We start from the raw sequence: 115,343 nt of genomic DNA, 5'->3' as shown, positions 1-115,343 counted from the left end.
AAACTTTCTTGATCATTTAATACTTCTAATAATTTATTTGTATTTTGAATTTCATTATTCTCCATAGCAATTTTATTTAATCTACACATAAAATCTAGCTCTATTCCTATATGGTCATCTGGCTCACGAGGATAATTCTTGGAGATAAAGTAGTATTTTAAATAGTTTTTTCTAACTTCAAAAGTTTCTTTTTGAAATACCAAACGATCTTTATTTAAATATACTGATTCCCACGGAGGTACAGGCAGTGAATTAGGACCAATAAACATACGGGTATAATCCCAATGGAGCTTTTCATACTCACTTATTTCAAGAACGTTATTTTCTTTTAGAAAGCTATTTATCTGTATTATTCCTTCATTTATCAACTCACTTTTTTCAGTAAAAGGAAAAGATTCAACTGCATTATTTTCTATAACTGCTTTTAGGAATTCTCTTGAAGGCTCAATATATAATGCATGCTTTAAAAAACTATATGCAAATATTCTCATTTCTAATAGAATACTTATTTCTTCACTACTTAGCTTGTTTACCATGATGGTCTCCTTAAAATAATAATTTAACTCTAACTATTATGCACTTTAATAGACATATGTTGAAATTTGCAAATTCATTTCATAATTGTATATTATTCGACGTCAAAAAGTAAAATAGAGATATTCTATACTTCCAAATATATACATTAAATTTTTTAATTCGTTTTTAGGAAAAAGCACACCCCTTTTGAGGCATCTAAGCCAATAAATAGAAGTGTTTATAGCTTATGTAGATAGAGAAATAAAAGATGCTATTCCCAAAAGTGCCCTTGGTAAAGCTTTGGCATATACCAAACCACTACTTCAAGCTTCAAAGTATTCCTAGAAGACGGATCTTTAGAAATAGATAATAATGCTACATTATCCTCATCTTTTAAAAATCCTCAGGATTTGCTACAGGTCGCTTAATTTGGGCATTCGCATCACAAATCCTGAGGATTTTACTTTACCGTAATCCACACAGTTTTGCCAGTTCTTCTTCGCTGCATTTTTTCCATAATGGCTTTTCGGTAGCCTGTTCTGGTGTTTCAACAGATTCCAATGCCTGTCTCATCATTTCCATGGATGGTGTTGCATAAATTTTAGTAGTTTCAATAGAGGCATGGCCAAGAATCTTGGACACTAATGCCAGTTCAACACCATTTTGATATAAATCGGTTGCCCTCGTGCGACGTAGCATGTGGGGATACACATTATCCGGCACTTCTTCGCAGATTGTTTTTGCCTGTTTTCCATATTGCCTTATGAAACGTTCTACATTTCCTTCTGACATTTTTCCTGTCTGTCCCTTGATTTTGGTATAAAAGGCTAGTGAAGTTTTGATGATATCTGGGTGAAATATTCGTAAATACTGCAGGAGGTGTTCAGTGGTTCTGGTGTTGATTGCCACAATGCGTTCCTTGTTTCCTTTTCCAGTAATTCTGATATATGGCTCATTAGTATTTAGCATTAAATCCTGCAGTGTCAGACTGAGTAGCTCATCAAGCCGGATAGCGGAATCATACAGCAGTATCATCATAGTTCTGTCTCGCAAACCAATCTTTGTATTTTTAGGCTGCTCCAGTAAACATTTCAGTGCGTGGTCAGACAATGTTTCTTTTTCCTTTTTTGGAGTTTTGCATTGCGGCAACTTGGAAATCCTCAAAGCTATCGATTGTAATGAAATGTCGCGGTCTGTAGCAAACCATAAATAGGTACGGAGTGCTGTCAGTCTCTGATTACAGGTTCCTGGACTATTTCCTGCTTTTTTCAGATAAATAATGAAATCTTGTATCAGTGCAGGAGTGCATTCTTCAAATAGAAATCTACGGACGGAGAGCTGTTTTTCTCCCAACAGAAACCTGCGAAATATAGTCAATGAGTCCCGATAGGATTTGATTGTTTTTGGGCTTCTTCCTAGCTGCCTTGGCATATATGTTTCTAAAAATTCCAATGTCATTGAAAAGAAGAGCTTTTCCTCGGGAATAGCATTACTCCTCATAAGGCATCACCTCCGGGATGACCTTTGCTGAAATCTGGTCTTTCTGTCGTACAATCTCAAAAGCAGTATGCACCTGGTGATAATAATACATCGTATCCTCGATGCCAGAATGTCCAAGATACCGGCTTAGATAAGGCATCATGTTTTCCAGAGAAACACCTTCCACCATCCAGTGATTTATACGGTTTACGACAAAGGTATGTCTAAACGCATGAACAGTAGGTTGTTTGTCACAGTGCTTGGAATAACTGGTCATTTCCCATAACTGTTTAAATTTCTTATCAATACTGGTCTTTTGAATATGTTTATCCGGGGTGCGTCCTGGAAAAAACCATACTGTATTGGGCTGCATCCAATTCATCTTTGCTTGATATTTCCTGCATAGTTCTATCAAATCGTCTGCCATATAAACCTGTCTATCTTTTCTGCCCTTAGACTGCCTGATGTCCAGAATACCATTTGTCAAATCAACATCTTTCTTTTCAAGGCCACACCCCTCGGATAGGCGAAGTCCACAGCAATAATATAAACGAAAGAGCAACTGATATTCCATAGCCAGACAGTGCCACCTTTCATTTTCAGGTAGATAGGTATCGACTACTTCAAAGAAAGCCTGCAGTTCTTCCCTATTGAAAATGTGTGGAACTGATACTTTCTCAGAAGGCATATGATGCGGAATGTAACTGTTTATGCCCATGGAATTCATGTATAATGAAAGCTGTCTCAGAAAAGACACACGTTGATTCCGGTAGTTTAAACCTTCTGTTTTCCTCTGGACTGCCCATTCCATGGCAACGTCACGAGTAATGACTGCATTCTTGTATCCACGATTCAGGCAAAAATCATCAAAGGTTTTTAGAATATAGGATTGGTAATCATAAATAAAACCGTCGGCTTTCTTCTGACGGATAAGTCCCTCAATGTAAGGAGCCAACACACTGCTATACTGGTAACGAAATGCTTCCATCATGTCAGCAGACCTCCTTTTACTGTGATTTCAGCAAGAGGAATGGCACATTGCCGCATCTTTTCTCCATTTGTTGAAAGATATTTCATTACAGTTGTATCATCGCTGTGTCCCAAGGCTTCTGCAATCATTTCTGGATTGGTATCTTTCTGGAGCATACGTGATGCAAATGTCCTTCGTGTAATGTGGAAACCGTGGGAGTTCTTGTTTAATACATGATTTAAAGCTTTTAAACATACTCCTCGATGCAATCTATCATATGGGACTCTGTGCGCAACAAAAACGTATTCACAAGAAGTTTCCGGACGTCCCATAGTGATATAACGATATAAACTGTTGCCAACCTCTGTAGGCATTGGAAGTTTCAGAAATCTATCTGTTTTTTGCTGCTGGACAGAGATAGTCTGCTGTAGCCAGGATATATCTGAGAGTTTTAACTTTGTAATATCAGATGCACGAAAACCCATACGAAGTCCAAGAAGAACCATTGCTGTATTACGTAGCTGCATGACTTTGTGAGAAACTTCTTTGTACTGATAGATGACAGATAATTCATCATCATCTAGTGTTTTAATAATTGTTACCTGTGGGGCGCATTCATTTGAAAGAGCTAGCTGCAAGGTGAATGGGACCTGCTCGGCTTCTGACAGGTAATCTAAAAATGCCCTGATTTTTGCAGCATAAGCATTCTTGCCTTCTGGAGTGTTGTGAGGATCTGTATAATGGAATTCCTTTATTACTTCCGGAGTCACAATATCCCAAGAAGCAATACCAGTCCGCTCAAGATAAAAAAGAAAACGCAGGCAGGACGAACGATACATACTGAGTGTTGAGACTGCGACTCCTTCTTTTTTCTTGTGAAGCATAAACAAGTCATAGTCCGTTTTGCACCACTTTGGCAGATCATCTGCCGGATCCGACTGATAAGTATATACTGTTTTCGGCTGGAGGCTTCCTGTTTTTAGGTACTGTTCAAACAACTTCATGGCACGTCGAAATGTTTTCCACTGAAGGGTATAATTCTTCATATATGAAGCCCAGGTCAAGGCAATTTCTTTAGAATATCCAAGTTCATTGGCTTCCAAAAAAATAAATAGTTCTTTCCAAGCATTATGAAAAGTCCGCCTCATTGTTAGGGAGTATTTCTGCTGTACTACCAGAAAGCTAACCTCACCCAAACGAGTGTAGAATTCTTCTGCTGAAAAAAGAATTTGGCTATAATCCTGATGAAAGTTTTCTTGTTCCGTTTTTGGAAGTTCTTCAATAAACACCATTCTAGCAAGGGTAAATTTGTCCAACATCAAAGGAATAGAAGACCTGATTATTCCCAATGCTACAAGATATCTCAAAAACATTCGGATACAGCCGTTATAAACATCTTTCGATTTGTAACTATCGTGCCTGTCATCATAGTAGTAATTAGCAACTATGTGGTGAGAAATATCTTCTGGTCTGGAAACACCATGCCTCGTAGTATAAGTCAAAAATCGAGCCCCAGCAATTTTGAGGGTTTGCAAAAAGGAAACTACATAACTGGAAGACATTTTTTCTAGAAATTCATCTAGAAGGTGTCTGCACCATGGATCCAGATTTTGATAATTCTGCTGAGATTGGTAGACAGCCTTGGTATTTACGATTTCCTGGTTTTTGTAGGCTGCGTTTATCCTGCTGAGTGCTAACCGATAAGTCTTAAATGTTGATTTGCAGAGACCTGGTGTGACACTAGCCAGCCATTCCATTGCCAGTTCATGCGAATAGTAATCATGGTTTTTCTTGAAAAACTCTTTTATCAAGCGAAAACACCGTTGATAGGTACGTACGATACTAGAAGTATAATGGTTTCTTTCTAGATACTCCATTACTTTTTCGACAGCCTTGTCATAATCTTGATACATGAAACTACCTCCTTTAATTGTAGTAGTTTCAGTATAATAAAATCCTCAGGATTTGTGATGCGAATACCCAAATTAAGCGACCTGTAGCAAATCCTGAGGATTTTTAAAAGATGAGGATAATGCAGCTTATCTTAATGTTTGGATAAGCTACAGAGCGATCTATAAGACCATTTGTGGTGGGTCGCAGCAATTGGCTTTTCTCGGCTTCCACCAAAGGTGCAGAGTCCAGTGCATTAATCTATAGCATCATTGAAACGGCTAAGAATAATAATTTAGTTATTGAAAAATATCTACTTTATTTAATGGACAACCTTCCCAATGTAGAGCCTCAAGACAAGGAAAGTTTATTAAAACTACTGCCCTTTTCAAAGGATCTACCCGAAGATTTAAAAGTTCAAGCTAAGTAAAAATATAAAATCCAGTAGAGTTAGCAACTGAACTGCACCCTGTCAAGTAGACAGTGGAAAAAATAAAAAATCATAGAAGCACCAATCGAAAATGGTTGGTGCTTTTTTATGCAGAGATATCAGTGAGATAATTACGGTATTCGATTGGAGTCATGCAATTTAAACGTTTCTGGTATCGCTTGGTATTATAATAACCTATGTATTCCCCAATTGCTTTCCTCAAACTCTCATAATCATTAAACTTACGCAAGTAATACATCTCAGATTTTAAAATTCCCCAAAAGCCCTCCATAGGACCATTGTCTATGCATCTAGCTACCCTGGACATGCTCTGTGTCATTCCTGCCTTATCAAGTTTTAACTTAAATGTTTTGTTTGTATACTGAAAACCACGATCGCTATGAAATATGGGTTTTGCGTTAGGATAAGCTGTAGCTGCTAAGTCAAAAGTCTCAAATACAAGAGCATTGTTATTTGAATGACCAATGACGTAAGACACTATGCTTCTATCACCAAGATCAAAGATTGCACTTAAGTATGCTTTTTTCCCATCGCCATATTTGAACTCTGTTACATCCGTAAGCCATTTCTCACAGGTGCGTTGTGCTTTAAAGTCCCGGTTCAGCACATTTTCAGCTGTAACTTCAGGGGTTGACTTCATGTAGTTGTATTTCTTTTTCCTGCATACTGATTTTAGACCAGCTAATTTCATCAGCCGGTAGATTCGTTTATGGTTTACGTTTATATTGTGTTCACGTCGAATCTTGATTGTCATCTGCCTATAACCCAGTATACCGTTTCTTTCTTCATAAGCTTGGTTAATGAGAACAAGTAGTTTTTCACTCTGAAGTTCCTTCTGACTTTTTTCTCTATGAAGCCATTTATAATAAGCGGATCTGCTAATATTAGCAATCTGACACAAAACTGAAACAGGATAATGTTTTTGATCTGAAAGTAGCTTAATGACTATATATACTTTCTCATGTTTAGCAAGGCTTAGAAATGCCCCCTTTCCATCTCTTCGAGTTTTTTTAGCAGTTCATTCTCCATCTCTAATCTTTTGTACCTAGCCTCCAAAAGCTTGTTTTGAGCTTTTAATCTATCAAACTCTGTAAGTTCATCCTCAGACTTGTGTTTGCCCCTACGGTCAACTAGGGCATCTACGCCAGATTGCTCATACTTAACAGTCCAGCTGCGGACCTGCTGATAAGAAACCTTATATGCTTCAGCAGTTTCATTGTAATTTCTATTATGTTCAATGCAATATTTAACTATTTCAATACGTTCTTCAAATGTTGTAGTACGTCCCTTGATCATGATTGATATTCCCCCTGTACCTGAAGATTTTATCTTTTCATAATCATTATACTGCAAAATCCATTTCCGTAGTTGAGTACGGTTACGAATTCCATACTTTTCACACACTTCATATTGCGAAAAATTACCTGAAAGATAATCTATAACAGCTTCTTTTTTTAATTGCTCTGAATATCCAGCGTTTTTAGATGTAGTAGTTACCCCTAATGTCCCTAGTGTCTTGTATGATGAAATCCAACCTTGGATTGTACTTATATGAATATTTAAATCTTTTGCTATTTGATTTTGAGACCTTGTTCCACTTAAATAATTTTTTACTGCATCAATCTTAATCTCAGCTGTAAATTTAGTTTTTCTTCCCATAAAAATATGCTCCTCTCTATAATAAACAGTTTTTATTATTTTAACTGTCTACTATAAGGGGAGCATATCAAACATATCTAACTTCTACTGGATTTATTTTATCAGCTATTCTATTGAATTTCTATACGTCAATTCCTTGACACTTACTATTACTCTTCTTGTAGAAACATGTATAAGAATATCTCAAATGCTTCTTCTGGTACATAGATTTCATTATCTTTCAACTCAATTTTGCCTTGTAAATGATACTCATGGTCATTGATGACCATCAATGTTGTATTGACATAAAGTAATAATTGAATATTTCCTACTTCTACGATAACTATAGGATTTTGAGGATCTTCCTCCTCTATCCTTACCGGCATCCCTAATTGTTGAAAAATTTCTATAGCTGGCAAATACTCAATCTCCTTCTTTACTCCTTGTTTTTCCCCAAAAATGTTCATTATTTTATCAAATAAATCTGCATTTTCTTGAATCTTTGTTTCATATCCTACTACAACATATTGATTTTGCTTTAGGACATCCTCCATCAACTGTGCAAAGTTTCTTATATCTTCTGCTGTAGTTTGTAAAATCTGCTCTTTTATTGCATTTAAATCTTCATGGGTTATTTGCATCATATAAAGTCTATCCTCTAACGCACCTTTCTCCTGTGGACTAAGCAAAGGATCATATTGTCCTAAGGTTCCAATAATATAGTTCAGCATCTCCTCCTCATCCTCAGCAAAGTTTCGTAGATAAGCTGGTATACCATGAAAGGCATCTAAAGTTTCTTTCAAGTTAGGATCTCTATAGGAATAAAGCATCATCTCTCCTGTATTGGCAATATATATACCACTGCCGTAGGCGCCACCAGAAACCCTTACGCGATTCCATAGATACTCTGTAGAAAGAATTTGTGTAAGAACATCCATTTTCCCACTATATTCATAGCCTAAATCTTTAAAATTATATCCCTTTACAACGCTTTGGATCTGCTCACCATTAATAATGCCTTCACTGCCGCTGTCAGTAGAAAAACGATAAGTCTGCCATGGTGCATCTACAGTCTTTAATGTTGCTTCAAATGGCAAAAATGCTTTTTTAAAGGTTTCATATTCTTCTTCCTCCAAAGTAACACCGACAAGTAAGTTTTCTTTTTGGAATACTAACTGATTTACCTCCTGCAAGTTTGCTATCACTACTTCCGGATTCTTTTCTAACATCTCTTCAATTTCACACAAGAAGAAATAAAAATCTATTCCACTTATGCTGGCTTGGTATTGGTTTGCTTGAGATTGTTTTCTCATTAATTGGATCTGAGCTATAGCTATACCATTACTATTTAAGCCATATTCCACATCTGCTTTTAATTGACCTACCAACTGCTTTATCCTGTCTAAGTTTTCAAATTTTCCATGATGCATCATTTCCTCTAAAACTTTAAATCCATTTCTTAATTCATCTGCAACTGTGTACATGGATACCCTTAATTTAGGAGCATATTTATGATTCTCTTTTAAATTAGAAATCATATCTACTCTAAAATTTAGTCCACCTAAACGATTATTTATTTCGTTGGATAACTGTTGATAGCTGTATTGCTCTGTATCTATATTACCAAGCAAATAAACTAGCAAGGGGATATAAGAAATTTGCTCCTGTGGTACTTTCATGGTATCAAAGTACATATTCACATAGGCGATTCTATTTGTAAATAATGGATGCAATAGAATCGTAACATCCTCTAGTTCTTCAATCTTTGAAGAAATATTTTTTTGTTGCTGCTGTAAATCTTCTAACGATAATACAGGTAAGGTTTGTATTGCTTCTTGGGAATTTGGTGTCTCCTTCCATTTTTCTAATGCTTTTGTTTGTTCTACTAAAGCCTGTATTTCTTCTTCTGAAAGACTGTCTTTTATTCGCTGTAATTCTTCCTTCAATGCCCTTCCTTTTTGTACTTCTAAACCAGCTACTGGCTTCATCACTACTAAAGAACTGTGGGTATTATCTAGCAAATATTTTTGTATTAGACTTTCAAAATAATTTTCATCAATTTTATTTTTTATCTTATTTAATGTATCTTCAAAAGAAAGATATAATGTAGGCTCATAATCATGTAACCAGGTTGCCAAAACAGTATTATGATATCCAAAACCTCTGTTGGCATCGGATTTTTCTGTACGCATGGAAATTTCAATCGTATTAAATATCGCATATATTAGTTCACGATCAATGCCTTCTGCCACCAGTTGTTCCAATGTTTGTTGAACAACCCCCTCGAAGTCATCTATCTTTTCATCAGCAGCATTTTCAATGATGATACTGAAGCTAGGCTGTAATGTCATGGGATCATAACTGCCAAAAACATTGGTTCCTATTTTTTCTTGCAGCAATACACTACGCAGAGGGGAGGACTCTGTTTGCATTAATAGCGCATTTAAAATAGAAAATCCCAGCATGGTCTCTTTATTATTAATTTCATCTACAGCATAATTTAAACTTAAATAGGTTTTATTTTTGGTATCTGCATTTTCTGACAATGCATATTCAATCGTATGATAAGCTCGCTTTGCAAAGGGCTTTTGTTTAGAAATAGAAGCTTGTACTTCCTGCTTTTGAAATTTACTCAAATATTCATTATGAATAAATTTTAAAGTCTCCTGCAAGTCTAAATTGCCATATAAATAAATATAAGTATTGGATGGATGATAATAGGTTTTATAGAAGTCTATTAGCGCCTCATAGGATAACTGTGGAATTACTTGAGGATCTCCCCCTGAATCATAAGCATAGGGTGTATCGGGGAACAGTGATTTTTGATTCTGTTTGACTAAAACATTCACAGGATTCGAATAAGCTCCCCTCATCTCGTTGTAGACAACTCCATTGTAGGTAAGTTCATCTTCTGGATTCTTTAAATCATAATGCCAACCTTCCTGCATAAAAATCTTCTCTTCTTTCAAAACCTTTGGAAAAAATACTGCATCTAAGTACACATGCAATAAATTTCTAAAGTCCTTATGATTTCTACTTGCTGCTATGTAGGAAGTACGATCTGGATAAGTAAGAGCATTTAAAAACGTACTTAAAGAACGTTTATTCATTTCTATAAAAGGTGACTTTACAGGGAAGTTTTCAGAACCATTTAATACGGAGTGCTCTAAGATATGGGGACTTCCTGTATTGTCTGATGGTGGTGTCCTAAAGTTGATACTAAAAACCTTATTGCTGTCATCATTCTCCAAATGAATCAGTTTTGCACCACTTTGAGTATGTTCAAAAACCCTGACTTTGGAGCTAATCTCTTCTACATGATTTTCCTCTATAAGCTGAAATCCATAATATACTTCTCCAACTTTATAGCCTTGCTCTGCTTGAACCTGCATCGGTACAAAAGAAAGTAGCATAACAAGTACCAGAACCCCTGCAATCTTTCTTTGCAAACTAGTTACTTTTAAATATTTTTTCATGTAATTCCCCTTTCTAATTTTTCATATTATTTATCTAATAGATAGCCAATAGTATAGTATTCTATTCTCTACTTATTTCTTTAATAGCATCATCCCAAATATCATCTCCCATACCCAATCCAAAATAAAAGATCAAAATATACAACAAATATATTGGGAAAAATATGATTTGAACTTTATTTTTTCTCATAAGATATAAGCATGCTTTGATTATATTTTTCATCTAAAGTCCTCCACTATCTTCCTGGAATACACATACAATGACATGCATGGAATAATATATAAATCATGTTTAACTATTCCAGTTTACCATCTATACTATCACCCTATTTCTAGTTTCACAATAGATAATGGATAAACAACACTTTTACCTGCATAAACAGCATATTTTTTCAAATTATTGTTTAGGCAGCTAAATTTGGGGTTTATCCATTGGTTATTTACAAATCAACATTATCAAAAACTCTATCCTCTCGGCAATCCTAAAAAGTAACGGTAAGCTTCTGAGTAGAGTAAATGGTAAAATCTAGGAAACAATAAAAAGGATAGTTGTAATTAGATTTCTTAATCCATGTATAGATGTAACAATCCAAAATGGATAGAAGTTTTTTTCTAGGTATATATGATATGAATACGCTAGTATTATTCCAATTAATGTTGTTTCAATGACACGAATTATATTGTATGTATGTCCAAATCCAAAAAAAACTGCTGATATCAATATTATTATCATTGGTCTTTCTTTTAAAAAGTTAGTTTTTCTCAGACACCTAACTGGAAACATTTGATATACAGCTGTTTCAACTAAAGGAGCAAGAACTGCTGTAAAAAGGATAACTAAAATCACTCCCTCGTTATTAAATAAATCAATGCTTTCCTCATTAAAATCACCAGTATATTCAATTAATACCAGAACAAGAATCAAAGGAAAGAGTATCAAATATGAAGATACTGTCATACAAAACACAAATTTTATTGGACTTAAATTAATCAGCCAGTTATGAATACTTGAAATTTTTTTTCTGAAGCTTTTTGTTATATTCTCGCTAAGCATTATTAATCTCCTTATTAATTTTAGATTTGCATTTAAGATGATAAGGAATGTACTAATATTTGGCACTCTTTTTACCATTTAGTTTGGAAACTTAATTTGTAACAATATTATTTTTTCACAAAATTCGTAGTTGAACCTGAATTAATATCAAGATAATTTTCGATTTTCACACAGTCTGCCATCATTATTGTCACACATATTATAATTTCCATCTAGGCCCTCTCGCCTTTGTAAACTTTTTACTCATTTTTCTAAACATTCTTCAACTGTGCTTATTTCCCATTCCACTCGATTTTTATAGAAGTAGTTAAATATATAAGGAATTATTACTAATGCTAGAATTTGTATCATTAATACAAGCACTAGCATTACACTATTAGGCTGATTTAAAAATCCTTCGCCTACTATTCGCGCCATAATTAGAGAAAATATGTTTCCACTTGTATGAATTAAAATTGACGTCCAAATAGAACCCGTCCAAAGAAGTGCATATCCACAAAAGACACCTATGACAGTGGCATAAATTCCCTGAACCAGATTCATATGCATTGCACCAAAGATAAGAGCTTGAATGATAATAGCGTTTCTAAACGATATTTTTCTTAATAGTTCACTAAGTATAAGTCCTCTAGTTTGTACTTCTTCAAACAATGGCCCGATTATTCCAGCACATAAAAAAAACAATACCGTACTTCCCTTTTTGAGAGTATCAGCAAATTCTTTATATGCTTCGTAAGATGATGGGAATATAGTTGTAACCATAGCTAAAATGATTCCATTTAAAAAAACTAGTGCAACTCCTACTATAATCGACAAAATTATTTGATCTGTTGACAGTTTCTTGAAACGACAAACTTCATATATACTTTTATTTCTGCTTTTTATCATTTTCTTGTAAATAAAGAATGACCCTACTGCTCCTATACCATAAGATATATTTTCTAAATTTTCAAGTAATCCATTGCCCATCATTTCAATCTTATCAACAGTTATAAAATAACCTGATATAGAAGAAACAACATAAGCACTTGCTTCCCTCATTAACAAAAATATAATGATGTATTTCGTGATTTGCCATATTATTTTTATAAGCTGCTTCATCTTATAACCATTCCTTTCACTTTACTCAACAAACAAAAAATCATGAAAACATTTTTTTAGCTTTTCTTCTATCTCCATTTGCTGTATGTATTTTTGTTGAAGTTTGTGATTTCCTACTTATATTAGAATAAGAAAGTAAAGCCCTAGCTATTGAAACTAGGACTTTATTTTTTATGCTGATTTGTATCTAAAACATTGAAAATGTAGATTATAAACTTCTATAACCCCAATACGTTACTACAGCATCTTTCAAAACTTCCACTGATTTTACAACAAATTTAGCATACTGCTCTTTGGCTTCATCAGTTATATATGCTCCGCCACCACTTCTTTCATGTCTTGTATCACTTCCCCTATTTTGGCTGTTTCCTCCATTAACTATCATCGTTTCATTTACATTCATTTCAACAAACATCTTTTTTTCCTCCTTCTAGATATACTTCTTTGACTTTTCCTCCCACCATGTTGTTGATGGTACTGATCCTTTGGTTGGGTCTTACAACTCCATCTGCTTTTACCACTACGTCCATTTCTCCTATATAGGACCATACTACCGCTATTGTTAGTAGTGCAATAAGTATATATATAAATAGGATCGTAAAGGCGGGTGGCTTGCTTTCTAGAAGTTCTCTACTATCGGTAATATCTTTTAGATTGTGTACTATTTCTCTCATACTCTGTATTCTCCTTACTCTATGGTTGAAGCTGCTGTTTGGTAATACTCTGGCAGTTGTTCTTTCCAGAGGTTGTAATATTTGTCTTTGTTATTGACTAATTCTTCATGATTTCCACTTTCGACGATTTCTCCATGATCCATTACATAGATTTTGTCACATCGCATAATGGTGCTGAGTCTGTGAGCAATGATAATGGTGGTAGTATCTTGGTTTAGTTCTGTAATTGTTTTTTCTATGGCTTTTTCTGTAATGGAGTCTAGATTACTGGTGGCTTCGTCCATGATGAGGATATCTGGTTTTTTTAACAATGCTCTTGCGATAGCTAGTCTTTGTTTTTGTCCTCCTGATAGATTTGTGGCATTTTCTTCCAGCAATGTATTGTATCTTAAGGGAAGGTCATTGATGAAGTCATGAGCACTGGATAGTTTTGCTGCTTGGATCATTTCTTCAAAGGTTATGTTTTTATTTCCCAAGCATAGGTTTTCTTTTATGGTGCCGCTAAACATGAAGATATCCTGTGAGATGTAAGCTATTTTTTCTCTTAATTTTTCCATATTTATATCTTTGATATTATATTCGTTAATAAGGATGTCTCCTTTTTCGTTGGTATAAAAATTCATAAGTAACTTTACCAATGTTGTTTTGCCAGAACCGCTTTCTCCAACGAATGCAATTTTTTCTCCTTGGTGAATGGTTAAGTTGATATTTTTCAGTACTAGTTCTCTTGTGCCATAGCGAAAGTCTATATTTTTAAATTGTATAGTTCCTTTTAGGGAGTTTGGATTTACTTTCTTTTCTTCGTCTTCACTTTTTTCTAATTCCAGGTCAAGTATTTCTCCTAGTCTATCGGAGGCTACTATCGCTGTCTGCATCATGGGCTGAAGGTTGATGAAATTTTTTACTGGATCAACAAAATATGCCAGCAGTGAGTTGAATACCAACAGTCGTCCTACCGTCAGTTCTCCCTGGATTACTTTATAGGCCCCTACCCAAAGAATCACTATCCCGCCCATTGTTGCAATGGCATTTGTTAAGGAGCCTTGTATATTATAGATAGTACCTCCCTTTAATATGGTTTTAAGGAGTTTTATAAATTTTAGTTCGGTTTCTGTTTTGGCTTGTCTTTCTGCATTGAAGGCTTTTATGGTTTCTATACCGTTTGAGCTTTCTACTAAGTAGGAGGTGAGCTGGGCATTGTTTTCCATTTCTTTTTGGTTGATTTCTTTGATAGGCTTGTTGAATACGGCCATCAGTGTACCATAAAGGATTAGCATGATGACGGCAATACCAATATCATTTTCCCTACTTTTTTGCACCTAAAAAGTTCATAGGTAAATCAATAACGTGTTGATAATAACCTAGTATTAACGGAGTGTCAATCGATTGTATCGTGTTGTTTTATGCAAGTGTATTTTTTCAACATTTGATCACCTTTATTTTCTTATTTAGTACTTGTTTTTTTATTTACTGCTTCAATGTCATAGGTTATAGTTGCTATTGATTCATTTTTATCTAATTTTACTGTCTAGAGGTTACTTTCTAATATTATATTTATAAATATAATCTATAAAAACAAAAAATGAGATAATAGCAAAGTTAATAAATGTACCTATTGCCAAGCTTCCCCATCTATCAATCATTAAATCTAGTGTTATATAAAGCCATACGATAGCTATACATAGTATTAAAATAAATCCCAATATTTTTTTGCGATATACTTTTTTTTCATATTTCCATCCCATATTTCTATGATTTTATTCTTTTCAAAGTAAATTGCTAATAAAATTTTATTATTAATCGAGAAAGTACATGATTGAAATTTATGCAAAATTTCAAGGTTTTAAAATGCATAATTATTTTAAATATACGATATTAAATAACATACTATTTCCTCCCAAATCAAATTACCACTTCGATAACTACACTATTTAATATAAATAGTGCAACAAGGTAGTGTATATAATTTCATCGCTGTAGCACTCGACAGGGTGTTTAAAAGGGAGTAAATCATTTTGTTGATCCCAGAGATATGGTTATTTCTTTGGTTTTCTTCGAATATACCCTCCAAAACCGCTCAGCAGGATAAAAGCAATATTAGTCAGCGCTAGCACCCATCCATCCCATCGGATTATGATAGCTATCGACACGATAAATACTAATATTAGTACGTAGGGATTTATCCGTGGTGACCATTTTGACACACCTGTGCTTTCCATGGCTTCTTCAGTTACTTCTTCAGTATTTTCTTTCTGGTTCTCTTTTTCTCCTTCGCCGAAAGAGTATGAAAATAAACGATCCATCGCTTTTTCAATCACTTCCAGAGAAACAAAGTATAAGATGAGTGGAATAAAAAGCAACACAATAATCGATCCAATAGGAATGAATAAAAGAAGTGGCGGTAAAAATAAAACTGCTAACAGAATGTATAGTAAGACATGTTTAGTCACTCTATCACCCCCGATATGTGATTTTCCCTATTAAAGTATTGACTATGAATGTTGCTTCGTTTCCTGTTCGCTCATAAACCTAAAAGCATACAAATAAAGCCCTACCCACAAAGATGCTGTAATTAGAAACGAAAATAAAAAGCTTAAATCCACGGGAGCTTGCTCATAAACTAACGGACGAATAAATTCATAGCTAATGGAAAACATGATATAAAAATAAAATAAAACTTTCCATATTTTTGTTGTAAACAGCCTCTTGCGAGAACCATAAAAATACACTCCCACACATGGGATTAATGTGAACAGCCACCACAAGCCTGTCATAACATTGCGAGTGTAGTAGAGTACCACTCCCGTCATGCACGCCACAATAATTGAATAGATTTTAAAAAACACTTTATCATCATCTCCATCCTTTGTTAGATTTAACATGACGCCTTATTTTTTAAAGAAATAAGGCGTCATGTTTATAGATTTATACTTTAGAGTTTACACACAAATAACTGATTGCATTGTTTATAAGAAGATTTAGTATCCAGCAGCTCCTTCAATTCTTTCCCAACCACCGATAACAGTTACAGGATTTCCTTTAATTATCCCATATGTCATCTGACCCGTTCCAACCAAGGCCTGCTGAAAATTACGATCCCCTACCAACGTATTGGCAAAACCTCTGACCGCCTGATTTACAGCAGCCGGCACATCTCTTAAATCTCCATATTTAGGAGTAAATGCATTTCCCCCATCAATCATCATCATTTCATTTTTACTCATTTCTTTTAACATCTTTAAGTTCCTCCTTTGAATTTAATTTGCAGATTTAGTATTTTTTAGCAAAAACCCATACTTTATTCATTCTGCGATAAATTGCTGAATAAAATGTTTTTCAATGCAAATTTTCTTTAACTTATATATTATAATTCCCATCCTACATAACCTTCTCTCCCATCAAAAGGTTCTCTTATTTGCTCTACTCTGGGAATAGCTGCAAATAGTATGTATGCCAGAAAATTATAATCTAGTATAGAGCCTAAGACTGCTTCTTCTTATTACCTAAATTTTACCATATTATGAGGGGTAGATTCATCCCCCTCCAGCTAAAAACAAGGGGGATTTTTCTACCCCTTCTTCAATATATTTTATTTCTTTTCTCTGTGACAATGGGGAAGGTTCTTATTGTTAATAAATCACTGAAGCAACAAGAACCTTCCCCATTGTCGCACTACCTTATTTCCAATTTCACAATAGATAATGGATAAACAGCACTTTTATCTGCATAAACAGCATATTTTTTTAAAATTATTGTTTAGGCAAATAAAGATGTCGTTTGTCCATTGGTTATTTACAAATCAAGATTGTCAAAAACTCTATCCTCTCGGCAATCCTAAAAAGTAACGGTAAGTTTCTGAATATAGCAAATCGTAAAATCTAGAAAATAATAAATAGGATAGTTGTAATTAGATTTCTTAATCCATGTATACATGTAACAATCCAAAATGGATAGAAGTTTTTTTCTAGGTATATATGATATGAATACGCTAGTATTATTCCAATTAATGTTGTTTCAATCACACGAATTATATTGTATCTATGTCCTAATCCAAAAAACTGCTGATATCAATATTATTATCATAGGCCTTTCCTTTAAAAAGTTAGTTTTTCTTAGACACCTAATTGGAAGCATTTGATATATAGCTGTTTCAACTATAGGAGCAATAACTACTGTAAAAAGGATAACTAAAATGACTCCCTCATTATTGAATAAATCAATGCTTTCCTCATTAAAATCACCAGTATATTCAATTAATACCAGAACAAGAATCAAAGGAAAGAGTATAAAATATGAAGATACTGTCATACAAAACACAAATTATATTGACTTAAATTAATCAGCCAGTTATGAATACTTGAAAATTTTTTTCTGAAGCTTTTTGTCATATTCTCGCTAAGCATTATTGATCTCCTTATTAATTTTAGATTTGCATTGTAGATAAGCAAGTTCAAACTTTAATTTTGATATACACGGTCTACGGTTTCGCCCTAAAACCGTGGGCTGCAAATGTAGCTCTTAGTATATCAAAATTAAGTCCTGATGTTGTTTATCTATAAGTAAATGATAAAATTTATTTCAGAAAAAATGCCTACTCCATTTTGTTTGCACAGATAAAGGTATCCTTTATCCATTGGTTATTTATAAGTTAACATTATCAACAACCCCATCTCCACGACATTCAAATTATACGACTATAACCTCTTTTTTTATTAAAATAGTTCAAACATATCTAATCGTGAACTACTGCTTTTGTTTATCTTTAAACTTAATCAGCAAAAAATTTTTTATACCCATTAGTGAGAAATAATTGATAATGGTGAAAACTAGAACTATTATTAAAAATAATATCAGTTTATAAATAGTATTTGTTTTGGAAGTTTGCATAAATGATACTGATGCGATTATGCAAGCTATTATATTACTATGTACTAAAATAATTTTTTTTGTAAATCTATGATTATTCATAGAATCAATATGCCATTTTTCTTTAAGAAAATATATATTTACCAGTAATAAATATACGCTTAAACAAATAAAAAAAAGCAAATTCACTATAGAATAATTTAATTTTAAAATAACACCTAAAATTGCAACGACGATAGTATAGTGTATTATTGTAATTCCTACACCTTTCTTAAACAACCCTTTAAACATTTAATATCAAACCTCTCTATATATTCTTAAATCAACTTTTTTAAAAATTAAACTAAGATAAAAAGTCTAAAACACTTAAAACTTAATAGTGTAATGAAATGTTCCTTTCACATTTAATAGGCAATGGCACATACTCCACTGAATCATTTATTCTACAGTGGAGTATGTACCTTATTTAGATATAGGTTTTAAAATTTGCAGATTTCACAATTTAGTAGCCTAGATATTGATCTAGTCTCTCTGCTCCATAATTTTGAATAATATGTGCCAAAGCAGCATTTCCTGCGCCCCATACAAATCCCGAAAGAGCTCCTGCAACGGTTCCTGCACCTGGGGCAACAGCACTACCTAATTGAGCTCCAGTAAATGAACCTGTAAGTCCACCTAGTCCCATAGCTACAAGTAAACTTCCTAAAGTTACCCCACCACCATTAGTAGCCATCAATTCATTATAACTAAGTTCTTTCACCATTAACATCTCCTTTCATTTTTAAATGTCTTGATATATATTACAACCCCTACCCTACACACCCTTCTCTCCCATCAAAAGGCTTTCTTATTTACTTGACTCTGGGAACAGTCTTAAATAATATGTATTATAGGAAGTCATAATCTAGCATAGAGCCTAAGATTGCTTCTTCTTATTGCCTAAATTTTACCATATTATGAGGGGTAGATTCATCCCCCTCCAGCTAAAAACAAGAGGGATTTCTCTACCCCTTCTTCAATATGTTTTATTTCTTTTCTCTAAAAAGCTTTTCAACTACTTATCAATCCTTTTTTTCTAATAGCTCCTTCAACAAATCCCTGCATTCTTTCAAGCTATTAACTCCCAGTTTACTATAGACATTTTTTATATGAGTTTTAACTGTTTGTTGTGAAATATTTAGTTTCTGGGCAATTTCGTTGCCATTACTGTTTCTGTAATACTTTTCAAATAACACTTGAGTTTCTCTTATAGTCAGGTTAAATTTTTCATTGGTTAGAAGCAAACCAAAAAATATAATCTTTTTAATTTTATAATCACTTGAAGTTTCATTTAATTTTTCTTTTTTCTTATTCTCTATAATCACTGATATTTTTCACCCCCAGTAGAAATAACCTACACACATTTTCATCTTTATTGAAATAATTTAACTTTATGGTTCTTGTATAGTAAAAAAGTTTTTAATTTTAACATGAAAATGTTTTTTGAGGTAAGAAAAAGATATATTGCTTTTAACCACTTATTTGAGTATCGTTTATGAGCCCTTCATAGAAACTTTTACAATTTTTTGCAAATTCAGCTGATTTATTCATGCCTTTTTCCAAAATTGAGATGGCTTCTTTTCTTCTGTTGTTCTCCATATATATTACAGCAAGATCGTAGTAAGGGTCCATAAAGCTTTTATCTGAAAGTTTTATGGCTTTTTTCAAATATTTTATACCTTCTTCAACTGCACCAAGTCTTGCAACGGATAGTCCATATCCTTTATGAGGATAGGGATCATTTGGTCTTTGCTTTAGTAATTTTTCATTGATATTTTTTGCCTCAGAATAGTTATGTAGCATAAAGGAAACATAGCCATACAGGTTTAAAATCTCTTCATTTTCTTGGTTTGTATGGATCATTTTTTCTAGTATTAATTGTGCTAATTGGAAGCTTTTATTATCAATAAACTTTTTCGCCTTGTTAACTGCTTCCTGGATATTTTCTATTTTTGACAACTGCATATCAGCCTTTTTTATAGCGTTATTATAAGAACAGTATGTATTTTCAGAATAAATACTTTCACCAAAAATTAACCGTGTATTTCCACACCCACCAAGGCACCTATCGCCAAATCCACATTTTCCGCAAAATCCTGTTAGTTTATCTTTTTTCATTTCTCTATTCCAGCTAAATTTATCTGGATCATTCCAAATTTGCTTTAAAGGTGTTCTTCTTATATTTCCTTCAACAAAACTCTTATCTCTTATGGAGGTGCATCCAAGTATATCTCCGTTATGAAGAATCCCCATACTGTATTTTCCCGCACCGCAGCCTCTCCATTGATAAGAACCTAAATTGTGATATTTTGTTCTTACCTGAATTTCTTTTTTATTAAAATATCCTACACAATCTGCTAATTGAATCTCAATGCCATTATCACGAGAGACTTCATATGCAAAATCTATAATTGCATCAACATGATAAGGTTGTGCTATAAGATTGTTATTTGTTGCCATATTACCCATAGGAAGTCCTATTTGAAACTGCCATCCATTTATTTTTTTACTGTCAAATATTTTTTTCATTTCCCATAATTCATTGATATTTATTTTGTTTATGGTTGTAATGATTGAACAATTCAGATCTTTCTTACGAACAATATCTATTGACTTCATAATCCTATCAAAGGACTCTGGTTTTCTTATATAGTCATGGGTTTTTTTTAATCCATCTACACTAAATGCAACTGTATTTACTCCTGCTTTTGCAGCTTTTTCAGCAATTTCTTCATCCATAGTCCAGCCATTTGTTATGATATTGGGGATAATCCCATTATCATGAAGCCTTTTTGCTATTAAATGCCAGTCCTTTCTGGTAGTAGGCTCACCACCGGATAGAGTTATCCATCGAAATCCTAGTTCTCCCATTTCATCACACAGTTTTAAAGCTTCCTCTGTATTCAATTCTCCTTCTAGAGGATTTTCACAGCTAGAACCACAATGCTTGCATCTCATATTGCACCCCATCGTTATTTCCCATACTGCTGTTATTGGTTTGAACTCCATAGCTAATTTCTCCTTATATCCTTAATTTTTTTAATTTTTTATTGATATATTTTAGCATGTATTCTTTTCTTGAGCAGGAATTTTACGTCTAAAATTCAATTGTTTAAAACATTTTTTCTTTAAAATACTCCTTTCTGGCATATATTTATTTCTTCGTTCTTGGCAGAAAGGAGTATTTATTTTTACTTAAGCAGAAATTTTTTGCACTACCTAAGCGAAATTTATTCAACAATTCTAATATTCTAACATTTTTTGTTAAATTAATTTAGTATCAATAGGTTTTATCCCATACATCGGCTGTATGCCATACTTTGGAATTGGTTGTATGCCATATAATGGCGTTACAATAATACTATCTCTTGGTATCCGTATACCGTACTTCAATATAGGTAAGAAAGAGGTATCTATACTAGTAGCACTTTCAAAGCCTCCTACCAAATTCATAAGTTCCTCATCCGTCATTTCTACGCCTATTTCAAGTCTTTTTTTATTTTCCATTTGTTTAAATTCCTCCCTTTAAGTTTAATTTCTAAATTCACTTTTTTAAGTAAAGATCAACACTTTATCCGTCCATCCCGCGGTAAATTTCTGCATAAAATGTTTCTTGTGTAAATCTGTTTTGATTGATATATTATAACCCTCATCCTACACAACCTTTTCTCCCATCAAAAGGCTTTATCGTTTGCTTTGCTTTGGGAATAGCTGCAAACTTTATGTATTGTAAGAGGTTATAATCCTATTAGTAATGCTTACAATCTTAAGTCAATCTTTTCAAGCAAATGATGTAGTATTTTCTTTGTCTTGGTTACTACTCTGACTTCACATACCATCCCTACCTTGATTTCTGCTTCTTCTCCTTTATAACTGATAAGGGGTCTGTTTTTTATGTCTGCTTCTACCAGATAATAGCTTGTATTTCCTTCGTTGGTTACTTTTGTATCTATTGCTATTTTTGTGATTTTTCCTGTCAATTCTCCATATTCTTTATAAGGAAGAGCTAGAAAGTTGTATTTCACTTTGTCTCCTACCTTAATATTGGCTATTTCTTCGTTGGGGGCGTAGATCTGTACTTTGTAGTTGGTATCATTGTCTGGAATGATGGTTGCAACTGTTCCACCTTGTATACTGTCTCCTTTGTTGATATCCTGAATAATGTTTATATACCCATCTATAGGGGTTCTTACAATACTGCTTTCTATATCTAGCTTTACTGTTTGTAGGTTGTTTTCTAATTGACGGATTTCTACTTGTAGGTTTTTTATATGGTCATTGACGGAAATTAAATTTTCATTTTTAAAGTGATCTACAGCGATATTTGGGTAGGCTTCTAATGCTTCTGTTGTTCCAGGAGCTGTTTGCTGTAGTTGTATTTTCAGTTCTCTTAGTCTTCTTTGATTTTCTTCCAGATTTAACTTTAGGTCTAATCTAATGCTATTTTGAAATTTTTCCAGCTCCAATTCTGCTTGTTCTAAGGCATCCTCTGCTTTTTCATAGTCTACTTTGGATACTGCTTCTGCTTGGTACATTTTTTCTTGTATTTGGTATTCTTTTTGTCTTTGATATAGCGTATCTTTTAGTCCTTTCAACTTCAAATTGTAGTCTATGTATTTTGCATAGTATTCATTTTCCAAGTCTTCAAATAAATTTATGTTGGTTTTTATGGCGTTGGATAAGGTTTGTAGGTTTGTAGTGGTATCTTTTGTATTTTCTATGTTGGCAATAATAAGATTTACGTTTTCTCTTGAATGGTTTTTATCTGCTTGAAATTTTAGGTATTTGTAGTAATACAGTTCTTCTTCTTTTTTTGCAGAGCTGAAATAATTGGTATCTTCCAGAATGCTTCTTTTCAGTTTGTTTACATTTTCTAGCTCGATTGTTTTTCTGTTTATTTCTTCTTGTAAGAATTCTTTTTTTATCTGTAAATCAGCATCGTCGATGATGTAAAGTATATCTCCTTTTGTTACTTGTTTTCCTCCTTCTAGATATACTTCTTTGACTTTTCCTCCCACCATGTTGTTGATGGTACTGATCCTTTGGTTGGGTCTTACAACCCCATCTGCTTTTACCACTACGTCCATTTCTCCTATATAGGACCATACTACCGCTATTGTTAGTAGTGCAATAAGTATATATATAAATAGGATCGTAAAGGCGGGTGGCTTGCTTTCTAGAAGTTCTCTACTATCGGTAATATCTTTTAGATTGTGTACTATTTCTCTCATACTCTGTATTCTCCTTACTCTATGGTTGAAGCTGCTGTTTGGTAATACTCTGGCAGTTGTTCTTTCCAGAGGTTGTAATATTTGCCTTTGTTATTGACTAATTCTTCATGATTTCCACTTTCGACGATTTCTCCATGATCCATTACATAGATTTTGTCACATCGCATAATGGTGCTGAGTCTGTGAGCAATGATAATGGTGGTAGTATCTTGGTTTAGTTCTGTAATTGTTTTTTCTATGGCTTTTTCTGTAATGGAGTCTAGATTACTGGTGGCTTCGTCCATGATGAGGATATCTGGTTTTTTTAACAATGCTCTTGCGATAGCTAGTCTTTGTTTTTGTCCTCCTGATAGATTTGTGGCATTTTCTTCCAGCAATGTATTGTATCTTAAGGGAAGGTCATTGATGAAGTCATGAGCACTGGATAGTTTTGCTGCTTGGATCATTTCTTCAAAGGTTATGTTTTTATTTCCCAAGCATAGGTTTTCTTTTATGGTGCCGCTAAACATGAAGATATCCTGTGAGATGTAAGCTATTTTTTCTCTTAATTTTTCCATATTTATATCTTTGATATTATATTCGTTAATAAGGATGTCTCCTTTTTCGTTGGTATAAAAATTCATAAGTAACTTTACCAATGTTGTTTTGCCAGAACCGCTTTCTCCAACGAATGCAATTTTTTCTCCTTGGTGAATAGTTAAGTTGATATTTTTCAGTACTAGTTCTCTTGTGCCATAGCGAAAGTCTATATTTTTAAATTGTATAGTTCCTTTTAGGGAGTTTGGATTTACTTTCTTTTCTTCGTCTTCACTTTTTTCTAATTCCAGGTCAAGTATTTCTCCTAGTCTATCGGAGGCTACTATCGCTGTCTGCATCATGGGCTGAAGGTTGATGAGATTTTTTACTGGATCAACAAAATATGCCAGCAGTGAGTTGAATACCAACAGCTGTCCTACCGTCAGTTCTCCCTGGATTACTTTATAGGCCCCTGCCCAAAGAATCACTATTCCGCCTATTGTTGCAATGGCATTTGTTAAGGAGCCTTGTATATTATAGATAGTACCTCCCTTTAATATGGTTTTAAGGAGTTTTATAAATTTTAGTTCGGTTTCTGTTTTGGCTTGTCTTTCTGCATTGAAGGCTTTTATGGTTTCTATACCGTTTAAGCTTTCTACTAAATAGGAGGTGAGCTGGGCATTGTTTTCCATTTCTTTTTGGTTGATTTCTTTGATAGGCTTGTTGAATACGGCCACCAGTGTACCATAAAAGATGAGCATGATGACGGCAATACCAAATAGAAAGGTGTTTTGGGTATATAGAATAACGCCTCCCGCAATTGCCATAAGTGTATCAATCATAATAGTCAGTGTGGCTCCTGAAATGGCTTCTCTTATTTTAGAAGCATCCATAAATCTTGATATGATTTCTCCTACTTTTCTTGTACCGAAAAAATTCATAGGTAAATCAATAACATGCTGATAGTAACCTAGTATTAATGGAATGTCTATTTTTTGGCTCAGATATAAGAGCAAATGGCTTCTAAAGGCGTTTAATAATATTTTAAAGATGTTAAGGACAATTACTCCTGCGGTAATAACATGGAGTGTTTTCATAAGGTTATATTTTAAAATATCGTCCATAAGTATTTTAAAATAAAAGGCCCCCAATATACCCAATATTGTGTACACGATGGATGCAAAGAATATATTCATTACTAAAACTTTTTGGGGCTTTAATAGACCGAAAAATCTTTTAAAGAGTCCTTTGGTTGTATCCCCTTTTTCAAATTGTGGACTGGGTACTAAAAGAATAAGAATGCCTGTCCAAATTTGAAAGAATTCTTCTGGTGTGTATTTTACAATGCCTTTTGCTGGGTCAGCGATAATAATTTGTTTTTTTGTAATTTTATGAATCACTACATAATGCAGTAAGGTTTTATCTATAACAACATGGGCAATGACAGGAAGGGGAATTTCGCTGAAAAATGCTTCCTGGTCTCCCTTGACACCTTTTGCACTAAAACCTAGTTCTTCTGCTGCTTTGATTACTCCATAGGCATTGGTACCGTTTTTATCGGTTCCTGCTACTTCCCGGATTTTTGTTATGGGGATTTTTAGTCCATATTGCTTTGATACGGTGGCCAGACAGGCTGCGCCACAATCGGTTGTATCATGTTGTTTTATGCAAGTGTATTTTTTCAACATTTGATCACCTTTATTTTCTTATTTAGTACTTGTTTTTTTTATTTACTGCTTCAACTCCATAGATTATAGTTGCTATTGACTGATTTTTATCTAATTTTACTGTCTAGAGGTTACTTTCTAATATTATATTTATAAATATAATCTATAAAAACAAAAAATCAGATAATAGCAAAGCTAATAAATGTACCTATTGCCAAGCTTCCCCATCTATCAATCATTAAATCTAGTGTTATATAAAGCCATACGATAGCTATACATAGTATTAAAATAAATCCCAATATTTTTTTTGCGATATGCTTTTTTTCATATTTCCACCCCACATTTCTATGATTTTATTCTTTTGAAAGTAAATTACTAATGAAATCTTATTATTAATACAGAAAGCTATATGATTGAAATATGATTGAAATTCATGCAAAATTTGAAAGTTTTAAAATGCAGAATTATTTTAAATGTACGTATATGAAAATATTTATTCATAAACAACATAATTTTTATGCAATTTTCTCAATTGTTTTTAAATATATACTTTCACTCAACAATTCTTTCATTCATGGAAGTTTGCATTATCTTATTTTTTTATTCAAATCAATTGTTCCTAGTATCCAGAATATAGCCAAGTTAAGAAACCAACCGAAAAACCCAAACATAATGAAGATATGATATATATCCCTTTCAAAAATTATTGTAGCTATAGACATAGTAATCATAATACCCATAAGTATATAGCACATAGGAAGCATATATTTTTTATTGTAGCTAATTACATCTTCTTCACTCAGCAAATCTTCAACTTTTTCTATCATTTTTTTCGGAACAAAATTAAACTTTGTTAAATTGTTCTTAATTTCAGATATAATAGTTACCATAAATATCGCCATTGGTACAAGTACAATATTAAATAACATATTTTTTCCTCTCAAATCAAATTACCACTTCGATAACTACACTATTTAATATAAATAGTGCAACAAGGTAAAATCATCTAAAAATATTTCTAATAAGTTGTTCAATTTAAAAATCTTCTATAGCATTCTTAAAATTTTCATATTCATATTCTGATAAGCAAAATCTAATTGTCCCTTTTTCTTTTATTTTTGCATGCAAGTATTTTTGGTTAAGAAATTGTTTTTCCATCTCGAATTCCAAAATTTCATGGAGATGAATGGGTTTTCTTTTTATCGTTATTAAATAGTTATTATGAATATATGTGTAGTCTAGTATTAGCGACCCGTGAAACATAAACACTAGCAATATAAATAAATCATTACCATCACTCAAATAGTAACCAAACCGAATCATCATTATTAGAAAGTAGATTTTCCCTAAAATCAGTAGAAAAACGTCAGTTTTTTCTTTTGCTGCTAATTTATGTTTAGGAGGATATTTTATTACAATACTCATTTTTATATTTGCATAAATACAACCACTTATAAACAATAGGAATATTGCTCTATTGATAATATCATCAATGTTTTCCACGAATGTAATAAATAAAACAGTAGATAGAATAAGTAAAATACTATCTACATAATAAACTTTTTTCATTTTTTCTCCTTTTACTCGCCTAAATAGGTTAATTATATATTATTTACTTTTGTTTTTCTTATCACACCGATATATTACCATCCTATTTCTAACCCGACAATAGATAATGGACAAACGACACTCCTATTGATATAAACAACATATTTTTCGAAAAACTGTTGTTTGCGCAGATAAACACGTCGTTTATCCATTTGCTATTTGTAAATCAAAATTTCATGCTAATATCATAAATAATACTTATTGAATTTGGGTGATTGTTTTGATTAGAATTGTGACTCGTAGGATACATAAATATTTTGAAACTGAATTTAGTCTTTGTGAAATGGACAGCATTAAACTGAGATATACATTAGAGGTGATCATCAATGATTTTTCTAAACTGATTGTCTTATTTCTTGTATTTACTCTATTAGACAAACAAATGAATTTTATTTATTCCTTTTTGGCTTTATCTACCCTTCGTCCCTTTACTGGTGGCTTGCATTTTAAAACATATATAGGTTGTATCTTATTTAGTGCTGCTTTCTTTTATCTATCTATATTTTTAGTACTTTCTATTTTTCTTGATTTTTTTATTACCTTGGTCTTATTTATCTTTGCCCTATTGATAGTTATTTTACTAGCCCCTATTCCTTCAGAAGCTAGACCCACTTATTCTCGTAAAAAAATCACTACATTTAAGTTCTTAAGTGCAATGATAATAGTTTTTCATCTCTTTATGTATTTTTTTACAAATAAAAACCCATACTTCATTCACTCCATATGGGTTATAGTTTTGCAATGTATTCAATTGCTATTAAGAAAGGGGGGTTTAATGTATGAAAGCAGAAAAGATAAGCTTCAAAAGATTAACAGGTATCCTATGTAATTTATTGATTTTTATTGCACCCTTGTTTATTTCAAAGGTAGCTTGTTTTTCTTTTTGGGGAGAACCAAATTGTCCTGATTGTTTAAAAGAACCAGCTGGTCCTTCAATTGACTAGCACTCTAAATACAAGATAGTTTTCACCATCATATTCTTCATTTAACACTTCTATTTCCCCATTATATCTATTCACAATTTTTTTCAGATTATATAAACCATAACCTCTGTCAATGTAAGGCTTCGTTGAAAATCCTTTCTTAAAGATAGTATTTATTTTGTCTCTATTTAGATATGGATGTTTATTTCTGATTTCAATAACATACATATCTTTTTCTTTTGATAATATTAGTTTAACGACATTGTTATCTATTCCTGTTTCAAAGGCATTATTTATTAGATTACCGACGACCTCCACTAATTCAAAATTTTTTAGTTTTGCTATGAAAGCATAATCCTCAATTATGATCTCAAAATCAACACCTAGCTTTTTCGCAAGTTTTCTCTTGTTATATAGAAAACCTGCCAGCACTTTGTTGTTAAGCTTAATTAGATCACCTAAATCATTTTTTATTTCAAGTTCATGTGTATATTTTTTCATGGAGTGCATAATGTCTTCATAATTTGTGCTTGTAACGGTTATCATTTTTAATGCCTGGATATGGTTATCAAATTCATGTTGTCTTGCCCTCAATTCTTTGATTAATTCATCAATAACAGGTAAATATTTTTCATACACCTGTAGTTGCTGCTCTTCGTATTGATTTTTCAGTCCGTTTTTTAATAAAATAAAATTTACAAAAATAGCTCCAGTAGAAAAAAAAGTAAGGCTTATGATATTTTTTATCATACTACTGATGTCAACATGCCAATAAAATAGTATAGTAATCAATAAAACAAATAAATTGAATATCAACAACTTAAAGACTTTATTATTTTTAATAATAAATTGAAACATCAGATGAATCGGTAAAGATACACTTACTATCATCACCAGCAATATTGCTATACTCTGTGCAATGATTCCATGAAAAAAAATATATTCTATACCATTACTTAAAGTTTCCAATAATATTATGACACTTAATTGTACACATAATATGATAATTACACTTAATATATATAGATATATCGTCTCACTAACTCTTCTTTTATAAAGCAAACGAAACATATAGATAACTAGAGCTGCGTTAATAAACATACTATATTCTTGTGGTATGTATCTTGTAAATGAAGCACCTATAAAGGAAAAGACCAAAATACATAGTCCATAGAACCATTTGTTCCCATTTCTATTTTTCAATAATTTTTTTGAGATAGTAATATATCCTACAAGATCAAAGGTGGACATGATCATTAGTTGAAATAGTGTCATATGCATTTACCTACTAGAATCTCCTTATATTTTCTGCCTATAGGAATACGGAAATCTGTTTCTTTTAACTGGATAAGATTATTTAACTTATCAATTTTTTTAACATAGTTGATATTAACAATATATCCTTTATGACATTGCAAAAAATCCTCTGTTAACTTATCCAATATCTGATTTAATGTATAAGTAGAAACAATAAACTTTTCTTTCACCGTCACAATCAATAGTTTTCTGCTTATTGATTCAATATAGATAATTTCTTCTTGTTTAATAAGATAGGAATAGACCTTCTGTTTTAATTTAAGCATTGGTTTTTTTTCTTCTTTTTTATTAATACCATGGCGGATGATTGTCTGAAAGACTTTTGTCACCTCTTCTTCAGTAAATGGTTTAACAATATAATCATAACAATGAATCTCTTTATAGGCTAATAACTCTCTGGTAGGAATAGCTGTAATAAATACGATGGGTGTTAGCTTGTAGGCATCTATTTCCCTGATTTTTTTTCCTAACAACAATCCTGAGTAGTCCTTTAATTGAATATCTAGAAAAAATGCATCAATAACATCTTTTTTTGCGCAGTTTAGTGCTTCCTCAGCATATTCCGTAATAATCAGCTCCAATTCAGAATGAATCGATTGAGCAAGTTCTGCTAATCCTTTACTGATGATAGGATCGTCTTCAACAATTAAAATCTTTCCCATGTCTATCACCTCAGTATTAAATATTATATTGACTTGATATAGGTATAAAGCTTTAAACTTGAATTTAACATACACGGTCTACTGTTTCCCCTTGACTAAAAAATGTAGCGCTTATTATATTAAAATTCATAGACGTATATCTATATAAAAATAACATACTAAGATGCTAGTTTAAATAAAAATTCGATAAGTTGCTGTTATATTCGCTAAAGTACTGATATAAAGTCAGATCATTCAATTCTCTTTTACTAAAACCTGCACAAAATTATAGAGGAAATTATCTTTATTTGTGGAAATACTATATGTAAATCACAAACCAAAGAAGTTTATAGATATTTAAGGAGGAATTTTTATGCAATTTTTAATTACAGGATATGATGGAAGTGACGAAAAGGCTCTTGAAAGAAGAATGGCTGTCCGGGAGGAACATTTGGCACTTGTTAAAAACATGGCTGACGAAAAGAAACATCTATATGGTGCTGCTTTGCTTGATGAAAACGAGAAAATGATTGGTTCATTCCTTGTAGTGGATTTTCCCTCAAGAGAAGAGCTTGATGCATATTTAAAGATAGAGCCCTATGTGGTAGGAAATGTATGGCAGAAAATTGAAGTTACACCTTGTAAAGTCGCTCCTACCTTTATGGAGCTATATAAATAAAGCGAGACTCCATTCATTTCGAGGGTGTAGTGCTTATTTCCTAGTACAGAAGTGAACATCTTAAATACACAGAAAAACAAACTGGTTTTAGCAAAGCTAAACCAGTTTGTTTTTTATTTTTCAGCATTTTTCAAAGCCGCTTCTACCGCTTGAATAATACCTTCACTTGTTCTCGTTGCATTACTAACTACATCTACTTCTGAAGATTGAGCTTCCAATACAGCCTCTGGAATCGCATCGATGGCAGCGTCAGAAATACCTGGGGTATCGCCAGCAGAAACAATTTCAACTTTTGCGATTTTTCCACCTTCTATCACTACTTCTACCTCAATATCAGACTGATAGCCTTTTCCAGTACCTACATAACTTCCATCCTTCCAGTTGCTTTCAGTTTCAGTAGCAGCGGGGGAACTGCTACATCCAACCAAAGCAAATAACATCACTATAATAAATAAAATAGATAGTTTCTTCATTTTTTCCTCCTATCTGTCTCTTGCTTAATCATAAGACACTAAAACTTACATTTCTAAGGTTGCTTCTCTTCAACTCCTTAGAACAGATATGACCGTCTAACCGCCATATCTATTCTGAAGGGTATTGATGAATCAAGATTTTTAATCGATAGCTATATTACTTTAGGTTAGCTGCATTTTTTCCAGCAATTTTACCAAACACAACATCATCTAATGTGTTATTTCCAGCTAAACGACCAGGACCGTATAATCCTCCTAGAATTTCCCCTGCACCATATAAACCAAGAATTGGGTTACCCGCTTCATCAAGGATTTCAGCATTTCTGTTGAAGACTAATCCTCCCATGGTGTAGTGAGAAGATGGTGCTACCTCTACTCCGTAGAATGGAGCAGTTGTCACTTTACCCATTGTTTCTCTGTCAAACTCATCTTGACCTTCATTGTATGCTGCTACTGTAGCTGCTACAACCTCAGCATCTAAACCAAGCTTTTCAGCTAACTCTTCGATTGTATCTGCTTCTATCATACCGCCTCTTTCCACTGCAGCTTTACCATTATTGGTTGCATATACATCCGCATCAAAGATTACATAAGCTACACTATCTTTTTGAGCAAGTACTTCTGGTACTAAATCCAATGGTCTTAAAGTCTCATTTGCAAATCTCTCACCATCTTTATTTACTAAAACGCCGCCTAATCCTTCTTGACTAATAACAGACTCTCTAATCCAGTATCCAGGTGTTGCTAACGGTCTCATTTGATGGTATTCCATATCTCTTGTTGCTGCACCAACGGCAGTTGCCATTCTAAATCCATCTCCAGTAGGGCCTGCTGTACTCATTACATTATGAGCACCTGCAAATTTAGGATTGTATTCCCCTATTAGATCTGGTGCATTACCAAAACCACCTGTTGCTAATACTACAGCATTTGCTTTGATTGTATAAACGTTTCCATCTTTATCTTCAACTTTAGCTCCTACAACGTTACCATCTTCTACGACTAACTCAGTAGCTTTATTATTTAATCTGATTTCTAAATCACTATGCTTTGCAGCTTCATTTTGGAAGGCTGCAACTAGCTGAGCCCCATAATGTCCTTCAGTAGGGATAATCCACCAAGGTTCATCTTCATTAAGCTTATAGCTTAATCCTAGCGAGGTTAACCACTCATAAACTGCATTACTTTCTTCAGCCAAAAGTCGCACTAACTCTTCGTCAGGTATATCTTTTCCCATATCCATGGTTCTATTGATATGATCTTCCACAGTAAAAGGAACTCCTGCCTCTTCGTGTAAAGCTGTATCAGAAGCTGTAAACCCAGTTGCAGAAATCATAGTGTTTCCGCCTACCATTGGCATTTTTTCTACTAGGACAACTTTGGCACCGTTTTCAGCTGCTGTAATAGCAGATACAAGACCAGCACCTCCACCACCGATAACTAATACATCTGTTTCAATATCACTAACTTCCGGTGCCTGTGGCGCTGGATCGTCAGCTTGCACTGGCGGCTTAGCACATCCAACGAGTAAAGCAAATGAAAGGATTAATATGCCTAGCGTTAACAAAGTCTTATTTTTATACATTTTTATTCCTCCTTAAAAATTGTTAAATTAATAACTTTTTTATTAAGTACTTACTAAAAGAATATCACAAATAAAAATAATGAAAATATGTAAAATGTCCCGTCATTAGGGACATATGTCCCTAAAAATTGAATTCTTTGCTACTTTTTTTATGATCTCTAACTTTTATTTTTACTACAATCAGTCTAAAAACGAAAATATAGTAAAATAAAATCTAGTATTTAATTTACCAACCATAGGCGTTAACTCAATACAATTATTACTAAAATTCTCTCGAACTGTGATTTTACTAACACTAAGATCCTTCGACTCCGCTTTGCTCCACTCAGAGTGGCAAATTATGGCTTAAGTTAACGCTAATAATTTGCCAATATGCTTACTGCTGCAAAAAATCAACTAAAAAAGCCCCAATGCAAGGTTTTCAACCTCCACGGGACTTAAGTCTCGACCAAAACAAAGCAGCTTCGGTACGATTTGTGACATTGATTTTATCCATAATTTTACTAACATAATTTCTAACAGTTTTTTCAGAGATCTCTAGGGCGCTGGCAATTTCTTTGTTACTTTTCCCTACACAGAGCAGATCTAAAATCTCTTCCTCCCTCAGAGTTAGCTGCAGATTACTTTTGCCCTTACTACTTTTTATCTGATTTAACACACTTTCTGTCAAACAGGGATCTAAAAATCCAGTTCCTTCATAAACATCAAAAATAGCCTGCATAATTTTCTTGCTTTCAATATTTTTTAGTATGTACCCATCTGCACCAGCTTTGATGGCCTCTATAACAATCTGATCTTCTGCATAAGCAGTTAGCATTAGCACTTTAGACTTCGGTGCCAATGTTTTGATACGTTTACATCCAATCACACCATCCCCGTCTGGTAGTCTTACATCCAGCAACACCACATCTGGTAAAAGCTCTTCTACTAGTTCAATAGCTTCAGTAAGGGTTTCTGCTTCGCCACAAACCACTAGTCGTTGATTTTCTTCTATAAGAGACCGAATACCCCAACGAACAATAGAGTGATCGTCTACTAGCAATATACTAATCTTTTTTTTCACTAGTCTCCTCCTCCCAAGGTGCGATTAACAAAATTTTAACACCTTTACTAGTGTTTTCAATAGCTATGCTACCTTGAATCAATTCTGCCCTCTCCTTCATAGATATAATACCGTAGCTTTTTTCGCTATAAACCATATCTTCTTTAAATCCTTTCCCATTATCCTCCACCGAAACTACAACTACATTTAAATCTGATGTCAACTTAACTTTTACCTTCGTAGCATCTGCATGCTTACATACGTTGTAAAGAGCCTCTTGTACTATATAATAAACATTGGTGGATTTGTCAGGAGAAAGATATCCTAACACGACTGGGGGAATATTGTACTCAAAAGTAATATCTAGATCGCTGATTTTTTCGAACTGCTGAATCAATTCTAATAAACTTGCTTTTAAATCTTCTATTTCGATTCTCTTTGTTACCATTTTAGACATAAAATCACGAATCTGGCTGATCACATCATTAAGATTAGACTTAATTTCTTTTAAATTGTTTCGATGTTGTGAATCCTTTTCTTTTCCCAGTAAATTTTCCACCTGAAGACCTGTGGCAAAAAGATTCTGTATTATTCCATCATGAATCTCCCTGGCTAACTTCTTTCTTTCATTACTAATAAGCTGCATTTTAGTAAGCTGCGTAATCTTTTCATTTGCTTCCCATCTAAAAATATCAATTGCCTGTATAAATAGCACTGTAATAACTACCGCCGCAATTCCTCTTCCTAGTTCAACAGGAAATCCAAAGATATATTGAAATAGCTCCTTATTAATAATATTGGCTGGAAAAAAGTTTTTTTCCCCTACTAATACTCCAGCCAAAATGCCATAAATTATAAAGAAAAAAGCCATTGCTTTATAATTTAAAGCTATTTTATTTAATTTTAATAGACTCATCGTTTTAGATTCTTTTAAAAGGGCACAGGCGGTAATTACCGTGGCTGGAAATCCAAGAAAATATCTACTCAAAGCACTATAAAAAGAAAACCAGAACTCATAGTTATCATGAAAAACAACGGAATATATTACTGCCGTTGCCCACAACAGAAATAAACAAACAGGAATATAACTGCTCCTTTTTCTGTCATGTGTACCCTGAAGTAGTCTCAAACCAAAAATAAGCAAAAACATAAAAGAAAAAGCGTTCAAAAATATCTGTACCAAAAACAATGCAAAATCCCATTCAACATACACACTAGTAATCCTTAACATAATTACCCACTCAGTTATCCCATGAATCACGCCAAAAATACCTAAATATTTAATTGATTTTAATAATTGAAAATTACTGATTTTCACACCCTTTTGCTGAAGAGCTGATATTCCCATCGAGAAAAAAGCTAAACCATAAATAAAAAACAGGATTACATATTCATATTTTCCCATAGAATCATTCCTTATCTATTTAATAATACATTGTTCTATACTCTAGTATTACAAAACCAGTTAGAATATACTTCCCAAAGTTTAGATAAACAGCCAGAGGCTTGATTTGTGAATTTTCAGATAAAATTTTACATTCCACAGTAAAATTTGAAGATAGTATTCACTATATAAGTTATACCCCAAACAATTATACAATATATCATAATAGTTAATTTAACACAATTATTACCAAAATTCTCTTGAACCGTCATACTGAACGTAGTGAAGGAGCTTTCAATAACGAAGAATAACGAAGAATTTTGCTAATACGTAAAGTCCTTCTACTCAGCTTTGCTCCCCTCAAGATAACAAATTATGGTTTAAGTTAACGCTAATGTACAATCTATATATATTTATTCAACAAATCTATAGCATAGAAAAAAAATTCTATTTCTAGTAGTTTCAGCGATTGTCAAAGTTTATAAACTGCAAAAAAGCAAATACTACTTCGACATTTCAATCGAAGTAGTATTTGCTTTTTGGGTTTATAATAAGCAAATTTTAACTTTTTCTAACCTTGCTACAACCAGTTTATTAATGTTGGTTTTTTTCAATATATTCTTCTAACGCTTCTGTAGTTATATCTACAAGTGTTTTATTTTTTGCTTTAGCTACCGTTTCCAGTGCACTTTTAACTTCTTCTTTAAGATTGCGTCCAAGAGGCAACTGAGTTAACGCCTTTAATTTCTCACTAAACTCTGACTTTGATATAGTTTCAAATAAAATACGACCATCTGATCCCTTGACGTCTTCATAGGTCCAACCAGTAGGATTGTAGGTAGACGCCATCTCGTTGAAGCATCTTGTATCTGTCCATATAGCCCCTGTTTGTTTGTCTTCTAGAATAAAGTACATCATCTTCTTTTTTGTCTTTTTAAGTTCTCTATTAATCCCCATTAATTGTCTTATCATTTTTATCCTCTGGCTTTTAAACTACATAGGTCTTGTAAAAAATATAAATCCTTTATATCTTAAACCATTAAGTAATATCTTTACATTCCCTATAAGCCAGAATGCCCCCCTTTCACCTTGAAATATAATATCCCTTTTTGTTTGAAAACGTTTCTTTTCTTGTAATTATTATAGCATAGTTTTTGCAATTTCGCTAGCTTTTTTTGTTATTTCCTTAACGGTAAATGAAAAATCAAATTTATGAATTGTATATTATATACAATTCATAAATTTGACTTTAATAGTTAATGCATTGAATTTTTCATAAATATATCCTTGAATATACTAACATACTGGGGTATGATGCATTTTTATATCCATTATTTTTTTATAATATTTTAATTATTCTTTAAAATGATGCAATATATTCAATTAAATATTTCATATGAAATAAAATTTTCAATTACATGCTTGTTGTTTTCTATTAATTTAATAAAATTTTTTTTAAAATTTATTGTTATTTTCCTTCTAATACATAAGTCCTTCCACATTAGAATCGATTTTTAAATATCGTTTCTCATTAAAACAAAATTCTACTTTAATTCCCCAAGGTTGCATTTACTATGTCAATTCACCCTTCTACTTTTTTTCTGTTTTTTTTGAAATACCCCTTTACATTTTTAAAAATATCCTATATAATGTAGTTCGTGGCTTTAATAAATGTCCTAAAAACTTTATACGCTGATGTAGCTCAGCAGGTAGAGCACTTCCTTGGTAAGGAAGAGGTTCGTGGGTTCAAGTCCCATCATCAGCTCCATTATATTTTGTAAAAATGTGATTTCTAGAAAGAACTAGGGGTTGCATTTTTTTATTACTTTTTTTATTGTAGGAGCCTCAGTGCTCCTTTAAACCGTCTTTTCCACTTCCCTTCCAAAGGATCTTTTGAAACCCCTATAATTGGACGGGTATGCAGAAACTCCTTATTATTTATCATAATGCCCGTATGGGTTATAATATGACGGTTGATGGCAAAGTAAACTAAGTCCAGTGGTTGCAGCTGGTCAACCTCAATGTTTATTCCCCCTAAACCTTTGATTCCTCGTATAAGTCTCTCAGGGTCTTTTCTATACCAGTCTTTTTCTATGGTCACTCCATCATCACTGGGCAGATTTATACCAAATTCTTTATAGAAGAGAATCACAAGTCCTAAGCAGTCAACACCCTTTTCAACGGAACGTCCATTATGAACAAATGGGACATTTCTAAACTGATCAACTAACTTTTCTATGCTATAACTGCTAATTCTTTCCTTCATCTTTTTTACCCCCTAAATTTTAAAGCGTCTTTTTAGACACTTTAGCTTTATGGTAGTATCTTATGAACAGAAAAAAAAATTGATACTGCTTAGCATTTTTTTATATTCCTCTTAAAAACACCTCGATTCGTGTTATATCAATAATATCTATAGGGTATTGCAAGTGGATCCTATAGGTAAAACCTTAAAATTTATGTTATAATATTAGAGAATCTTACTTATTTTAATAATGATATAAAAGGATGATGATGTGTTATGTTAAAGAAATTTATACAGTATTACAAGCCTCACTTACCTCTTTTTATCATGGACTTTAGTTGTGCCTTTGTGATGGCGGGTATGGATTTAGTATTTCCTTTTGTTGTAGGTAAAATGATTGATGATGTGCTTCCCAGCAGAAACCTACAAACCATTTTATGGGTAGGAATTGGAATGCTGGTATTGTATGTCTTCAGGAGTATCTTACAATATACTGTTGATTATTGGGGACATGTATTGGGGGTAAGGATGGAAAAGGATATGCGTAGAGATTTGTTCCATCATTTGCACAAGCTTCCCTTTAATTACTTCGACAATACAAAAACAGGTCATATTATGTCTAGATTAGTGAATGATCTAAATGAAATATCTGAATTAGCCCATCATGGGCCAGAGGACCTTTTTATAGCCACAGTCACTCTAGTAGGATCTTTTTTCATTATGATATTTATTCATGTTCCTTTGACACTGATCACTTTTTCAATTATCCCTATTGTTTTGATCTTTGCAATTTCTAAGAATAAAACAATGCAGCATGCCTTTAGAAACATGAGATTAAAACTAGCAGATATCAATGCCCAAGTAGAAGATAGCGTTGCAGGTGTTCGGGTAGTAAAGTCATTTACAAATGAAGTTTATGAAGAAGAAAAGTTTGCAATAGGTAATAAAAATTTCAAAGAGTCCAAAGAAGTAGGTTACAAGGTCATGGCTGAATTCTTTGCTGGTGTTACTTTTTTTGCTAACTTTATTCATTTAGTCGTTTTAATCTTTGGTGGAATATTTATCTATCAAGGGAGCATGACTACCGGAGAACTGATAGGCTTTTTATTATATGTATCTATGTTTTTACAGCCTATGCGAAAACTTACTATTTTAGTAGAAAACTACCAAAAGGGGATGGCAGGCTTTCATCGTTTTTATGAAACACTGCAGTTGCAACCAGAAATTGTTGATATGCCTAATGCAGAAGATATAGATCAGGTCAAAGGAAGAATTACTTTTAAAAATGTCACCTTTAGTTATAATAATAAAGCTAGTGTCCTAGAGAATATTAGCTTTACTATTCAGCCTGGGGAAACAGTAGCTATTGTAGGACCCTCAGGCGGCGGAAAAACAACCCTTTGCAGTCTTATTCCTAGGTTTTATGAAGTGGATAACGGTATTATCGAAATTGATGATAAGAATATTCAAAAAGTTACACAAAAATCTTTACGTCAAAATATCGGTATTGTGCAACAAGATGTTTTCCTGTTTTCAGGTACAATAAAGGAAAATATTGCTTATGGTAAAATCACCGCTACAGATGAAGAGATTATAGCAGCCGCTAAAAAAGCAAATGCCCATGAATTTATTATGAACTTAGAAAACGGCTATGACACTTATATCGGAGAAAGAGGTGTCAAATTGTCTGGAGGACAAAAACAAAGACTATCTATTGCTAGAATCTTTTTGAAGAATCCTCCTATCCTTATCTTAGATGAAGCTACATCTGCCTTAGATAACGAAACAGAGAAGGTGATTCAGGCATCTTTGCATCACTTATCAGAAAACAGAACAACATTAATTATAGCCCATCGTTTAACTACCATCAGAGAGGCAGATAGAATTATGGTGTTGACAGAAGAAGGAATCGTAGAAGAAGGAGATCACGAAAATTTATTAGCACAGAATGGCGTCTATACAAAGCTATATAAAGCACAATTTAGTGAATTGACTCCTGATGTAGCCTAATATACCAAAACAAAAGTTCCTAAGGATTCTAAAATCCTTAGGAACTTTTCTTTATTACATTAAGTTGTTACTTCTTGAGTTTTTACTTCCACTTTGTTTAGATTTCTGCTTTGCCTTCTGTATTTCTTGCTGCCCAACAGAAGTAGAGTTTTCTAGATTTGGAATGTTACTTGTCATTGTATTTCCTGTTGTTCCCTGTGTTGTATTTTGCATATTGTTCATACTTTGCTTAGCGTTTTCAATTTCTTGTTGTTTAATATTTTTTGTATTTTTTAGATTTGGAGTATTTCCTGTAAAGTTGTTCATTAGAGATCCCTCCAGATATTTATTATAAGCTGAGCTTACATATACTATTATCTGCAAAATCTCTTTTAATATAGGTAGTAAATAATTGCTTGCTTTGCTAAAACTGTTAGCTTGTTAAGTTTTAACATTTTTTTATTTTAAACTCAATTAACCTCAGTGATTATCTAATATTGTGCTAAATACTTTTCAATCTCCCATTGATGCACTTCTTGGCTATATTCTAGCCACTCCTTCTTTTTGGCCTCCACATAGGTTGCATGTATATGAGACCCTAAGGTTTCCTTCATTAGTTGGCTCTTTTCTAATTCTATTACAGCCTCCTTTAAACTCTCAGGAAACTGCTGTATACCACGACTTTTTTTATCCTTATCGTCAATATCATAAATATTTTCATTACAGCAGGATGGCGGCTGAATTTTATTTTTTATTCCTTCAAGCCCAGCAGCTAGTACGGAAGCAAAGGCTAAATAATGATTTGCAGTAGGGTCTGGATTTCTTAGTTCTACTCTTGTGGCTGCTCCTCTTTTTGCTGGAATTCTTATTAAAGGGCTTCTATTGGCAGTGGCCCAAGCAATATCAGTGGGTGCTTCAAACCCAGGTACGAATCGTTTATATGAGTTTACTGTGGCATTGGTAATAGCAGCAAACTCTCTAGCATGCTTTATAAGTCCTCCTATATAATAATAGGCTTCTTGGCTTAAGCCTAGTGAATCATCACTACAATAAAAAGCATTTTCCCCATTTTTATAAAGGGATTGATTAAGATGCATACAGGTTCCATGTTTTCCAGTAATTGGCTTAGGCATGAAGGTAGCATGTAATCCATGTTTTTTCGCAATGCTTTTTACTACCAGTTTAAATGTCGAAACGTTGTCAGCCGTTTTAAGGGCATCATCGTACTTAAAGTCAATTTCATGTTGTCCTGGAGCTACTTCATGGTGAGAAGCTTCAATCTCAAAGCCCATCTCTTCTAAAGTAAGACATATATCTCGTCTTGCCTCTTCCCCTAGATCCGTAGGACCTAAGTCAAAGTACCCAGCATGATCCTGCACCTCTGTAGTAGGTCTTCCTTTCTCGTCAGCTTCAAACAGAAAAAACTCTACCTCTGGACCCACATAAAATTCAAAACCATGTTCTTTTAATTGGCTAATTTTTTTCTTTAAAACATTACGAGGACAGCCTTCAAATGGTGTTCCATCGGGATTATAAACATCACAAATCATTCTTGCTATCTTCCCGTAACCATTTGATTTCCAAGGAAATATGGTGAATGTTGAAGGGTCTGGAGCTAAGTACATATCCGACTCTTCTATTCTTACAAACCCATCAATAGAAGAGCCATCAAACATAATTTCATTATTCAATGCAGTATCTAATTGATTAGGCGTAATAGCTACATTTTTTAATTTACCAAAAACATCAGTAAACTGTAATCTAATGAAGCGTACATTTTCCTCTCTTACAATCCGTTTCACATCGTCACTGTTTAAATTACTCAAAACAAAACCAACTCCTATTTTTTATTGAAAAAAGACTGGGGTTTTCCAGTCCTTTTGTAAGAGTTTACCATATATTTACTTATGCTGCAATTTTCATATACTCGCTTCACCCATCTACATCCCCCTTAAGCATCTATCTCATGGGATTAAATGTGGGAGGTTTAGAATCATTTGCTACTTATATGGGTTTCCTCCTTATTCCTCCAGTATTAGCCTTCTAAAACAGTATCAATTTCAAAACCCTTCAAAAACATATAAGAATACTTCAGCTTATAAGTAAGATAATCCATTTACAAATCTAAAATCTTATATTTCTTCTGCTTTAAGTCTCTCTAGCACCTGCATATCCTCCAATGAAATTCGCCTAGATAAAATAAAGGTTAGTATAAAAGCGGCTAGCAACCTAGTTCCTAGCAAAAGCCATCCATTAGCCCCTACAGCTACAAAAATCAAGGTATCTTCAAAAACAGCATGACAGGATGCCAAAAACACTGTAATCAAAAGCAAATCCCTCTTAGAAACATTTCCTTCTTTAGAGGTTTGAATAATCACCCCTGCCCCATAAGAAAGTCCGAAAATAACACCTACTAATAAAGGGAGGATAGATTCTTTGGATATCTTGAAGATACTAGCTAAAAATTCAAAAGGTTTTATAATCCTTCCTAATATTTTATAATCCCGCAACAGTTGTAAAACAATCATAATAGGGATTACAATAATTGCTATTGAATATACTGAGTTTATGCTGCCCAAGAAGGCTTCTTTTAAAATTTCTACCATAGTATTGTACCAACCCTCCCCATGATAATTCCCGCAACTACTGCCAAGCCTACTCTAATTGCAATAATTTTTCCTACACTAATACCCAATTTTTTAGTAACAGCTGTTTCTATTAAGAGTGAGTGTGAAAAAGATAGCATTATTGCAATAATAGTAATTTCCATAGGTTCTAAAGAAATCGCCTTAATAGCACCAATGGCAGCATATAGGTTGAGAAAGTTTCCTAAAACCAGCACAACCGCTGCCTCACCTGACAAATTAAATATTGCCATTAATGGTTTAAAGGTATGCGCAATCCACTGAATCACAGGGGTATGTTGTAGGAAAGTTACAACAAAATATACAGGTATAATCACCTTTGCTAACATCCATGTAGTTTCTATTCCTTTTTTACAGCCAGTCTTTATTGAGTTTACAAACATAGTCCTTCATCTGTCCTCCCTTATCTGAATACTATAATATTAGTACATAATACAGTTTTAATCATCACTGTATCTGTTTCCAATCCTATTATAGCATAGATAGAATCCTTAGAATAGATTCACAATGTATCTAAAACCTTTAAAACCATTTCTTTTCTTCCTATATTTTTTTGATTATAGTATAATATTTATAGGTATAGTTAAGAAAACTTAAACTTTATTTTAAAAAGGAGGCTATCATCCATGTTATGGTGGACAGAAGAATTAGTTACTGGTATTTTGACAGTTGACCAGCAGCACAAAAGAATATTCGAAAAGACTGGTGAGATTCTTTCTTTAGATATCAACAGTGATACAAAAACCCTTCATACAACCTTTGACTTTTTATCCAATTACGTTATAGAGCATTTTCGTGATGAGGAGGCTGCTATGTTGAAGATGAACTATGAAGATTTTAAAAAACATAGTCAGCAACACACTTACTTCCTTAATGAGTTTTTTAACTTAGCAGCTGAAATAAAACAAGAAAAAGTGGAGGAAAAAACTTTAGATGCTTTGAAACTTTTGGTAATAGAATGGTTAGCAAATCATATTAGTCAAGAAGATAAAAAATTTGCAGATGTCATGCACTCCCTTGCAATATCTTCCGACTGATCTTTTTACTTTTGCCTTTAGCACAGATTCTAAAGAGATCCTACATAATACCACAGCAGAAAAAGAATCATACTTTCTCTGGTACATATACCTCAACAGAAAAAGTATGATTCTTTTTCTTTTTTTGCTACACCTTATTCCTCCTCCACTCTTTCCATTTTGGAGATAGAAACTTCATAAGCAACCTTGTTCAAAACCGCCCCATCCTGCAACTTTTTCTGATACTGCCTGCTTTGGATTCGCCCCCAAGTTCTAACACGGTCTCCTACCTCTAGTTTAGATGAAAACCTAGCATTCCTTCCCCAAGCAATACAGGGGATGTAGTCGGACTTGTTATAAGATCTGTTAACGGCCACTAGTAGGTCTGTGATTTCTCTACCAAAGGGCGTCTCCCTATAAATTGGTTGTTTGCAAATATATCCATCTAAGCAAATTTGGTTTGGATTCTTTATTTCCTCTTCATTATCTGTTATAACAATATCTCTAGCAAATATTGTTAAGATTAATTTATTATTTCCGCTTACAAACTTGTTATAAGACCTCAGCTGCCCTTCTACTTTAATCATACTACCTGCCTTCAAATCTACATCTACCAACAGCCTTTCCGAAACAGTTAAAGGTAAATAGTCGCAGGAGTCACTGAGACGAGGAATCTCCATTGTATACAAATAAAAACCTTCCCCATAAATTTCATGACTAAACTCTTTCTCTCCTAAAATTTTACCTACTAATGTAACCATATTACTGTTTATCACATGTTCTGACATAAAGCCTAACTCCCCCTTCTATTCTTATGTTTATTTTTGGACGAATCTATAAACATTATTATTCGAAGAAAGGATAAATTATGTCTTATATCAAAATGTTTTTATCTAAATTTTCTTTAATTTTATATTTAAGTCATAGGCATTAGCTTAGTGCAATTATTACCGAAATTCTCTCGAACTGTCATCTTGAGCGTAGCGAAGGATCTTGGAGTAACGAAGAATTTTACTAACACTAAGATCCTTCGACTCCGCTTTGCTCCACTCAGGATAATAAATTATAGCTTAAGTTAACGCTAATGATATTTAAGTAAATTTAATGTCTAGGTATAATGTCTCTTTGTTGGTTCATCAAAGCATCTACCTCATCCCATCTGTTTTTTGCCTGGATCATATTAGTAAAAGTTTCAGCACCATAATCCATTCCTTGTGCCCCTAGTAACAATAATATATCACCTGTCTCTAACATGAATAAAGCTTTTTTTACACTAGCTCTAAGCTTATCTTCATACTGGAAGGAAATATTTTCTCTACTTAAAGTTTCTATGTAAATATCTCTTTCCTTTTTACTCACTACATCTAAATGTTTTGTATAATCACTACTGGAGGTTATAATCATACTTTTGATTTTTAAAATAGCATGCCATTGTTTTATCACTTCTGCAATTTCATAATTGATCTCTAAACCTCTATTACCCCTAATGGCATTAATAATATGTAAATTTTTATACTGCATACTCTGAACACTTTCAAATACCGTCTCATAACTGGCAGGATTGTGACAAAAATCATCAATGACTGTGTATTCTCCTCGATAAATTACCTCCATTCTTCTAGGTATAGAAGTAACCTTTCTTAAAGCCTTTGCCATGTGACTTATAGGGATGTCCAACAAAAGGCCGCAAGTTACCGCAGCCAATGTATTATAAATATTATGTTTTCCTAACAAGTTAATTGTAATCGGATGTTCAAATGGTTCAATTTCTACACCCGACAAAGTGGTTAATCCCCTCTGTAAGCAGTAATTAAAAGATGTACTGAAGTCCGTATCAATAGTGGAGGCAGTAATACTAGCTTTAGCATTGAAGCCATAGGTAGCTACAAGAACATGACTATTATTGTTTAGGAGTTTCAAAGCGTGATCATCATCAAGATTAATAACAGCAAATTTTCCCTGTGGCAATTGATCAAATAACTTTTTCTTAGAAAGAATATAGTCCTCCAGTGTTTTATGAAAATTCAAGTGATCTCTTTCGATATTGGTGTGTACCGCAATATCGAATTTGATCCCCTGTACCCTTTCATTCTTTAAGCCATGAGAGGAGACTTCCATTACTACAACTTCCACTTTTTCCTTCACCATCTTATGAAGATAAGCATAGGTCACTTCTGCATCTGGGGTTGTCAGCTTTGTTTTATACTGCTTCTCTTTAATTCTTATATCTAGCGTTCCTATTAAACCAACTGCAATACCATGTTCCTTTAACATCTGATAAATTAAGTGGGTTGTAGTCGTCTTACCATTTGTTCCGGTTACCCCGATAACTTTTAATTTTTCAGTGGGATAGTCATAAAAATTATTACACAAATCACCTAAGGTCTTTCTTGCATTTTCAACTTGTTTTACCACTATATTTTTTATACGAATATTTTTTTCTGTAAAAATAATGGAGGCTCCTTTTTTTACTGCTTCTTCAATAAAATCATTACCATCTCTCGTCTCTCCTTTTATGGCTACAAATGCATATCCTTTTTTTACTTTTCGTGAATCACAAGTAACACCCTTCACCTCAATGTTGTCAATAATCATTTGCTCATCTCCTCTATTGCACTTGTTTAAGTTATCACGAGCTAAAATAAATAAATTACATACTCATAGGCATTAACTTAATACAATTCTTACCAAAATTCTCTCGAACTGTCATCCTGAGCATAGCGAGGATCTTGGAGTAACGAAGAATTTTGCTAATACTAAGATCCCTCGACTCCCCTCAGGATGATAAATAATGGCTTAAGTTAACGCTAATGATTACATACTTAAATAGTATAGTCAAAATGCACCTAAAAGGTGCTTTTTCAACTGTAATTCATTTATTACAAAATGTATAGTCATATATTTTGTATTTGATGAGCAAATTATGTATTAGACAATAGTTTCTAGTTTACTCTCTTTTGTCTTCCAGTAGAATCCATGATATAGTTATCCTTTATAATTAAATCTGATATAGGAACAATAGTATAGCCCTGTTCTTGTAATTTTTCCAATACCAAGGGTAAGTACTCTGCTACGTATTTTGCATTGTTATGAAATAATACTATGGAACCCTTCTTAACATTTCTAGTTACTCGATCTACAACAGGATTGACCCCCATTTCTTTCCAGTCTAAAGAATCAACATCCCACTGGATCGTATGATAGCCTACCTCTGCCGCTGTCTCTATTAGTAAATCATTATAGTCTCCAAAGGGCGGTCTAAAAACAGTCGGTGTTACACCAGTAATCGCTTCTATTTTGTCCCCTGTGGTCTTTAATTCTTTTACAATTTGTTCCTTTGATAATTTAGACATATGTGGATGTGTAGAAGAATGGTTTCCTACTTCATGCCCTCTTTCATGAATTTGTTTTACCATATCCGGGTACTTATCTACCCAAAATCCCACCAAGAAAAAAGTAGTTTTTACATTATATTTATCTAATGTATCTAAAATATCATCTGTAAATTCGTCTCCCCAAGCAGCATCAAAACTAATAGCAATTTTTTTCTCTTCTGTCTCTACGCTATAGATGGGTAACTTCTTTTGGGGTGAAAATACTGTTCCTATCGCCCCCACCGCTCCCCCGAAAAAACTAGTAATGATACCAAAAACTCCTAGCAAAATCAATATACCTATTAAGATGACAGCTACAGTTTTTTTCTTAAAAATATATATCTTCATACTAATCCCCCTATGACAAAGTATTCTATTAAAGTTTATTCTTTATAAATACATTTATGCTGAAATATTATGGTTTTTAGTTAACCTTTTTAAATTTTATGGTTGACTTTTCTTCTTTGAGTGATTATAATAATTTTATATTTCTTCTATAATAACAAAATTTATCTTTAGGAGGGTTTTTATGTCAAAACAAAAAATTACAGTGAAGGATCTTACTTATGTTGCTATTTTTTCAGCTTTAATCGGTATATCTAGCTATATTTCTATTCCTACACCTTTTTCTGAGGTGCCTATCACAGCTCAAACCCTAGTAGTGATGCTGGCAGGCAGCGTTTTAACAATAAAGCAAGGTTTTTTGAGTGGCATTGTCTATATTCTTTTAGGTGCTATAGGGGCTCCTGTCTTTGCTGGCGGCAGAGCAGGAATCAGTGTTTTAGTAGGAAGCAGTGGTGGCTATATTATCAGCTACCCCATCGCTATTGCAGTAATCGCACATCTGCGAGGAAGTGGTACCCATTGGCTGCGTTTAGGTGTAGTTAATATTCTAGGGGGGATCATTGTTATTTATGCTTTTGGTATAACATGGTTAAGTATTGTTACTGGCATGGGACTTGCCCAAGCCTTTCAGGTAGGCGCTTTATTATTTATTCCTGGTGATTTACTTAAGGTGCTTATTGCTACACCGTTGGCTATAAAGCTAAATCAGCGTATTGGAAGGGTTATAACAGTATAGTAAAAAGTTTTATTGAAAAACTATCTTTTATCTTCTAAAAAGCCTCCAGTTTTATATACTTTTTAAAAAGGTATTTAAAGTGGGGGTGATTTGCTTGTTTATGGTTTTATCAGGTGTTTCTACTGGTTTAGGTTTGTTTTTACTAGGAATGAAGTTTTTAACAGAGGGTCTACGTCAAGTTACTTCTAGCCGATTAAAGCACATGATCACAGGTTTAGGACTTCATCCTATTCTAGGTATCTTAATCGGTATGATTGTCACAGCCCTCTTGCAGTCCAGCAGTGGCACCACCATTATTGTGGTGGGATTGGTAGAGGCTCAGTTGCTGACCCTTTATCAGGCTACCTCTATTATTATGGGGGCAAATATCGGTACTACTGTTACTGCACAACTTATTGCTTTTCAACCAAGCAAGTACATTTTTTTGCCTCTATTAATAGGTTTACTTCTCTCTTTTCATAAAACCAACAAAAAATTACGCTTTATGGGAGAAACGCTCCTGGGTTTTAGTCTTATTTTTATAGGAATAGACTTGCTAAGTAAAGGTCTTCATCCTCTTCAACAGCTTACAAGATTTCAAGAGATTCTTATAACATTTGGTCAACGTCCAATTTTAGGTATAATTATGGGTTTTTGTACAACAGCTATTATTCAAAGCAGCAGTACTGGTGTAGCTATATTGCAGTCTTTGGCTGCTAATAAGCTTATTTCTTTATCGGCTGCTGTTGCTATCTTACTTGGACAAAATATCGGTACCTGTGTTACTACACTACTATCCAGCATTCATCTCACTGTTATAGGAAAACGAGCCGCCTTTATTCATCTTCTTTTTAATCTTCTAGGGGTTTTAATTTTTTTCCCTTTTATGGGGGTTTTATGTGGTATTTCTCAGACCACTGCTCCTACTAATGCCGCTAGACAGATTGCCCATGCCCACAGCTTATTTAACATTTTTTCTACAATTGTGTTTATTCCATTTATTTCACTTTTTGTAAAATTATCCAACATAATTATAAAAGAATAAGATACATATATTTCTAATATTTACAAAAAATAAAGGAGATTAAAGTAAAGATAGGTGGTGTAGTCATGGCAGATAAAATTATTCGAGTAAATATGGGAACAAAAGAGATCACCGTCAAGGACCTTGACGAAAGATTTACTCACCTAGGGGGCAGGGGTCTTACCTCTCAAATTGTATATGAAGAGGTAAGACCTACTTGTAATCCCTTAGGAGAAGAAAACAAGCTGATATTCTCTCCAGGCTTACTAACAGGAACGATGGCGCCTTCTTCTGGCAGGCTTTCTGTTGGGGGTAAAAGTCCTTTGACAAAAGGAATTAAGGAAGCAAATGCTGGAGGGGTAGTCGGTCAAAAGATGGCCAATTTAGGTATCCGAGCAATCGTTATAGAGGGATTACCTTTGGAGGTAGACCTACATGTTTTAATTGTAAATGATGAAGGTGTAAAATTACAAACTTGCCCTGAGCTGAAGGGAAAAGGTTGTTACGAGACTACAGATGTTTTAAGACAGAAGTATGGTGAAAAAGCGGCTGTCTGCTGTATTGGCCCATCAGGAGAAATGCTGATGACAAATGCTGGTATTGCTACTTCTGACGCAGAAGGAAATGCTAGTCGTTTTGCAGCTCGTGGTGGACTAGGTGCGGTCATGGGATCAAAAGGATTAAAGGCTATTGTAGTAGAAACAAGCAAGAAACGTTCTACCCAAATCCACGATGAGGAAAACTTCAAAAAAGCTGCCAAGCGCTTAACAACAATGCTACAAGACCATCCTGTAACAGGAGAAGGATTAACGAAATATGGAACCAATATCCTGATGAACATTATCAACGAAGCAGGAGGACTACCTACTAAAAACTTTGCTCAGGGAAGATTTGAACATGCTGATGCTATTGGCGGGGAAAAACTAGCTGAGATAGCAGAAGCCCGTGGCGGTTCAGCCACCCATAGATGTATGCCAGGGTGTGTTATAGGCTGCTCTAATGAATATCCCTTACCTTCTGGAAAAACAATTTCTCCAATAGAGTACGAAACTGCTTGGGCTTTTGGTGCTCATTGTGAAATTTCCAGTTTAGATGACATTGGTGAATTAAACTGGTTAGCCAATGATTTGGGATTGGATACAATAGAAGCAGGAGGAACTTTAGGGATTCTAATGGAGGCAGGGGTTATTCCTTGGGGAGACGGCAAAAAAGCTTTAGAAGCATTAGCAGAAGTAGGCAAAGGCAGCCCCCTTGGAAGAATCATTGGTCAAGGCTCGGTCTTTACTGGACAGGCTTTTGGCGTCACAAAAATAGCAGCGGTTAAAGGGCAACATATGCCGGCATACGATCCAAGAAGTATCAAAGGAATAGGCGTGACCTATGCTACCACACCGATGGGAGCTGATCATACTGCTGGTTATTGTATTACAGCCAACATACTAAAAGTAGGGGGCGTGGTAGATCCTTTAAAACGTGAGGGTCAGGTGGATCTTTCTAGAAACCTACAAATAGCCAGCACGCTGATAGATTCAACAGGATTTTGCTTATTTATTGCCTTTGCTATTCTAGATAATGAAGATGCTATGCCAACGATTGTTGAATTGTTAAATACACGCTTTGGTTGGAACTTCAGTGTAGAAGATGCCCTTATGTTAGGTCAAAGAACATTAAAAGTAGAAAGAGATTTTAATGTTCAAGCTGGATTTACAAAAGAACATGATCGTTTGCCAGATTTCATGATGAAAGAAAAATTAGCACCTCATGATATTCACTTCGATATCGGTGCAGAAGAGTTGGATACTTTTTATAACTTTTAGTTGTGCTTATGTTCTAGTATTGCTGAGTAATTTAAACATCTCATAAGTAGGGTGTGCTATAGTATACCCTACTTATGAGGATGCTTTAATAGGAATCGGACTTTTTCTATGTCCTATCTACAAAGAGTCTATATTTTTATGTAATTCTTTTTCAATCAAGACTTTTCCATAACTACTTTCTGGACGGTGAAAGACTTTTAAAGCATTACCTTTTTCAATAATCTCTCCTTGCCACATAATATAAGCCTCATCTGCAATTTTTCTAGCCAGCATCAAATCATGGGTAATATAAAGCATAGCAAAACCCCTTGTATTTTGTAGACCCTTTAGAAGTCTTAACACATTGGCTTTGGTGGAGGGGTCCAACATAGAGCTGATCTCATCAGCAATCAATAGTTTAGGTTCCATAATCAAGCTTCGAGCAATAGCTAGTCGTTGTCGTTGTCCTCCGCTTAAAGTACTGCACTGTCTTTGTAGAAAATTTTCTGATATAGGTAATTGTACTTCCTCTAGTACTTTTTTTACCTTTATCTTTCGCTCTTCTTTTTTTTCTAGCTTTAAAATATCCAAGGGTTCTCGGACGATTTCTTCTATAGTAAAACTTTCATTGGTGGCTGAAAAAGGATCTTGAAAAACCATCTGTATTCCGTTCTTTATTTTAGTAAAATTATTTCCTTTTACAAACTTCCCTTCAAAAAAAACTTCACCAGCATCTTCCTTCAGCAAACCACTTAAGATGGAGGCTAAGGTAGTTTTTCCAGATCCAGATTGACCGATCAAAGCCACAATTTCTCCAGAACGGATTTTAATATGACAGTTTTTACAGGCATTTGTCACTTGATTTTTATAAACATAGCTTTTACTAATGTTTTTCCCTTCTAAAAGTGTGATAATTCCCCCACGATTGCAGGCTACCCTTCTTTCTAAGGAAGTATATTCTAAGGTTGGGGCAGTAAATTGACAACCCTCAGATTTTTGTATACATCTATGATAAAAGACACATCCTTCTTTTTTATCCTCTATATCTTCTCCCGGTATACCCCACAGATCTTGGTAAGGATTAATGTCCAGCGAGGCGTTGAGAAGTCCCCTTGTATAGGTGTGCAGAGGATTTTCCATAACATCCTTTGTAAATCCCTCCTCTAGAATCTTACCGCTATACATCACTAAAGCCCTAGTACTTAACCTTTTGATTACATACATATCATGAGATATGAGCAGCATAGTGATTTTTTTTTGTTTTTGTAGTTTATAGAGTAGATCTATAATTTCTTCTCTAGTAGCAGCGTCTAGTGCAGTTGTGGGTTCATCAACAATCAATACCTCAGGATCACAACATAGTGCCATAGCAATCAAAACCTTCTGTCGCATACCTCCAGAAAGCTGATGAGGATAGTGGGTTAACCATCTTTCCTCTAAGCTCACCATAAGACATAGTTCCTTTATTTTCTTTTCTATTTCCTTTTCAACAAAGTTAGTATGCTGTCTTAAACCTTCAGCTATTTGTTCATAAATAGTTAAAACAGGGTTTAGTATATCCAGATGATTTTGATAAACAATAGCAATATTTTTCCACCTATATCTATTTCTTTCTTTTTCTGACAAAGCACTGATTTCTATTTCTTTATAATAAATTTTTCCTTCGATAGCAGTATTCTTTTCTAATAGCCCCATAATTGCCATAGCTATGGTTGTTTTACCACTGCCAGACTCCCCTATAATCCCTAAGGTGCTACCCTGCTCAACAGCAAATGAAGCTTTCTTTACAGCAGGAATCCCGCCTTGACTGTAGCAAACTGCTAGATCTTCAACCTGTAATACTTTGTTTTCCATAATCATCCACCCTCTTTCTTTCTATTTCTTTGCCTATAAAAGAAACTGCTAGTACCAGCATAAGGATGCAAATCAGAGGAAATAACACCCACCACTTCCAAAAATCTGTGAAGTAGATGCCTCTAAAAGCCATAGCGTGGTTTAACATCAGTCCCCAGCTTTTAGAAGTTGGATCTCCCAGACCTAAAAAAGCAAGCCCTGCTTCAGCTACGATGGCTCTACTCACTAGCTTAATAAAACTTACCATTGCCAAAGATAAAATTTGCGGTAAGAAGTGCTTGATGGTTATATAGAAAAAGCCAGCACCATAGCCTTCTGCTGCTTTTATATATTTTTCTTCTTTAATGGTTAATATCTTGGAACGTACAATTCTAGCAGGTGTCGTCCAAGAAAACAGCGTAAGTACAAGAATAATATTTCTTAGACTTGGTCCAAAGAAAGCACCCAAGACAATCATCATTGGTAATTCTGGGATAACAATCATTAGATCTGTAACCCCCATAATACATCCATCTATTTTCCCTCCGTAATAAGCTGCTAAAATCCCCAACAGTCCACCCAAACCTACTGCAAGCAATGCTGTTGAAAATCCCACCAGCAAACTAACCCTAGCACCAAAACAAATCTGTGCCCAAAGATCTATTCCTAGATCATCTGTCCCCATCCAATGAACTTTAGAGGGAGACTCTAGGGGAGCACCAGAAGGCAGGTGATAAGGGTGAGGAGATAAAAAAGACCCTAAAATAGCTAAAATTAGAAAAAACATGATGATACCTATAGATAGCTTACCTATAAAAGAAATTTGCTTCATTCTCGTGATTATTTTTTTCATTTAATTCACCCTAGGATCCAGTTTTTTATAAACAATTTCCGCTGTAAAGTTCATGGTCAAAACCAGTATAGTCATTACTAAAAATATCCCCTGTATTAAGGGATAATCCCTAAAAAATACCGCTTGTCTCATCAGACTGCCAATTCCAGGATATTTAAATACATTTTCCACCAAAACGGCTCCTCCTAAAATAGAACCTAAACTCAGGAAAATTCTAGTAACCACTGGAGGTATAGCATTCTTAAGACCATGCAAAAAAAGAATTCTTGTTTTCTTTAAACCTTTTCCCCTAGCAGTTCGCATATAATCCTTCTCTAATATATGAATCATACTATTTCGTGTCAATAGATAAAAAACCCCTGCTCTCGTGATAGTTAAAGCAACGATTGGCAATATAGCATGATGTAGGATATCATAAAATTTTTCTCCAGCAGAAGAAAACTCGGTAAAATGGCTGGCTCCCCCCGATAGAGGAAAAAGCCTCAAATGAGCTGCAAAATAAAATAAAAGCAATAAAGCTACTAAAAAGGAAGGGATTTCTGACAAAGTAATAAAGAAAAAGTACAAAAATTTATCAAGAAAACTATTCTTTAAATAAGCTGATAAACTACCTAAAATAATGCCTATTAAAGAACTGAAAAAAATTGCTGCCACTACTAAAGATAAAGTCCAAAAGATACGATTTATAATAATGGTCAATACTTTTTCCTTATAAAAAATACTATAGCCTAAATCCCCCTTCAACATATTAGTAATATAGCTAATATATTGTTTTCTTAAAGGCTGATCTAAACCATAGTAAGCCTTATATCTTTCAATATCTTCATAGGAGAAGGTGGTGTTTACCTGCCCTTCCTCTGATGATAAAAATGTAAAGGGGTCCCCAGGCATTAGCCTGGGGATAAAAAAATTTAGGGTTATAATACATAGAAAGGTAATGGCATATTGTTTTAGTTTTATGGTTTTTACCTTCTTCATAAACAACATCTACTTTCTTTCTAAATAGGACAATTTACTATGTTCAAGACTATGATGGTCAAACATGTACATCCATCCATCATAGGTTTCTGGTCGATAAACACTATAACCAGTGGTGTTATAGATAGGAATCATAGGAATTTCTTCTGCAATGATTTCCTGTAATGTAAAGATCTTTTCTTTTCTCTTGCTAGTATCCATCTCTCTTAACTGTTCTTCAGCCAGTGCTTTAATCTGTTGATTTTCATAACCACGAATAATATTAGCAGAAGGAGATCCACTGACCCTTACCTCAGAAGCATACCTTGCTCTTAAACCATCGGCATCGCCACCCCAACCTCCGTGGCCTGTCAACACTACTTCGTAATCACCAGTTGTTACAGCATGATCTCTTGTCTGCATATCTACACTTTTTATCTCTACTTCGATACCTATTTTATTTAAACTGATTTTCATCAATTCTGCAATTCTTACTTCCGCATTGCTATTAGCTGTTAGCAATTCAAAGGATACTTTTTTCTCACCTAACAATTCTTTAGCTTTTTCTTCATCAAAAGGATATTTTCTTACTTTAGAGTTATACCAAATATGATGTTCTGGTAAATAGCCAGCACTGCCAGGGATGGCAGCACCTCTTGCCACCTTTTCTATCATTTCTTCTTGATCAATACCATAGGCAACAGCCTGACGCACTTCCTTTTCTTTGAAAATAGGATTTTTCTCCATATTGAAAAGCAAACGATATCCCCAAAAGCCCGGTGCTTCAGATATCTTAAACTGAGAATCACTTTGATAACGACCCAGTAAATCAGTACCTATACCAACCAAGTCAATCTCGTTATTTTCAAAGGCTAAAATACCGTCACTTGCAGGTACAAATTGAATTTTTCCTACCCTTTGTTTTGGCCCCCAATAATTTTCAAAGGCTGTAAACTCATAGGTGCCATGTTCTTTACTATAGCCTGTCAATTTGTAAGGACCACATCCGATCACTGCCTTTTCATCTTCAAACTTATCAGGATCCTCTACGTTTTCCCAGATATGCTTGGGAATGATTCTTACATCACCTATTTTTTCAAGGATGGTGGCGTTTTGTTCTGCTAAAGTAAATTTAATTTTGTTGTTCTCTAAGATTTCAATATTTTTCACAAAAGGTTTTCCATTCATGACAACTGGATTCCAAACAGGAGGATGTTTTTCAAAGTAATCAAATGAAAACTCAATATCCTCCAACGTCAAAGCTTCTCCATCGTGCCATTGAATATTATCGTGAATTGTAAAGATATAGGTCAAGCCGTCCTCTGAAACTTCCCATTCTTTAGCAATCCAAGGGATCAATCCTTTTTCATCTCTCTCAAGGAGACCGTCAAAAATCAACTGCATTTTATAACCTCCAGGTCCTCTAGAATAGTGTAGATAAGGAGAAGGATATCCCCAGTCACCACCTTCTAAACGGATTACCTCTATTACATCGTTTTTCTCTTCTTGCACTTCCACTGAAACTTCTTTTTCTTCTTTCCCATTACTTACATTAGAAGAGCTGCAAGCAGTCATAAAAAACATCACTATACACATGAAAAAGATTCCCAATTTTATTTTCTTGTCTGTTGTTTTCAAAATAATCCCCCCATATTTCAATGCTTTCTTCTAAAGCTTCCAAATCAATGCAGCTGTTTTAGCCTCTGTTTTTTCTATTACTTTTCCATCCTTTTGATGGGCAGCAAGAAGCTTTTCTATTTTTTCTATATCCTTCTGCTGCACAGCATGATTGATTTCAAATCTTTGTTTATATAACTCTTGAATTTCTTCTAAAGACCATTCCTGCTCCCAAGTTCTTTCCTGATAAAAAATCTCTGGATGATACCCTAATTGCCATAATATATTGAAGGCATAATATATTTTATCATCCTGTTGTTTTCTACTGTCCTCTCCCAGGACTTCTTTCTGTATCGGGTCCCAAAGCTGGTTGCTTCTTTGAATAAAACCACTTAAATAACAATAGCCTTTACTGGCCTCCAACATCTTTTTGAAGGTAGCAAAATTATAAACCCCTGGTGTCATGGATGCCAAAACAACGTCAAATTTCTTTTCCCATCCATATTCCTTCAAGTCAATATCTTCCCAGGTACTTTGTTTATAAATAATATTGTCTAACCCTGCACTTATCGCATGATCTTTTGCATATTGCAGCATTTCCTGCGAAATATCTATGGCAACAACTTCCCTACATTCCTTCGCCATAGGTATGGTATACCTTCCAGGACCACATCCTATATCTAATACTGTACTAGTTTTTTGTAGGATTCCTTTGCTTCTTAACAAATCCATCACATGATTTGACTCTCCGATAGGTACGCCTTCATTATAGCTTTTCGCCCTATTATTCCAAAAAGAAGTGCAGGCTGAAGTATTTTGCTCACTAGGCTGCCAAGCTTCTATCCAATCCTTTAATTCTTTCATTTGATCCACCCTTTTTATTTATATTTCATAAAATCAAAAAACCATAAAGATAAGCTAAGAACTCACTGTTCTTTTCTTTACCTTCATGGTTAATGTGAAAAAGTACATCTATACGGCATTTTCATCCCTCCCCTCCGAAGGCTTGCTTTTTTTACACAAGGCAGGTTTCCTGACTCATGGTTCCTCCTACTTTCTGACCTTCTCGGTTTCCCAATGGTATTATCAGATTTCGTCACCAATTACAGTAGCGGGGGCTGTAGTGGTTTTTCACCACTTTCCCTTTTCACCTTCTTTCAAAGGCACCTTATGTTTTTATATAGTATTTTTCAAAATATATCGCTTAATTTCTATTATAGTAGACTTGAAAAATTTGTCAATAATGATCATTAAGGTTTTACTCAAAGAAAATTATTTCCTTTAGAGAGAAATAATAACTGTCTTTATAATTCTCTAGAATAATCTTTAAAGCAATCTAAGCAAACTTTTTGACCCTCCATCAAACGTATTTTATGCTCGGGAGCTCCTTCACCACAGCTTTCGCAGACAATCGTTGTAAAAATTCTAGCCCTTTCAGGTAGCTCAAAATTAGGGGTTTTAAATTCAAATATTTCTTCCACTGGCGCATTTAATAAGTATGCTTGTCTTTCTTCTCGCTCCATTTTTCCTTGTGAGGGTTTTAATACCAAGCGTATACTTTGGTTGGTAGTGCGATTAAAAAAGCTAAAGGCTTGTTTTCCTGTTCCTCTATAAATTAAATTTCCTTTACCAAAGCTACAGCCTAACAGGAATTGAATAGCATCTACCCCACAAGCGTCATTTTCCGTAACACAAACTAAATCTTCATCCCTAGAAAAATCAATCCCTAGCTTTTCCTTAGCTGCTTCACTGGCTTTATATCCAATAGCCAGCCCTGGACACTCATGCCCGTGAAATTCTACACATTTTTTCCATAAGGTTTGTTCCATTTTATTCATCTCCTTTAAAATATAAATCATTAGCGTTCACTTAAACCATAATTTGTCATCCTGAGGGGAGCAAAGCGGAGTCGAAGGATCTTACGTATTAGCAAAGTTCCTCGTTATTACAAGATCCTTCGCTATGCTCAGGATGACATTTAGAGAGAAATTTGGTGATAATTGTATTAAGTTAACGCCTATGAATTATAAATAGTTTTATATTTATTCTTTTATATTATATAAATAAAGCCATAAAAACTAGTAAGATATACACTAGCCTTCATGGCCAAAACAGTCTTCATGACTGATTATTTTAGCTATTTTCTTATATATTTATATCCTTATAAATTTATTACCTTTATTATCTAGAGTATACAAAATTTGTATAACATTGTCAATGGTTTGTAAATTTTTTCTATATCATTAATTTTCTTACTGTTTTCTTAAACTTTCCTAATAAGTAAAAGTACCATAAGTTTTCCTATGTTAGCAAATAATGCTCCTTATTATTTTTACAAAAAAACTCACACTAATTATGAGGTGATTTTATGTCAATAAGAAAAAGCCAATGGACCAATATCAAAGGTGATATGCAAGAGTATGGTGCAAGGACTTATAAGTATGAAGAACGTCACTTTCATAGAGAAGCAAAGTCCCAAAAAGCCCAATTGCAAAGTATGCACGACCACGGTACTCGAAAAGATGTAAAAACGCCTATAAAGAGGAAGTTAACATAGGGTAGGAAATTCCTACCCTATCTCTTTAATACTTGATTCCCTTCTTTACATATCTTTACACAAATTCCGCAAACCGCACCTCTGCCTATATGCTTATATCGACTTTTCATATGATTGCTGCATACTTCAGGATCTATCATTTCCTGCCTTGGCACCTTCGGTGACCACAGACTACCCTTTAGGGCATTGGCAGGGCATCCTTCTACACAGAGGTTGCACTCACCACATTGAGATACTGTTATAGCCTCATTATATTTAAATGCCATATTGGTTAAAATTGTTGCCAAACGGACACGAGGTCCAAATTCCTCCGTAACAAGGCAGCTATTTTTTCCGATCCATCCTATGCCTGCTCTAGTAGCAGCAGTTCTGTGTTGGAATAGTCCCTGATAATTCCACCCTTCATGGTTGATGGACTGGGAAGCAGGAATTGCCATAGCTAGATATCCCCACTGTTGCAACTGATTTGTCACTTTAAAAGTTATTTGATCAATAAATGCATTTACCGTTCTATAATGATGAAAATAGGTGTGGGTAGGACCATTTTTAGGGTCAATATCGCTAATCACTTGGTCTGATAGACGAACTGCTATAGAAATACCGCTCTTGAGATGTTTAAACTCCTCGGGCAATACATCCTCCAATTCTCCATAACCCACCTTGGCGGCACCTAGCTCCAGAAGCATCGTTGTTAGTTGTTGTTGCTTATCCAAAATATCCACTCCTTTTTATTATTATAACAAAACAGGTCTTTAAAAACATCAAAAATTTCTTTCCATAATTATATACAGTTTCAAAAACCTACTAAACATATTTCTAAAGGAATTTGGTTAAATTATAAGTACAACATCAAAAGATGTTGTAAAACAAAATCAAACTAAAATCATATGAGGAGGAGAAATATATGGCTTCAAGAAATAATAACAGAATCGTAGTCCCAGAAGCACGTCAAGCTCTTAATCAGATGAAAACTGAAATTGCTAGTGAGTTAGGATTAAGCAATTATGAAGCAACAGATAAAGGTACTTTAACTTCTCGTCAAAACGGTTATGTTGGCGGGTATATGGTAAAAAGATTAATCGAACAAGCTGAAAGAAGTATGAGTGGTAAGTAATTCTTCATAAGTTTTAAAAAAAGAAAGGACTAAACTAATGTTTAGTCTTTTCTTTTTTTTATTTATATAATAGACTCCACCGCCCTTTTAAGTTAGGTGAAGTCTGGATATTTATTGTTGCTTAAATTGTGGTTCTTGACTTTCAATATATTTTTTCCTATTTTCTAAGGTTTTTAAAGCACTTTCTAGGTCTTGTGCTATCTGCTGAAAATCTTTTTTAGCGTTTTGATCTTGTGTCTCTAAAGAAAAAGTTTTCATTGTGGCAGCTGCACTTTGGATCCCCGCAATAGCTTGTTGCATTTGTGTACCTACTGTCATTTTTTTCACCTCCCTTCAGTATTCGATAGAATTTTGATAGCTATGTATAGTGAAATTTATAGAGAAGGACGTCTAAATTAACCTTTTGGTTTAAATATTAAAGCGGCAATAAATCCAAAAATAATAGCTGCCGAAATTCCAGCACTGGTAACTTCAAAGATCCCTGTCAGTACCCCTACAATCCCACTTCTTTCATATTCCATCATAGCACCCTTTAAAAGAGAGTTTCCAAAGCTGCTGATGGGCACTGTAGCTCCAGCTCCTGCAAACTTGATCAAAGGTTCATACAATCCTAGGCCTCCTAATATCGCCCCTGTTACTACTAGCCCAGTCATCGTATGGGCGGGAGTTAACCTAAAAACGTCCATAGCGATTTGCCCAATAACACAGATTCCTCCCCCCACGATAAAGGCCCAAATAAATTTTTCCAAAGTACTTCACCTCCTATACTTCAATGGCCACTGCATGAGCTATACAGGGTATGCTTTCTTTTTGTTGATAGGACATAGGAGACATCAAGGCACCAGTAGCAACAATTAAAATTTTCTTCAATTCTCCTTTTCTCATGCGGTTCATAAAATGTCCGTAGGTTACTGTGGCAGAGCAACCACATCCACTAGCTCCTGCAAAAACAGGCTGTTCTTGTCTATAAATTAACAACCCACAATCAGTAAAAATCTCTTTCGGTATCTTCATTCCATGCTCAATCAGTAAGTCTCCTGCTATACGATGACCCACTGCTCCTAGGTCCCCAGTAGCAATAAGATCATAATGGGAAGGATCAATGTTTAGATCCCTAAAGTGTGCTTCTATCGTATCCACTGCTGCCGGTGCCATAGCTGCTCCCATATTAAAAGGATCTGATATACCCATATCAATGACCCTTCCTATGGTAGCAGCTACAACTCTAGGACCGCCTTCACCTTCTGCTGCCACTACGGCGGCTCCTGCTCCTGTCACAGTCCATTGAGCTGTTGGTGGTTTTTGAGCACCATATTCTGTTGGATAGCGAAATTGTTTTTCTGCCGCTGCATTGTGACTTGAAGCAGCCGCTAAAGCATTTTTAGCAAATTTACTGTCCACCATCATACTGGCAAGGGCTAATCCTTCCATAGAACTTGAACAGGCCCCAAAAACTCCTAAGTAGGGCACTCCCAAAGTTCTAGCTGCAAAACTACTGGAAATAATTTGATTCATTAAGTCACCGCTTAAGAAAAACTGAATATCTTCTTTTTTCATCCCTGCCTTATCAATAGCTTTTTGACAGGCTTCTTCCAACAGCTTTTTTTCTGCCTTCTCAAAGCTATCTTGTCCTAACCATATATCAGCGTGTAAGGTATCAAAGTCCTCGGAGAGAGCCCCTTGCGCCTCGAAGGGACCTCCAACAGCTGCCGATGCTTTAATAAAAGGTTTTGATTCAAAAATCCAAGATTGATGTCCTTTAAGCATTTATATCCCACCTAATTCTTTTATGATAATTTTTATAAGAGCCACTATAAACGCTGAAACTACACCATATGTAATAACAGGCCCTGCGATTTTAAACATATTTCCTCCTACACCTAATACAAAACCCTCACTGCGATGTTCAATAGCAGCAGAAGTAACAGTATTGGCAAAACCTGTGACGGGCACTGCTGTTCCAGCTCCAGCCCATTGTGCCATATGATCATATACCCCTAATGAGGTTAATAGAACCGAGATAATGATCAGTGTAGCTACTGTAGGGTTACCGGCTGTTGTTTCGGTAAAATTGAAATATTTTATATACATCATTTGCAATGCTTGACCGATGGTACATATAGTCCCCCCTACTAAAAATGCTCTTACGCAATTTTTAAGGGCAGGACGTTTTGGTTCTCTATCTTTAGCAAAAATTTGATATTGTTGCTGTGTAGGCGTTAGCTTCTTATATTTTTGTCTAGACATTTTTCATCACCTTCTAACGTAATAAGTAGGGTTGCAATTTTTTCATCAATGCTTGTAAATCTTCTGCATGTTGACCATACATTTTTTTTGCCTTTTCATCTTTTGTTTCCAAGGCATATTTCATGAAATCTGCTTGACTTTTTTCTATACTAGCATATAGTGCCTCCTTAACACTTGGTTGAGGCAACTGAATCATATCATCAAATAAATCTACATATAAATCCCCGCTGCTATTTACTTGACCAATAAACACATTGGTTAAGTCTATCCCCATTCCCTTTAACTGTGTTTTAAGCCAACCTTCATTTAATCCCAACTCGTTTAGTGCATCGTGTAAAATATTTCCATCTAAGATAATCGTCTGAGGCTCTGTCTGTGGTGCTACTTTTCTTTCCAGATCATGGGCTGTAATGGGTTTTTTATCGGATTTCATTACAACATTTACCTCACCAGTTGTTTCTAAAACCGCAAACTCAACGTCTGCCAGACTAAAAGCGTTTTTAGCCCGCAACTGGCTGATTAATTCTTCTCCTGTTAATTTTGCCTTTTTTAAATTCTCCTCCATAACTTTTCCTTTTTTTATAAGAATTGTTTCTTTTCCATAAATAAAGTCATGGACCACTTTACTTTTTACCGTTAGAAAATCAATTAACATGGGCAATAAGGTCCAAACCGCCAGTGCAATTAAGCCCAGTCGGATATTTGTAATTATTTTTACCGAAGTAAGAGCAGTCAGTACAGCAATTACTATGTAATTTACAAGCTGAAATGTCGTCATTTTTCCAGGGTTTCTCTTGCCCATAATCCTCACAAATAAAAAAACCAAAAAAAATAATCCTATTGATCTTAACAGTATTTCCACCCAATCCTTCATATATTTCACCCCATCTAATAGCCTTTAAATTGAGATTCTTCAAACTCCAATATTTTTAATCTATTTTCCAAATCCTTTATAATTTCATTGGTTGTTTTTAGTGCTTCTTCATAAACTTTTTTTTCTTCTTCATGCTGACATTGCAGCGAATAAGTCCTCAGCGTACCCTGCGTTCCTTTTAGTGTAGCTAAAGTTTGCTTTACTTGTGACCCAACCGTCATCGTCAATAACCTCCTATAAGCGTATATATCGAACCAGTTTTTACTTTAGAGCTATAAAACTATTTTCTTCTAAAATCCCTTTCTTCATACATAGGAAAAATATTTTTTAAGTTTTTATTTGTCCTTTTAAAATTTAGATAAATGCAGTAATATAGTATTAGGAAACTTTATGAAGGAGGTACATAAAAATGTTTGTGGATACACCTGAACAACTAGCAGAAAAAAAGCTGCTTTTACTCTATATACTAGATCAAGCAGAAGGTTCTTTAACAAATTCTCTAATTACTCAGTTCATTTTAGAAAACGATATTATGAACTATTTTATGTTGCAACAGTTCTTATCGGAGTTGAAGGAGGCGGATTTTGTTTCTGAAGAAGAGAAAAGTCATAGTCAGTTATTTTCCATCACGAATAAAGGGAAAAATACATTAAACTACTTTATCAACCGTATTCCTAAAAATCAAAAAAAAGAGATTCATACTTACGTTCGTATACAAAAAGAAAAACAACAGGCTAAGATGGAGATTCGAGGAGATTACCTCAAGCTTGAAGAGAATAAATACGCTATTAGACTAACAATGGCAGAGAACAACATGTCTATTATTGACTTAAAACTAAACGTACTTCAAGAAGAACAAGCAAAAAACATATGCTCCAATTGGAAAAGAAACCCTAAAGCACTTTATAGCGAATTAATGAAGTTACTTTCCCTGTAAATAAAAAAAACCCCTTAATCCTATTTTTATTAGGGGATAACAACATTTTTTTTTATATGTTGATTAAGGGGATATGCTGACGATTTAAAAAAGGTCATAAGGAATATTTGGTTCCTTCCAAATATAGACCTTCATGACCTTATCTTTTGTAACATACTTATACTTCAATAGTTACATGACTTATATACGTTTCATGATTTTGTAATAAGCCTTCATGACTTATTTTGGAAGTGTTTTTGACCTATGTCTGTATACAGAATATCATATACCTACTTGTTTGTCAATAGACTTATAAAAAAATTTCTACTACTTACTTGTTAATATTGTTCTTGCTTCCCCAATCATATATAAAGATCCAGCGAAAAGAATAACATCTGAAGCTTCTGTCACTTCATGAGCTTTTTTTACTGCCTCTTTAATAGTTTTGCATATATACATATCTTTTCCATAGCTTACCAATTCTTTAGCCAAGTCATCTGCTGCCATCGCTCTAGGGTTATTTGGCTTAGTAACAACTATTTTATCCATAAGCGGTATGAGACTACTCAAAACCCCTTGAACATCTTTATCGCCTAACATAGCCACTACCAAAGTAACTTTTTTACCTTCCAATAGCGTCTCCACACTATGTTTTAAAGCTGTAGCTCCCTGTAGGTTATGAGCTCCATCAATGATGGTTAGGGGGTTTTTGCCTAATATCTCTAATCTTCCTATCCATTTTGTATTTTTTAACCCTTGATAAATTGCTTCATCGCTAATTTCTATATTTCTATGGGCCTTTAGCACCTCTATTGCTGTTAAAGCTGTACAACAGTTGTATACTTGATGAGGTCCTGCTAGGGTTATTACTACATCCTCATATTTTTTTCCTAGTATTTCTACGGAAAATTGCTGTTCTTCAATAGCACTATGATGGATCTTCAATGTATCATAGTTTACCACAAACAACTGGCTATTTTTTTCTTTAGCCACCTGCTTTACAACTTCCATTGCCTCTTCTCTTTGAGGATAAGAAACTACAAAGTTATTTTCTTTGATAATACCAGCCTTCTCAAAGGCAATTTTTCCAAGGGTATCACCTAAATGCTCCATATGATCGTAATCTATAGGGGTTATAATGGACAACAGAGGATTTTCTATAATATTTGTAGCGTCTAATCGTCCTCCCATACCTACTTCTAGTATGGTGTAATCCACCTTTTCTTCAGCAAAATATACTAATGCAATGGCTGTCCCAACTTCAAATTCCGTAGGATGATTTTTTCCTTCTGATAACATTTGCTCTATTTTTGCCTTAACAATTGTAGTAACCTCTGCCAACCGTTGTTTATCAATCTTTTCTCCATTAATCTGCATTCTCTCTGTAAATTCTTCTATGTAGGGAGAAGTATATAGCCCTACCTTATAACCTGAAGTTTTTAAAACGCCATTTATAAAGGAAGAAGTTGAACCTTTACCATTGGTTCCTGCTACATGGATCACCTTCAGTTCCTTTTGAGGATTCCCCAATAAGTCTAATAGATATTTAATATTTTCCAATCCTAGTTTACTACCAAATTTGTACGTGCCATGGATATACTCTATTGCCTCTTGATAATTCATCTCCCCACTCCATTCTTAAAGTATATTTCTTATGCGGACCTACATAATTTCATCATAGCAGAAAAAACCTTGGTGTCAACAACTTAGTTATTATTTTAACATAACTATCATAATTTTTATTAAATATCATTAGCGTTGACTTAAACCATAGTTTATCATCCTAAGGGAAGCAAAGCGGAGTCGAAAATTCTTAGTATTAGCACAATTCCTCGTTATTCCAAGACTCTTCGCTACACTCAGGACGACAGTTCCTCAGAATTGTGGAAATAATTGTATTAAGTTAACGCTTATGTATTAAAGATTTTAATAGGTTAAATCATCAATTTTTATTAAGCAGCTTTTAAATCAGGTAGAGGTAATGCTCTACCTGATTTTTCCATATTGATCCTTCTCTAGGTAAATTTACCTAGTCACTATTTTTTGTTTAATATTTCTATTCTGTCTAGTACCGTCTGTAGCATTTCTTCGTACTTTGCTCCTTTTTGTCGTTCTTCCTCAATTAAGTGGGCAGGAGCTTTCTTAGTGAAGCCTTCATTTGAAAGTTTTCCCTTCACCCTTTTTATTTCTCCCTCTAGCTTGACCTTCTCCTTCTGAAGTCTTTCTATCTCTTTTGCAATATCAATTAAATCTTCTAAAGGTAAAAACAATTCTCCTCCCTGTACTACAGTGGAAACAGCATCAGAAGGAACTTCGTCTTTGTTATTTACAAACTGAATCTCTGATATCCCTGCCAGTGCCACAAAGTACTGTTCTCCTTCTTGGATGATAGTTTTCACTTCCTCTTTAGGTGTCCATACCAGCAGTTTGGCTTTTCTTGAAGGAGCTACATTCATTTCTGCCCTTAAGTTTCTAATATTTTTTATAGCCTCCATGATCAAGTTCATCTTTTCTTCTGCTGCAGGGTTTTTCTCTTCTTCCTTATATTTCGGCCAAGGTGCTGTGATGGCACTGTCTTTAAAATTAGGTATACTTTGCCATATTTCCTCTGTAATAAAAGGCATAAAAGGATGTAATAGTTTCAGTATACTTTCTAGTACATAAGTAAGCGTATATTGAGCAGCTTTCTTTTTATCAGCATCTTCGCCATATAGTCTATTTTTCGCCAATTCAATATACCAATCGCAATATTCACTCCAAATAAAGTCATAGGTTTTTTGCAGAGCCAGACCTAGCTCAAACTTCTCCATATTTTCCGTTACTTCTTTGGTAACTTCATTTAAACGAGACACGATCCATTGATCTGCTATATTTAAATGATCTTGTACCTGATGAAGGGATATTTCTTCTTCCTCTAAATTCATCAATACAAATCTTGTGGCATTCCACAGTTTATTAGCAAAATTTCTGCTAGCCTCTAGTCTTTCCATATGGAAACGAATGTCATTTCCTGGGGAATTACCAGTAACTAAGGTATATCTAAGGGCATCTGCTCCGTACTGATCAATAATCTCTAACGGATCTACACCATTTCCTAATGATTTGCTCATCTTTCTACCTTGAGCATCTCTCACTAAGCCATGTACAAATACATGTTTGAAGGGAACCTCCTTCATGAATTCAATTCCCGAGAAGGCCATACGCACAACCCAGAAGAAAATGATATCATAGCCTGTTACTAATACATCCGTAGGATAAAAGTATTCTAATTCTTTTGCCTTATCTGGCCATCCTAGCGTAGAAAAAGGCCATAGGGCTGAGCTAAACCATGTATCTAGCACGTCTTCATCCTGTTTCATACTACTGCTTTGACACTTATTACAGCTTGTCGGTGCTTCTTTTGATACTATCATTTCTCCACAATCTTCACAATAATAAGCAGGTATACGATGTCCCCACCACAATTGTCTTGAAATACACCAGTCCTTGATATTTTCTAACCAGTGGAGATAAATTTTATCAAAACGTTGAGGAATAAATTTAATTTCACTACTTTTTACAGCCTCAATAGCTGGCCCTGCTAAAGGCTCCATCTTCACAAACCACTGGTCTGAAGTCATAGGCTCCACCACAGTATCACAACGATAGCATTGTCCAACACTGTGACTTCTTTCTTTAGCGTGTACTAGTAGTCCCAACTCTTCTAAATCCTTGACAATCTGTTTTCTAGCTTCATACCTTGCTAAGCCTTCATACTTACCGCCCTTAGCATTGATAGTAGCATCTTCCTTCATAACAACAATTTGAGGAAGATCATGTCTTAACCCAATCTCAAAGTCATTAGGGTCATGTGCAGGTGTGATCTTTACGGCCCCTGTTCCAAACTCGGGATCTACATAGTCGTCCGCCACAATAGGTATCTCTCTATTCATCAATGGTAATACAGCAGTTTTTCCAATCAAGTGTTTGTAGCGATCATCCTCAGGATTTACAGCAATAGCAGTATCTCCTAACATAGTTTCAGGTCTAGTGGTGGCAATTTCTAAAAATTCATCACTGTCCTTAATAGGATATTTAATATGCCAGAAATGTCCTTCTTTTTCTTCATGTTCAACCTCTGCATCCGAAAGAGAAGTTTTACATTCTGGGCACCAGTTAATAATCCTATTTCCTCGATAAATCAATCCTTTTTCATATAATTGGATAAACACTTCTGTTACAGCATCATTGCAGCCTTGATCCATAGTAAATCTTTCTCTTGACCAGTCACAGGAGTTACCCAATCTTTTCATCTGTTCTACAATTACCCTGCCATACTCATCTCTCCACTGCCATGCCCTTTTTAGAAACTCTTCTCTGCCTAAATCTTGCTTTGTTAAACCTTCTTCATTTCTAATTTTTTCTACTACCTTCACTTCTGTTGCGATACTAGCATGGTCTGTGCCCGGCTGCCATAGGGTTTCAAAGCCCTGCATTCTTTTAAAACGAATTAGAACATCTTGCAGAGTATGGTCTAGGGCATGTCCTAAGTGTAACTGTCCTGTAATGTTTGGTGGGGGTAATACAATACAATAAGGATCTTTTTGAGGATTTACCTCTGCTTTAAAGTAATCCTTTTCCATCCAATACTGATAAATATGATCTTCAAAAGCTTTTGGGTCATAATTTTTAGGTAAATTGTTTATCATTGGTATTTCCTCCTTAGAATCTTATAATCTGTAAGAACTGTAATTTGTCAGGAATTTCGTTTAGAAACAACAACACTGCTCCTAAAATAGCAAGTACCAATCCACTAACTTTTAGCATCAAAATTCCTTTTACAGTGGTTATCTTTAAAACTCTACTAATCATGGCTGTAGCATATACAAAAATAGCTCCTATTAGCAGTAAAATCAGTCCAAAGCGAAACATATCTCTATCCCCCCCAATACTGAACAAATAAAAAAACTTCATCCTCAAAATAAGGACGAAGTTTCTTTTTCGCGGTACCACCTTAATTTCTATTTTAGCATGATATGCTAAAATAGACGCTTACTTTATATAACGGTTTCAAACCGTCTGCACCTACTATCACTTCAGTACAGAAGCTCCAAAGCTACCTTCAATAATTATGGCTCTAAAAAACCTTCCAGCCTAGGGGTTTTTCTCTCTTTAGAGTTAATTATTTACTCCTCTTTTTCACAGCATTTTTCCTATTAAATTGCAATAAACAACAAATTTTTTTAGAAATCAGTTTTATTATAACTAATTCATCAGATTTGTCAAGGGACTTTTTTATAGATGTACACTTATCATAGGCGTTAACTTAATATAATTATCACCAAATTTCTCTCTAAATATCATCCTGAGCATAGCGAAGGATCTTGGAATAACAAAGAATTCTGCTAACACTAAGATCCTTCGACTCCGCTTTACTCCACTCAGGATGATAAATTATGGTTGTGGGCTTCACATGTAGCCCTTAGTATATTAAAATTTAGGGACACACATCTATATATTATAACCATCTATAAAGTCTTAAAATCATAAAATCTATGTACTATTGAGATGTTTTTCTATAAAACCCTATTCTTTTTTACTTTACCAGTCTGATAGAATATCTTCTATCTAAATATTCTACTAAATTTCGAATCATTTCTTCATAACTGCTGTTAAGCACTTCCCACTCCCTCTTATAGTTTGCATAAATTAAACGTTTTGTGTAATTGTACATGGGTATATCTTTGTAAACACATAGTCTGGATACCCTACCATTCCCTGCTGTTAAATTGTTAGGATTAATGCCAAAATCTACTTCTTCACGATGTACTAGAGCATACCAATAAAAATGATCGACTTCTCCTCGAACATAGCCGTATCTATTTTTGCTAGTACATATTTTTATATTTAAAGACATACTCATCCCTCCATTATCTATATTTAAATTTTATGTGTGTTGCTGGTATCCTATACTTATTTTGTTAACAGTAACACACTTTTACACCTAAGGAATATACTGTATATAGATAGTACTTTTAAATATAAATGGAGGGATTTTAAGTGAAGTATTTAAAAATCACCAGTGTTTTTCTTGTAATTCTTATGGTTTCTGCTATATTTTTATCAGGTTGTAGCAGTACTAAATCATCAGAATTAACAAAGATCTCTGTTATGGAGGTAACCCACTCTGTATTCTATGCACCTCAGTACATCGCTATTACAGAAGGCTTCTTCGAAGAGGAAGGATTGGAAGTAGAATTAATTGATGGTAAAGGTGCTGACAAGGTAATGGCATCTGTACTCAGTGACCAAGTGGAAATTGGTTTTATGGGACCAGAAGCATCCATCTATGTATTCAACCAAGGTAAAGATGATTATGTAGTTAATTTTGCTCAATTAACTCAAAGAGATGGCTCCTTTATTGTTGCACGGGAACCGAATCCAAACTTTACTTTTGAGGAACTACGAGGAAAAGAAATTTTAGGTGGTCGTAAAGGCGGTATGCCTAACATGACTCTAGAATACGTACTTAAACAGCAAGGTCTTGTACCAGGTGTAGACTTAAATGTACGAACCGATATTCAATTTGGCGTTATGGCTGGAGCTTTTGCTGGTGGTGAGGGGGATTATACAACATTATTTGAACCTACCGCTTCTCTCATTGAAAAAGAAGGTAGAGGCTTTGTTGTAGCTTCTGTAGGAGAAGAAAGTGGCTACATTCCTTATACAGCTTACAGTGCTAAGCAAAGTTATATAGAAGAAAACCCTGAAATTATCCAGAAATTTACAAATGCTGTCTATAAAGGCATGTTATGGGTGGAGAACCATAGTGCTGAAGAGGTAGCAAAATCTCTACAACCCCACTTCATAGACGCTGATTTAGATATTCTAGTTAGTGTTGTAGAGAGATATCGTTCTATCGGTGCATGGGCACCTAATCCAGTCTTAACAGAGGAAGGATTAACCAGACTTCAAGATGTTATGATAGAAGCTGGAGAACTAAATGCCAGAATAAATTATGAAGACATTGTTGTCACTGATTTTGCTGAAGCAGCAATGAATAACATAAAATAAATTAATTGTATCCGCCTAAAAAATATAGGTGGATACAATTAATTTATCATCTTTTTCTTTTCATTATTCCCCATAATAAATAGCCAAAAATCGAAAACCCTGCAATAATAGCAACAGTACTATAAAACATGATTAAGGAGTTTGTCATCGTAATCACCTCGGTAACCAATCTATCTATCATAGGCGTTAACTTAACACAATTATTACCAAAATTCTCTTGAGCTGTCATTTTACTAATACTAAGATCCTTCGACTCCGCTTTGCTCCCCTCAGGATGACAAATTATAGTTTAAGTTAACGCTAATGATCTATCTATAAGTCTATTATTGCAAAAACTCTTTTAAAAATTACTTTCTAATTTTAAAACTTTCAAAGTAGCCTCGTATTTCCTTCTCTATTTCCTCCAGAACTTTTATATCCTGTGGATGAAATTGGTTTTTTCCTATTAGCACAGTTTCTCCATCTCTAAAGTTTTGAATAAAATAGGCCTTACTTCCCTTTAAGTATGCAGCAATTTCTAAAATATCCTCTTTACTATGCAGTTCTTTACATACTGTTGTTCTAAATTCATAATCTATCGTTGAATTTTTAATGATGGTAATACTCTTTTTTATTGCTTCTATGTCTACTTTTGTTCTTGCAACAAACTCATATCGGTCAAAGGGGGCCTTTATATCCATAGCAATATAATCTAATAATTTGTTTTGCAGCAGTAATGCTATAGTATCAGGACTTGTACCATTGGTATCCAATTTCACATAAAACCCTTCCTGCTTTATTTTTAAAATAAAGGCATATAACCCTTTTTGCAGGGTAGGTTCTCCACCCGAAATACATACTGCATCAATAAACTTCTTCCTCTTTCTTAAAAAAGCAAAAACTTCTTCTTGACTGATCTCTTCGCCCTCTTCTTTTACCATATAGCTATTGTGGCAATATCCACATCTAAAGTTACATCCTGGAGTAAAACATACTGTAGCAACTTTATTAGGATAATCAATAAAAGAGGACTTCTCCATCCCTAATATCTTCATAATTTTTTCACCTTACTTATTTGATATTTTTTATCCATATTAATTGTTGTTTTATACTTTTTTGTCATCACCTTATTTTATCAGTTTTTTCTTCTAACTGCACTTTTAAAAGCAAAACAATCTGTTAATTCTATAAAAATATTGGTATATAATTATTAAGCAATTTTTTTAGGCGTTAACTTAGTACAATTATTACCAAAATTCTCTTGAACTGTCATCCTGAGGGTAGCGAAGGATCTTGGAGTAGCCAAGAATTTTACTAACACTAAGATCCTTCGACTCCGCTTTGCTCCCCTCAGGATGACAAATTATGGCTTAAGTTTACGCTAATGAATCAATTTTATACATGCCCAATTTTATAGATAACCAACTACAAAGCTTAACAAAATGCAGACTGGATGCATTTGCAAGAAATGACTACAATGTTCAATTCATGTAAGTGGAAAATCCGTAAAGAAATTTGCATGTTTGAGCGGTAGCGAGTTTGCAAATTTTAGGATTTTTCACTGGAACGAATTGTTAACATTGTTCATTTCTGAAACCGCAGGAGGTCGTATTTTGTTAAGGTATAAAATTGGTTATCTATATAGCTCAACAACCTATGCCTTCCTACAGCTTCAAAATGAATATGGTAGAGTTAATTGGAGGTATAGAGAATAAACTCATGATAAGCGATTGACTTTTAACTCAAAAATATCTATCATGTGAATATACACCCCCTTCGTAGGGGATGTAGAGGAGGATTGAGATCATGAAAAGAAAAGTAATTATTGTAGGTGGTGTTGCTGGAGGGGCTTCTGCTGCTGCAAGACTAAGAAGACTGGATGAAAATGCAGAAATTATTATGATAGAAAGAGGAGAACATATTTCTTTTGCCAATTGTGGGCTCCCCTATCATGTTGGTGGGATTATTGAAAAAAGAGATGCTTTATTGGTGCAAACGGTAGCAGGAATGTCTAAAAGATTCAATATGGATATCCGTAATCTGAGTGAAGTAATAAAAGTTGATGCTGACAAAAAAGTCATCACTATAAAAAATCTAAGCACCAATCATACTTATGATGAATCCTATGATTTTCTTGTACTTTCACCAGGAGCTAATCCAATAAAGCCCCCCATCACTGGAATGGAAGATACAAAAAATCTCTTTACTTTACGAAATATCCCAGATACTGATGCAATCAAGTCTTTTATTGGGGAAAAACAACCTCAATCAGCTGTTGTTATCGGTGGAGGCTTTATTGGTGTAGAGATGGCAGAAAATCTTCATAAAAGAGGGGTAAAGGTTACCCTCATTGAAGCCTCCGACCAAGTGATGGGACCTATCGATTATGAAATGGCTTGTATTTTACACAATCATATCATCAGTCAAGGCGTTGACCTGATCTTAAAGGACGGTGTAAAATCCTTTGAGGAACAAGGGGAAAAAATTGTGTTGCAAAGTGGTAGAGAAATTAAAACTGACCTAATCATTTTCTCTATTGGGGTTTCTCCTGAAAATCATCTAGCCAAGACAGCAGGATTACAACTAGGTACTAGAGGGGGGATTCAAGTAAATCAATATCTTCAAACCTCCGATCCTTATATTTACGCTATAGGTGATGCTATAGAGGTTAATGATTTTATTCATGGTATACCAACGATTATTCCTCTAGCTGGTCCTGCTAATAAACAAGGTAGAATTGTAGCGAATAACATTTGTGGCAAAAAAGAAAAATACCCTGGTACATTAGGAACTGCTGTTGCTAAAGTTTTCGATATGACTGTAGCCTCCACAGGTAGCAATGAGAAGGTTTTAAAGAAACTTGGTACTGGGTATAAGGCTCTCCATATTCATCCAGGCTCCCATGCAGGATACTACCCCAGTGCCCTTCCTATTGCTATGAAGCTGCTATTTGATTTAAATACAGGGCAAATATTTGGTGCTCAAGCTGTAGGGTATACAGGGGTTGAGAAACGTATAGATGTACTGGCTACTGCCATCATAGCAGGGCTTAAAGTCTCAGACTTAAAAAATTTGGAGTTATCCTATGCCCCTCCCTTCTCTTCAGCAAAGGATCCAGTAAATATGCTGGGGTTTGTGGCCAGCAATTTAATGGAGGACCTAGTAGATACTATCCAGTGGCATGAAGTGGATGATATTCTTAAAAATCATGGGTTATTGGTAGATATTAGAGAAGATGCAGAACGCAAGGCTGGATTTATTCATGGATCTATCCACATTCCCCTAGGTGAACTTAGAAATCGCCTCTCTGAGCTTCCCAAAGATGAAACTATCTATCTTTACTGCCAGGTGGGTTTACGGGGATATATAGCAGCTAGAATTTTAAAACAACATGGCTATGGGGTTAAAAACTTGGATGGGGGTCTTAAAACCTATCAATCGGTATTTCATTCTAATGCACCTTCCCCTTGTGTAGAACAAGTAGAGGACACAGGTGTTACCAAAACATATTGTCAATAAAAAAAATCCCCTTCTGCTGTAGAACATTAAAGCAGAAGGGGTAATTTATTGTTATGTATCTTTATACTTAAATTTTAAATAAAAGCCTCATAATATCTATGAAACCTTTGATAGTACTGTTGATACTCTTTTTACTTATATCCAATCACTGCAGCCCCTATCGCTCCCATAAACTGTGCCATATCAGAAGTATAAATCTCTACTCCCAACTTTTCTCCTAGATATTCTTTTAATAAAGAGTTTTTTGAAACACCTCCAGAAAAGAAAACCTTATTTTCTACTCCTACTTTGCTGACTAGTGAATAGGTTTTGTTGGCTACCGATTGCAATAACCCAGCTGCTATACTTTCCTTTGAAGCTCCCTCAGCCATCAAACTCACTACCTCCGATTCAGCAAAAACTGTACACATACTATTTATATTTTTAGGCGTGGCACCTTCTGCCACCTCTGACAGCTCACTGATGTCGATCTCCAAGGCATGAGCCATTACCTGCAAAAACCGTCCTGTTCCGGCAGCACATTTATCATTCATCAAAAAATCAATAACCTTCCCTTTTTCCTCCAGTTTAATTACTTTGCTGTCCTGTCCCCCTATATCGATAACCGTTCTTACTTCAGGATCTAAAAAGTGTGCTCCTACACCATGACAAGTAATCTCTGTAACTTTTTTGTCTACAAAAGGTAAAGCTATACGACCATAGCCTGTTCCTGTGATGGTTTTTACCTGTTCTCTCTCAATCTTCCCTTCCTTCAACAGGCATTCTAATATTTTCTCGCCAGTTTCCTTAGGACTCCACCCAGTAGGCAGTATGACTTTAGCAATCACCTTCTCCCCATCAAACACCACTGCCTTGCTAGCTACCGAACCAATATCAATCCCTATAGTATACATTTTCTCACTTCCTTATTAATATGATAAATAAACACTTTAGCTGTCTTTTAGGCATAATGAATTTTCTCTTATTTATATCTTTACACTAAAACGCTACTACAAAAAAGAGTTTCTGTGAAGAAACTCTTTCAAGATAAAACTATATTACTTTACTGTTTCAAGAAAAGATTCCAAGAAAGCCTCTACTCTCACCTTTATTTGTCCTATATCCGAATCAGAATAATCGGTTTCTATTTGTAAGAAGGGTAGATTCAATTCATCTTTCACAAAGTTCTTTACAGTAAATGATTCGATATTATAAGTGTGACAGGCCTGCCATGTTAAATCCACTACTGCATCTACCTGATATTCCTTGGCTAGCCTTTTAAGTAAATCTAACCTTCTAGTGTTATTACTCATACAGGAACATGGCGTTGATAGATATTTTTCTGCTATAGCTAGAATGGGCTCTTTTTCTTCATCCACCATAATGTCCAGCCCTTTATACCCAGTGCAATTTTCTAAAGCTACTACACTGGCTCCCGCCTCTTCTAATATCTTCAATACTTTCTCAGACCCACTTCCAATAGGTACCCCAGTTAGTAATATTCTAGGAGTATTTTTATCAAAAGCAAATTTCCCTTCTGCCATTCTTTCTTCTATTTCAACAATTAAATCCTCAATCAATTGAATACCATCTTCTTTGTCTACATTAAAGCCTTTTAACCATTGAGCCAGCATCATATCCATCCCAGTAAGAGGTGCTGGTTTATGAGCGTTTAATTGATGTAATTTCTTTAGTGCTGTTCTCTCTCGATTAGCAAGCTTAACAGCAGCTCTTAGTTTTTCTTCAGTAATCTCTACGCCAAACTTTTCTTCAAGAAAGTCTTTAAAGTGTACTACTTCTTGTTTCCAGTAAGACAAAGCCTCTGCTCCATCAGCTGTTTGAGGAAGGTTCATGACATGCATAGGTTTAATTTTACCCATTAGTTCATACATTTTTTTCTTCCCGTCACAGGTTGTTTCTCCCAACAATACATCAGCAAAGTAAAAGTAGGGACATTTATCTGTGATAGCAAAACCATAGCTTGATTTGATTAGAGGGCATAAATTTCTCGGTAATTCTTTTTCTGCATCCTCTATTGGTTCTTGCTTGGTGCCACATAGGGTTACAGGAATAGCTCCAGCTGCTAGTGCAATTTCCTGTGGCGAAAAAACACAATACATTCCTACTACCTTGCGTCCAGCTTCACTGGCTTCTTTGATTTTAACAGCATTGATCCCTCTAAGCTCTTCTACCTTTTCCATAAGTACTGGCCTCACATAAATTCCCCCTCATATCTATAAGTTTTATTATGTGCAATCCTCTACTAATGCCCATTCACCTTCGAGTGTAGCACAGGGCTTTGTAATTTACCAATTGGAGTTTCCTATAGATTCACTGATCACAATAAAAAAAATCAATCCTTTGTTTCAAAAATTACTATACCTTTGTATCTGCCTTAATTGCTGCTGTACTTGCTTTTTCATGTTTCAAGTTCAACATTAAAGCAAAGATAATCGTTCCATAGGCTATAAAACTTCTGAAATATTCACCTAAAGCAGGGTTTTTAAATAAGTTCTGTCCTGCAAGAGGAGAAATTATAAATAGAGTATGAAAAAGGATGAGTCCAATAAAAGCATTTTTAATTGTTGCTTTTTTAAATGTGGCTCCACCAGCCAAAAGTGCTGCTGCTGAAAAAATATCTAGGTTCAAATGTCCTGAATAAACATTAATAACTCCCAAGTCTTGAACAAACATGAGGTGAGCTAAAGCGGCTAAAACAGTAGAAATTACAATTGAAATTCTTCTAGTTTTATCAACATCTATACCTAATTTTTCTGATATCGATAAATTCTCTCCCACTGCCCTCATATGATAGCCTATTTTGGAAACAGATATCAAATAAACGATAAGGGCAAGTATAAATACGATGATAATAGGTAGAAGAGAGCCTGTCGTATCTCCTACTTTTATAGGCATTTTCCCTGCAAAAAGTGTCTTAAACTCCATACAATCCAACATGCTTTTCACTCCTATTCCCCTTGTAAGCAGGATATCTTCATTGAAAGGAGTGATTACAGTCCCATAACCCACCATAAATATAAGCTGATATAAGTTGGTACCTAGAAAACCGATAACGATGCTGGCAATCATCTCTTTACCCTTTGCTTTATTTAATAAAAACCCAACAATATTGCCAAATGCAACTGCCAACCCAATACTCATAACTGCAGCTAACAAAAGGGCCCTTCCACCCGGCAATCCCATATCAATGACAATCACCATAGCCATCTGTGCTGCTATAGCTCCAATCGTAATAGCAAAGTTAATTCCCATGCCTGAAATGATAGGAATAATTAAAGCCAACAGAAATATTGCATTCCGAACAAACCTAGAATAAAGCTGTCCTAACACAAAGCCTGTGCTTACATTTGCTGCTATAATACCAAGTATAGAAAGGATTAAAAAGAAAAAAGGTACGTAATAAGGTCTATACTTCCTCACTTTTCTTTAGCACCCCCTCATATAAAAATGCATAAAGTATAATGCTGTTGGTTACAATCATCCTGATTACCTCTGACATTTCAGGGATAAGCAAAGCATTTGCAACAGGCACGGATAGTAAAAAGGTTGTTTGGTAAAGATATGCACCTACTAAGGCATGAAATATCGTTGCCTTTTTTCTAGTGGCCCCCCCAATCAAGATTGCCGATACAGCAGGAAAAGCCATCATAAATGGCCCATTATATAGTTCTACAAAGCCATAACTTTGAGAGTAGACACATATACCTATGGCAGCTAAAATCGTAGAAAAAATAATAGCATAGGTCCTATACCTATTGATATTTACGCCAGATAGCTTTACAAAAGCCTCATTTTCAGCTATAGCTGACATCACTGTGCCTATTTTTGTCTTGAAAAATAGATGTACAATTAAACAAAGCATAGCGAAAAATAATAATAATCCTACAGGAATCACTAACTTTCCTATATTTATCTTTAGTGCATTGTCTAAAACCCCTCCAAAATACTGATTTAAGCTAATCTTAGGTCTTAGACCTTGCCCACCTACAGGATAAAGCATTTGTCTATTTTTAAAGGGGGCCAGTGTCCAAAAGATATTCATAATGGGTATAAAGGAGAAACCTGCGAAGGTTCCTACAATTTCTTCATTTCCTTTGAGTTTATTTAAGATTATAGAATAAATCCCACCGAATATCGAAGCCACTACCGTTCCCATAAATATAGCCATTAGGAAACCGGACCAACCTTCAAGTCTTAATTCAACAGCTATACACATCCCTATTAATCCTGCACAAATTCCTATAGGTAATCCAAAATTTCTTCCTACGCCAATATTAATCATGGGTACTAAAGATAAGACGAGAACCCCATTCATAACCCACTTTATTAGGGAAGTATTCATCATTTCTATTAGTGGAATATCTATAAAGCTTAAGGATATGGTCAAAGTCAGTAAATAAACAATAATAATCATTTGAGGGACGCCTATATTAACTTTTTTCATAGCCTTCCACCCTTCTTCCCGATATGGCTAAGCTAAATACTTCATCATCTATATCCGGTTCAAGAATGTCAAAAACCTCTCCTTCATACATGATGACAATACGGTCACATATTCTTTTTAATTCTCCAATCTCGCCAGATGAAATGACGATGGTCATACCCTTTTCTTCATTCATTTTTAATAACATTTTCAGCACAATTTCTTTTGAATAAATATCTATTCCCCTTGTGGGTTCCCCTACAAATAGAAGGTCAGGATTCATGGTTAAGGCCCTGCCAATACAGACTTTTTGTTGATTACCTCCACTCAGCTCCTTGATAGGTTGATAAATATCTTTAGTCTTAATATTTAAATCTTTAACTAGTTTATTGCTATAGTTATGAATAACGCTGTGATTTAAAAAAGATAATCCCTTCATCTTAGGATATTTTAAAAATTCCTTATGCTTTTCATAAGAACCAAAAACAATATTCTCCCATATTGACTTTCCAAGCAATAGCCCCATCTCTTTTCTTTCATCTGGAAGCATATATATACCTTTTTTAGAAACTAAGCCTACATCCCCAGGTATAACCTTTTCCCCATTGATCAACACACTTCCCTTCATATCATACAATCCCATTAGTCCGTATCCAAATATCTCTTGACCATATCCCGCTAAGCCTGTGATACCAAGGACCTCTCCCTTTTTTATATCAAGAGAAACTTCCTTATATAATTTGTCCCCCTGGGTTATCTGTACATTTTGAAAGGATATGATATTGTCTTTATTTCCCACTGTTCTTTTTCTTTTGGTTTGTACTACCTGCATACCTATCATATCTAAAGCTATTTTATTGATTTCAAACACTTCTTTAGTATAATGAGAAATAACTTCCCCATCCCTCAGTACCGTTACTCTATCACATATCTGTGTTACTTCCTCCAGTCTATGGGAAACAAAGATAATAGATATACCTGTGTCTGCAATGGCTCTTAAACTTTTTAATAATATCTTTGTATCCTCCTGATTCAGAGAAGCTGATGGCTCATCCAACATTAGTATTTTTAAATTGGTATTATCTATTTCCCTTGCAATTTCAATAAACTGCTTCATGTTAATGGAGACGTTATTTACTTTTATACCAGGATCAATATTTACTCCTATTTTAGATAAAGCATTTTTAGCATCTTCTTTATTCTTTTTTGTATCTACTATTCCAAATTTTTTTCCTAAAACTTTTCCCGTCAAAGGATAGATATTTTCCCTGTTAATTTTAATATTACTACTAATATCAAGGTTCCCTAGTAGTGCAAACTCTTGATGCACTAGACCAATACCATGCTTTAATGCGTCTAGTGTACTGCTTATGGTGATGTTTTCTTCTTCTATAAATATTCTACCTGAATATCCCCCAGTATCTTTTATATGACTGCTTCCAAATAAAATGTTCATCAATGTACTTTTCCCAGATCCATTTGCTCCTACAAGTCCATGAATCTCTCCCTTTTTTAACGAAAAATTAACATCCTTTAATGCATAATTTTCTTCAAATTTTTTCGTCAAATTTTCTATTTTTAATATATCTTCCAAATATCTATCCCCCTTTACCAAAAACATATTATATGCAGGGCCTAGTAACTGCCCTGCATATAAAGAACCTTTAATAATATATTGAATCTAATACCAACATAAAGTAATTATCATACTCTCCCATAGGCTCAAAATCACCACGAACCCCCATTACTTCTTCAGAGAAGTCATCTAAGAAGGCTTTGTTTAATACGTCCTTATAGTCTATTTCCTTCTCTATAATATACTTAGCAAGCTCAACCTCAAACTGTGGTATATATACACTTGATGGCATAGCCCATCCTGAAAGCCTTCCTGTCATTTCAGCTTCTTTTGCCTTTTCAGTGATCATTTCATTAATTAAATCAAAGTTTCCTATATCCTCAGGATCTATTTCCAATCCCATTACCGTAGGGTAAGCTTGCGTTGGAGTAGGACAACATTGCTCCGCTACAATGAATTTTGATTTTAAAGCTTCATCTAATATAACATCGTACATAGGACAGTTAGATCCAAATATATTTATATCTGGTCCATACTTTGTTATCTGCCTTGGTATATCTTCTCTTAAAAATTGAAGCATTGGTGCTGTGCCATCTCCTGTTTGTGGATCTGGTGTTATGATTTCAACAAATTCCATCCCTAACTCTTCAGCAGTTTTTTTCATTCCATCTTTTCTATTGGCTACTAGATCCCTTGCCAAATGGGTTGGGAAGGAGTAATGAATAAAGGTTGTCGCACCCATCTCCTTGGCTTTTGTAGGAATGGTAACCCCTCTTCTTAGCCAGTCTGTAGAAAAATTCATATCTATGTAGTTAGACATTAAATCTGGTTCATCCATCATAGTAGCTATGGTTAGAATATCAGGTCTTCTCTCTCGAATAGTTTGAAAAGCTGGCAATAGTCCTGCTTGCCCTGAATTTACTATAATAGCCTTCATCTCTGAATCATCTGCCAAACTCAATATTTGACTTATTCCAGTTTCTAATTCAATATTAAAGTTTTCTGGCAATGTTATATGTCTAACAATATCAGGATATTTCTCTGCCATAATAGCAGCTGCTCTAAACTCATCTTCACTCGTTGATAAGGTTGGCGTAACAATACCAATTTTATAGCCTGCAGATACTGCTGCATCTACAGCTTCTCCTCCTTCATTTGTTGTTGTGTTGCTTTGACAAGCTGCTAGCGAAAAAAGCATCATTATTACTAGCATAAATGCCATAATTTTTCTAAACATTTAAAATCTCCCCCATAATCGTCTTTATTAATTTTATTACTATAATTCCTACTGGGATTATATTCTCTTTCCATTATAATTGTAAAACTTAATATAAGCTATCTATTAATAGAGAATAAATCCTATATTTTCCACCGTTAACATATTAACATGGCTTTCTATAGAAGTATAATTGATAATTATGATGATATGATTGTGTAGTATTTAAAATTTCTATTCATTGATTCCAATTTTTCTATTCCATAAGGCAGAGCTTATTTTTTATCTTAAAGCATTTCTATAAAAGCAGCTATTCGCGTCTTCAGTTGTCCAATGTCTGATTGGGAGTAATCAGTTTCTATATTCAAGTAGGGAATGTTCTTTTCTTGATTTGTAAATTTTTTTATTCTATAACTCTCTACACTATAAGTATGACAAGCCTGTAGAATTACCTCCACTACCCCATCTATTTTATACTCATCAATTAATCGAGATAACAAGTCAATTCGTTCATCGTTTGGGGACATAACTGAACAAGGAATGTTCAAATATTTATCTGTTATAGCATCAATAGGATCTATTGTTTCATCTACTAGTCGATCGTTAGGTTTTGCACCGCTACAGTTTTCGTAGCAAACCACTACACCACCATTTTCTTCAATCAACTTAATAACCTTTTCAGATGCTCCTCCAATAGGACATCCTGTTATTAGTATTCTAGGCGTGTCCTTTGAAACCTTCTGTTGATTGCTTTCAATATTTCTTTTCACTTCCTCAATCATATCTTTTATATATTGTTTCTGCTGCTCTTTATTCAACTTAAATCCAGTTCCATATAATACCTGAAACATTTCTGTTCCAGTAATAGGTGAAGGACAAAGTTTTCCTAACTCATAAAATTCCTTTATCACTTGTCTTTCTTCATTTTTGCTTTTGATTGCTTCCTTTAACTTTTCTTCCGTTATTTCTACATCAAATTCTTTTTCCAAACGATCTTTTAATGCTAGTATCTCCTCCTTCCATAGATTGAAGGAATGTTCTCCCTTATTGGTTTGAGGTAGTTGCATTACATGCATAGGCTTAATTTCTCCTAAGTATTCATACATCTTTTTCTTACCATCACAAGTAGTTTCCCCTACAAGCAAATCAGAAAAATAGAAATAAGGACATGTATCAGTTATAGCAAACCCATAACTGGACTTAATTAAAGGACAAAGATTTCTTGGAAGATGTTTTTCGGCTGCAGGTATAGGCTCTTCACTAGTACCGCATAGTGCAATCGGCACAGCCCCTGCTGCCATAATAAGTTCACTTGGAGAATAGGCGCAGTAGACGCCTACTACTTTCTTTCCGTCTTCCTTTAGTTTCTTTACTTCTACAAAACCTTTCCGCCTTGCATCATCAAACGCTTCAAACATTTTAGGTAAATTATTCATTATATTTCATCCCCCACTTTTAGTGTTTTAAAAATAATTAATATATTTTTTAAATTACTTATCATTAGCGTTAACTTAAACCATAACTTGTCATACTGAGGGGAGCAAAGCGGAGCCGAAGGATCTTAGTGTTAGCAAAATTCTTTGTTATTCCAAGATCCTTCGCTACCCTCAGGATGACAGTTCGAGAGAATTTTGGCAATAGTTGTGTTAAGTTAACGCCTATGATTTACTTATATGATTATATCAATAAAAATAAATAAATATCATTTTATTATTCGATGAAAAGCTAGTCAACTATTTAAAAATATAATATAAAATATAAACATATAAAATTACTATAATAGGACTTCCCCTCAAAAGAAACTTCTAAGTTATGTTAGTTCTCCTGGCATAGGCCTTACAGTTTATACATATACTCCTATGAATAGGTTTTGGAGGGGAAAAGATGGTTGTTTTTATTGGGTTTAGGCGAGTAACAGTCTATCTACTGTCGATAGTGTTTCTATCAGTCATTGGACTGACAATTTATTTTTGGTATTTATCTACACAAGCCACAACTATATTCGTAGATGAGGGTGTAAACGAAGCATTGACTATAGAAGTACAACAGATATTTAAGCTGAGGAACAAAGCCTTACTAGAAAAAGATACAGATATGTTAGCAGATTTATATGATACAGAAGTAAGAAATGGATTATGGGCCTACGAACATGAATTAAAAAAAATGAATTATTTACATAACTGGTCAGAGAAACAATCGATAGAATTTAAAAGTATTGACTCACAAGTGGTTATTAGGGGCACTAGAAGCAAACAAGAGGGGTTTTTATTAAGTCTTTTGGTTTCTACAGAGTATCAATATGTATACGAAGATACCGTCAAAACATACAATTCCTTTAGAATTGGTACTTACCATACTTTAGATTTAATGCCAAATGAAGAAGGATGGCGTATTACTCGAGAATGGTATACAGATCCTTTTGCTGATTCTTTAGATTTGGATGAAATTAAAAGTCAAGAAATCAAACAGGAAATTCTCTCAGGAGAATCTAAAGATTTATCCGACTTAAACGAGAGAAGAATCAATGCAGTAGCCTATGCTGATGAATACTGTGGGGCTGCCAGTCTCCCTGAACATGGCTTCCAATATAATCCTAAGTACAGGAATTATAATCCTCAAGGGGGAGATTGTGCTAACTTTGCTTCACAAATGCTTCACGAAGGAGGCAATTTTAGAAAAAATTCCACATGGAACTATGAGAGGGGAGCAGGAAGTAAAGCTTGGGTCAATGCTAATGCCTTTAATAATTATATGCTACATAGTAAAAGAGCCTCTCTTATCTCCAGAGGTACCTATGACGAGGTTCTAGCTTCTTCTTATAAGCTTTTGCCGGGGGATTATATCTCCTATGAAAAGAAAGGTAAGGTTACTCATATATCTGTTGTAACCGGTATAGATTCTAAGGGTTATGTTCTAGTAAACTCTCATAATTCAGATCGTTATAGAGTCCCTTGGGATTTAGGCTGGAGTAACAAAGGGATAAAGTTTTGGTTGGTTCGTGTGCATTATTAAATTTTGTTGCTGCCATCTTACTTTCTGTATCTATTAATTTATTTAGTACTAGAAAAAAGGGTTGCGATGGTCATCACAGCCCTTTAAAATATATAGATAATTGTTTTCTATCCTTTACCACTATTTTTTTATTTTTGTACTTAATAAACCCTTCTCGTTTTAAAGTGTTAAGACATCTAGAAACAGTTTCTCTAGTACTACCCAGCATATCCGCCAAATAAGTTACACTTATATCTAAATCTATTAATATCCCCTCTTCTACTTCTATTCCATAATCCTTACTTAATTTCCACAGTTTTGCTGCCAGTTTTTTATCGACTTTAATAGAAATTGTATTTTTCAGTTGCCTATAAAGCCTTCTAATTTTTTTATTCATAGAGTGAACTACTCTTTCAGTAAATCTAAAGTCCATAGCCATTACCTTAAGGAAGGATTCTTTATGAATTCCTAAGACCCAGCTATCTTCAAAAGCTTCACAGTTGGCGGAGGCTGGGAGGTTATCTAATATTACTTCGTTCAAGATCTGCCCCTTATCTAGTATGTATATAACTCTTTTTTGTCCTATCTCCGAAAGTCTAAATATTGTTAATTTCCCCTTAAGGACTATGTATATGTTATTGACTATATCTTTCTCATAGAATAATATTTCTCCTTTTTTAAGCTTGGTTTTAAAAGAAGAAGATGACAAGAATTCAATACATTCTTTATCTAAATCTTTAAACAGCTCTAACGTTTTAACAAAATCCTTGACTGAATCTTCCACTGCACTCCCCCTATTTCGCTGTTATCCCTATTTTTTAAGTAGTATAATTTATAACATTGCAACCCTACTTATCATAAAGAGCTAGCCTAATAAAAAGTTATCTAGCTAGCTCAAAAATGAATGATTCATTATTAAATTTTTACGAAATTACTGCCTCACTATACTTGATTTCTTTTTCCGTATCTGTCTTTAATGAAGCTTCACAGGAATATTCCTGACGCTCTTTATATTCCTCCTGCTTCCCTTTGTTCCATGCCTGTACTGGCCTATGAAAACCAACAACCCTCGTCCAAATCTCTGTTTCTCTGTCACACTCTGGGCACACTTCTTGTTCCCCTGTTAAATATCCGTGGTCAGCACATATAGAAAAGGTAGGGGTGATAGTGATATACGGAATACTGCTATTTTCCATAACCTTTTTAATTAGCGTCTTACAAGTCTCTACATCTTCAATAGCTTCTCCTATAAACCCATGAAACACAGTTCCACCAGTATATAAGGTTTGTAGTTTTTCTTGCAATTCTAGGGCTTCAAAGATATCTTTTGTATAGCCTACCGGCAGTTGTGTTGAGTTTGTGTAGTAAGGCTCCTCTTTCCCTTGGGTATAGATTTTGGGATAAACTTTTTTATCTAATCTAGCAAATCTATAGGTAGCACCCTCCGCAGGAGAAGCTTCTAAATTCCACAGACTACCTGTTTCCTCTTGAAATATCTGAATAACACGATTCATAAACTCCATAATTTCTACTGCAAACTCATTTCCTTCTTCTGTGGTAATATCTTGGCCTAATAGATTCATACAAGCTTCGTTCATGCCATTTAATCCTATGGTTGAAAAATGGTTTTTAAAATATTCACCAGTAGCATCCTTCACACCCTGTAGATAATGCCTAGAATAAGGATATAGTCCAGCATCCATGTATTTTTCCAGTACAAGTCTCTTGGACTCACATATTTCCTTTGACAGTTCCATTAGTTCTCTTACTCTTCTTTTAAACTCCTCCATTGTTTCAGCTGTATACCCTATTCTACCCATATTTAATGTAACCACATTAATAGATCCTGTCAATGGATTGGCACCGAAAAGTCCGCCACCACGTTTTCTAAGCTCTCTATTATCCAAACGAAGTCTACAGCACATAGAACGAACATCTTCAGGAGATAAATCTGAGTTTAAGAAGTTGGCAAAATAAGGGGTGCCAAATTTTCTTGTCATTTCCATAATGCAGTTTACTACTTCAGTATTCCAAGGAAAGTCCTCTGTAATATTTATTGTAGGAATAGGGAAACTAAAAGCACGACCTGCACCGTCTCCCTCCATCATCACTTCGCAAAAAGCTTTGTTGAACAAGTTCATTTCCTCTTGAAAATCACCATAGGTCTTATCCATACTCTCACCACCGATAATCACTCGCTGCTTTTTCAGCAATGGATGTGGTGTTATATCTAAGGTTACATTGGTAAAGGGAGTTTGAAAACCTACCCTCGTCGGTACATTCAAATTAAATACAAACCGTTGCAATGCTTTTTTAATCTGATCATAGTTTAGACCATCATAATAAATAAATGGAGCTAAATAAGTATCAAGACTAGAAACTGCTTGGGCTCCAGCCGCCTCCCCTTGAAGAGTATATAATAAATTTACTAGCTGTCCTAAAGCAGACTCAAAATGCTTCGGTGGCTTAGACTCAATTTTCCCTTTAGCTCCTTTAAAGCCTTTTCTTAAAAATGCTTCTAGGTCCCATCCACAGCAATAAGGCGCCAACAAGCCTAAGTCATGTATATGTAAATCACCTCGAATGTGAGCATCTCTTAATTCTTTATGGTAGATCTTATTTAACCAGTATTTTGTTGTAATGCTTTCAACAATATGATTATTTAAACCTTGGAGAGAAAAACCCATATTGGCATTTTCATTTACTCGCCAATCCTCTAAGTTCACATACTCTTCGATCATTTCTTCTGCATCCATAAATAGATTTTTGACTTCTCGTATTTCCTCATGCTTTTTTCTATATAATATATATGCTTTAGCAGTTTTAGCATGACCTTCTTCAATCAATACCTTTTCCACAATATCCTGTATATCTTCCACAGAAGGAATACTGGCTCTATAGGTTTCGTTTAGAATTTCAGCCACCATTTTTGTTAATTTAGCAGCCTTCATTTCATCCTTGCCACCTACAGACTTTGCAGCTGCAAAAATAGCATTTTTTATTTTATTATAGTCAAAGTCAACAATCTCGCTGTTCCTTTTTTGAACTTTAGTAACCCCCATAATGACCTCCTATTGTATTAAATTTTTTCTTATTATACTACATATTGTATATCTTACATGATTATGCCTACTTTTTTCAATAGACCTCTAGACATAAATACGGGTTTTTCGCTAGAATTTCTACATAATACATCATTATTCTTCTTCATGTGCAACTTCACATATTTTATTGTTTTTTTCCTATACTTTTCTACACATTAAGAAAGGGTGTGAATCACACCCTTTTACTCCCACTTAGGTAGATGAAATTCTTCGCCCTTTTCTTTGATTCTCTCTCCTTCTGTTTGTGATACAATGTAGGCATCTATTCCATGTTCATGATACTGTTTTACTTTTTCAATAGCTTCATCTCTTGTAACACTATTTTCTAGAATACCTTCTTGCGTATATATCATATATTTATGTCTCATCATTAAACCTCCTCTATTATATACTTAATTATAGTATTCCTCAAATCCTATACTATAGCCCTGACAGAAAAAAACCCATTTACCTATTATTTACTTACGGTTAATGGGCTTTTTCTCTTATTTATAGTTATTGTTGATTTTCTTGACCAAGTGCTTGTCTTACTACATCTTTAAAATCTCGTACTGTAGCAGTTGCACCAGAAACCGTGTCTATAGCTTCAATATCTTGTGTTTCTATAAGTGATTGTTCCAATTGAGGATAAGCTTCTAAAGCATTTGTTCCAGCAGCAGCTTCCCATCTTTCGTTATACTCTTCATCCTCTGATTTTCGATTGCCATCTTCATCAACTTCATCATAATCTACTTCTGTGATTTTTCCATCCTCTACAACAATTTCGACAACACTTGTCCATCCTTTTTCATTGACTTCTAACTCGCCCCTATAAGTATCATCTTCATACTCTATTTCCCTGGCCTCAGGGGTTTCCTCCGGTGTTTCTTCTGGGGCAGGAGTTTCTTCTGGTGTTTCAGTAGGAGCAGGTGGAGCTTCTTCTGGAGCACATGCTACAGCTCCAACTAAAACCATAATCATCACAAGAAATAAAGCAAGCATTTTGTTTTTCATTTAAGTCACCTCTTGTAAAAGATTTTTAAAAACTTCTCACAAATAGTTTGTGCAAAAGTAAAACCTCTATTCGTGAAAAAATAGAATAGAGGTTTTACTTAAATTATTTGTTTAAAAAAAGTTCTTTCTTTCTAGGATCAATTGTATTGGTTAGTAACATCATTATGCCATAAAAAATCATGCCTAAAAATATCGAAGTTAAGGTTGCAATGGCTTCTTTTTCAAATAGTAAATAGCTATAGTGAAAAACTAAAACCACTACAATTCCCATTAAAATAGTACAAAATAACGGCTTAATAATCACCTCTTTTATAGATATCTTAAAGGGAATGATTTTTTTTATTTCATAATAATTTAAAAGCATTAAAGTTCCATAACCACAAAGGGAGCCTACCACTGCTCCTATAATGTTTAAATGTCCTACTAAAAGAATATAACTGACAACAATTTTCATAATAATTCCAATAAATAAATTTCTTACAGGAATAAATACCTTATTCATACCCTGTAAAATACTTGTTAAAGTTTGAGAAATAGAGATAAATAAAACATTTAAGGATAATACTTTCAGTATATCACCACCCGCCTCTGATTTTCCCCATAGCAAATGAATAATAGGAGAAGACAATAGTGCCAGCCCAATAGTAGCTGGTAAAGCAATCATTAAGGTGATTTTTATGCCAGTTTCAGTTTTTTCCTTCAGCTCCATCATATTTCTTTTACTGCTAGCTTCTGAGATTGCTGGTACCAAACTAGCTGCCATTGCCATACTAAAGGTTAATGGAACATTCATTAGTGTTACTGCTTTTCCGGTCAATCTTCCATAAAGAATCGTGGCTCCCTCCGCTGTATACCCTCCTTGTAATAGTCTTCCTGGTACAATAATAGAATCTATTAAACCCATAACAGAACTCAACACCGCTCCTATAGTTATAGGGATAGCTAGCCAAATCAATCTTTTGACAATGACTTCCGTTTTTTCTTTACTATCCTTTGTGGAATAGAAGTTATAGTCTATTAAACTTTTTCTTTTTCTTAAATAATAAAACAATAATAATAATGCTCCAAAAAATGCTCCAGCTGTGGCCCCAAAGGAAGCGGCCCCTGCAGCATATCCTAATCCTTTATCAATATACATATACGCTAAACTAATACCAATAACCACTCTCCCAATTTGTTCAACAATTTGCGATAGAGCTGTTGGCGTCATAATTTGCATGCCTTGAAAGTACCCTCTAAAGGAAGACATGATGGATACAAAAAAAGGTGCCAGAGATAAACCAATGATTGCATAATAGGTTTCTTGAGGCCACTCCAATACTTCAATCATCAAGGGAGCACCAAAATATAGGAAACATGATGAAAAAATCCCTATAAAAAAAATCATAAAAAAAGAAACATGAAATACCTTCCTAACACCTGCATAATCCTTTACAGCCATCTTCTCAGAGATTAACTTTGATACAGCAGCGGGCAAACCTATAATAGATACGGACAACATCATCGTATAAATGGGGTAAGGTAAACCAAATAGCCCCATACCCTCATCATGGATTAACCTTTGCAATGGAATTTTAAAAAATATTCCTAAAAACTTTGCTGTTAATCCTGCTATACCTAATATCAATGCCCCTCTAATAAATTTTTTATTGGACATAATTATACTCCCTACAACGAAATATTTTTTAGGTATATGCCTATGAGCTTTGATATAGTAAGGACTATATTGATCATCCTTAGCTACGTCTTTTACTAAAAGAGAAAACGTAGCGCATTGCTATTAAAGTTCAAGTATAAAGGCATATATCTATAAGTATATTCCATTGGGGAGTAACATTATGTGAAGGAATTTAATCTTCTTTAATTTTTCGCCAATGATAAAACCAAAATATCCCACCTACCAGCATAGCAGACACACTATAGGCTAGATTTCTTATGTTTTGTGCTCTTCTTCTTGTGTTTTCTTGTTCTAAGTAGTTTTCATAACGCTGGGTTATTTCCTCTTGAGAAAGTTGAGGTTCTTCTCGTTTACCTTCAGATCCATATATATAATATCTTTGTTGAAAATCCTCTAAAGTTTGATAATAGTAGGCATCCTTCACCAATAAGTCCACTGTTCTATGAATTGTGAAAATTGTACCAGTAATAAATATCACTAAAGTAACAAGGCATACTAAATAAAGGTAAAGACTTCTTAAATTAAAGTTTTTTGTCATAACAACACCCCCTCCTAATAAAACCACTAATACCATGCCTGCTAAGCCGATAAACAAAAACAGCACACTTACAATGGTCACCACCTGCTTTCTTTGAATCTATGATGTCATTGTATCCTTTATTTTTTTTCATGTCAATCTATTCACATGCCTAGCAACTTCAGTTACCTTGTCACTTGCAGTTAACGTATCTATTCTTTAAGTAAACTCGTTTCAGCAAGCTGAAGTATCGAGGAGTCAGGTGGGAGGTCTTAACCTAAAAAAATTCAGATAAAAAGAGAATGTGGATTTCTCCACATTCTCTTTAATGGTCTGCTGCATTCGTAATAGTCACTACCATACTTACTTCCCCAGAATGTTGTGCCTCATCAAATAATTTCTTTAAGCTGCTCCATACTTGCTCTTCATTGCCGTGAAGATGTGTAGCCATAGAGCCTACATTGTACTGTACTCCTTCTTGCCTTAATGCATTGATGGAGTTATTAATTACATCCCCTGCATTTTGTGTTTTAAGTGGATATAGAGAAACTTCTGCATGAATCATCCTCAACACTCCTTATTATTTTTTTCAACAATAATAGTATGTAAGGAACCATCTTGCTTTATCCACTTTTTTATGAAAACTTTTTAAGTTAAGCCTCCAAACCAACCAATTCTTTAAATTCCTTTATTTTATTTCTACTAATGGGGATACTTTTGTCTCCAGACCCTCTCATTTTCACTTGGAAACTATTATTAAACCATAAAACCACCTGATCAATCTCATCAAGATTGATTAAAAAGCTTCTATGAGGTCTAAAAAATCCGTGTTTTCCCAGCCGTTCTTCCCATTCTACCATGGAAAAGCTAGTAGTAAATTCTCCTCTTTTACTCACCACATTTGTACTTCTTTCCCCAGTTTCAATAAAAATGATGTCATTCAAGGATAAAACATATAATTTATCGTCTTTTTCTAAGGTGATTTTTTGACTTTTAGATTCCATAGATAAATGTTGTTGAATTAAACACTGCACTTGTTTTAAAGCAATGTCCGTTGAATTTTTTAAGTCTTTTCGAAGTTTTTCAATTGTTTTAAAAAATCTTTCTTCATCAACTGGCTTCAACAAATAATCAATAGCAGCATACTCAAAGGCATCGATTGCATAATTGTTAAAGGCTGTTGCAAATACAATTTTCGGTACCTTGATTAAATTAATTAGTTCAGCAGCAATATCAAAGCCTGTCATATCTTGCAGCTGTATATCAAGGAAAACGATATCCGGTAACTTTTCTTTAATCAACTGGATTGCATCCTCACCATCACATGCTTCTCCAATAATTTTAAAATCAGCATAAGGGTTTAATAAGTTTATAATATTTCGTCTAGCAGGTAATTCATCATCTACCACAACAACTGTATAAATCATGCTACTACTCCCTCCATTTCAGAAGTATGTTGTTCTTCTATATAGGGGATTCTTATGAGAACGCAAGTTCCCTCATCGAATCTGCTAGTAATTTGTAGTTTATAATCTTCCCCATACAAATTGATTAAACGCTTATTTACATTGCTCAAACCCACTGAACTCGGTTGATTCTCATCCTGTAACAAAGTTATTAGCTTGTCTGGTTTTATGCCAACACCATCATCAATTACCTCTAGTATAATATCTTCTTTACCTCTTCTAGATTTTATTGTAATACATCCCCCTTTTTTCTTGGGGAGGATACCATGTAGTATAGCGTTTTCTACAATTGGCTGCAAAATTAAAGGTGGAATTTTACATAATATGTTAGCCTGCAACTCATATCTCACCTGTAACTTATCTCCAAATCTAGCTTTTTCAATCTCTAAATAAGATGCTATATGCTCTAATTCTATTTCTATATCCACCATATCTTGATGGTGACTTAGGCTTTTTCTAAAAAGATTCGCCAAAGAAATTAACAACTGTCTAGCCTTTATGGTATCAAATTGTATAAAGGAAACGATTGTATTAATTGCATTAAATAAAAAATGAGGATTAATTTGTGCTTGTAGTGATTTCAATTCTGCCTCAATAATAAGTTTTTTTTGATAATCCAATCGGCTCAATTCAATTTGTGTAGAAAACAGCTGAGCTAATCCCAATCCCAGCTCTATGTCCATAGAAGTAATGCTATTTTCCTTAATTTTATAAAGTTTCAGTGTTCCTACAATTTTATCTCTTTCTTTTAAAGGGATTACAATGCCAGACTTTAATTGACAATTATATTGATTGCATCGAATACTTTCTTTTGTGTTGATGACTTTGTATCTCCCTGTTTTTACTACTTCCTTAGTAGATTGGGTTTGAAAGCCGTGACCAGCTATATGATGATCTTCCCCTATCCCTTTATGGGCTAGGATTTCTTTACAATTGGTAATTGTTACTGCCTCCACATCTACAGCATCATAGATAATGTCTACAACCTTTTGAGCTACATCATAATTTAATCCCTGCCTAAAGTAAGGTAAGGTTAAAGTAGCAATTTTCAAAGCTTTTTGAGCTTGTCCAGCAGCAATACGATCATATTCAGAATAAATGTTTTCAATGATTCCAATAAATATAGCTATCCCTAATGAATTAACCATCATCATAGGAAGCACGATGATTTTTACTAGCTCTAAAGCGTCTAAGAAGGGTCGTGATAAAATTAAAATGATAAGCACTTGAATAACTTCTAATGTCATTCCAGTAATAAAGGCAGCTCTCCATTGGGACGACTTATTTCTGATATAGTGGTATATATACCCTCCTAGTAGTCCCTCTATTAGAATAGATACACTACTGGCTAATGCTGTAAATCCATGAATATCTATTAAGTAGCGATGCAAACCAGCAATTAGCCCTGTTAAAAATCCTACCATTGGTCCCCCTAATACGCCTCCTACTACAACCCCTACGGTTGTGGTATTGGCAAAAGAGCCATGAATCGATATATTAGAATACGTTCCCATGATTCCAATAAATCCAAATATTACAGATAAAATAACTTTGTCTATAAGGTTGATATTTTTCTTAATGATTAGTTTTCTAAACCCTTGAACTTTAGACAGGACAAAAGCTAAAATAACGATAACACCTAGTTTATTGAACAGTGCCAGCATCATTTCAGCTGTCATTAGCATCATTTTATCTCACCTACCTTTATATAACTATATAACTATCGTAACTATTATATCATACTTCTTTTATGTTCATCTACCAAATACCATATTTTAACTGACCTTTCCACCCTAAATAATTTAATTGCTCTTCTAATAATTTTTTACTTAAAATCGTCATCTCACTAGTATCATTAGAATTCATCAATATAACTTCGGTAGAGCCATTTGCCTGTTCTTCTCTTAGTAAATGGTGCTCTATTAGTAGTCTTTTAAGCTGATTAGCAGTTCCTTTATTACCGTCAATTAAATGTATAGTGTCATCTATGAGCTTAGTGATTTCTTCTTTGATAAAGATATAGTGGGTACAACCTAGAACAATAGCGGTTACTTCCTCCATATTTATAGAAGCATAAATTTTTTTTAAATAGTGTTGAATTTCTATCCCCTTCCCTCCAGTCCTTTCGATAATCTCCACTAAACCTGGACAAGGTAGTTTAATAACACCTTCTTTATTGTGCAGTTCTTCAATCAAGCGATTAAACTTCTTTTCTCTTAAGGTAACAGGAGTAGCCATTACAATAATTTTCCCCTTTTTATTTAAAGCCATAGCCGGCTTTAAGGCCGGCTCCATTCCCACAATTGGTATATCCAGCTTCCTTCTTAAATCTTCTATAGCTCCGCTGGTAGCAGTGTTACAAGCAACTACTAAACCTTTAATCCCCTTCTCCAGTAGTTTATTTACTACATGAAAAGATAGCTCCTTTACTTCCGCTGTAGGTCTTACCCCATATGGAGCATTTTTAGAATCTCCATAGTAAATATATTTTTCTTTAGGTAGAGAGCAAATTAACTCAGCTAAAACACTTATACCTCCAACTCCTGAATCAAATACTCCTATAGATAAATTTTTTTTAGATTTCATGCCCCAACACCTACCTCATTTCTTTGCTGATATGTAAAATACCACTCATTTATGTTAGTCTTTGTAACATCTTTTTTCCCTCTTCTTCATAGCCTGCTTTACCTAAGAGTGCAAACATATTCTTTTTATAAGCCTCTACTCCCGGTTGATTAAAGGGATTTACTCCCAATAGATAACCACTTATGCCGCAGGCCTTTTCAAAGAAATAAACTAAGTACCCAAAATAATAGGGAGATATTTCTGGAATGTTAATAATTAAGTTGGGTACGCCACCATCCTTATGGGCTAGTAAAGTAGCTTGAAAGATATTTTTATTAATATCATCTACCCTTTTGCCTGCTAAATAATTTAATCCGTCTAAATCTTTTTCCTCTGATTGGATAACAATTTCTTCTTTTGTATTTTCAACGTATAAAATTGTTTCAAAAATATTTCTTCTTCCTTCTTGAATATATTGCCCCATAGAATGTAGGTCTGTTGAAAAGTTTACAGAAGCTGGGAAAATACCTTTATGATCTTTTCCTTCACTTTCACCAAATAGTTGTTTCCACCACTCTCCTATAAAAAATAACGATGGTTCATAGTTCACTAGAATTTCTACATCTTTTCCTCTATTATATAAAATATTTCTTATTGCTGCGTATTGATAACATTCATTTTCCTGGAAAAAAGGTTCTTTTAGATCCTTGCAAGCTTGAGCCGCACCCTTCATAATTTTCTCAATATCTATACCAGCAACCGCAATAGGCAGCAATCCCACCGCTGTTAAAACAGAATATCTTCCTCCTATATCATCGGGAATAACAAAGGTTTCATACCCTTCGTTGTTTGCCATTGTTTTCAATGCTCCCTTTTCTTGATCTGTAGTAGCATAAATCCTTTCCTTTGCATGTTCCTTACCATATTTTTTTTCTATATATTCTTTTAATATTCTGAAGGCGATAGCTGGCTCTGTGGTAGTACCAGATTTAGAAATAATATTTAAAGAAATATCTTTTCCTTCGATAACCTCTAATAAGTTCTGTATATACTTAGCACTCATATTATGACCAACAAAATATACTTCAGGAGTTTTTCTTTTATCCTTTGGCAACATATTATAGAAACTATGGTTCAACATCTCTATGGCAGCCCTAGCACCTAAATAAGATCCACCAATACCTATAACAACCAACACATCGGAACTTTCTTGAACTTTTTTTGCTGCAATTTTTATTTTATTAAACTCTTCTTTGTCATAGGTTAGAGGTAAGTCCACCCACCCTAAAAACTCACTTCCTGCACCGGTTTTTTCATGTAACATTTTGTGTGCAACATTGATCATAGGTTCTAGTGAATCTAGCTCATGTTCAGCAATATAGCCCAATGCCTTTGAATAATCAAACTTAATTTTTTCCACGAAAAGACCTCCTAATAAATGTTAATTAATTCATATCATAATATTATTATTACAAAAAGTCAAAAAAATCCTACATTCCTGTAGGATTTTTAAGATACTATAGTTTTTGCCCTTGCAGGCTTATTTTTACTTTATTTACCTTCACAGCTTTATTGGCTTTGGCCACTGCAATATCTACTGCTCTAACAATTCCTTGACAACAAGGAACCTCCATATAAGCTACTGTAACAGACTTTATATGATTAGATGCGATAATCTGTGCTAATTTATCTGTATAAAATTCAATATCATCTAGTTTAGGGCAACCTACTACAACTGCTTTACCTTTTAGTAAGTCTAGGTGATAGTTTGGATAAGCAAAAGGTACACAGTCAGCTGTTACTAACAGGTCTGCATTTTCAAAATAAGGAGCATTTACTGGTACTAACTTTAACTGTACCGGCCATTGCTTTAATTGTGGCTTTATTTTTATTTCAATATCTCCACTGCTTATCACGGCTTCAGAACTGGTATTTTCCTCATCAAACTTCATCATTCTGCTTCCAGGACATCCGCCACCATGATGATGCTGGTGATTATGAGGTTGTGGTGTACTTTTACCTTGTTGTTTTAACAGCTCTTCTACTGCTTCTTCATCAAATTCCGGTGCTTCTCTTTCAATAATTTTTAAGGCATCCTGGGGACAGTGACCTAAACAAGCCCCTAGACCGTCACAATAAATATCACTCACTAACTTTGCCTTACCATCTATAATTTGAATCGCACCCTCAGCACAATTTGGTACACATAGTCCGCATCCGTCGCATTTTTCTTCGTTGATTTCAATAATTTTTCTAACTGCCATTGTAATCCTCTCCTTTTTCTTTTTTTCTTAAGTTTATTTTACTACAGGCTAAAGGACTAAGCTGTGACACTTCTCACAAAATCTCGTGAACTGTATCACATGACTGATTAAAGGTTTTACTTTTTTATATATCTTCCACAAAGAGGACAGTAAGAAATTTCTTCGTCAAATTCAACTTTACAGTGTGTACAATGTAGAACATTTTGAACACTTAATACTAGTTTCTCCAAAGTTTCAATATCCTTTTGTAAAAAAGCTATCTTGTTGAAATATTGGTCAATATCTTCTCTTGTAAGATTGTTGTATTGTTGTATATATTTATAAACATACTTTCCCAACGCTTCGTAAAGTTCATCAATTTCTCGTTTTCTTTTATTGATACTTAAATTCAACTTATTCACCTCTAATATTTCGGATGTTTTTTTTCCTATTTGCTGCATAGATTGATAAACAGCATCTGATAATTTATCTATCACATACAGAACCCCCTCTCTTTTCCCCTTTATTATATTTTTATTCAGAACTCTTATTATTGGTAACTTAAAGTAGAACATTTACTTTAAGTTATTTTTAGCTATTTTTCAAGGTTTCTTCCTTAATCTTAAGGTTTTACTTTCACCCATGATATAAAAAAGAAAATCCTCTTTTCGAGGATTTTCTTTTTTATATCTATGTTTTTTGTATAAAGGGTATAACGAATAAGGCAATAGTATTTTTTACATTACTTTTACTCAATTAGTTCTCTAATATCTTTTGTTTGGTGATTTTCGTAATCTATGACTTCACCTTCCCAAGTTCTGATGGTTACGTAGTCTTTACCTCTAGAAATAAGATAATTTGGAAATAACGGTGTTTTTCCTAGACCCTTGGGGGCGTTCACAATAAAGGTGGGAATTGCCATGCCTGAAGTGTATCCTCTTAAATATTCCATAATTTCAAGACCATCGTCAATAGAGGTATTGAAATGTGTTGTGCCTGCTACATGCTTAGCATGAAAAATATAGTAAGGTCTTACGCGGCATTTTAATAATTCATGATTTAAAAGCCTCATTACATATTTATTGTTGTTTACTCCATTTAATAAGACTGCTTGATTACCAAGAGGTACACCAACGTTTACTAATTTTTCACAAGCTTCCTTTGATTCAGGCGTAATCTCAGCTGGATGATTAAAGTGAGTATTTATATAAATAGGGTGATACTTCTTAATCATTTGGCAAAACTCGTCTGTAACTCTTTGAGGCATCGTTACCAGTGTCCTGCTGCCTAGCCTTATATATTCAACATGGGGAATTTCCTTTAGCTGGCTTAAAATCCATTCTAGTGTCTCATCTGTGAGGCACAAGGCATCTCCCCCTGTTATTAAAACATCTCTTATTTCTTCATTTTCCCTGATGTAATCTATGGACTCTTGAATAACAGACCTAGGTGTACCAATATCCTCTTCCCCAATATTTCTCCTTCTTTGACAATGTCTACAGTACATTGCGCATTCATTGGTAACATTTATAATTAATCTATCAGGGTATCGCCTTGTTATACTTCCTGCTGGGTTGGTGAATTCTTCTCCCATAGGATCAAAATCATTACACTCATCTTCTAATTCTTTGTAGGCAGGGATTGCCATTAACCTGATGGGATCGAACTTGTCCTCTGGATTGATTAGGCTTAGGTAGTAAGGAGAAATTGCCCACCTAAACTTTGTAGCTACTTCTTCGATTTGTTTCTTTTCTGATTCTGTTAAATTGATAATTTTATATAAAGTCTCCACATCAGAAATTCTATTTTTCAGTTGCCAACGATAGTCTTTCCAATCTTCTTCAGTTCCACCCAAAATTTGAAGTATTTTTTTCTTTCTAGCTTCTAGCACAGCTGCCATTTCTAATCCTCTAGGTATATTTTTTCGTTCCTCTAAATAGTCATCAATTCTACTTTTCAACTCAGCTGCTCTTTGTAAAGAAACTTGTCTTTTTTTATTGTTCATCCTCAAACCTCCTCTTATTCTATTATATAATAGTGCGATTTTTACAAGTTTTTATACCTCTTTTATGCCTCTTATATATAAGTATAACTTTTTGGAATAAAAAATGCAACGAAGGCTTCAACTTTTTATTTTACTTGAAATTTAAATTGCAATAAAGTAAAAAAAACGACATTAGTCGCTTTTTTACTTTATTATATTGGTTAATTCTCCTATTTTTTCAATGTTACAGGTTACAACGTCGCCAGGCTTCATAAACTTAGGAGGTTGAAAAGCCATTCCAACACCAGAAGGTGTTCCAGTAGCAATGATGTCTCCAGGCTTTAGCGTCATCCCTCTAGATAAATCACTAATAATGTAGGGAAGGTCAAATATTAAGTTTCGTGTATTAGAGTTCTGTCTTATTTCACCATTCACCTTACATGAGAGATCCAGTTCAACAGGAAAAGGGACTAAACTTTTATGCAGAATGCAGGGACCCATTGCTGTAAAGGTGTCTAAACTCTTACCTTTGATCCATTGCGTATGTTTTTGTTGCAAATCTCTGGCAGATAAGTCGTTTAGGATGCTATAGCCAAATATGTACTCTTCTGCATTTTCAGCAGGTATATTACTACCTTCCTTACCTATGATTACCGCTAATTCTACTTCATAATCAATGGCTTCTGTCACACCAGGATGGCTATTCACCTCATCCTTTGGTCCAATAATATACGAAGCCATTTTCCCAAAATAAACAGGAACTTTCGGTACTTTTGCTGCCATTGTATCTTTTAGTTCATCTGCATGATCCTTATAATTTAATCCAAGACATATTACATTTCTTCTTGGATAAGGAATCGGAGCACAAATTTTTACATCCTGTACATCTATAAAAACTTCTTTTTGATCACCTCTAGTACGCCATCCCTTTTTAATTTTTTCTATAACGTCTTCATTACAATAACTAATGAAATCTACCATGTTTTTAGGAATATCTTCTCCTAAAATCTCCTCTAATGCAATAACTTTATTTCTATTTTCAGTAAAGAGTCCTATTCTTTCAGTACCTTCCTGTAAATAAGTTATAAAATACATGTTTTTTCCCCCTTAATTGGATTCTCTTTGAAGTCATACTTAAAGCTACACTTTAACATGAAGCTTAACTCTAAGTTAAATTTATTCTACACAAATTATATTTTAAATTCAAGCGCATTAACGTTAACTAAACTATAATTTGTCATCCTGATAAACCATAATTTCTCATCCTGAGGGGAGTCAAAAGATCTACAAATGAAGAAAAAAATTCCTTATTTCAAGATTCTTCGCTATCCTCAGGATGACATCTAGCAAGGGGTTTTGGAAAAAACGGGGTAAATTAACGGCTATGAATTCAAGCACAATTTACCTAAAAGTTTCTACATAACTAATGTGCCATCCTCCTGCTCAATCATTAATAGCAACTGTCTCTGTTCACCTTTATTGGCATCAATATATACCAAGTAATGATCTTCTCCAAATTTTACTTTGAATTCATAACATAGAATTTCTTTTTCTCCAGCAGTAGGAATAATAGCTAGCCTTGTACTTTCTACCTCCACCCCACTGGATAATCTTTCTCTTGCTTCTTCTTCTGATACTTCAGGTTCTTCTATATCTCTTTTGTGGTGATTGATTAAGAAACCTTCAGTTTCTAAGCCTATAATTTCCCCATCATCTAGTGCTACTTTTACCTTTATCAAATCTGTATAGACAATCACATCATCTTGTTCATAGGCAAAATTTATCACACTCTGTCCTTCATAGTTTGTAGTATAAGTAGCCACCATATCTTCATAACCTTTATTCGTTAAAAATTCTTCTGCCCTTTTTATTGCCTCTTCTCTATCTAAGGTGCTTTCCCCTATTTCTCTAGGATTTAAGTACCACACCACTTTTCCTCCTGTTTTACTTACAGCCATAGAAACCTCTTGTCCATTGTTACCATTTCTAGTACCTCTTAAATAGTAGGCAGGAATAGAGGTGTTTTCAATTTCCCCAGTTACTTCTATATCTCTCACACTCTCTTCTCTAAAGTTTTCCTGCACAACTTGTATAGCTTGACCTTCGTCGATGGTCTCACCTTCTAAGCGAGGTTGTACATCCTTCAAATGTTCTGAGAAAGGCCCATCATAGATAAGCTCAGGATACTCCTGCATTCTCTCTTCAAAATTAATTAGCTGAAACTTTTCCATTCTATCGCTTAACTGAGCTAAATCTCGATTTCCTTCTCTTCTTAGATCTCCAAAGTTTATACCACCGGCTGAAATATTTTGTTGTAACTCTATTAACTGCTGTGACAACATGTTGGCATAATTATGCAGTTCACTAAGGGTACTCATTTCATCTTGATCTAAAACAATTCCCTCTAAACTCTTATTCACCATTGCTGTACAGTAGTCTCCTAATTGATTTAAAAAATTTTCTGTTCTACGAATTGCTCCATGATCTAAGGGCAATTGAGTAAGTTTTTCTTGGGCCATATAGGATTGAAAGACTGTATCGTTTAGGTACTTAATAATATCCTTATTTCCCCCTGATACCATTGCCTTTGCTAAATCTACTTGGGCATTTTCCACATGACCTATTAGATCATAAAATTGTCTTTGAAACTGTAGGTCTAAGTATGTATGATAATCATTTCTTTCATTATATTGATAGTAACCCCAAATTCCAGTTGCTACTAAAGCTACTGCTAGTATACTGGGAAGTATATATCTTCTCATCCTATCACTCCTTTTTAATTGCCAAATACATGTCTTCCAATTCTTAATGTAATGGTTCTTGTCCATATCCACCGACTAGTAGCTGTGGCTGGGTTCCAAAAGTACAGTGCTCCTCCAGTTGGATCCCAACCGTTTAAAGCATCTCTAGCTGCTCTATAGGCAGAATCGTTTGGAGCTTCATTGATAGTTCCCCGCTTTACTGGCTCAAAAGCACAGGGCTGGTAAACGACACCAGCAAGGGTATTTGGGAAATCGGCACTTCTTATTCGGTTTAATATCACTGCTCCTACTGCTACCTGACCTTCATAAGGTTCACCTTTAGACTCTGCATGAATGGTTCTAGCCAATAAGTGGACATCATCACTTCTCGATACCCCTCTGCTGACTGGTGTAGTAGGTGCCGTTACTTGACTAGGCATACCAAGGGCAGATCTGGTTTGAGGACCTACGATACCATCAACCGTAAGACCATTCCTTTGTTGAAATAATCGCACTGCTTCATAGGTTTGAGGTCCATAGGTTCCACTGATAGGACCATCATAGTATCCCCATCTTGTTAGTCGATTTTGCAACTCTGTGACTTCAGCACCACTGGAGCCCCATGTCAAATTTTGTGCATAGCTTTTTTCAAATGCAAATATGCTTAATAATATTACAGATAGTATCAACAATATAGGAATCATTATTTTCCTTTTCATTTTTTACCTCCTTTGCTATTTTCATTAGAGTACTATTATTTTTATCTGAAGTATGATAAATTATCCAAAAAAAATAAAGACGATCTAAAAGATCGTCTTTATAGGCCTAACAACATAGTAGCTATATTGAAATATACAATCAATGCCAAAGCATCTACAATCGTAGTAATCATAGGACCTGCCATAATAGCAGGGTCTAGCTTCATTTTCTTTGCTAGTATAGGTAGCGTTCCTCCAACAACTTTAGCCATCATGATAGTCAATACCAATGTACTTGATACCGTAATAGCGATATTAAAGCCTGCCTTCACCAGAAGTAACATCCTTAAAAAGTTGAGGGTTCCTAAAACTGCACCTACTACTAAGCTCACCCGCAGCTCTCTCCAAAATACCTTTAAGTAGTCTCCCAGTTCTATTTCTCCTAAAGCCATTCCTCTAATAATCAAAGTAGAGGATTGAGAACCAGCATTACCTGCGGTATCCATCAACATTGGAATAGAAGCTGCCAAAATAGCTACTGCTTGTAATACATCTTCAAATCGTCCAATAATGCCTTCTGTAAAAGTAGCTGAAATCATTAATAAAAGTAACCAAAAAATTCTTCTTCTTGCTAGGGAAAAAACCCCTGCATGTAGATATTCCTCTTCTGTAGGCTCCATTGCCGCCATTTTTTGAAAGTCTTCCGTATTTTCCTGATCAATAACATCTATAATATCATCTATAGTTATAATTCCAACCAGCCTATTTTCCTTATCTACAACTGGCAATGTTAATAAATCATACTTCTTAAAAAGACTAGCAATCTCCTCTTGGTCGTCTAAAGTTTTTGTAAAAATAAAATCTTCATTCATTACATCAGCAATCAGTAAGTCGTCTTCTAAAAGAACTAATTTTCTTAAGGATACAATTCCCTCTAGCTTTCTTTTATCATTGAGTACATAGCAGGTATAGATTGTTTCTTTATCTACGCCTGTTTTTTTGATATGCTCTAGTGCTTGCTTTACTGTCATTTCCTTTTTTAAGTCTACATACTCAATGGTCATTAAGCTGCCAGCAGAATTTTCAGGATATCTTAAAAACTGGTTGATTAACTTTCTTTCTTCCTCTGTAGCGGAAGTCAAAATTCTTTTTATAAAGTTTGCTGGCATTTCTTCTAAAAAGTCAATCATATCATCAAAATATAATTCTTCAATGATTTCCTTCAATTGCGTTTCATGAATAGCATTAACAATATCTTTCCTCTGTTGTGTAGATAAATAAGAAAAGATTTCTGCAGCATCATCTTTTGTTAGTAAACGAAATAAAATCACACTATTTTTTTTGTCTAGTTCATCAAAGGCTTCTGCTACATCAACTGCTCTCATTTCCTTTAATTCTTCTTTAAGTACAGCAAACTTTTTTTCTTCGATCAATTCCAAAATTCTTTCATGCATTTTTTCACCTCTCCTACTCCAGAGAAGTTCCTCCACTCAGGGTAGTGGAAAACTCTCCTCTAATACTTGTCTCTTTACTTTCTAAACAAGGTTCCTGACTCCCATCGGGAATAGAATCCATTTTCCACCACCTCCTTATATAGTATTTCTTATAGCTATCTAAAAAATATATGTTTAAAAATTAATTTTATCCCTGCGCATATTTACATTTAATATCAATCCTAAGGCCATCATATTAGAGAGCATAAAAGTCCCCCCATAGCTAACAAAGGGTAATGGCTTACCAGTAACTGGCATTAATCCTATCGTCATACCTATATTTGAGAAAATATGAAATGCCAACATAAAAGTAGCCCCAGTAACAATATATGCACCAAAGTCGTCTTTGGCATCCATTGCTATATTAATACATTTTACCAACATGATAATGTATAACAAAATCAATACACTTACCCCTGCAAATCCCAACTCTTCTGCCAATACAGAAAAAATAAAGTCTGTATGCTTCTCTGGTAAGAAACCAAACTGACTTTGCGTACCTCGGAATAATCCTTTGCCAAAAATCATACCGTTTCCTACAGCCAATCTTGATTGTATAGCATGATATCCCTTTCCCATAGGGTCTAGATCAGGATTTAAGAAGGTTAATATTCTATCCTTCTGATAATCCTTTAAAAAGGTGAGCCAAGCAAGGGGAACACTGAACATGCCTATAATAGCTGTGATAAAAATATGCTTATACTTTAGCCCTGCGATAAAAATCATGCCTAAAGTAAAGAAACCAAAAGCCATTGTTGTACCTAGATCTGGCTGACGCGCAATTAAAGCCATTGGTAATCCTGCAAATAGAAGAATTTTTGTTATCGTAGATAATTTATGAATAGAGTCCTTGTGATCATCAATTACCTTAGCAAGACAAATAATAATACCAATTTTGGCAAAATCTGAAGGCTGAAACTGAAAACCACCTATCCTAATCCATCGATTAGCTCCCCAACTATCCGCACCCGCTCCAAATAACAACACTGATACTAGTAATAAGTTAGAAAAAATATATATTGGCATATATAACTTAGCCAATACATTATAATCAATAAACAAAATAATAATAATTGCTATAAAACCCATAATAATAGATGATATTTGTGTCCGAATATATCTTTCATACCCTAAACTATGAGTAGCACTGGCAATCATAACAATGCCCATAATACATATCATTAAAACCACAATAATTAAACTAAAATTAATTTTTTTGATTAATTTATTTTCTAGTTTCAAGACTGCCTCGCCCCCTAAAATTATATTTTATAAGTTTACATATTCTACTACATACTTAGTTTACTCTAAGGTATATTTTTTTTCAACCTTATTTTTATCTTTTACACAAACAAAAGCGAAGCTTTTGCTTCGCTTTTGTTTGTTATTTTATTAAATAGTAAATATTAAACTTACTATCTACCACTCATATTTCTTTCAGCTTGCTCGATTAATCTTTTAACCATATATCCACCAACGTAACCATTTTGTCTAGCTGTTAAATTACCCTTATCAGTTGCTTCATAGTTTGTTAAACCTAATTCACTAGCGATCTCTGTTTTCATTTGGTTTAATGCTTGACGTGCTTCTGGAACTACGATTTGGTTTCTACCTGTGTTATTATTAGTTGCCATTATGTCTTCCTCCTTCCTTGAATGTATATTTGTAGTGTGTAACTACAGTACTATTATCTGTATTATGAAAGCTTTTAATCATTGTAATATATAGCATACAACCTAAAATTTAATTATTTTGGAAGGAGTTGGATAAAAAATAGACACTCAATGTGTCTATTTTTTAATATGTTCTTTGAAATTTTCTTAGAATCTGAAAGATCCACCGAATAATAGTATAACCACTACAAATACTAGAATTAAGTTTTCATCAAACTTGCCCCAGAATCCACATCCTTTTCCACCCTGACTTAGTAGTAAAAATAATACTAATATAACTAATATGTTAGATTTGCCTCCAAAAATCCCTCCAAAAAAGTTGCCTAATACATCATTTTTATTAAGTTCACTCATTCTATTCACTCCTTTTCTTATAATGAATCATGTTCTTATTCTATATTATGTAATGCATCAAAAGATGTGATAGTTCCCGAAGGATTTTTTAAAGTTTTGTTTTATTTGTGATTTATATCATTTTAAAAATTTAGCTAGATGGATATGATATAGATAGTAATTAACATTATTCCATTTTAAAGGAGGCAACTTTATGAGTGCTTTTTTAGGCCCTATTCATCATTGGTTATTTAAAAAAATTCAGTTGTTTGAAGAATTAGAGAAGGATATCTTAACTGCTTTATCCAATGAAGCATCTAAGGAACTTATACATCAATTAAGTGATACTATCCAAGAAAAATATGGACATTTTATTCCACAGGAACCACTTGAAAAGTTGATTGATACTGATAATATTCATGGTTGGCTGCAAAGACAAATTTCTATCGTTGAAACAAGGCAAGCAGCTATGATTAAAATTCTGTTAGATAAATTTGGAAAAGAAGCTTTGAAAACCATAGAAAATGTTTATGAAGAACAAGGCAAACAGTTGGGTTTAGAAGCGTTTGAAGAAAAAAAAGTGTCTAATGCAACTTTCCTATACAAAGAATTAAACAATTATTTATTAGAAGGCATGCCCTGCGATAACGCAAATAATGTCATCGATGCACAGGAGGAGAAAGTTCAGTGGCAAATAACCAATTGTTTACATCGACCCTATTGGGAGCATGTGGGCATGGAAGCTGAAACAATGTATCATCTTCGTTTCATCTGGATTAAGGCATTTATAGAACACGCTAATCCTAACTATACTTATATTGTTGATAACACAACTTCTACACAAACTTCTATGCATTATATACAATTAAAATAAACTTTAATTGAGCCAAAGGACACTTACGCTTCTTTGGTTCTTTGATTTTTTGCCTATTTTTACAATGAGAATTACCAAAACTTTTGTTAATAATATAGAAGGAAGAAAACTTTTAAACAAAAACTTATGTGGAGGTATTACACTAATGACAACAATCAATAAACTTCAACAAGCTTTAAATAGTGCAAAAGGTTTACAAGCTGATCTGAAAACTTTCTCTATGGACACAGAAGACCAACAAGCGAAGCAAATGTTCAACCAATTGTCAACAAACTTAGATACTACTATTCAAATGCTTCAAGGTAGGGTAGATTTCGTAAATAGTGAAGAGCCTCAATATTTACAACAATCTTTAGGAATGCAACAACAACAAAAAAATCAGCAACAAGCTCAGCAACAAAATAAAAACAATCAAAATAAACTAAGATAAATATTAAAAGGGAAGATCACTTGATCTTCCCTTTTAATATTTAATTATATGAGATATAGATAAACAACATCAGGACTTAATTTTGATATACTAAAGGCTACATTTGCAGCCCATGGTTTTGGGGAGAAACCGTAGACCGTGTATATCAAAATTAAAGTTTGAACTTGCTTATCTATATAAAGATTTTAAGATAAACCACTGAAAAATATGTTTACACATAGATAAATTTGTTACATAATTAAAGTAATATCTAACAAGGGGGTATCAACTTGGGTTATTCCTTAATTTTTTTTGCATGTTTTTTGTTACAGTTTTTAACAAGCTTCGAAATGAATTTTATTAATGCAATTATTCCCTACCTATCCTCTTACTTTGACATACCAAAAAGCAGTGTTATCTATTTAAACTTCGGTTTTTTTTCTATGGGCTTATTTTTACCTTTTTTCGGTATGATTACTGATAAGATCGGAAAAAAGCGAGGCCTTTTTGTATCAACCTGTTTCTTTATTGTAGGCACTTTTATTAGCGGCATTGCTGCCCATCATTATGTTTTTGCTATAGCCCGAATGATTACTGGTATAGGTTCTTTAACTATAGGAGCCACTGTTATTGCTTATATAAGCGACTTTATACCCTATAGTCAGCGTGGGAGAGCTGCCGGTGTACTACGTATTGCCTTTGCATTTGCAATTCTACTAGCACCAGCTACTTCTTCTTATATCGTAGAAATCTTTAGTTTGAAAGTGCTTTATTGGAGTGTATCCTTAATTGCTGCTATTGTACTACTTATTCTGTTAAAACTTCCTAATGATCAACCTACCTCCATAAGTATGAATGAAAACGTTGATTTTCAGCACTTACTCAACATGCTTAGAGGCAAAACAACACAAAAGTTTGTTCTATCTTCCTTTATGATCATGGCAGCTCCCTTATGCCTTTTTAGCTTTTTTTCCATATGGCTAGATCAAAATTTTGGTTTAGGACAAAGGCAAATAGGCTATGTTTACACTTTAGCAAACTCGGGTGCTATGGTTGGCGTAACAATCGCTACCATTGTTAGTGATAAAATAGGTAAACTCAAAACAGCTAGCATAGGTTTTATTTTAATGGCAATTACCTTATTTCCACTATCCTATATCAATTCTATTTCTATAGTAGTTGTTGTGGTTATGTTAAATGCATTTGGGTTAGATGGTGGGTTTTTAGCCTTCCAAGCTTTGGCCTCTGAGGTCTATCCCACCCAAAGAACCTTATTTATGACTTTGATCTCTTTTTCTCACTCTTTTTGTAATTTAGTCTTTATTCTTCTCTCTCCGATGCTATATAATGTTGGAGGATATAGACTACTTAATTATATAGGTGGTATAGCCTCTCTCATAGTTATCATAACACTATGGGTTATTTCTAAAGAAAAAAATAGTTCAAATTGTTTAGAAAACGCTTTGAACTAAGCTGATATTTCCTGGCAGTATATATGATAAGCCTGCTGTAAACCCTTAAAGGCATTGATCGCTAACTCAATGTCTTCTTTTTGGGGCTCTAAAACCGTTATCCATTGTAATAAGTTCATATATTTATCCCATTTTCTATCCTTAGAAGCAATTTTTTTTGCCATTTGAATAGAAACTAAAAAAAACAGAAGAAAAATTATTAAGGACTCCACGGCAAATAACCATAACACACCATAGAATAACAGCATAATTAAAACTAAGTTGGAACCACATCGTTTATTAAACCTAGAAGAGCTTTTTACTAGAGAATAGTTTATATATCCATATTTTATATAACAATTTATCACTTTGTGTTCTGCACCATGATATTGGAAAAGCCTGATAATTTTTCTTATATTCCATAAAAAGCAAGTCCCTAAGATGATATAAAGCCACCATTTGTCCATAATCGAGTAAGGAATTTTATCCAACACAGATATTTGTAAAATTTCCTCTAGGATTGCAATGGATACTAAGCCAATTGTCAATCCCTTAAACTTAGTACTCATTACTCTCCATTGATAGTAGATTACTAGTAAACTACTAAGAAAAAACTTTCCCTCCAGCTTTCTTAGCCATGCCTTTGGCAAAATCCAGTTTATCTGATACTTTATATCTTCTTTTTCCTTTATGGCTCTAATCTTTAATACGTCACAGAAAAAAGTGATTCCATTACCGTGAGCATATCCACCTATTTTCATTTTCCCTCTCCAATCCAAATTAATCTATATTATCCCCTCAGTCACTAAGGGTTGTTACAATACTCTCAAATGCTTTCGCTTAATATATTTAATTTTCCCTCTATATAGTTTGAAAAATTCCACAAGTCCAGTTAACTATAATTATAGACGAAAAATATATTTTTCAAAAGATTTTTTTATGTTTTTGATTTAACTCACAGTCCAAATACAGATATATGGTTATACTAAATACAGAGATCAAAATTTTTTATCAAAAACATATTTTAACACTATGATACTACACTATCAAAAATACAGTCTTAATTTATACTTAGAGGAGGGAATTTTATGAAGGCAGTGAAAACATTGATGGATGAACATCAAAATATTTTAAGAATGTTAAAGGTAATAAGAAAACTGTGTTTGCAGACCTTTTATACAAAAGAAGTCTACTATCAAGGATACTATGATGCTATTGATTTTATTAGGAACTATGCGGATAAGTTTCATCATGGGAAAGAGGAAGATATTTTATTTGAAAAGATGTCCTCAGAATTAGGCACAGCCATTAAACAGGGGCCTATTTACGGCATGTTGGCAGAGCATGATTTAGGAAGATTATTTATACAAAACTTAGAAAATGCCTTAAAAAAAGCAAAAGAAGGGTCCGAAGAAGCAAAACTAGATATTGTTGCTAATGCTACAGCTTATATGGATCTATTGTATCGTCATATAGATAAAGAAGACACTGCTATCTTCACATTTGCTGAAACCAGTTTTGATGATGCTATGCATCAAGAAATTGATCAACTGTTTGAAGATGCTAAAGAAAGGTTAGATAGTATAGCCACTGAAAAAAAATATATTGCTTTATTAGAGGTTTTAGAGAATTATGTTAACAATTTGTAATAAACAATAAAAAAGTGCTTTTGTCATCCTGAACACTGGTGAAAGATCTTAAAAAGACAGATTCTTCACTGTGTTCAGAATGACAGGTCATGACAGTAACATAGAAATTATACTTTTTCGTCCTCACTAAAAGCGACTTTTTTTTATAACATTATAGACTATTGGTCCATTTTCCACATCGATCTCCCCACATAGCCACTACTTGTCGATCCAGCTCTACTTTAATCACTTCACAATTATTTGAACAGCTGCCACACTCAAAGGTGGAGGGCTTAAAATCTAATTCTGCTGCTTCAAAACCTCTAAAGTTACTTGGGGCTTGTGTTTCTTCAATCTGTTCCTTTGCTAAAATAGCTGAACCCAATGCTCCCATGATATTAAAATGCTTAGGAATAATTACCTCATGGCCTATTTCCTTTTCAAAGGCTGTCTTAATTCCTTTGTTGGCCGCTACTCCTCCTTGAAATACATAAGGAGGCTCTAATTTTTTGCCTCTACCCAAATTATTAATATAGTTCCTTACTAAAGCTTCACAAAGACCTTTTATAATTTCTGACTTCGAGAAACCAAACTGCTGCTTTGCAATCATATCCGACTCTGCAAAAACCGTACATCTTCCAGCAATCCTTACATCTCTTTCTGCCATCAATGCCATATCACCAAACTGTTCTATAGGAATTCCTAGCCTTTCTGCCTGGTGGTCTAAGAAAGAACCTGTTCCAGCTGCACAAACTGTGTTCATGGCAAAATCTATAACCATCTGATTTTCTATAATAATAATTTTGGAATCCTGCCCACCAATTTCAAAAATTGTCTTTACATCAGGCACTACATGGGCTGTAGCAGTAGCATGTGCAGTTATTTCATTTTTCACTACATCTGCCCCCACCATTACTCCCACCAACTGTCGGCCACTGCCAGTTGTCCCAACACCTCGTACTTGAATATTGTTGGGTAGATTTTTTCTTAATTCTATTAACCCCTTTTGTACAGAATCTAGAGGCTGCCCATTTGTTCGAATATATTGACTATGCAAAACTTCATAGTCATTGTCGATAACAACGATGTTTGTACTAACTGATCCTACATCTATTCCTAAATAGACCTCTTGCACCCTATTCATCTCCCTACGATATTTTTTTTCTTCTCTTTCCCTTTATCAGGTCAAGGAATGCTTCAATTCTTGTTAAGTTATTGGCTGTACCAGTTTGTTCATCAATAGATAGTGTTAGCACTGGAATATTTAATTCAGCCGTAATTTTAGGAACAATACTTTGTGAAACCAGTTCTGGCAAACAGCCAAAAGGCATCAGATGAACAACACCATCAAAACCTCTCTCGCTATAGTCCACAATATGCCCTACAGTTTGTTGCGCATGTCCTCCTATTGGAATAGGAATATATTTTTCTCCCTTTTTTAAAATTTCAGTTTCGTGGCTATGGTTTATAAACTCAGGCAAAGCATTGTAGTTAATCCATTGGGAAAGATATTGAGAACGTTCTACCTCTGCCCCTAATGAGCCTAATAATTCTTCAAGCTTCATATTAATAGAGGCTTCCATAACCACATAGATTTCTCCTACAATTCCTATCCTTATTCTATTTTCTTCCCTTACAGGTACCTGCTTTATTTCTTTCAACATCAGTTCCCCTTTTTGGAAAGCATCTTCTATCATCCTTTTACTATAGGCTTGGTCAAAGAGGTGTTGGATTTTTTCCCACACTCTAGTGGTCTCTCCTTTTTTCAATTCATAGGCTCTAATTTGCTGTACTTTTTTCTCTAATATATCTAACTTTTTGATCATATCATAAACCAGTAAAAACGATTTCATAAGTTTATACCAAGAACTTTCTCCCTTCAAGCGTACAAGATTGCGAAAAAACATTTTAGTGTCTCTAAACATAGAATCAAAGACAATAAACTCTGCAGGATAATTTTCCTCTTCTAAAATACGACTGTGTACCCTCTCATAAAATCCAGCTCTACAGGGTCCGTGTCCTCCCGAGGTAATAATCACTTCTGCACCCTTTTCTATCGCCTCTATATAACTACCCATAATGACTTTCAATGGGAAACATGCAAATTCTGGACTATACTTTACACCTAAGTTAATGGTTTTCTGACTAGGTTTTGGAGGCATGATGACTTCATGTCCTAATAATTCTAAAAGCTTTTTGTACACCACTGTCGTTCCCATATAGGGGAAAGATACCTTCATCTTTACGCACCCCTTTGTACTTTTAATTTTTTTCTCTTAAGCATATCTACAAAAGCCTCTATTCTTGTTTGAAGATGATTTTCACCTGAATGTTCATCAACTCTTACTGTCATAAAGGGCTTTTTATAGAGGGAAGAGTCAAGCTCTAATAGTTTTCCTAATAAAGAGTCTGGACCACATCCAAAGGCTGTCACATGGATTAAACCATCTACTTCCTCGTCGTTGTAAAAGTGATACCCTGCTGCTAAAAGTTTATCACTAAAGGTCCAAAATAGAGTTTTTGACATAGATCTCAGCTGGTTTTCTATATCCTTTTCCTCCAGCATCTCAAAAGTCTTAATCCTAACCCCCATCTTCCTTAGCTTTTCTAATATATCCATACTGATAAAAGGGTCATATATATTATATACATAGCCCAATAGGCCTATCGTTACATCCGTTTTTTCTTTGTTTAATAGTTCTATCTGCTGCTTGGGATGATTATCTAGTGCAAGACTACAAGCCTCTAGTATAGAGTAACCCTTCTTACTATATTCTCTAAATTCAAGCCATACTTTTTCTGCTCTCTCTAAGGCCTGTTTATTTTGTCTAGGACTTAGAGAAAGCTTATCTCCGAAAATATTATTTTTAAAGGCAGCAGCTATATTGTCACTTTTTGTATCAACAAAAGGCATGATCAGCTTTTCTTCAATACCTTCTATCGAATGTCGGATCATATCTGGAAGCCCCATAAATTTTGGGCAAAAAAACTGACCTTTTTTTATAGAGACGAATCTTGGTACAAAAATGTAATCAACCTCTTCTTCAAGCAGTGTTATTACATGCCCAATATATACCTTGATAGGTACACAAATTTCTGGTACAGAAGCCTTTACCCCTTGATCAATAATCGCCTTTGTTGTAGGGGAAGTAGTTACTACTTCCAAACCTAATTCTTCAAAATAAGTCTTCCAGAAAGGATAGTAGTAAGCATAAAGCAAACTCTGGGGAATTCCTATTTTCACAGCTTTTACCTCCAGTCATTTTCTATTGATTTACCCTGCTGTTAAAATTTTATCAAAAACTACTTTTAGTAACATCTACTATATTCTATATACTCAAATATACATTTTAAAATATGAAATTATGTCAGTAACCTCTGAAGCTAAGGCCTATAGCTACATCTTACTATTTATATTCCACAAAAAACTTTTTTTTCCTTTCCATACTACTATCAAATTTGAGAAAAATCTTTTCTATAGAATTAGACTTGAAAAAGACTCCAATGAAGCAGGAGTCTCATTTATAACTCTTGAGGTTTCGTGTTATGAAGAACTGCTAAGCTCTTTTTAAGCAGAATAATCGTCTCCCTTTGAAGCTCCATATCTATAAAATTTTCTTCTGCCCATTGTAAACTCTGCTGCAGATGCTGCAGATCTAGTGCCATATATCTTTTAGCCCTTTCCTGAAGCTTTTCAACTTCTTCAATCATGCACTGCTGCAAAGACATTGACTTCTTTTTTCTTCTCCTCAACCACCATTTTAAGGAATGATAAGATACTCCTCCTATCGCTATAGACCGTAGTAAATCAGTCCTTAGCCTTCTTTTATGGGAAGACTTTTTCAATAGAAAAGGATTTTTTTTAAAGCTGTCGCTAAATAAGAAGGTAGTTAAGGGAACCCCAATAGCAGTAGCCATTAAAACTGTCTCTTCTATCCCCTCATAGCTTAAAGGTTTATTTGAGGTATCTTGATAAAGAGCCTTTTCCTCATTAAACCATACCATATGCTCCTCTGTTATATTCAGCAACACCTTAATCTGGTTAAAAAGATCTGTTTCCTCTTGCGCCTCGTAGTAATCACTTTTCATTAAAAGCATCAAATCTCTTATTAAAGAAAACCGAACAATATTTTTTTCTTGTTCATTCAATCCCCTATAGAGATTTTTACATAAATTTTCTAAATTGTTTTCTGATTTATATAGTTGCTTTAGCAGTACTTTTCTTTCTTCCTTTTCTAATTGCATCTTAGCCATAAACCTATAAAGCTCTGCCAACTCCAAAGGATTTATTTTTTCATCTATATTTGCCATAGTAAATAAAACGTTGAAATAGTTATGTTTTATTTCTTGTGGTAATTCCCTTAATTCTCTTACTTTTTCCTTCATAATTCTTCACCTTCATTTTTTATAATAATCTTAGGTATCCATTTTATTTAATATTCTCCAAAATCTTCTAAATTCCTTTATTTTTTATCTTCTTTAATATGAAAGTCCTCATTTATAGCATTTTTATTATTTACTTACTTATATTCATTGTATTTTTCTATACTTGTTTATATTTTAACACTTATTCTTTTTCATGTGCTATAATAATCCTATAAGGGGAAACTATATAGATAATATAAAAGATATGGGGTAGATGATAAATGATAGATAAAAAAGAAATACAAAAAAGACGAATTATGAGTTATTTTATTGAAGCAACCAATAAAGTTATAGAAGAGGAAGGCATAGAAGCTATTACGGTTAGAAAAGTAGCGGATCTAGCAGGGTACAACAGTGCTACAATGTATAATTACTTTGAAAATCTAGATCATCTGATTTTCTTCGCTTCTATGAAGTATTTAAAGGAATATGCTATTGAATTGCCGGAATATATAAAGGGCGCTGAGGATTCTCTGGATAAGTACCTACGAATTTGGAAATGTTTTTGTACCCACTCCTACAATAATCCTAAAATCTATCAACTGATCTTTTTCGAAAAGTTTTGTGATTCTTTAAGGGATTCAATCAAGGAGTATTACAATATTTTTCCAGAGGAACTGGGAGAACAGCCGGAAGAACTTCTTCCTATGCTGCTAAAGCAAAATATCCCTGAAAGAAACTTGCCCTTACTAAAAACTTGTGCTAAGGATGGTTTCCTTCAAGATGAGTACTTAGACGAGGTGAATGAAATGACTTTAGTTATTTACCAAGGTATGTTTACTAGAGTTCTTAAAAACCAAGTAGATTATAGTATTGATGTGGCGGTAGATAAGACGCTTCTGTATATCAAAAAAACAATCGAAGCCTACGGCGGAGCTTTAAATAAGTGCAACAAAACAAGCATCCTGATTTAGCCAGGATGCTTGTTTTTTAATCAAACTTTTCATCACTTTTCAATGCCTTCATTAAAGAAA

Annotated in this window: 110 protein-coding genes, 1 tRNA gene, 2 pseudogenes, 1 riboswitch and 1 other annotated feature (2 of these 115 only partly in view); of the genes and pseudogenes, 21 read left to right on the top strand and 92 right to left on the bottom strand. The window is 34.2% G+C overall.

The window, feature by feature from the left end:
• The 4 genes from CACET_RS04165 to CACET_RS04150 form a co-directional block, all read right to left on the bottom strand.
• Positions 1–536, bottom strand: partial view of a TorD/DmsD family molecular chaperone gene (locus CACET_RS04165; RefSeq protein ID WP_044823496.1) — the 5' portion only. It extends 157 nt beyond the left edge of the window; the window shows 536 of its 693 coding nt (coding positions 1–536); the start codon lies at positions 534–536; the stop codon falls past the left edge of the window.
• A 445-nt stretch (positions 537–981) separates the two neighbouring features.
• Positions 982–2,016 carry a tyrosine-type recombinase/integrase gene (locus CACET_RS04160; RefSeq protein WP_044823497.1) on the bottom strand — a complete coding sequence of 345 codons (1,035 nt, stop codon included), beginning with the start codon at positions 2,014–2,016 and terminating at the stop codon, positions 982–984.
• Positions 2,006–2,986 carry a tyrosine-type recombinase/integrase gene (locus CACET_RS04155; RefSeq protein ID WP_052661230.1) on the bottom strand — a complete coding sequence of 327 codons (981 nt, stop codon included), beginning with the start codon at positions 2,984–2,986 and terminating at the stop codon, positions 2,006–2,008. The genes CACET_RS04160 and CACET_RS04155 overlap by 11 nt, the downstream gene beginning before the upstream one ends.
• Positions 2,983–4,878, bottom strand: a complete 1,896-nt coding sequence (locus CACET_RS04150; RefSeq protein WP_044823498.1) for a tyrosine-type recombinase/integrase — start codon at positions 4,876–4,878, stop codon at positions 2,983–2,985. The genes CACET_RS04155 and CACET_RS04150 overlap by 4 nt, the downstream gene beginning before the upstream one ends.
• A 158-nt stretch (positions 4,879–5,036) precedes the next feature.
• Here CACET_RS04150 and CACET_RS04145 point away from each other — a divergent pair.
• Positions 5,037–5,285 (top strand): annotated as a pseudogene (locus CACET_RS04145) (IS66 family transposase); the annotation flags it as partial.
• A 106-nt stretch (positions 5,286–5,391) separates the two neighbouring features.
• On the opposite strand, the pseudogene CACET_RS04140 reads toward CACET_RS04145, so the two are convergent.
• From CACET_RS04140 to CACET_RS04040, 20 genes and pseudogenes are all read right to left on the bottom strand, one after another.
• A pseudogene (locus CACET_RS04140) lies at positions 5,392–6,270 on the bottom strand (IS3 family transposase); the annotation flags it as partial.
• Between the two features lie 11 nt (positions 6,271–6,281).
• Positions 6,282–6,965 (bottom strand): helix-turn-helix domain-containing protein, encoded by a 684-nt coding sequence (locus CACET_RS04135; RefSeq protein ID WP_044826570.1) that lies wholly within the window; start codon positions 6,963–6,965, stop codon positions 6,282–6,284.
• Between the two features lie 149 nt (positions 6,966–7,114).
• Positions 7,115–10,420 (bottom strand): insulinase family protein, encoded by a 3,306-nt coding sequence (locus CACET_RS04130; protein ID WP_052661621.1) that lies wholly within the window; start codon positions 10,418–10,420, stop codon positions 7,115–7,117.
• A 61-nt stretch (positions 10,421–10,481) separates the two neighbouring features.
• Positions 10,482–10,643 (bottom strand): hypothetical protein, encoded by a 162-nt coding sequence (locus CACET_RS20360; protein WP_158385963.1) that lies wholly within the window; start codon positions 10,641–10,643, stop codon positions 10,482–10,484.
• Between the two features lie 303 nt (positions 10,644–10,946).
• Positions 10,947–11,552 carry a CPBP family intramembrane glutamic endopeptidase gene (locus CACET_RS04125; RefSeq protein WP_082058337.1) on the bottom strand — a complete coding sequence of 202 codons (606 nt, stop codon included), beginning with the start codon at positions 11,550–11,552 and terminating at the stop codon, positions 10,947–10,949.
• A gap of 165 nt (positions 11,553–11,717) precedes the next feature.
• Entirely contained in the window at positions 11,718–12,575 is an 858-nt protein-coding gene (locus CACET_RS04120) for a CPBP family intramembrane glutamic endopeptidase (RefSeq protein WP_044826575.1), read from the bottom strand.
• A gap of 208 nt (positions 12,576–12,783) precedes the next feature.
• Complete coding sequence (locus CACET_RS04115) at positions 12,784–12,990, bottom strand: hypothetical protein (protein ID WP_044826574.1); 207 nt, start codon at positions 12,988–12,990, stop codon at positions 12,784–12,786.
• Positions 12,980–13,249 carry a hypothetical protein gene (locus CACET_RS04110; RefSeq protein WP_048407529.1) on the bottom strand — a complete coding sequence of 90 codons (270 nt, stop codon included), beginning with the start codon at positions 13,247–13,249 and terminating at the stop codon, positions 12,980–12,982. Before CACET_RS04110 ends, CACET_RS04115 begins: the two co-directional genes overlap by 11 nt.
• 14 nt (positions 13,250–13,263) lie before the next feature.
• Positions 13,264–14,568, bottom strand: a complete 1,305-nt coding sequence (locus CACET_RS04105; RefSeq protein WP_052661617.1) for a peptidase domain-containing ABC transporter — start codon at positions 14,566–14,568, stop codon at positions 13,264–13,266.
• Positions 14,569–14,784: 216 nt separating this feature from the next.
• A complete protein-coding gene (locus CACET_RS04100; protein ID WP_158385961.1) occupies positions 14,785–14,952 on the bottom strand; it encodes a hypothetical protein in 168 nt (55 codons plus the stop codon).
• A gap of 333 nt (positions 14,953–15,285) precedes the next feature.
• The gene (locus tag CACET_RS04095; protein WP_044826543.1) at positions 15,286–15,699 is read right to left on the bottom strand and encodes a hypothetical protein; all 414 of its coding nucleotides are present in this window, start codon (positions 15,697–15,699) and stop codon (positions 15,286–15,288) included.
• Positions 15,700–16,227: 528 nt separating this feature from the next.
• Complete coding sequence (locus tag CACET_RS04090) at positions 16,228–16,485, bottom strand: hypothetical protein (protein ID WP_044826545.1); 258 nt, start codon at positions 16,483–16,485, stop codon at positions 16,228–16,230.
• A 2,132-nt stretch (positions 16,486–18,617) separates the two neighbouring features.
• Entirely contained in the window at positions 18,618–18,875 is a 258-nt protein-coding gene (locus CACET_RS04075; RefSeq protein ID WP_144414718.1) for a class IIb bacteriocin, lactobin A/cerein 7B family, read from the bottom strand.
• Between the two features lie 301 nt (positions 18,876–19,176).
• On the bottom strand, positions 19,177–19,479 hold the full coding sequence (locus CACET_RS04070) for a helix-turn-helix transcriptional regulator (RefSeq protein WP_044826549.1): 303 nt from the start codon (positions 19,477–19,479) through the stop codon (positions 19,177–19,179).
• A 145-nt stretch (positions 19,480–19,624) separates the two neighbouring features.
• On the bottom strand, positions 19,625–21,163 hold the full coding sequence (locus CACET_RS04065) for a radical SAM/SPASM domain-containing protein (RefSeq protein ID WP_044826550.1): 1,539 nt from the start codon (positions 21,161–21,163) through the stop codon (positions 19,625–19,627).
• Positions 21,164–21,418: 255 nt separating this feature from the next.
• Positions 21,419–21,661 carry a hypothetical protein gene (locus CACET_RS04060; protein ID WP_044826551.1) on the bottom strand — a complete coding sequence of 81 codons (243 nt, stop codon included), beginning with the start codon at positions 21,659–21,661 and terminating at the stop codon, positions 21,419–21,421.
• 251 nt (positions 21,662–21,912) lie between these two features.
• Positions 21,913–23,385, bottom strand: a complete 1,473-nt coding sequence (locus CACET_RS04055; protein ID WP_048407527.1) for an HlyD family secretion protein — start codon at positions 23,383–23,385, stop codon at positions 21,913–21,915.
• A gap of 14 nt (positions 23,386–23,399) precedes the next feature.
• Entirely contained in the window at positions 23,400–25,589 is a 2,190-nt protein-coding gene (locus CACET_RS04050) for a peptidase domain-containing ABC transporter (RefSeq protein ID WP_048407526.1), read from the bottom strand.
• 566 nt (positions 25,590–26,155) lie between these two features.
• Positions 26,156–26,497, bottom strand: coding sequence for a hypothetical protein (locus CACET_RS04045; RefSeq protein WP_044825816.1), 342 nt, complete (start codon positions 26,495–26,497; stop codon positions 26,156–26,158).
• Between the two features lie 106 nt (positions 26,498–26,603).
• Positions 26,604–27,137, bottom strand: a complete 534-nt coding sequence (locus CACET_RS04040) for a hypothetical protein (RefSeq protein ID WP_044825815.1) — start codon at positions 27,135–27,137, stop codon at positions 26,604–26,606.
• A 250-nt stretch (positions 27,138–27,387) separates the two neighbouring features.
• Between CACET_RS04040 and CACET_RS21270 the strand changes: the two genes are divergently transcribed.
• Both CACET_RS21270 and CACET_RS19775 read left to right on the top strand, forming a co-directional pair.
• Positions 27,388–28,005 (top strand): accessory gene regulator ArgB-like protein, encoded by a 618-nt coding sequence (locus tag CACET_RS21270; RefSeq protein ID WP_158385959.1) that lies wholly within the window; start codon positions 27,388–27,390, stop codon positions 28,003–28,005.
• Positions 27,956–28,120: an AgrD family cyclic lactone autoinducer peptide gene (locus CACET_RS19775; protein WP_082058276.1), complete on the top strand. Its 165-nt coding sequence runs from the start codon at positions 27,956–27,958 to the stop codon at positions 28,118–28,120. Before CACET_RS21270 ends, CACET_RS19775 begins: the two co-directional genes overlap by 50 nt.
• Here the strand turns inward: CACET_RS19775 and CACET_RS04030 are convergent.
• Together CACET_RS04030 and CACET_RS04025 are read right to left on the bottom strand one after the other, a co-directional pair.
• Positions 28,109–29,374 (bottom strand): sensor histidine kinase, encoded by a 1,266-nt coding sequence (locus tag CACET_RS04030; protein WP_158385957.1) that lies wholly within the window; start codon positions 29,372–29,374, stop codon positions 28,109–28,111. The genes CACET_RS19775 and CACET_RS04030 overlap by 12 nt on opposite strands.
• Positions 29,371–30,078, bottom strand: a complete 708-nt coding sequence (locus CACET_RS04025; protein ID WP_082058277.1) for a LytR/AlgR family response regulator transcription factor — start codon at positions 30,076–30,078, stop codon at positions 29,371–29,373. The genes CACET_RS04030 and CACET_RS04025 overlap by 4 nt, the downstream gene beginning before the upstream one ends.
• Before the next feature lie 352 nt (positions 30,079–30,430).
• Between CACET_RS04025 and CACET_RS04020 the strand changes: the two genes are divergently transcribed.
• Complete coding sequence (locus CACET_RS04020) at positions 30,431–30,736, top strand: YciI family protein (protein ID WP_044825811.1); 306 nt, start codon at positions 30,431–30,433, stop codon at positions 30,734–30,736.
• Positions 30,737–30,849: 113 nt separating this feature from the next.
• Here CACET_RS04020 and CACET_RS04015 read toward each other — a convergent pair whose 3' ends face one another.
• The 5 genes from CACET_RS04015 to CACET_RS03995 all read right to left on the bottom strand — a co-directional run bounded on the left by CACET_RS04015 (position 30,850) and on the right by CACET_RS03995 (position 36,192).
• Complete coding sequence (locus tag CACET_RS04015) at positions 30,850–31,209, bottom strand: FMN-binding protein (RefSeq protein ID WP_044825810.1); 360 nt, start codon at positions 31,207–31,209, stop codon at positions 30,850–30,852.
• A gap of 157 nt (positions 31,210–31,366) precedes the next feature.
• Positions 31,367–32,794 (bottom strand): FAD-dependent oxidoreductase, encoded by a 1,428-nt coding sequence (locus CACET_RS04010; protein ID WP_044825809.1) that lies wholly within the window; start codon positions 32,792–32,794, stop codon positions 31,367–31,369.
• Between the two features lie 421 nt (positions 32,795–33,215).
• Positions 33,216–33,857, bottom strand: coding sequence for a response regulator (locus CACET_RS04005; protein ID WP_044825808.1), 642 nt, complete (start codon positions 33,855–33,857; stop codon positions 33,216–33,218).
• Positions 33,841–35,241: a sensor histidine kinase gene (locus CACET_RS04000; protein ID WP_044825807.1), complete on the bottom strand. Its 1,401-nt coding sequence runs from the start codon at positions 35,239–35,241 to the stop codon at positions 33,841–33,843. Before CACET_RS04000 ends, CACET_RS04005 begins: the two co-directional genes overlap by 17 nt.
• A gap of 573 nt (positions 35,242–35,814) precedes the next feature.
• A complete protein-coding gene (locus CACET_RS03995) occupies positions 35,815–36,192 on the bottom strand; it encodes a hypothetical protein (RefSeq protein ID WP_044825806.1) in 378 nt (125 codons plus the stop codon).
• Positions 36,193–36,911: 719 nt separating this feature from the next.
• Here CACET_RS03995 and CACET_RS03990 point away from each other — a divergent pair.
• A tRNA-Thr gene (locus tag CACET_RS03990) sits at positions 36,912–36,988 on the top strand.
• 63 nt (positions 36,989–37,051) lie between these two features.
• Here the strand turns inward: CACET_RS03990 and CACET_RS03985 are convergent.
• Positions 37,052–37,486: a C40 family peptidase gene (locus CACET_RS03985; protein ID WP_044825805.1), complete on the bottom strand. Its 435-nt coding sequence runs from the start codon at positions 37,484–37,486 to the stop codon at positions 37,052–37,054.
• A 255-nt stretch (positions 37,487–37,741) separates the two neighbouring features.
• On the opposite strand from CACET_RS03985, the gene CACET_RS03980 reads away from it, so the two are divergent.
• The gene (locus tag CACET_RS03980) at positions 37,742–39,475 is read left to right on the top strand and encodes an ABC transporter ATP-binding protein (protein WP_044825804.1); all 1,734 of its coding nucleotides are present in this window, start codon (positions 37,742–37,744) and stop codon (positions 39,473–39,475) included.
• 54 nt (positions 39,476–39,529) lie between these two features.
• On the opposite strand, the gene CACET_RS03975 is transcribed toward CACET_RS03980, so the two are convergent.
• The 4 genes from CACET_RS03975 to CACET_RS03960 all read right to left on the bottom strand — a co-directional run bounded on the left by CACET_RS03975 (position 39,530) and on the right by CACET_RS03960 (position 42,482).
• Positions 39,530–39,781 carry a hypothetical protein gene (locus CACET_RS03975; protein WP_044825803.1) on the bottom strand — a complete coding sequence of 84 codons (252 nt, stop codon included), beginning with the start codon at positions 39,779–39,781 and terminating at the stop codon, positions 39,530–39,532.
• Positions 39,782–39,945: 164 nt separating this feature from the next.
• Complete coding sequence (glnA, locus tag CACET_RS03970) at positions 39,946–41,280, bottom strand: type I glutamate--ammonia ligase (RefSeq protein WP_044825802.1); 1,335 nt, start codon at positions 41,278–41,280, stop codon at positions 39,946–39,948.
• A gap of 306 nt (positions 41,281–41,586) precedes the next feature.
• Complete coding sequence (locus CACET_RS03965; RefSeq protein ID WP_044825801.1) at positions 41,587–42,060, bottom strand: nucleoside recognition domain-containing protein; 474 nt, start codon at positions 42,058–42,060, stop codon at positions 41,587–41,589.
• On the bottom strand, positions 42,054–42,482 hold the full coding sequence (locus CACET_RS03960; RefSeq protein ID WP_044825800.1) for a nucleoside recognition domain-containing protein: 429 nt from the start codon (positions 42,480–42,482) through the stop codon (positions 42,054–42,056). Before CACET_RS03960 ends, CACET_RS03965 begins: the two co-directional genes overlap by 7 nt.
• A 243-nt stretch (positions 42,483–42,725) precedes the next feature.
• On the opposite strand from CACET_RS03960, the gene CACET_RS03955 reads away from it, so the two are divergent.
• A complete protein-coding gene (locus CACET_RS03955) occupies positions 42,726–43,136 on the top strand; it encodes a bacteriohemerythrin (RefSeq protein ID WP_044825799.1) in 411 nt (136 codons plus the stop codon).
• A gap of 134 nt (positions 43,137–43,270) precedes the next feature.
• Here CACET_RS03955 and CACET_RS03950 read toward each other — a convergent pair whose 3' ends face one another.
• From CACET_RS03950 to pdaB, 3 genes are all read right to left on the bottom strand, one after another.
• Complete coding sequence (locus CACET_RS03950; RefSeq protein WP_044825798.1) at positions 43,271–43,903, bottom strand: single-stranded DNA-binding protein; 633 nt, start codon at positions 43,901–43,903, stop codon at positions 43,271–43,273.
• Between the two features lie 313 nt (positions 43,904–44,216).
• Positions 44,217–45,710 carry a Mur ligase family protein gene (locus tag CACET_RS03945; RefSeq protein ID WP_082058275.1) on the bottom strand — a complete coding sequence of 498 codons (1,494 nt, stop codon included), beginning with the start codon at positions 45,708–45,710 and terminating at the stop codon, positions 44,217–44,219.
• A gap of 347 nt (positions 45,711–46,057) precedes the next feature.
• Entirely contained in the window at positions 46,058–46,837 is a 780-nt protein-coding gene (gene pdaB / locus CACET_RS03940; protein WP_044825797.1) for a polysaccharide deacetylase family sporulation protein PdaB, read from the bottom strand.
• A gap of 181 nt (positions 46,838–47,018) precedes the next feature.
• Here pdaB and CACET_RS03935 point away from each other — a divergent pair, with 181 nt between their 5' ends.
• The 3 genes from CACET_RS03935 to CACET_RS03925 all read left to right on the top strand — a co-directional run bounded on the left by CACET_RS03935 (position 47,019) and on the right by CACET_RS03925 (position 50,390).
• Positions 47,019–47,570, top strand: coding sequence for a biotin transporter BioY (locus tag CACET_RS03935; protein ID WP_044825796.1), 552 nt, complete (start codon positions 47,019–47,021; stop codon positions 47,568–47,570).
• Between the two features lie 100 nt (positions 47,571–47,670).
• Positions 47,671–48,594: a Na/Pi cotransporter family protein gene (locus tag CACET_RS03930; RefSeq protein ID WP_044825825.1), complete on the top strand. Its 924-nt coding sequence runs from the start codon at positions 47,671–47,673 to the stop codon at positions 48,592–48,594.
• A gap of 65 nt (positions 48,595–48,659) precedes the next feature.
• Entirely contained in the window at positions 48,660–50,390 is a 1,731-nt protein-coding gene (locus CACET_RS03925) for an aldehyde ferredoxin oxidoreductase family protein (protein ID WP_044825795.1), read from the top strand.
• A gap of 117 nt (positions 50,391–50,507) precedes the next feature.
• On the opposite strand, the gene CACET_RS03920 is transcribed toward CACET_RS03925, so the two are convergent.
• The 6 genes from CACET_RS03920 to CACET_RS03895 all read right to left on the bottom strand — a co-directional run bounded on the left by CACET_RS03920 (position 50,508) and on the right by CACET_RS03895 (position 57,458).
• Complete coding sequence (locus CACET_RS03920; RefSeq protein ID WP_044825794.1) at positions 50,508–52,223, bottom strand: ABC transporter ATP-binding protein; 1,716 nt, start codon at positions 52,221–52,223, stop codon at positions 50,508–50,510.
• A complete protein-coding gene (locus tag CACET_RS03915; protein ID WP_044825793.1) occupies positions 52,198–53,055 on the bottom strand; it encodes an ABC transporter permease in 858 nt (285 codons plus the stop codon). The genes CACET_RS03920 and CACET_RS03915 overlap by 26 nt, the downstream gene beginning before the upstream one ends.
• Entirely contained in the window at positions 53,056–54,033 is a 978-nt protein-coding gene (locus CACET_RS03910) for an ABC transporter permease (RefSeq protein ID WP_044825824.1), read from the bottom strand.
• Positions 54,034–54,042: 9 nt separating this feature from the next.
• The gene (locus tag CACET_RS03905; RefSeq protein ID WP_044825792.1) at positions 54,043–55,650 is read right to left on the bottom strand and encodes an ABC transporter substrate-binding protein; all 1,608 of its coding nucleotides are present in this window, start codon (positions 55,648–55,650) and stop codon (positions 54,043–54,045) included.
• Positions 55,651–55,680: 30 nt separating this feature from the next.
• Positions 55,681–56,493 (bottom strand): class I SAM-dependent methyltransferase, encoded by an 813-nt coding sequence (locus tag CACET_RS03900; RefSeq protein WP_052661518.1) that lies wholly within the window; start codon positions 56,491–56,493, stop codon positions 55,681–55,683.
• Between the two features lie 142 nt (positions 56,494–56,635).
• Positions 56,636–56,815: riboswitch (cobalamin riboswitch) on the bottom strand.
• A 118-nt stretch (positions 56,816–56,933) separates the two neighbouring features.
• A complete protein-coding gene (locus CACET_RS03895; RefSeq protein ID WP_044825791.1) occupies positions 56,934–57,458 on the bottom strand; it encodes an FmdE family protein in 525 nt (174 codons plus the stop codon).
• 539 nt (positions 57,459–57,997) lie between these two features.
• Here CACET_RS03895 and CACET_RS03890 point away from each other — a divergent pair.
• The gene (locus CACET_RS03890) at positions 57,998–58,186 is read left to right on the top strand and encodes a hypothetical protein (protein WP_044825790.1); all 189 of its coding nucleotides are present in this window, start codon (positions 57,998–58,000) and stop codon (positions 58,184–58,186) included.
• Positions 58,187–58,203: 17 nt separating this feature from the next.
• Here CACET_RS03890 and CACET_RS03885 read toward each other — a convergent pair whose 3' ends face one another.
• Complete coding sequence (locus CACET_RS03885; RefSeq protein WP_044825789.1) at positions 58,204–58,899, bottom strand: 4Fe-4S double cluster binding domain-containing protein; 696 nt, start codon at positions 58,897–58,899, stop codon at positions 58,204–58,206.
• 191 nt (positions 58,900–59,090) lie between these two features.
• On the opposite strand from CACET_RS03885, the gene CACET_RS03880 reads away from it, so the two are divergent.
• A complete protein-coding gene (locus CACET_RS03880; RefSeq protein WP_044825788.1) occupies positions 59,091–59,300 on the top strand; it encodes an alpha/beta-type small acid-soluble spore protein in 210 nt (69 codons plus the stop codon).
• Between the two features lie 111 nt (positions 59,301–59,411).
• On the opposite strand, the gene CACET_RS03875 is transcribed toward CACET_RS03880, so the two are convergent.
• The 6 genes from CACET_RS03875 to CACET_RS03850 form a co-directional block, all read right to left on the bottom strand.
• Positions 59,412–59,618 (bottom strand): DUF1657 domain-containing protein, encoded by a 207-nt coding sequence (locus CACET_RS03875; RefSeq protein WP_044825787.1) that lies wholly within the window; start codon positions 59,616–59,618, stop codon positions 59,412–59,414.
• 77 nt (positions 59,619–59,695) lie between these two features.
• Positions 59,696–60,049: a stage V sporulation protein AE gene (gene spoVAE / locus CACET_RS03870; protein WP_044825786.1), complete on the bottom strand. Its 354-nt coding sequence runs from the start codon at positions 60,047–60,049 to the stop codon at positions 59,696–59,698.
• A gap of 13 nt (positions 60,050–60,062) precedes the next feature.
• Positions 60,063–61,067 carry a stage V sporulation protein AD gene (gene spoVAD / locus CACET_RS03865; RefSeq protein ID WP_044825785.1) on the bottom strand — a complete coding sequence of 335 codons (1,005 nt, stop codon included), beginning with the start codon at positions 61,065–61,067 and terminating at the stop codon, positions 60,063–60,065.
• Entirely contained in the window at positions 61,068–61,547 is a 480-nt protein-coding gene (gene spoVAC, locus CACET_RS03860; protein WP_044825784.1) for a stage V sporulation protein AC, read from the bottom strand.
• A gap of 13 nt (positions 61,548–61,560) precedes the next feature.
• Positions 61,561–62,421, bottom strand: coding sequence for a DUF421 domain-containing protein (locus CACET_RS03855; protein WP_044825783.1), 861 nt, complete (start codon positions 62,419–62,421; stop codon positions 61,561–61,563).
• A 14-nt stretch (positions 62,422–62,435) separates the two neighbouring features.
• A complete protein-coding gene (locus CACET_RS03850) occupies positions 62,436–62,642 on the bottom strand; it encodes a DUF1657 domain-containing protein (protein ID WP_044825782.1) in 207 nt (68 codons plus the stop codon).
• 188 nt (positions 62,643–62,830) lie between these two features.
• On the opposite strand from CACET_RS03850, the gene CACET_RS03845 reads away from it, so the two are divergent.
• The gene (locus CACET_RS03845) at positions 62,831–63,358 is read left to right on the top strand and encodes a DUF4364 family protein (RefSeq protein ID WP_044825781.1); all 528 of its coding nucleotides are present in this window, start codon (positions 62,831–62,833) and stop codon (positions 63,356–63,358) included.
• Positions 63,359–63,664: 306 nt separating this feature from the next.
• Here the strand turns inward: CACET_RS03845 and CACET_RS03840 are convergent, their stop codons facing one another.
• The 4 genes from CACET_RS03840 to CACET_RS03825 all read right to left on the bottom strand — a co-directional run bounded on the left by CACET_RS03840 (position 63,665) and on the right by CACET_RS03825 (position 69,233).
• Entirely contained in the window at positions 63,665–64,960 is a 1,296-nt protein-coding gene (locus tag CACET_RS03840; RefSeq protein WP_044825780.1) for a bifunctional folylpolyglutamate synthase/dihydrofolate synthase, read from the bottom strand.
• A gap of 413 nt (positions 64,961–65,373) precedes the next feature.
• Complete coding sequence (locus CACET_RS03835) at positions 65,374–68,025, bottom strand: valine--tRNA ligase (protein ID WP_144414715.1); 2,652 nt, start codon at positions 68,023–68,025, stop codon at positions 65,374–65,376.
• Positions 68,026–68,038: 13 nt separating this feature from the next.
• Positions 68,039–68,248 carry a hypothetical protein gene (locus CACET_RS03830; protein WP_044825779.1) on the bottom strand — a complete coding sequence of 70 codons (210 nt, stop codon included), beginning with the start codon at positions 68,246–68,248 and terminating at the stop codon, positions 68,039–68,041.
• Positions 68,249–68,296: 48 nt separating this feature from the next.
• Positions 68,297–68,528, bottom strand: a binding site (T-box leader).
• 384 nt (positions 68,529–68,912) lie between these two features.
• Positions 68,913–69,233, bottom strand: coding sequence for a hypothetical protein (locus tag CACET_RS03825; protein ID WP_044825778.1), 321 nt, complete (start codon positions 69,231–69,233; stop codon positions 68,913–68,915).
• A 143-nt stretch (positions 69,234–69,376) separates the two neighbouring features.
• Here CACET_RS03825 and CACET_RS03820 point away from each other — a divergent pair, with 143 nt between their 5' ends.
• Positions 69,377–70,390, top strand: a complete 1,014-nt coding sequence (locus tag CACET_RS03820; protein ID WP_044825777.1) for an ABC transporter substrate-binding protein — start codon at positions 69,377–69,379, stop codon at positions 70,388–70,390.
• Between the two features lie 46 nt (positions 70,391–70,436).
• Here the strand turns inward: CACET_RS03820 and CACET_RS03815 are convergent, their stop codons facing one another.
• Positions 70,437–70,619 carry a hypothetical protein gene (locus CACET_RS03815; protein ID WP_044825776.1) on the bottom strand — a complete coding sequence of 61 codons (183 nt, stop codon included), beginning with the start codon at positions 70,617–70,619 and terminating at the stop codon, positions 70,437–70,439.
• A 118-nt stretch (positions 70,620–70,737) separates the two neighbouring features.
• Complete coding sequence (locus CACET_RS03810) at positions 70,738–71,424, bottom strand: anaerobic ribonucleoside-triphosphate reductase activating protein (RefSeq protein WP_044825775.1); 687 nt, start codon at positions 71,422–71,424, stop codon at positions 70,738–70,740.
• 751 nt (positions 71,425–72,175) lie between these two features.
• Here CACET_RS03810 and CACET_RS03805 point away from each other — a divergent pair.
• A complete protein-coding gene (locus CACET_RS03805; RefSeq protein ID WP_044825774.1) occupies positions 72,176–73,888 on the top strand; it encodes an FAD-dependent oxidoreductase in 1,713 nt (570 codons plus the stop codon).
• A 131-nt stretch (positions 73,889–74,019) separates the two neighbouring features.
• Here the strand turns inward: CACET_RS03805 and CACET_RS03800 are convergent, their stop codons facing one another.
• The 7 genes from CACET_RS03800 to CACET_RS03770 all read right to left on the bottom strand — a co-directional run bounded on the left by CACET_RS03800 (position 74,020) and on the right by CACET_RS03770 (position 82,539).
• Entirely contained in the window at positions 74,020–74,781 is a 762-nt protein-coding gene (locus tag CACET_RS03800) for an acyl-CoA dehydratase activase (RefSeq protein WP_044825773.1), read from the bottom strand.
• A gap of 144 nt (positions 74,782–74,925) precedes the next feature.
• A complete protein-coding gene (locus CACET_RS03795) occupies positions 74,926–76,083 on the bottom strand; it encodes a double-cubane-cluster-containing anaerobic reductase (RefSeq protein ID WP_044825772.1) in 1,158 nt (385 codons plus the stop codon).
• Positions 76,084–76,243: 160 nt separating this feature from the next.
• Entirely contained in the window at positions 76,244–77,308 is a 1,065-nt protein-coding gene (locus CACET_RS03790) for an ABC transporter permease subunit (protein ID WP_044825771.1), read from the bottom strand.
• Positions 77,295–78,332 (bottom strand): ABC transporter permease subunit, encoded by a 1,038-nt coding sequence (locus CACET_RS03785; RefSeq protein WP_044825770.1) that lies wholly within the window; start codon positions 78,330–78,332, stop codon positions 77,295–77,297. The genes CACET_RS03790 and CACET_RS03785 overlap by 14 nt, the downstream gene beginning before the upstream one ends.
• Complete coding sequence (locus CACET_RS03780; protein ID WP_044825769.1) at positions 78,319–79,932, bottom strand: sugar ABC transporter ATP-binding protein; 1,614 nt, start codon at positions 79,930–79,932, stop codon at positions 78,319–78,321. Before CACET_RS03780 ends, CACET_RS03785 begins: the two co-directional genes overlap by 14 nt.
• 43 nt (positions 79,933–79,975) lie before the next feature.
• Entirely contained in the window at positions 79,976–81,124 is a 1,149-nt protein-coding gene (locus CACET_RS03775) for a DUF3798 domain-containing protein (protein ID WP_044825768.1), read from the bottom strand.
• A gap of 266 nt (positions 81,125–81,390) precedes the next feature.
• Positions 81,391–82,539 carry a double-cubane-cluster-containing anaerobic reductase gene (locus CACET_RS03770; RefSeq protein ID WP_044825767.1) on the bottom strand — a complete coding sequence of 383 codons (1,149 nt, stop codon included), beginning with the start codon at positions 82,537–82,539 and terminating at the stop codon, positions 81,391–81,393.
• A 448-nt stretch (positions 82,540–82,987) separates the two neighbouring features.
• Between CACET_RS03770 and CACET_RS03765 the strand changes: the two genes are divergently transcribed.
• Positions 82,988–84,115 carry an amidase domain-containing protein gene (locus CACET_RS03765; RefSeq protein ID WP_044825766.1) on the top strand — a complete coding sequence of 376 codons (1,128 nt, stop codon included), beginning with the start codon at positions 82,988–82,990 and terminating at the stop codon, positions 84,113–84,115.
• A gap of 73 nt (positions 84,116–84,188) precedes the next feature.
• Here CACET_RS03765 and CACET_RS03760 read toward each other — a convergent pair whose 3' ends face one another.
• The 21 genes from CACET_RS03760 to CACET_RS03660 all read right to left on the bottom strand — a co-directional run bounded on the left by CACET_RS03760 (position 84,189) and on the right by CACET_RS03660 (position 105,603).
• Positions 84,189–84,878: a Crp/Fnr family transcriptional regulator gene (locus CACET_RS03760; RefSeq protein WP_044825765.1), complete on the bottom strand. Its 690-nt coding sequence runs from the start codon at positions 84,876–84,878 to the stop codon at positions 84,189–84,191.
• 139 nt (positions 84,879–85,017) lie between these two features.
• A complete protein-coding gene (locus tag CACET_RS03755) occupies positions 85,018–87,156 on the bottom strand; it encodes a ribonucleoside triphosphate reductase (RefSeq protein ID WP_044825764.1) in 2,139 nt (712 codons plus the stop codon).
• A gap of 224 nt (positions 87,157–87,380) precedes the next feature.
• Positions 87,381–87,566 (bottom strand): hypothetical protein, encoded by a 186-nt coding sequence (locus tag CACET_RS03750; RefSeq protein WP_044825763.1) that lies wholly within the window; start codon positions 87,564–87,566, stop codon positions 87,381–87,383.
• A gap of 127 nt (positions 87,567–87,693) precedes the next feature.
• Positions 87,694–88,191 (bottom strand): FMN-binding protein, encoded by a 498-nt coding sequence (locus CACET_RS03745; RefSeq protein WP_052661516.1) that lies wholly within the window; start codon positions 88,189–88,191, stop codon positions 87,694–87,696.
• Positions 88,192–88,294: 103 nt separating this feature from the next.
• Positions 88,295–89,848 carry a putative polysaccharide biosynthesis protein gene (locus CACET_RS03740; RefSeq protein WP_044825762.1) on the bottom strand — a complete coding sequence of 518 codons (1,554 nt, stop codon included), beginning with the start codon at positions 89,846–89,848 and terminating at the stop codon, positions 88,295–88,297.
• 193 nt (positions 89,849–90,041) lie between these two features.
• Complete coding sequence (locus CACET_RS03735) at positions 90,042–90,488, bottom strand: hypothetical protein (protein WP_158385955.1); 447 nt, start codon at positions 90,486–90,488, stop codon at positions 90,042–90,044.
• A 223-nt stretch (positions 90,489–90,711) separates the two neighbouring features.
• The gene (locus tag CACET_RS03730) at positions 90,712–90,951 is read right to left on the bottom strand and encodes a YkoF family thiamine/hydroxymethylpyrimidine-binding protein (protein WP_044825760.1); all 240 of its coding nucleotides are present in this window, start codon (positions 90,949–90,951) and stop codon (positions 90,712–90,714) included.
• An 88-nt stretch (positions 90,952–91,039) separates the two neighbouring features.
• The gene (locus CACET_RS03725) at positions 91,040–91,813 is read right to left on the bottom strand and encodes a LytR/AlgR family response regulator transcription factor (RefSeq protein WP_044825759.1); all 774 of its coding nucleotides are present in this window, start codon (positions 91,811–91,813) and stop codon (positions 91,040–91,042) included.
• Complete coding sequence (locus CACET_RS03720; protein WP_242846950.1) at positions 91,810–93,540, bottom strand: LytS/YhcK type 5TM receptor domain-containing protein; 1,731 nt, start codon at positions 93,538–93,540, stop codon at positions 91,810–91,812. Before CACET_RS03720 ends, CACET_RS03725 begins: the two co-directional genes overlap by 4 nt.
• 70 nt (positions 93,541–93,610) lie before the next feature.
• Complete coding sequence (murI, locus tag CACET_RS03715; protein ID WP_044825758.1) at positions 93,611–94,438, bottom strand: glutamate racemase; 828 nt, start codon at positions 94,436–94,438, stop codon at positions 93,611–93,613.
• 49 nt (positions 94,439–94,487) lie between these two features.
• Positions 94,488–95,837: a glucose-6-phosphate isomerase gene (locus CACET_RS03710; RefSeq protein WP_044825757.1), complete on the bottom strand. Its 1,350-nt coding sequence runs from the start codon at positions 95,835–95,837 to the stop codon at positions 94,488–94,490.
• A gap of 97 nt (positions 95,838–95,934) precedes the next feature.
• Positions 95,935–96,681, bottom strand: a complete 747-nt coding sequence (locus CACET_RS03705; RefSeq protein ID WP_044825756.1) for an ATP-binding protein — start codon at positions 96,679–96,681, stop codon at positions 95,935–95,937.
• A 116-nt stretch (positions 96,682–96,797) separates the two neighbouring features.
• Positions 96,798–97,157, bottom strand: coding sequence for a hypothetical protein (locus CACET_RS03700; RefSeq protein ID WP_052661515.1), 360 nt, complete (start codon positions 97,155–97,157; stop codon positions 96,798–96,800).
• 251 nt (positions 97,158–97,408) lie between these two features.
• Positions 97,409–98,665: a glutamate 2,3-aminomutase gene (eam, locus tag CACET_RS03695; RefSeq protein WP_044825755.1), complete on the bottom strand. Its 1,257-nt coding sequence runs from the start codon at positions 98,663–98,665 to the stop codon at positions 97,409–97,411.
• A 183-nt stretch (positions 98,666–98,848) separates the two neighbouring features.
• Positions 98,849–99,739 (bottom strand): fumarylacetoacetate hydrolase family protein, encoded by an 891-nt coding sequence (locus CACET_RS03690; protein WP_044825754.1) that lies wholly within the window; start codon positions 99,737–99,739, stop codon positions 98,849–98,851.
• A gap of 320 nt (positions 99,740–100,059) precedes the next feature.
• Positions 100,060–101,406: a germination protein YpeB gene (ypeB, locus tag CACET_RS03685; RefSeq protein WP_044825753.1), complete on the bottom strand. Its 1,347-nt coding sequence runs from the start codon at positions 101,404–101,406 to the stop codon at positions 100,060–100,062.
• A gap of 14 nt (positions 101,407–101,420) precedes the next feature.
• The gene (sleB, locus tag CACET_RS03680) at positions 101,421–102,104 is read right to left on the bottom strand and encodes a spore cortex-lytic enzyme (RefSeq protein WP_044825752.1); all 684 of its coding nucleotides are present in this window, start codon (positions 102,102–102,104) and stop codon (positions 101,421–101,423) included.
• Between the two features lie 98 nt (positions 102,105–102,202).
• On the bottom strand, positions 102,203–103,537 hold the full coding sequence (gene mgtE / locus CACET_RS03675; RefSeq protein WP_044825751.1) for a magnesium transporter: 1,335 nt from the start codon (positions 103,535–103,537) through the stop codon (positions 102,203–102,205).
• Between the two features lie 174 nt (positions 103,538–103,711).
• Positions 103,712–104,818, bottom strand: a complete 1,107-nt coding sequence (gene rodA / locus CACET_RS03670; RefSeq protein ID WP_044825750.1) for a rod shape-determining protein RodA — start codon at positions 104,816–104,818, stop codon at positions 103,712–103,714.
• 173 nt (positions 104,819–104,991) lie between these two features.
• Positions 104,992–105,210: an alpha/beta-type small acid-soluble spore protein gene (locus CACET_RS03665; RefSeq protein ID WP_044825749.1), complete on the bottom strand. Its 219-nt coding sequence runs from the start codon at positions 105,208–105,210 to the stop codon at positions 104,992–104,994.
• A 186-nt stretch (positions 105,211–105,396) separates the two neighbouring features.
• Positions 105,397–105,603 carry a hypothetical protein gene (locus tag CACET_RS03660; protein ID WP_044825748.1) on the bottom strand — a complete coding sequence of 69 codons (207 nt, stop codon included), beginning with the start codon at positions 105,601–105,603 and terminating at the stop codon, positions 105,397–105,399.
• 193 nt (positions 105,604–105,796) lie between these two features.
• Between CACET_RS03660 and CACET_RS03655 the strand changes: the two genes are divergently transcribed.
• From CACET_RS03655 to CACET_RS03645, 3 genes are all read left to right on the top strand, one after another.
• Positions 105,797–106,456 (top strand): hypothetical protein, encoded by a 660-nt coding sequence (locus tag CACET_RS03655; protein WP_044825747.1) that lies wholly within the window; start codon positions 105,797–105,799, stop codon positions 106,454–106,456.
• Positions 106,457–106,520: 64 nt separating this feature from the next.
• Positions 106,521–106,886: a DUF1657 domain-containing protein gene (locus CACET_RS03650; protein ID WP_341411755.1), complete on the top strand. Its 366-nt coding sequence runs from the start codon at positions 106,521–106,523 to the stop codon at positions 106,884–106,886.
• A gap of 269 nt (positions 106,887–107,155) precedes the next feature.
• Complete coding sequence (locus CACET_RS03645; RefSeq protein WP_044825745.1) at positions 107,156–108,337, top strand: MFS transporter; 1,182 nt, start codon at positions 107,156–107,158, stop codon at positions 108,335–108,337.
• Here the strand turns inward: CACET_RS03645 and CACET_RS03640 are convergent.
• A complete protein-coding gene (locus tag CACET_RS03640; protein WP_044825744.1) occupies positions 108,334–109,077 on the bottom strand; it encodes a DUF1385 domain-containing protein in 744 nt (247 codons plus the stop codon). The genes CACET_RS03645 and CACET_RS03640 overlap by 4 nt on opposite strands.
• Positions 109,078–109,404: 327 nt before the next feature.
• Between CACET_RS03640 and CACET_RS03635 the strand changes: the two genes are divergently transcribed.
• Complete coding sequence (locus CACET_RS03635; protein WP_044825743.1) at positions 109,405–109,965, top strand: hemerythrin domain-containing protein; 561 nt, start codon at positions 109,405–109,407, stop codon at positions 109,963–109,965.
• 151 nt (positions 109,966–110,116) lie between these two features.
• On the opposite strand, the gene CACET_RS03630 is transcribed toward CACET_RS03635, so the two are convergent.
• From CACET_RS03630 to CACET_RS03615, 4 genes are all read right to left on the bottom strand, one after another.
• On the bottom strand, positions 110,117–111,079 hold the full coding sequence (locus tag CACET_RS03630) for an acyl-CoA dehydratase activase (RefSeq protein WP_044825742.1): 963 nt from the start codon (positions 111,077–111,079) through the stop codon (positions 110,117–110,119).
• 13 nt (positions 111,080–111,092) lie between these two features.
• Complete coding sequence (locus CACET_RS03625) at positions 111,093–112,184, bottom strand: acyl-CoA dehydratase activase-related protein (RefSeq protein WP_044825741.1); 1,092 nt, start codon at positions 112,182–112,184, stop codon at positions 111,093–111,095.
• A gap of 2 nt (positions 112,185–112,186) precedes the next feature.
• Positions 112,187–113,188, bottom strand: a complete 1,002-nt coding sequence (locus CACET_RS03620; RefSeq protein ID WP_044825740.1) for an acyl-CoA dehydratase activase-related protein — start codon at positions 113,186–113,188, stop codon at positions 112,187–112,189.
• A 278-nt stretch (positions 113,189–113,466) separates the two neighbouring features.
• Complete coding sequence (locus CACET_RS03615; RefSeq protein ID WP_044825739.1) at positions 113,467–114,330, bottom strand: hypothetical protein; 864 nt, start codon at positions 114,328–114,330, stop codon at positions 113,467–113,469.
• Positions 114,331–114,590: 260 nt separating this feature from the next.
• Here CACET_RS03615 and CACET_RS03610 point away from each other — a divergent pair, with 260 nt between their 5' ends.
• A complete protein-coding gene (locus CACET_RS03610) occupies positions 114,591–115,283 on the top strand; it encodes a TetR/AcrR family transcriptional regulator (protein ID WP_242846949.1) in 693 nt (230 codons plus the stop codon).
• A gap of 16 nt (positions 115,284–115,299) precedes the next feature.
• On the opposite strand, the gene CACET_RS03605 is transcribed toward CACET_RS03610, so the two are convergent.
• Positions 115,300–115,343, bottom strand: the end of a protein-coding gene (locus CACET_RS03605; RefSeq protein WP_341411749.1) for a glycine betaine uptake BCCT transporter. Its footprint extends 1,441 nt past the window's final position; 44 of the gene's 1,485 nt are visible here — the last part of the coding sequence; its start codon lies off the right edge, out of view; its stop codon occupies positions 115,300–115,302.

It is taken from the genome of Clostridium aceticum (genome assembly GCF_001042715.1).
Lineage (GTDB): Bacteria > Bacillota > Clostridia > Peptostreptococcales > Natronincolaceae > Andreesenella > Andreesenella acetica.
This window is presented reverse-complemented; position numbering and strand designations above follow the sequence as displayed.

Bases quoted from the DNA above. Each gene is read 5' to 3' on its own strand.
- CACET_RS03730 (WP_044825760.1), bottom strand. From the start codon at position 90,951: ATGATTCATGCAGAAGTTTCTCTATATCCACTTAAAACACAAAATGCA.
- CACET_RS03750 (WP_044825763.1), bottom strand. From the start codon at position 87,566: ATGAGACATAAATATATGATATATACGCAAGAAGGTATTCTAGAAAAT.
- CACET_RS03775 (WP_044825768.1), bottom strand. From the start codon at position 81,124: ATGTTTAGAAAAATTATGGCATTTATGCTAGTAATAATGATGCTTTTT.
- CACET_RS03660 (WP_044825748.1), bottom strand. From the start codon at position 105,603: ATGAGTGAACTTAATAAAAATGATGTATTAGGCAACTTTTTTGGAGGG.
- CACET_RS03770 (WP_044825767.1), bottom strand. From the start codon at position 82,539: ATGAATAATTTACCTAAAATGTTTGAAGCGTTTGATGATGCAAGGCGG.
- CACET_RS03950 (WP_044825798.1), bottom strand. From the start codon at position 43,903: ATGTCAGAACATGTGATAAACAGTAATATGGTTACATTAGTAGGTAAA.
- mgtE (WP_044825751.1), bottom strand. From the start codon at position 103,537: ATGCATGAAAGAATTTTGGAATTGATCGAAGAAAAAAAGTTTGCTGTA.
- CACET_RS03975 (WP_044825803.1), bottom strand. From the start codon at position 39,781: ATGAACAACTTTACAGGAAATACTCCAAATCTAAAAAATACAAAAAAT.
- CACET_RS04135 (WP_044826570.1), bottom strand. From the start codon at position 6,965: ATGGGAAGAAAAACTAAATTTACAGCTGAGATTAAGATTGATGCAGTA.
- CACET_RS03910 (WP_044825824.1), bottom strand. From the start codon at position 54,033: ATGAAGAAGGTAAAAACCATAAAACTAAAACAATATGCCATTACCTTT.
- CACET_RS03800 (WP_044825773.1), bottom strand. From the start codon at position 74,781: ATGTATACTATAGGGATTGATATTGGTTCGGTAGCTAGCAAGGCAGTG.
- CACET_RS03920 (WP_044825794.1), bottom strand. From the start codon at position 52,223: ATGGAAAACAAAGTATTACAGGTTGAAGATCTAGCAGTTTGCTACAGT.
- CACET_RS03890 (WP_044825790.1), top strand. From the start codon at position 57,998: ATGTCAATAAGAAAAAGCCAATGGACCAATATCAAAGGTGATATGCAA.
- CACET_RS03930 (WP_044825825.1), top strand. From the start codon at position 47,671: ATGGTTTTATCAGGTGTTTCTACTGGTTTAGGTTTGTTTTTACTAGGA.
- CACET_RS03765 (WP_044825766.1), top strand. From the start codon at position 82,988: ATGGTTGTTTTTATTGGGTTTAGGCGAGTAACAGTCTATCTACTGTCG.
- CACET_RS04000 (WP_044825807.1), bottom strand. From the start codon at position 35,241: ATGGGAAAATATGAATATGTAATCCTGTTTTTTATTTATGGTTTAGCT.
- CACET_RS04115 (WP_044826574.1), bottom strand. From the start codon at position 12,990: ATGTTTGTTGAAATGAATGTAAATGAAACGATGATAGTTAATGGAGGA.
- CACET_RS20360 (WP_158385963.1), bottom strand. From the start codon at position 10,643: ATGAAAAATATAATCAAAGCATGCTTATATCTTATGAGAAAAAATAAA.
- CACET_RS04050 (WP_048407526.1), bottom strand. From the start codon at position 25,589: ATGTTGAAAAAATACACTTGCATAAAACAACATGATACAACCGATTGT.
- CACET_RS03625 (WP_044825741.1), bottom strand. From the start codon at position 112,184: ATGAAGGTATCTTTCCCCTATATGGGAACGACAGTGGTGTACAAAAAG.
- CACET_RS03965 (WP_044825801.1), bottom strand. From the start codon at position 42,060: ATGGTAGAAATTTTAAAAGAAGCCTTCTTGGGCAGCATAAACTCAGTA.
- CACET_RS04130 (WP_052661621.1), bottom strand. From the start codon at position 10,420: ATGAAAAAATATTTAAAAGTAACTAGTTTGCAAAGAAAGATTGCAGGG.
- CACET_RS04020 (WP_044825811.1), top strand. From the start codon at position 30,431: ATGCAATTTTTAATTACAGGATATGATGGAAGTGACGAAAAGGCTCTT.
- eam (WP_044825755.1), bottom strand. From the start codon at position 98,665: ATGAACAATAAAAAAAGACAAGTTTCTTTACAAAGAGCAGCTGAGTTG.
- CACET_RS03915 (WP_044825793.1), bottom strand. From the start codon at position 53,055: ATGAAAAAAATAATCACGAGAATGAAGCAAATTTCTTTTATAGGTAAG.
- CACET_RS03780 (WP_044825769.1), bottom strand. From the start codon at position 79,932: ATGTTTTTGGTAAAGGGGGATAGATATTTGGAAGATATATTAAAAATA.
- CACET_RS03655 (WP_044825747.1), top strand. From the start codon at position 105,797: ATGAGTGCTTTTTTAGGCCCTATTCATCATTGGTTATTTAAAAAAATT.
- CACET_RS03665 (WP_044825749.1), bottom strand. From the start codon at position 105,210: ATGGCAACTAATAATAACACAGGTAGAAACCAAATCGTAGTTCCAGAA.
- CACET_RS04030 (WP_158385957.1), bottom strand. From the start codon at position 29,374: ATGACACTATTTCAACTAATGATCATGTCCACCTTTGATCTTGTAGGA.
- CACET_RS03835 (WP_144414715.1), bottom strand. From the start codon at position 68,025: ATGATAAACAATTTACCTAAAAATTATGACCCAAAAGCTTTTGAAGAT.
- CACET_RS03895 (WP_044825791.1), bottom strand. From the start codon at position 57,458: ATGGAACAAACCTTATGGAAAAAATGTGTAGAATTTCACGGGCATGAG.
- CACET_RS03615 (WP_044825739.1), bottom strand. From the start codon at position 114,330: ATGAAGGAAAAAGTAAGAGAATTAAGGGAATTACCACAAGAAATAAAA.
- CACET_RS04065 (WP_044826550.1), bottom strand. From the start codon at position 21,163: ATGGAGTTCAAACCAATAACAGCAGTATGGGAAATAACGATGGGGTGC.
- CACET_RS03840 (WP_044825780.1), bottom strand. From the start codon at position 64,960: ATGAATTATCAAGAGGCAATAGAGTATATCCATGGCACGTACAAATTT.
- murI (WP_044825758.1), bottom strand. From the start codon at position 94,438: ATGAAATCTAAAAAAAATTTATCTATAGGAGTATTTGATTCAGGAGTT.
- CACET_RS04040 (WP_044825815.1), bottom strand. From the start codon at position 27,137: ATGAAAAAAGTTTATTATGTAGATAGTATTTTACTTATTCTATCTACT.
- CACET_RS03755 (WP_044825764.1), bottom strand. From the start codon at position 87,156: ATGGGGGTTACTAAAGTTCAAAAAAGGAACAGCGAGATTGTTGACTTT.
- CACET_RS03810 (WP_044825775.1), bottom strand. From the start codon at position 71,424: ATGAAGATATTAGGGATGGAGAAGTCCTCTTTTATTGATTATCCTAAT.
- CACET_RS03785 (WP_044825770.1), bottom strand. From the start codon at position 78,332: ATGAAAAAAGTTAATATAGGCGTCCCTCAAATGATTATTATTGTTTAT.
- sleB (WP_044825752.1), bottom strand. From the start codon at position 102,104: ATGAAAAGGAAAATAATGATTCCTATATTGTTGATACTATCTGTAATA.
- CACET_RS03640 (WP_044825744.1), bottom strand. From the start codon at position 109,077: ATGAAAATAGGTGGATATGCTCACGGTAATGGAATCACTTTTTTCTGT.
- CACET_RS04090 (WP_044826545.1), bottom strand. From the start codon at position 16,485: ATGTTAAAAGAAATGAGTAAAAATGAAATGATGATGATTGATGGGGGA.
- CACET_RS04060 (WP_044826551.1), bottom strand. From the start codon at position 21,661: ATGGAAAATAAAAAAAGACTTGAAATAGGCGTAGAAATGACGGATGAG.
- CACET_RS03825 (WP_044825778.1), bottom strand. From the start codon at position 69,233: ATGTCTTTAAATATAAAAATATGTACTAGCAAAAATAGATACGGCTAT.
- pdaB (WP_044825797.1), bottom strand. From the start codon at position 46,837: ATGAAGATATATATTTTTAAGAAAAAAACTGTAGCTGTCATCTTAATA.
- CACET_RS03850 (WP_044825782.1), bottom strand. From the start codon at position 62,642: ATGACGGTTGGGTCACAAGTAAAGCAAACTTTAGCTACACTAAAAGGA.
- CACET_RS03955 (WP_044825799.1), top strand. From the start codon at position 42,726: ATGTTATGGTGGACAGAAGAATTAGTTACTGGTATTTTGACAGTTGAC.
- CACET_RS03830 (WP_044825779.1), bottom strand. From the start codon at position 68,248: ATGTTTCGCTTTGGACTGATTTTACTGCTAATAGGAGCTATTTTTGTA.
- CACET_RS03925 (WP_044825795.1), top strand. From the start codon at position 48,660: ATGGCAGATAAAATTATTCGAGTAAATATGGGAACAAAAGAGATCACC.
- CACET_RS04010 (WP_044825809.1), bottom strand. From the start codon at position 32,794: ATGTATAAAAATAAGACTTTGTTAACGCTAGGCATATTAATCCTTTCA.
- CACET_RS04125 (WP_082058337.1), bottom strand. From the start codon at position 11,552: ATGGTAAAAAGAGTGCCAAATATTAGTACATTCCTTATCATCTTAAAT.
- spoVAD (WP_044825785.1), bottom strand. From the start codon at position 61,067: ATGCTTAAAGGACATCAATCTTGGATTTTTGAATCAAAACCTTTTATT.
- ypeB (WP_044825753.1), bottom strand. From the start codon at position 101,406: ATGAGAAGATATATACTTCCCAGTATACTAGCAGTAGCTTTAGTAGCA.
- CACET_RS03725 (WP_044825759.1), bottom strand. From the start codon at position 91,813: ATGATTTATACAGTTGTTGTGGTAGATGATGAATTACCTGCTAGACGA.
- CACET_RS03610 (WP_242846949.1), top strand. From the start codon at position 114,591: ATGATAGATAAAAAAGAAATACAAAAAAGACGAATTATGAGTTATTTT.
- CACET_RS19775 (WP_082058276.1), top strand. From the start codon at position 27,956: ATGAAAGCAGAAAAGATAAGCTTCAAAAGATTAACAGGTATCCTATGT.
- CACET_RS03740 (WP_044825762.1), bottom strand. From the start codon at position 89,848: ATGTCCAATAAAAAATTTATTAGAGGGGCATTGATATTAGGTATAGCA.
- CACET_RS03805 (WP_044825774.1), top strand. From the start codon at position 72,176: ATGAAAAGAAAAGTAATTATTGTAGGTGGTGTTGCTGGAGGGGCTTCT.
- CACET_RS03875 (WP_044825787.1), bottom strand. From the start codon at position 59,618: ATGACAGTAGGTACACAAATGCAACAAGCTATTGCGGGGATCCAAAGT.
- CACET_RS04055 (WP_048407527.1), bottom strand. From the start codon at position 23,385: ATGAGAGAAATAGTACACAATCTAAAAGATATTACCGATAGTAGAGAA.
- CACET_RS04110 (WP_048407529.1), bottom strand. From the start codon at position 13,249: ATGAGAGAAATAGTACACAATCTAAAAGATATTACCGATAGTAGAGAA.
- CACET_RS03900 (WP_052661518.1), bottom strand. From the start codon at position 56,493: ATGAAAGAATTAAAGGATTGGATAGAAGCTTGGCAGCCTAGTGAGCAA.
- CACET_RS03815 (WP_044825776.1), bottom strand. From the start codon at position 70,619: ATGACAGCTCAAGAGAATTTTGGTAATAATTGTGTTAAGTTAACGCCT.
- CACET_RS04120 (WP_044826575.1), bottom strand. From the start codon at position 12,575: ATGAAGCAGCTTATAAAAATAATATGGCAAATCACGAAATACATCATT.
- CACET_RS03985 (WP_044825805.1), bottom strand. From the start codon at position 37,486: ATGAAGGAAAGAATTAGCAGTTATAGCATAGAAAAGTTAGTTGATCAG.
- CACET_RS03960 (WP_044825800.1), bottom strand. From the start codon at position 42,482: ATGTTTGTAAACTCAATAAAGACTGGCTGTAAAAAAGGAATAGAAACT.
- CACET_RS04160 (WP_044823497.1), bottom strand. From the start codon at position 2,016: ATGAGGAGTAATGCTATTCCCGAGGAAAAGCTCTTCTTTTCAATGACA.
- CACET_RS03705 (WP_044825756.1), bottom strand. From the start codon at position 96,681: ATGGCAGTTAGAAAAATTATTGAAATCAACGAAGAAAAATGCGACGGA.
- CACET_RS03690 (WP_044825754.1), bottom strand. From the start codon at position 99,739: ATGTATTTTATAACTTATTTACAGGAAGGTACTGAAAGAATAGGACTC.
- CACET_RS03980 (WP_044825804.1), top strand. From the start codon at position 37,742: ATGTTAAAGAAATTTATACAGTATTACAAGCCTCACTTACCTCTTTTT.
- CACET_RS03935 (WP_044825796.1), top strand. From the start codon at position 47,019: ATGTCAAAACAAAAAATTACAGTGAAGGATCTTACTTATGTTGCTATT.
- CACET_RS03650 (WP_341411755.1), top strand. From the start codon at position 106,521: ATGAGAATTACCAAAACTTTTGTTAATAATATAGAAGGAAGAAAACTT.
- CACET_RS03880 (WP_044825788.1), top strand. From the start codon at position 59,091: ATGGCTTCAAGAAATAATAACAGAATCGTAGTCCCAGAAGCACGTCAA.
- CACET_RS04045 (WP_044825816.1), bottom strand. From the start codon at position 26,497: ATGTTATTTAATATTGTACTTGTACCAATGGCGATATTTATGGTAACT.
- CACET_RS03745 (WP_052661516.1), bottom strand. From the start codon at position 88,191: ATGAAAAACAAAATGCTTGCTTTATTTCTTGTGATGATTATGGTTTTA.
- CACET_RS04155 (WP_052661230.1), bottom strand. From the start codon at position 2,986: ATGATGGAAGCATTTCGTTACCAGTATAGCAGTGTGTTGGCTCCTTAC.
- CACET_RS04025 (WP_082058277.1), bottom strand. From the start codon at position 30,078: ATGGGAAAGATTTTAATTGTTGAAGACGATCCTATCATCAGTAAAGGA.
- CACET_RS03995 (WP_044825806.1), bottom strand. From the start codon at position 36,192: ATGATAAGACAATTAATGGGGATTAATAGAGAACTTAAAAAGACAAAA.
- CACET_RS04015 (WP_044825810.1), bottom strand. From the start codon at position 31,209: ATGAAGAAACTATCTATTTTATTTATTATAGTGATGTTATTTGCTTTG.
- CACET_RS03845 (WP_044825781.1), top strand. From the start codon at position 62,831: ATGTTTGTGGATACACCTGAACAACTAGCAGAAAAAAAGCTGCTTTTA.
- CACET_RS03945 (WP_082058275.1), bottom strand. From the start codon at position 45,710: ATGATTATTGACAACATTGAGGTGAAGGGTGTTACTTGTGATTCACGA.
- CACET_RS03720 (WP_242846950.1), bottom strand. From the start codon at position 93,540: ATGATGCTAATGACAGCTGAAATGATGCTGGCACTGTTCAATAAACTA.
- CACET_RS03855 (WP_044825783.1), bottom strand. From the start codon at position 62,421: ATGAAGGATTGGGTGGAAATACTGTTAAGATCAATAGGATTATTTTTT.
- CACET_RS04150 (WP_044823498.1), bottom strand. From the start codon at position 4,878: ATGTATCAAGATTATGACAAGGCTGTCGAAAAAGTAATGGAGTATCTA.
- spoVAC (WP_044825784.1), bottom strand. From the start codon at position 61,547: ATGTCTAGACAAAAATATAAGAAGCTAACGCCTACACAGCAACAATAT.
- CACET_RS03635 (WP_044825743.1), top strand. From the start codon at position 109,405: ATGAAGGCAGTGAAAACATTGATGGATGAACATCAAAATATTTTAAGA.